Raw genomic sequence first — 101,963 nt, 5'->3', positions numbered from 1 at the left:
TTTTAACCACGCTCATAGCGGGGCGGGGGGGTGGTGCAAAAGGAGAAGACGCGCCCCCCCCCCCCCCCCCCCCCCCTCCCCCCCCCCGCTTTCGTGGTGCGCTCGGCGGTCAGCAGCCGCCGGACGCCGTCGCCCGGACCGGCGCCGATGTGGAGCACGGCGGGCTGCGCCGCAGCAGCCGCCACCCCTCTCCGCGCCGGACGGCTCCGGCTCGTCGAGCAGGCCCGCGCCGCACACGCCGGCCCGTCCACAGGGTGTGGACGGTGAAGGACCGCTCCCCGTGGCCCGTGTCGACCACACGGTCGCGTCCGGCCCGGGACACCCCGACGACGGGCCGAGCCGTCAGCCGCCGCGCGGCGCGTACATGATGACGGCCATGCCGGCGAGGCACACGAGCGCGCCCACGACGTCGAAACGGTCGGGCCGGTAGCCGTCGGCGACCATGCCCCAGGCGATGGAACCGGCGACGAACACCCCGCCGTAGGCGGCCAGGATGCGCCCGAAGTTCTCGTCGCTCTGGAACGTGGCGACCACCCCGTACAGGCCGAGCGCGATCACGCCCGCGCCGATCCAGATCCAGCCCCGGTGCTCGCGGACGCCCTGCCATACGAGCCAGGCGCCCCCGATCTCGAAGAGCGCGGCGACGGCGAACAGGGCGACGGAGCGGGCGACGAGCACGGCGGCGGGGTCCTTCCGGTGGCGGGGGCTCCAGCATCCCCCGCCCGGCGCACCCCACCCCGCACGACCCGGCATCCCCGGCCCGGCGCACCCCGCCCCGCACGACCCACTTGGCGCACCCGCCCCTCACACCACACCGAATCCGCCAATCTCGCCCTCCGTGCAACTGGACCTCCCTCCACGCCCTCTTCAAGCTCGGCAACCCAATCCCCCACGAAGGGACGCATGGTGGTTACGAGCACGCCGAGACGAGCGGTTCTGGCCCTCACCGTGATCGGCGCCGTACTGGCGCCCACGTCACCGGTGTTCGCCGCGCCGACGCCGCCCCCCGTCGACCTCCGCGCGGATGTGAACCGGGACGGGCGGGTCGACCTCACCGGTACGACGGACACCGCCGGTGAGGACACCTGGTCCCCGGGCCGGGGCGCGGTGTTCCTGCCCAACATCGACGACGACACCAAGCGGTGCCCCACCGCGGGCCCCGGCGGCAAGCCGCTGCCCGACGCCAAGCTCGCCGCCTGCAACGACGCGGCCGACGCCCTCATCAACGGCCGCGCCGACCTCGCCGACATGGCCCGTGTCCGCGCCGTACCGATGACCGGGCTGCCCGCCACGGCGACCGGCTCCGTCAGCGTCCCGGCCGGAGGCAGGAACACCCGCGTGTTCGTCAAACGCGCCACCGGCTGGGCCCACGTCACCGGCAAGACCCGCCTGACCGCCGCCGAGCTGCGCGCAGGGATCGAGTTCGCGGTCGAGAGCACCGACATCGTCCGTGACAGCAAGGTCTGGGACGGCCGGGCCGTGATACGGCTGACCGTGACGACGCCCGGCGGACCGAGCAGCGCCGACGACATCACGCTCCGCGTCGCCCCGCTGCTGACCCACCACCACCTCCAGAAGGCCCAGCAGGTCCTGGTCACCAAGGTGCCCGGCAAGGACGACTTCGCGCGCGGCCAGCAGGCGTTCGTCAACGGCCTGGCCAAGGAGGTGAAGTCGGCGGGGATCACCCAGCCGCTCCTCACCTTCGACAAGTACCAGGACATCTGGGCGCAGGACTTCGTCGAGCCGGGCTATGTGAGCATGACCGGCCCCGACGGACGGCGGCAGGTCATCCGCGTGATGCTGCGCTCGGCGCAGCCCGACCGCGAGGCGGGCCGCGAACTCTTCGAGAAGGTACGCGGCAACGGCGTCGGCGTCGTCCAGGTCTCGGGGGTCCGCGACTCGGAGGAGTGGACCCTGAACTCGATGGGGAACCTGGAGACCATTCCCCCGTACGCGCACGGCGGCCGGTCCTTCCCCGCCGGGCGCATCATCATGGGCGAGCGCAAGGACGACGGCTCCAGGCCGGCGCAGGCGATGCGGACCATGCTGGCGTCCCAGGGCTTCCAGGACCCGCTGTTCCTCGACACCTCCTGGCTGCACGTGGGCCATGTGGACGAGTTCGTGCAGTTCCTGCCCGCCCCGGGCACCCCGCGCGGCTGGAAGATCGGCATCGCCGACCCCGAGGCCGGGCTGAAGCTGCTGCGGGACGCGCAGAAGGCCGGGCACGGCAAGACCCGCATGTTCAGCGTGCCGGACACCCAGGAGCGGCTCGCCCCGAAGGAGACCATCGACCAGGCGCTCGCCTCCAAGTGGCTCGTCGCCGACAACACCATGGCCGCCCAGCGGATCAAGGCCAACCTGGCGGTACTCCAGCGCGAGACGGGCGTGACGGACGCCGAGGTGGTGCGCGTACCGGCGCTGTACACGCGCGGCACGGAGCAGGTGGGCGAGCGCGGCGACCGCATGCCGCGCCTGTCGCGGCTGGGCGCCGGTGAGGTGCCGGAGGCGGTCAGCGAGTACGGCCAGCAGAAGAACCTGGCCCGCCGCGACGGGCGGGCCGCCGGCCCCGGGACCGTCATGACCAGCGCGTACGTCCCCGGCGCCGTCAACGGCATCCTGCTGGGCAACGACCGGTACCTGGCCCCGCGCCAGTGGGGGCCGGTCATCGGCGGCAAGGACGTCTTCACGGCCGCCGTGACCGCCGCCTACACGGGCGCCGGGTTGAAGGTCTCGTACATCGACGACTGGTACACGTACCACCTGGGCATGGGCGAGGTGCACTGCGGGACGAACACCCTCCGCGACCCGTCCGCCGCGTGGTGGAAGCCGTAGGCAGCGGGGAGCATGGGTGATGTGCCCATGCTTGTCGGAACCTCGGGGTGGCAGTACGCGGACTGGCGTGGCGGGCTCTACCCGGCCGGGCTGCCGCAGCGGCTGTGGCTGGAGGAGTACGTCCGCCACTTCGTGACCGTGGAGAACAACAACGCCTTCTACCGGCTGCCCACCAGGGAGGTCTTCACCGCCTGGCACGACCGGACCCCCGAGGGATTCGTCATGGCGGTGAAGGCCAGCCGTTACCTGACCCACATCAAGCGGCTGCGGGACCCCGAGGAGCCGGTGGAGCGGCTGATGGGCCGGGCGGAGGGCCTCGGCGACCGGCTGGGGCCCGTCCTGGTGCAGCTCCCGCCGAACTTCCGCGAGGACACCGGCGCCCTGGACGCCTGTCTGCGCTGTTTCCCGGACACGGTCCGGGTGGCCGTCGAGCTGCGCCACCCGTCCTGGTGGGAGGCGGAGCGGGAGCTGCGGGCGGTGCTGGAGCGGTACGGCGCCGCCCTGTGCTGGGCCGACCGGGGCTCCCGCCCGGTGACGCCGCTGTGGCGCACCGCGCCCTGGGGGTACGTCCGGTTCCACGCCGGCGCCGCCCGGCCCTGGCCCCGCTACGGGCGGCAGGCGCTGGCGTCCTGGGCGGGCCGGATCGCGGACGCCTGGCCGGACGAGGCCGACGTGTACGTGTACTTCAACAACGACCCCGGCGGAGCGGCCGTCCTGGACGCCGCCGTGTTCGCGCGGGCGGCGGAAGCACTGGGCCGGACGGTGACGCGTACGCCCCCTTCTGAGACCCCGGCCGCCTAAACTCGCCAACGGAGCTTGTGGACAAGCGACTTGGGGGGCACATGGTCACGGTCCTGTTCGTGCACGGTACGGGGGTTCGCGAGCCGTCGTACTCCGCCGCCCTGGAGGCCATTCGCGGCGGCCTCGCGCGCGTGCGGCCCGAGGTGCGGGTCGAACCGTGCGACTGGGGCTCCACGCTGGGCTCCTACCTGCGGGCGGGCGGCGTCTCGATCCCCGGGTACGTCACCGACGACGCCCTTCCGGTACGGGAGGACGACGAGGACCGGCTGCGGTGGGCGATGCTGTACGCGGACCCGTTCGCCGAGCTGGGCGTCTACGCCCTGGCGGACCGGCCATCCGGGACGGCGCCCGCATTCGTCCCCGGAGCGGTCGCGCCCGGCGACGCCCTGCTGGACCTGATCGGCCGGCTGCCCGGCTCGGCGGCGGTACGCGCCGCGTGGGACGCCGCCGTCCCGGACGTACCCCTCACCGGGGCCGTCGCCGCCCTGCTCGCCGCACCCCCGCTGCGCCGCGCCGCCGCCGTGGCCGCCCCGGAGGGCGACGCCCTGCCCCGGCTGACCGCCCGCGCGCTGACCGCCTGGGCGCTGGTGCGCGCCGACCGCCCGGCGGGTGACGTACCGGTCGCGGCGCGCGACGACCTCGTGGACACGGTCACCGCCGAACTGGGCGGCGACGTCAAGGGCCTCGGCGACGCGCTGGTGTCCGCGCTGGGGTTCTCCGCCCGGCTCTTCGAGCGCTCCATCGGCTCCCGCATGCTGGTGTCCCGGCGGGCCGCGCTCAGCGGCCGCTCGGTGGGATTCTTCGGCGACGTCCTCGCCTACCTCGCACGCGGCCAGGCCGTCCGCGACCACGTCGCCGACACGCTGCGCGCACTGCCCGGCGACGCCGGTCCGGTGGTGGTCCTCGGCCACAGTCTCGGCGGCATCATCGCCGTGGACCTGCTCGCCGATGCGCCCGCCGGCGTGTCCGTCGACCTGCTGGTGACGGTCGGCTCCCAGGCACCCCTGCTGTACGAGCTCGACGCCCTGCCCTCCCGCCCCTACGGCAGTGGGCTCCCCGGGGCGTTCCCCCGCTGGCTCAACGTCTACGACCGCCGCGACCTGCTGTCGTACCTCGCCGCCGGGGCCTTCGGCGACGACCCCAGGATCACCGACGTGGAGGTGGACAACGGCCAGCCGGTCTCGGCCGCCCACAGCTCCTACTGGGCCAATGATCAGTTCTACCGGGTGTTGTCCACAGCGCTTCCCGGCTGAACCGGAAACCCCTTAGCCTGGGCCATCCAGTACGCAGAGGCATCACACGGCACGGTGCGAGGGGGAACGCGCGTGGCCGCCACGGGAGGGTTCGACGCCGTACAGCTGCGGATCCTGGGCGCGTTCGTCGACGCGCTGGAGGATCCGGCCGTCCGGCTGATCAACGACAACAGCAGGGACCTGTGGCGCCAGATGGTGCACCAGCACATCCCGGGCCTGACGGCGGTCAGCTTCTCCGTGCCGCGCCAGGAGTTCCTCAGCGTCGTCAACAACTGCGCGACGATCGACGGCGGCATGGACGGCCTCGTCGCGGCCACCTGCCTGGTCACACCCACCCTGGAACCGGCCCTGTCCCTGCTGCTGGCCGAGTGGAAGGCCCGCCTCGCCTTCCCCGGCCCCGACTGGGCGCCGCTGCGCCGCGTGCTGGAGGTCCCGGTGTCCGAGCTGGGCGGTCTCGTGGACCGGGCCACGGACGGCCTCGTACCGCTGCCGGAGCACTGCACGACCCCGTGGGAGGCGTTCGTCCACCTCGCCGACCGCAACAGCCACCCCGGCGGCCTCATGCCCGCCATGGCGTTCCTGGAGCACACCGCCGCCCTCTGCCCGGAAGTCGCGGCGGGAATCGGCGAGTTACGGGCGTGGAACGACCACTTCGCCCGCCAGTGGCACCTGACCGGACCGCTGATGACGCTGCGCACGAGACTCAGCGGCACTCCCGCGACCGACGGCATCGGGCCCGCCCACGACCCGCGCCCCGGCCGGCCCGCCGGCTCCACCGCCTCCGTCAGACCGCTGATCAGGATCTACGTGAAGGTCGAGCCCGACCACACGCCCCAGGGCGGGGTCGGCAGGCGCCGCGCCGCGCGCACCCAGCGGTACTACGTCTCCGCCTGTGTGAAGTACACCGATTCGAACGCCCTTCACCGAGATCCCCACACCGAGCCGCGAGAGTCCGTGACTCGCTCCCAACTCCCGTTCACTGTGGCAGAGTTGCTGACGCATATGACTCAGCTACGCCACTCCCGCGCCGAGAACGCCGCCCTGGAACTGTTCCTCCCGGCGGAGCTCCTCAACGAACCCGTGGAGTGGTGGGACCGCGATCCGACCCTGGGGTTCCCCAACTCGCTGCTGAGCCGCTACCGGGAGATCCTGCTGCACAGCCTGGAGCGGGTACAGCGCCCCGCCTTCCACAACGCCTGGCGGGCCCGCTGGGCGCACTGGCGGACCGGTGAGGGCCCCGGCCTGGTGCACGAGTGCGACCCGGAGACCCTGACCGACACCGAGCACCTCGCCCTGCTGGACGCCAAGATCGGGCGGGACGACGACGTGGTGGGCATGGTGCTCAGCAGGCCGCCGCACCGCGACAGCGAGCTGGGCTTGAGGGAGATGAGTCTCGCCCTCGACCTCGGGGTACCCATAGTGGTGTATCACCGCGACGACCCGGCGTCGGAGGTGTTCCGCAGCATGATCCGAGAGACCTTGGCCAATGAAGGACTGTCAGGGCTCCCCGAGCGTGCGCAACAGTGGAAGTCCGACGTCGCCGTCCGTGCCACCACCACCGCCGCGGGCGGGGTGAGCGCCGTGACCGACAGGGACGTCGAAGCGATCCGGTCCATGAGCATGATCTGGGACGACCCCGAGCTTCTTCTCGAGGGCGGGCAGAGCGCTCCCGCCACCTTTGTAGGGGGGACCGAGTGAACGCGGCGCACAATGGCGGGCCGCTCTACCGGGGCACCGGAGAGCTGTTACCGGACACACCGTACGAGGAACGGACCTGGCCCGTGGGCCCGCCGTGGCGCGACTTCCGCGCCCCGGCGACCATGCCCCCGCCGCCCGACGACGACGAAGCCGACCGGCGCCTCGGCCCGCCCGGACGGCCGCGCACCCCTCGCCCCGAGGAGGTCCGGCTGGTCAACGCCGCGCTGCTGCTGCGCAGACCGCTGCTGATCAGCGGGCGGCCCGGCGTCGGCAAGTCGGGCCTGGCGTACCGGATCGCGCGCGAACTGCGGCTCGGCCGGGTCCTGCACTGGCCGGTGACCAGCCGCACGACGCTCGCGTCGGGCCTGTACGAGTACGACGCCATCGGGCGAGCCCAGGCGGCCAGGGACGGCAGCGACGACCGGCCGGGCACCGGGAACTACGTCCAGCTCGGACCGCTGGGCACCGGGCTGCTGCCGTACCGGCTGCCGCGTGTCGTCCTCATCGACGAGATCGACAAGTGCGACGCGGACCTCCCCAACGACCTGCTCACCCTCTTCGAGGACGCCTGGTTCGAGATCCCGCCACTCGTCCGGGTGAAGCAGGGGGAACCGACGGCGACCGTCCATACGGCTGATCCCGGTGGCACCGCCGTCATCGAGGACGGAGTCGTCAGGGCGCACACGTTCCCGGTGGTCGTCATGACCTCGAACGGCGAACGGGAGTTCCCCGAGGCGTTTATGCGCCGCTGCCTCCGGCTGGACATTCCGGACCCGGACGCGGAGACATTGGGTGAGCTGGTCGCCGGCCATTTCGGCGACCGCCTCGGACCGGCGCAGGAAGCACTGATCCAGGATTTCCTCCGGCGCAGCGAGCGGGTCGGCGGACTGGCCGCCGACCAGTTGCTGAATGCCGCCCATTTGGCGACCTCGGGCCTCTACCGGCAGGACGGAAGCGATGCCGGTGAGTGGCAATCGGTCCTCGCCGCCATTTGGCACCCTCTGGGTGGTGAAGGGGCGGATACGGCGTGACCGGCGACACTTCGGCGGCCCGCGGTGCTGAAGGGCGGCACCGACGGGACGGCCCGGCAGACCTGCCGGGCCACTCCCGGCTGCCCGTCACCGGCCTGTACGCGTGGGAGGTCGCCGACGCCGTGTGGCTGGCCGCCAACCACCCGTGGCTGGCGGGCGGGCAGGACGCGGCGGAGGAGCACAAGACCGACGCGCCCGGACGCCCACCGGCCGGCGCCGCGGCACTGCCGCAGGACCCCGCCACCGTCGGCCCCGACGAGCCGCCCCACCCGCGCCCGGACGCCGACGACACACCCGAGCGCCCGGCATCCGACGGCTCCGCACCGGACGCCCCCACCCAGGACGCCCCCGCGTCCGGCACCACCACCCCGGACAGCTCCGCCCCGGACGGCCCGGCCCCGCCGGACGAAGCACCCCCGTCCCCGGCGCCCGCCAGGGCCCTCACGCCCGCGCCCCCACCCGTACGGCTCACCCGTCCGCCCGGGCCACGGGACCTGGGGCGGGCACTGCGCCCGCTGCGCGGCCACCTCGACTCCGCCCACGCCCACGCCCTCGACGAGGCGGCCACCGCCGAGCGGATCGCCCTCGCCCCGCACCTGCCGCCCGTGCTCGCCCCCGAACCGGAACGGCGGTGGAGCGCGGTCCTGGTCGTGGACAGCGCCCCGCACATGGCCCTGTGGCGGCCCGCCGTCGACCGGTTCCGCTCGGCCCTCACCGCGTACGGCGGCCTGCGTGACGTGGAGGTCCTCACCCTCGACACCGCCCGCCCCGAGCGGGCCGTGCTGCGCGGCCCCGGACCGGCCGGCCGCCCCCGGCCCCCGCGCGGCCTCGTCGACCCGACCGGACGGAGCATCGTCCTCCTGCTGACCGACGGCGCCGCGCCCGCCTGGCGTTCCGGCGCCGCCCAGCGCCTGGCGGCTCTGTGGGGCAGATCCCAGCCGGTCGCCGTGGTGCAGATGCTGCCGCAGCGGCTCTGGGCCGGAACCGGACTGTTCCCGGTACGGGTCCGGCTGCGCGCCCAGGGGGTCGGGTCGGCGGGCGGACAGGTCCGGTGGACGCCCGCCGAGCCGCTCGCCGCGTCGCTGCTGCCGGACGCCCCCGGCCGGGTGGTGGCCGTACCGGTCCTGGAACTGAGCCCCGAATGGCTCGACCCGTGGGCCCGGTTCGTCTCCGGAACCACCCCGCGCTGGGCGGACCTCCCGGCGATCCTCACCGGCTCCCGCCCCCCGTCCCCCACCGCACCACCCCCCTCGCGACGCCCCACGGCGGCCGAGCTGGTGGCCCGCTTCCGCAACCGCGCCTCCCTCCAGGCGTTCGACCTCGCCACCCGGCTGGCCGCCGTCCAGCTCGACCTGGACACCATGCGGGAGGTGCGGCGGCAGACCATGCCGTACGCCACGGACGCCCATGTGGCGGAACTCGTCATCAGCCCCCTGGTGGAACCCCTGCCGGGCTGCGACGGCAATTCGTACCTCTTCGTCGAGGGCGTACGGGAGGAACTGCTCGCCGCCGGCAGCAGGACGGCCACCGAAAGCGCCCTGAGAAAAGCCGCCGAATTCCTCGCCCCGCACAACGAGGCGGCCCGCGAGCTCCTCGACTACCTGGAAAGCAGCGCGAATTCGACCGCGCCCGTCTTCCGTGAGGAAAGCCTCGCGGCCGTCGAGGCGACGGCCGAGAACCTCCGGTTCCGGCAGGCCGAGCACGCGGCTCTCCGGGCGATCTCCGGTTCCCATCTGCGCCGTGCCAGGCGCCTCGGTGAACACATCGGAAACACACCTCCGAACGGCCAGAGCGGCGTTTCACCGACTCCTGCCGATGAGACACTCCCCGACGACAGCGACTACCCCATTCCCCCGTCTGGAGGCCCCCAAGTGAGCACGGTCCCCGCCCCGGCACAGACCCCGGCCCAGCAGCCTTTGGCCGGAGGGGGTGCGCGACCGGCCATGCCCGCTGTCTGGGGGAACATGCCGCCCAGGAACGTCGTGTTCACGGGCCGGGAAGAACTGCTGGTCGCGCTGGAGAACGGGCTGCGCCGGGGCCCCACCGCCGTGCTCCCGCACGCGCTGCACGGAATGGGCGGCGTCGGCAAGTCGCAGCTGGCCCTCGAGTACGTGTACCGGCACGCGTCCGAATACCAGGTCGTCTGGTGGATCCCCGCCGAACGGACCACGCAAATCCAGCAGGCGTTCGTCGAATTGGCCCGGCGCCTCCACCTCCCGGCCAGCACCGAGGCCATTACCGCCGTACCGGCCGTACTGGAAGCACTCCGCACCGGAAACCCGTACAACAGCTGGCTACTGGTGTTCGACAACGCGGAAAGTCCGGCCGCCGTGCAGGAATACTTCCCGAGCACTCCCGAGGGCGGGCCGGTAGGCTCCGTCATCGTGACATCGCGCAACCCTCAGTGGAACACCTTGGCCCATCCGCTGGAAGTCGATGTGTTCGAACGAGCAGAGAGCATCCAGCTGCTTCGGCGGCGCAATCCCGATCTGTCCGACGAAGACGCGGACATGCTCGCGGAAATTCTCGGTGACCTGCCGCTCGCGGTGGAGCAGGCGTCGGCGTGGCGCGCCGAAACGGGAATGCCCCCCGCCGAATATCGGAGGGTGTTCGAGGAAAAAAGCGCCGAGCTGATGGCGGTGTCACCGCCCACCCAGTACGAGAAGACGGTCGCCACCGCGTGGAACGTGTCCCTGGACCACGTGGAGGGCAAGAACGCCGGAGCCATCCAGCTCCTGGAACTCTGCACCTACTTCGCCCCGGAGCCGGTCAATCGGCAGTTCTTCTCCAACGCGGTGTCCGAGCCGATCGCCCCCGAACTGGACCGCGTCTTCACCGACCCCATCCGGCTCAGCCGCGCCATCCGGGAGATCAGCCGGTACTCACTGGCGAAGATCGACCACCGCACGAACTCCATCCAGATGCACCGGCTGGTGCAGGCGGTGCTCGAGGCGCGCATGACCGAGGAGCAGCGCACGAGGTTCCGCCACGGCGCACACCTGCTGCTCGCGGCGAACGCGCCCAACGACCCGCTGGCGCCGCAGAACTGGCAGCGGTTCGGCGAGCTGTACCCGCACGTCATCGCCTCGAAGGCGGCACGGTCGGCGCACCGCAACGTACGCCAGATGGTCTACAACGTCGCGCGGTACCTCTTCTACTGGGGCGACCACGCGGCCGCCCTGGAGTTCGCGCAGGAGACCTACCGCGACTGGTGCCGGCTCTTCGGCGAGGACGACCAGCAGACCCTGGCCCTCGGGCGGCATCTGCGCTTCGTGCTGTGGCGGGACGGCCGTTACAAGGAGGCCGCCGAGCTCGGTGAACGGATGCTGGCCACCTTGGAGGCCGCGGGCCCCGACCTGGAGGAGGAGTATCTGCGCGTCAAGGGCCAGGTGTCGGGCGACCGCAGAGCCCGCGGCGACTTCCGGGGCGCGCTGGAGTTCGACGAGGAGGTCTACGAGCGCGCGGTGAGGGCGTACGGCGACGAGGACCCGGAGACGCTGCTGCACGCCCACAACCTGGGCGTCACACTGCGCGTCAACGGGCTGTACGCACGGGCACTGGAGCTGGACCGGGCGAGCTGGCGCATCAAGGTGCAGCTGTTCGGCGCCGACGCGCCCACCACCCTCGGCTCCGAGGCGTCCCTCCACCTGGACAAGCAGGAGCTCGGGGAGTACGCGGCGACGGAGAAGGCGTACGAGGAAGCGATCGACATCCACCGCGACACCTTCGGCGACATGCACCCGAACACGCTGAAGGCGATCGCCCGGCTGGGCGTCGCCCAGCGCAAGGCGGGCCACCACGCGGCCGCCGAGGCCAACACGCGCAACGCGCGCAACGCGCTGGTCGAGCGGTACGGCGAGCGCAGCCCCGACGCCCTCCAGGCGTCGCTGAACCTCTCGATCGACCTGCGACAGAACCGGTCGCTGGAGGAAGCGCTGAGGCTGGGCGAGCGGACCCGGGCGCTGTACGCGGAAATTTTCGGCCAGGACCACCCCCACACCGCCGCCGCGGACGCCAACCAGGCGATCACGCTGCGGTTGCTGGACCGGGTGGACCAGGCACGCAAGCTCAACGAGTCGGCGCTCGCCCGTTTCCGGGCGAAGCTCGGCGACACACACCCGCACGCCCTCATCTGCACGGTCAACCTGGCCAACGACCTGTTCGCGCAGGGCGACGCGGCCGGTGCGTTCGAACTCGACCAGAGGTCGCTGCCGTCGCTGGTCGACGCACTCGGTGACGACCACCCCACGGTGCTCGTGCTGCGCGGCAACATGGCCGCCGACCTGCGGGCGCTGGGGCGCACGGGCGAGGCGGAGGAGCTGCACCGGGCCGCGATCGACGGTGTGCGGGCGAGGCTGGGCGAGAACCACCCGGCGTGCGCGGACATGCTGGCCTGGCGCCGGGCCAACTGCGACATCGACCCGATGCCGATCTGATCACGGAAGGCCGGTGACGCCCCGGCCCAGCCACTGGGCCAGGGCCACCGGGTCCGGTGGCGGGCCGGGGCGGTGGGTCGCGGCGGCGTGGACGGCCGCGACCAGTTCCGGTACCGCGGTCAGGGCCGTGACCGCGTCCGGGGCGGTGCCGAGGTCCGCCAGGGCCAGGCCGAGACCGGTCCACGCGCCGGGCCCGCCGGCCCCGCCGGCGGCGTCCCGGGTGTGGAGGTGCCGTGCGGCCGCGGCCTCACCGCACGCCCACAGCACGTCCGCCCGCGACGCCCCGAACACTCCCGGCGCCGTGTCGCCGGGGCGGTCCAGCAGCTTCTCCAGGGCCGCCGGGTCGGCCAGGCCCATGCGGACGAGCCTGGCGCGTGCGTCGAGGCACCGGGCCCCCGAGTCCCGCAGGGGCTCCCGTCGCGACGGCAACCGGGGCGCCTCGCTCCGGCCTGTGCTCCAGGCGTCCGCCAGCGCCATCACGTCCGCGCGACAGGGACGTACGTGGGCCAGCCGCCATGAGGCCCGGTGATCCGCGGCCATCCGCTCGGCCAGTCGTTCCTCGGGGCTGTCGCCGCACGCGTCGCGCAACCGCCGCACGGCACCGAGGAGGTCCTGTAACGCGAGGCGGCCCGCGTCGGTGAGAGCCCGGTCAGCGGCCAGCGCGGGGACCACCCGGGCGAGCTGGACCAGCCACAGCGCGCTCTCGAAACGGGCGGCCGCACCGCCCGCGTCGCCCGGGCGCCGGGTGGCGTACGCCTGCCAGAACCGGGCCACCGCGGTGAACGCGTACGCCCCCTGGAGCATCCCGCCCAGCGGCCGGGGGTCGTCGCGCCAGGGCGCGTAGTACGTGCCGCGTGCCGCGTCCGGCTCGTACAGCGGACACACGTGCATCAGCGCGCTGAGCTTGCTGTGCTGGAGTTCGTGGGCGAGCGTGGCGGCGCACAGGGACACCGAGTCGGGCGGTGACGACGCCATGCCGCCGACGGCGTGCCCGTCCGTGACGCTGCGGACCCGGGAGGGCTCCCTGGCGGTCATCGGCTGGAGGGAGCGCAGCAGGAGCCGGGCGGCCCGGGCGGTCGGCGGGTCGAGGTCCACCAGCAGGTCGTACGCCTCGGTCAACAGGTCGCACCAGGCGTCGAACGCGGCCGCTGTCAGCCGTTCGGCGGTCCCGTGGGGCGGTGGGGCGATGCGGTGGGCGCCCAGGTCGTCGACGACGATCCGGCGCGGGCCGCCGGGCGTGAGGGCCGCACGGCGCACCGGGGCCCAGTGGGGCGTGGGCCGCTCGGGGCGGGCGGGCAGGTGCAGCCACCCGTACCGGCCCGTCACGGTCACGCGTCCGCCGGCCGCTCGTACCTCGGCCGTGCCCCAGGCGGTGCCGCACCGGCGGGGCGTCGGCAGCCTGGCCAGACCCAGGGTCGGCAGCGCGACGGTGCCCCGGTGGGAGGGGACGGGGAACGAGAAGGGGAGCCGGGCGCGGGTGGCGGCGACGGCGGCCAGGGTGTGCAGGTGGCCCGTCTCGGCCCACAGCGGGGTGGTGTCACGGGCGGGGGCACGCAGCCGTGACAGCAGGCGGCTGATCCACAGGCCCGTCTCGGGCAGGAGGAGCAGTTCCTCGACGGCCGGCGGATCGTGGCGCTGCGCGGCGGCCAGCAGGTCCCAGGCGCGCTCGGCGGCGGGCAGGGGCCCGGTCACTCCGGTCAGCGGGGTGAGGGTGTCCATCAGCAGGTCGAACAACAGCAGGCGGTGACTGAACTCGGCCCGGGTGAGCGCCGTCAGGGCGTCGGTGCCTCCCTCGGCCCGGCCGAGTTCGTGGAATTGGGATGGTGTCAGTGAATGCCGTGACTCCGCTTCACGCAGTGGTGAGTCAGGGCGCATACCGTCCCTCGGTGTCACCGCCGCATCGGCGCATCAAGCGGTCCTCTTGCCGTCCTGGCTGCCGGGCGACACGTTCCCCGCCGTGCGCCCCGCGTCCGCCAGCAGCCGGGCCTTGGCCACCGCTCTGCTGTCGTCGGGCCGGGAACGCAGCTCCTCCAGGGAGGTGCCCGTGAGGTCGGGCAGGTCCGACATGATGGCGGTTTCCGGCTTTTCCACTGCCGTAGACCTCCCCCGGTGTCCGAGCGGTGTTCGATCCACCGCCCTTACATGATGTCCTAAGCACCCACCGCTGGAAACATGCGCTACCGGACAGCCTGTGGCCCGTCACCGGGCCGGTGGCCGAATAGCGGAGAGTCAACCGCCGTTGGAGACCGGCTCGGTGAACCATTCCGGATAGTCCCGGAGCACGTCCAGGAGGTCGTCGAGCGCGGTCGCGCCCGGTGCCACCACCAGGGACACCGCCTCCCACAGGCGGGTCAGCCCGTCCCGGAAGTTCACACACGTGTCGATGAGCCCCAGGATCTCCAGCCGCATCACTCCCGGCCGGGCCACGTCGGCGGCCATGTCGACCGGGAGGAGGCTGATGATCAGGTCCCGGGAGTCGGGGTGGCGCATCGCGTCCACCGCGGCGAGCGCGTCGTAGAGGCGGCGCTTGTCGGCCAGTTCCAGTCTGCGGCGCGGTGCCGGGCGTCTCGGGGGCGGGACCACGGGGCGTTCGCCACGGGTCCGTACGGCCTCGCCGTCGCCCTCGAACCAGAGCGAGGTGGTGTTCCCGAACCGGCCGCGCAGCGCCTGGGCGAGCGCCCGGGGGGTCTCGCGCCAGTCGGGGTGGTCGCGCAGCAGGGCGAGGGCCTCGACGCTGAAGGTGCCCGCGCGCATGCCGTTGCGGGTGGTCTCGCCGGGGCCGCAGGCGAACAGCACGTGCTGGTCGGCCTGTTGGCGGAGGGGCGCGCGGGGCAGCGGGTCGGGGCGGAGCGTCCCGGCGGTCGCCGCCGCGTCGGCGTGGGTCTGGCAGGCGTCGAGGAGCCAGAGCTGGCGAGGGTGGCCGGGGGCGCCGTCGGAACGGTAGAGGGCGAGGGCGGCCTCGACGTCCAGGCAGCGCAGGTCGCGCTGGACCGCGTCGGCGAACAGCAGCCTGCGGTTGCGGTCGGCGTCGACGAGACCGTGGCCGGACCAGGCGACGCACAGCCAGTCGCTGTGTTCGTCGGCCAGTTCCCTCGTCAGCACTCGGTGGACGGTGTCCCGGTCGGCCGGGCGGTGGGTCAGGCCGACGCTGTCGGCGAGGTCCCGGTTGCGGGCGAGCGGGGACAGCAGCAGGGTGATGTCCCGGTCGGCCAGTCCCAGTTCGCGCAGCCAGTGGACGTGGCCGAGCGCGTCGCGCACCGGCCCGTCCAGGTCCCATGCCGATCCCGCCTCGTAGGACTCCACCCCGACCACGAGCGCCCTCATCCGTACCTCCCCGCTTCAGGGTATGGCTCAAAGCCCTTGCGTGCCCGGGATGTTCAGCAGTTCCAGGGCTTCTTCCCAGCGGAAGCCGCCGGCCTTGATGTAGTCCGGGTCCTGGGTGCCGATGCGGACGCCCATCTCCCGCAGCGCGTCCAGGCTGCGCCGGTAGGCGGGGTGGGCGGCCTGGGTGGTGCTGAGGCACGGCAGTGCGGCGGTGGGGACGCCGGCGCCGTACGCCTCGCAGAGGATGCCCAGCGCGAGGGTGTCGGACATGCCGGCGGCCCACTTGTTGAGGGTGTTGAAGGTGGCGGGGGCGACCGCGATGGCGTCCGGGTCGGGCAGCGGGCGGGGGTCTCCCGGGCGGCGCCAGGCGGAGCGTATGGGGTACCCGGTCTGCTTCTCGATGGCGGCGGTGTCGAGGAAGTTGAGGGCCAGGGGGGTGGCGACGACACCGACGTCCCACTGCCGTTCCTGGGCGGCGGTGATGAGCGTGCCGACGTCGCCGGCGATCCCGGCCGCGCAGACGACGACGTAGAGGAAGGGCTTCGACTGCTGGTGGGGCACGGGGACTCCGGGTGGTGTCGTCGGGCGGGACGTGGGTCGATCGCGGTGCTGTACACCGATGGTGGCGCAGTGGGTGCTGCCGGCGGTAGGTACCCTGAGCCCGTCGCGGACTCTCCCATCACCTCATCCGTACGGTGCAGTTGTTCCGCAGGCGTCGGGTGGGGTGGCGGATCGATCGGAATCAGGCAGGTGCACAGGGTGCTGGTGGCGGATCGGTACCGGTTGGAGTCGCCCATCGGCCGTGGCGCGATGGGGGAGGTCTGGCGCGCGACGGACGAGGTGCTGGGCCGGCCGGTGGCCATGAAGCTTCTGCTCGGGGACGACTCCGACGCGCAGACGGCGGCCCGGTTCCGGCTGGAGGGCCAGACGGCGGCCCGGCTGAGCCATCCGCATGTGGTGGCCGTGTTCGACTTCGGGGCCTGGGAGGGCCGTTTCTACCTGGTCATGGAGCTGGTGGAGGGCCGCAGCCTGGCGCAGGAGCTGGCGGCCGCCGGTTCCCTGACGGCGCCTCGGGTGGCCGCCGTCGCCGCGCAGACCGCGGCGGGGCTGGCGTCGGCGCACCGGCAGGGAATCGTGCACCGGGACATCAAGCCCGGCAACCTGATGTCGGACGCGGATGGGACGGTCAAGCTCGGGGACTTCGGGATCGCCCGGTTCGTCGACGACCCGGCCGCCGCGCTGACCCAGGCGGGGCAGATCGTCGGCACCAGCCTCTACCTGGCCCCCGAGCGGGCGCTGGGGCAGCCGGCCGGTCCGGCGTCGGACGTGTACTCGCTGGGCTGTGTGCTCTACCAACTGCTCACCGGGCGACCGCCGTTCCACGCCGACACCGCGACGGCGATCCTGTACCAGCACATCGACACCGCGCCGGTGCCGCCGCTGCGGATGGGGGTGGACGTGCCGCCCGCGTTCGAGAACTACCTGCTGGGGATGCTGGCCAAGCAGCCGGAGGAGCGGCCCACGGCGCAGGACGTCGCCGACTGGTTCGCCTCGGGTGCCTGGCAGGGGCGGGCCCAGTCGCTCCCGCATCCGAACCCGGCGCCGGCCGCCGCGCACGCGGCCGCCCCGGCGCCGATGCGGGCCGCGCCCGTGGCGGCGCCCGCCCGCCCGGGTGGCCCACTGCCGACGGCGGCCCCCCTGCCGGGGTCGGCACCCCAGCCGGGGGCGCCGGAGAGCGGTGCCGGGACCACGTACATGCTGCCGAACGTGCCGCGGCAGGGTGGCCGGGGCCGGCGCGCCGTGCCCTCGCGGAGCGGTGTGGGCAGCGCCCGGCAGTTCGTCAGCCGGCGGCCACGGGTCGCGAGCCTGATCGCCGGGAGTGTGGCCTTCTTCGCCGCCGTACTGATCGGGATGGCGGTGTTCTCGCCCGACTCCACCTCGACGGACACGCCCCGGGTGGAGATCGCGGTGACGCCCAGCACCCTGGGCGGGGACGGCGGGAACTGAGCGCCCGGACGCCTCGCCGTGCGCCGGACCGCTACACGTCGGACATCGCGGGCATCTCACCCTCGGTGGTGTTGACGTCGATGACCGAGAAGATCGCGCCCTGCGGGTCGGTCAGGACGGCGAAGCGGCCGAAGGGACTGCCCATGGGGCCGAAGCGCAGGATGCCGCCGCGTTCGGTGGCCTTCGCGACGGCCGCGTCGCAGTCGGGTACGGCGAAGTAGACGTTGATGTGGGGCGGGACCTCCGCCGGGAAGGTGTCGTCCATCTCCATCCGGCCGAGAGCCGGGCTGTCGCCGACGTTGTAGACGCGGAAGTCCATGTCGTGCGTGTCCATCTTCTGCGCGCGGTAGGGGAACACGGCGGGGAAGAAGTCGTCGGACTTCCGCGGTTCCCGCGTGTAGACCTCCGCCCAGCAGTAGGCGCCGGGGGTCCCCATGGCCTGGAAGCCCTCATGGGTGCCGGCCTGCCACACACCGAAGACCACACCGCCCGGGTCACGGGCCAGCACCATGGTGCCGAAATCACTGACCCGCATCGGCTCCATCAGGATCTCGCCGCCATGGTCACGGATCTTCTCCGCGGTGGCCGCCGCGTCCGGTGAGGCCAGGTACAGGCACCAGGCGGATTGCCCTTCCGCTCCGGGCATCGGCGGGACGACGGCGGCCACGGCCTTTCCGTCGGAGTACGCCTCCGTGTAGTTGCCGAACTCGGTCGCCGCCTCACCGAAAGTCCAGCCCAGCACATCGCCGTAGAAGCTCTTGGCGCCCTCGACGTCCGCGAACATCGCGTCCGCCCAGCACGGCGCGCCTTCGGATTGCACCGCCATGATTCCGTCCCTTTTCCCGGTGTGTGGCCCCGTTTTTCACGCTAGCGAGCGTTTCGTCGGCGCGCTCGCCGAAACCCGCCGGGACAGCGGCGGAAATCCGGGCGAAGAGGGGACCCGGATGCTTGACGAGGTGTCATAATGCGAAACGTAGCCCATCGTGCATCCCCCGTCGCGATGGGCTACATCTCTGTCCGGGCTCGTTCCAGGCGGACATACACGGGCAAGGGACTCCCCTCGTGGCCCCCTGCCCGTGTTTTTTCGAGTTAACAGTGACGTAGAGTGGTTGCGCAAGTCTGCTTCTGAAGCGAGAGAGGGATGCTCCACTTTGTCGCTGATGCAAAGACGCCAACGTTCTGTGTCGGTTACAGTACGAGCCCGTTGACCGAACTCGAACATCGCGCAACGTGGGGACTCCGATGGACAACGGCGAAGAGCGCAACGGCGAGCAGCACACGCCCGAGGAGCGCACGCCCGAACTGCGGACGTTGCAGCAGAAGGTCGAGTACATGGTCGAGAAGACCTTCCCGGGCCAGAAGGTCTCCGGGCGGGTCTTCGCCGATCTGGTGAAACAGCGCGGCGGCTCCCTCTCCCACAGCTATTTCTCCAACATCCTGGCCGGGAAGGTCACCCACCCCTCCGAGGACATCCTCAAGGCCCTCGGCCTGGGCTTCGGCGTCGACTGGCGGTTCTTCAAGGACGAATCGGAAGTCGTCGACGATGTCGTCGCAGGTCTGCAATTCCTCGCGAAACGGCGAACCGGGGAAATCAGCGGCGTCGCCGCGCGGGGCAACGACGAGGACGGGATTCCGGCGGAGCTGCTGGAGTTCGCCCTCTCCCTCCTGGAGGAGACCAAGCGGAAGGACTCCGGCAGGGGGCAGCCGGACGGCCGGTAAAATCGCGGATCATCACGAGGGCAAGAGGCGTCCATGTCCATGCGCGAGCTGCGGAGAGAGTGCGAGGCCGGACTGGCCGACCTGCCCATCCCGGCGCCCTTCACCATCGAGGGACTGGTGGCGAACATGGAGGCCGCCCGGGGCCGCACCATCGTCCTGCGGGAACTGCCCGACCGGCTGGCGCGCGTCAACGCCGCCTGCGGGCTGCGCCTCACCTCCGGCACCACCAGCTTCGTCCTGTACCGCCGGCGCCCCACGGCCTACCAGACGCAGCACGTCATCCTCCACGAGCTGTGCCACGAGTGGTTCGACCACGGCACGACCCTGGACGCCGAGCAACTGCGCCGCCTGCTGCCCGTGTTCGACACCTCGCTGATCTCCCGCGTGCTCGCCTCGGGCGCCACCGTCCAGGCCCGTGCCCAGTACGACACGCACGACGAGCGGGTCGCCGAGTTCGGCGCTTCGCTGATACCCCGGATGGCGCGGGACGTGACCAGCGATGACATGGTGGGGCGACTCGCCAATTCCCTGTCGCGGCCCGTCGCCCACCGGCGGCGCGGCCTGTTCCGACGTAACCGCTGAGACCGAGGACAACCCCGTGACCGCACTCGACCTCGCCGGCTACCTCATAGCCGGCCTGATGACTGCCGTCGCCCTGTGGCGTATGCCGGCCGCCCTGTGGGGCGACGAGGAGGACCGGCGCCGACGGGCGCTGTGGGGCTGTTACGCCGGGTTCGCCGCGGCCCTGTGGACCAAGACCGAGGCCGTGCGCACCGCGCTCAACACCAGCCCCGTCGTCGACCTCGCCGTCCTCATCAAGCACTACACGTCGACCATCGCGATCCTGGCCATCCTCAGCTACATCGTCGCCATCTACGGCCACTACCCGGAGGACGGCGCCGTGCCACGGCACGTGCGGTTCGCGCGGATGATCCAGCACGTGGCGGCGAAGGCGTCCGTCGCCACGCTGGTCCTGCTGACCGTGCTGTTCTTCACGGTCGTCGACCGGTCCGTCCCCTCCGACCGGTTCGTCTCCGACCACGCCGGGCAGTGGGGCGCCACCCTCTACATGAGCGTGTTCTACCTGTACCTGGGCGCCGCGTCCGCCGTCTGCGCGTACCAGTGGGCGCTGGCGACCGGCAACGCGCGGCTGCGGCACCTCAGGGTGGGGCTCGGCATGATGACCGTCGCCATGTTCATCGGCGTCGGCTACACCGTCAGCCGGACGCTGTTCATGTGGCTCAGCGTCGTCCACCACCCCGGCCACGGCTTCGCCCGGACCTTCGACAAGGCCACCGAGCTGGCACAGGTCGTGCTGTTCGCGCTCTTCGCGGTGGGCGCGTCCATCCCCGCCTGCAGCACGGGCTGGCGGCGCGCCAGGCTGTGGCGGGCACAGACCCGACTGCATCCGCTGTGGCGCGAGTTGATGACCGCCTTCCCGGACCAGCCCTTCGAGCCGCCGGCGCCGCTCGTACGGGAGCTGACCCGCTTCGACACCCCCGCCGACCTGCGCGTCGACCGGTGGGCCGCCGACATCGCCGACGCCGTGGAGAAGCTGCGGCACTACGTCCCCGACACTCTGGTCGGCGCGGCCGCGTCCGCCGCGGGCGGGCCCGGACCGCTCGCCGACGCGTACTGGATCAGGGCGGCCCTCGCCGCCAAGGCGGACGGCGCGCCCGCCGGGAAGGCCGCCGCCGTCGAGCAGAGGCACGCCACCGACCAGGACGACGAGGTGGCGTGGCTGGTACGGGTGGCCGCCGCGTACCGGAGGACCGACGGCGAGCGGGCGCGCGCCCTCCTGGCGCCCCTGGAGCGGACCGCATGACCAGCACGTCCGACCCCACCACCTCCACCCACGCCTCCGCCCGCGCCTCCGGCACCGCCCGTACGGTCACCGACGTCTTCCAGCCGCGCAACGTCCTGCTGGTCGGCATGACCGCCATCGGCTGGGCGGCGGCCGGTCACTGGTCCGGCCTGCTGTGGGGCCTCCTCGGCGCGCTGTGCGCGGGGCTCGTACCGGCCGGGTACATCGAGTGGGAACGGGCGCGCGGCACGTGGGGCGACCGGCACGTCGTCGACCGTACGAAGCGCGCGCCGATCTTCTTCGTGATCCTCGGCTCCATCGGCACGGGCTCGGCGGTCATGATCCTCGGCCACGCCCCGGCGGGAATCCTCGTGGCGATGCTGGCGCTGTGGGTGATGACGGTGGGGCTGCTGGCCGTCAACACCGTCTGGAAGATCTCGGTCGACTCGGCCGTCGCCTCCGCCGTCGTCGCGCTGCTCTCGGTGGTCCACTCACCCTGGTGGCTGGCGGCCTGCGCGATGACCCTCGCGGTCTGCTGGTCGCGGGTGGCGCTGCGCTACCACACGGTGGCGCAGACGGTGGCGGGCGCGTCGCTGGGCGCGGCGACGGCCGCGGCGGCCTGGCTGATGTGAGCCCAGCGCGGCCGGCCGGTCACCCGGCGGCCAGCAGCTCCGCCAGGAACGCGTCCAGGTCCTCCAGGCGTTCCCGGCCCGCCGGGACCTCCTCGTAGGTCCGCTCAAGGAAGCGCCGCAGCGACGGCATCCACACGGTGAACACGGCGGCGTGCGCCAGCTCGATGCGCAGCTCCTCGCGGGTGCCGTTGAGCACCGGCCACATCCGTACGTCACCCTCACCGACCGGGTGGGCCATGCCGTCCCGCAGCATGTCGCGGTCCAGGCGCCATTCGGCGTACACGAACCCGCCGTGGGTGAAACCGACCGTGACCGCGTACGGGTCACGGACGTCGTAGGTCAGGTGGGCCAGTACGGGAAGTTCGTGGCCGTCCGGCGAGAGAAGCCGCATGAAGACCTTGTCGCGCAGGACCGCGTTCATGTCGTTCCTCCAGAGGGATGGGTGACGTGAGGCCCTCTCTCAGGTGCCCCGGGAAACGGGAGTAATGCGAGTGACGGGGCGACCCGTGGTACTCCGGTCGGCGGCACATCACCCTGCGGACGGCCCGTCCCGTTCTTACCGTGGCTGAATGATCGTCAGTTCCCTCGTGGTCGCCGCCTTTCTGCTGCTGCCGTCCGTGCCTGCCGACCCGGCCGCCGCCCCGCGCCCCGTCGAGCCGGTGCCGCCGCCCGCCACCGTGCGCGTCGACCCGGCGCTGCTGCACCGCCCCGGCACCCAGGTGCGCCTCCCCCCGGGCGTCAAGGCACCGCCGCGGCTGTCCGCCCGCTCCTGGCTGGTCGCCGACGCCGCCACCGGTGACGTCCTGGCCGCCCGCGACGCCCACCGGCGCCTGCCGCCCGCCTCCACGCTGAAGACGCTGTTCGCGCTGGCCTCGCTGCCCGGCCTGCCGGCCGACCGGCAGCACACGGTGAGCGAGCACGAGCTGCGGGGCATCGGCGACGGCAGCAGCCTGGTGGGCGTCCGCGAGGAGGTCACCTACCGGGTCGCCGACCTGTGGCGGGGGGTCTTCCTCAGCTCCGGCAACGACGCCGTCCGCGTCCTCGCCGGCCTGGGCGGCGGCTGGGAGACCACCACCCGCAGGATGCAGGCCACCGCCCGGGCGCTGGGTGCCCACGACACCCGGGTGGTGTCCCCCGACGGGTACGACGCGCCCGGCCAGGTGTCGTCCGCGTACGACCTCGCGGTCTTCGGCCGCGCGGGCCTGCGGAACCCGGACTTCGCCCGGTACGCCGCCACGGCCTACGCCAAGTTCCCGGCCGGGCGCTGGTCGTACGGCATCCGCAACACCAACCGGCTGCTCACCGGGGCCGACGGCGTGAAGCGCTACCCGGGCATCCTCGGCATCAAGAACGGATACACCACCCACGCCGGCCACACCCTGATCGCCGCCGCCCGCAAGGGCCCGCGCACGCTGGTCGTCTCGGTGATGAACCCCCGCCGGGGCGGCGCGTACGCCGTCTACGAGGAGGCCCGCGACCTGCTCGACTGGGGGTTCGCCGCGGCGCCCCACGCGCGGCCGGTGGGCTCCCTGCTGCCGCCGCGCGCCGCCCTGCCGGTCCGCGCCGCCGCCGCGCCGCAGTTCCCGCGCACCGTGCCGCACACGCCCCCGCGCGCGGCTCCCTCCGCGGCCCCGGTGGCCGCCGCCACGACGGACGACGACGGAGGCGGCCTCGTCCTGCCCGTCACCTTCGTCGGCTCGGCCTGCCTGGCGGCGGCCACGCTGTGGCTGTTCCGCCGGCGCGACGAGCGGTGAGGCACGGCCGCCCTTGTCACACTGCCTTCATGACACCCATCCCCGTGATCCTGGACTGCGACCCCGGGCACGACGACGCCTTCAACATCCTGCTGGCCGCCGCCCACCCCGCCATCGAGCTCCTCGCGATCACCACCGTCGCCGGTAACGCCACCGTCGACAGGACGGCGCTCAACGCCCGCCGTGTGTGCACGGTCGCGGGGATCGGGGGCGTGCCCGTCGCCGCGGGTCTGGCGCGGCCGTTGCACGGGACCGGGATCGTGGCCGGGAACATCCACGGCGAGTCCGGCCTCGACGGGCCCGGGTTCGGTGAGCCGACCGTCCCGCTCGACCCGCGCGACGCGATCACGCTGCTCCGCGAGACGCTGCTCGCCCACCCCGACCCCGTGACGCTCGTCCCGACCGGGCCGCTCAGCAACATCGCCGCGTTCCTGCTCGCCCACCCGGACCTGGCCGCCGACCGGGTCGAGCGGATCGTGCTGATGGGCGGCTCCACCGGGCGCGGGAACCGCACCCCGGCCGCCGAGTTCAACATCGCCGCCGACCCGGAGGCCGCCGACATCGTGTTCTCCAGCGGCCTGGACGTGACCATGATCGGCCTGAACGTCAGCCACCAGGTCCCGGCCGCCCCCGACGTCCTCACCCGCCTGGAGGCGCTCGGCACGCCCCTGTCACGGCTGTGCGTGGAGCTGCTGACGTACTTCGGCACCACCTACCGCGAGGTCTTCGGCTTCGCCGCACCGCCCCTGCACGACCCGCTGACCGTCGCCCACCTCATCGACCCGGACCTCGTCACCACGGTCCGCGCCCCGGTCGCCGTGGAACTGACCGGCACCCACACGCGCGGCGCCACGGTCGTCGACCTCGACGGCGTCACCGGCCGACCCGCCAACGCCCGCGTCGGCACCGGCGTCGACGCCCCGGCCTTCTGGGACCTGATCATCGACGCCGTACGCACCCTGGGCTGACTACCGCCGCAGCGCCCATTTCTGTACGGACTCCAGCGGGCCGGCCGGGAAGCGGCGCAGCCACAGCGTGGAACCCACCAGCAGCACCACCGACACCACCGCCCACAGTCCCATCACCCACCACGGGCGCCATGCCCCACCGAGCCCCGACGCCAGGCCCAGGCCGATGCCGTACGCGACGAGCATGCAGATCACGTTCTGGGCCACGTACCCCGACAGCGCCATCCGCCCCACGGACGTCAGCCCGTCCATCAGCGGGCCCGGCCGCCGGACGCGGTCCACGACCGCCCCGATCAGCCCCATGTACCCGACCGCCATCAACGGAGCCGCCCCGTACCGCCCCAGCAGGAAGAAGTCCGAACCGCCCAGCGCCACCGCCACGTTCAGGGGAACGCCCAGCCCCAGCCCCCACGCCAGCATCCGCCCCCGGATCCGCCGCGCCGTCCCGTCCGTCCCGAAGGCGCCCGCCCGGAAGAGCCGTACGCCCAGCAGGAAGAGGAACAGGAGCAGGCAGAACGTCAGGACCGGCTCCATGCGCAGCGCGATCGCGTTCTGGAGACGGAAGGCGATCTGGTCCGTCCAGCTCCCGTGCGCGTACAGGTCGACGACCTCCCGCGAGACACCGCCGCCCGGCGAGGAGTCCGACACCAACACCGCCGTCAGCAGCCCGATCACCGTCAGGTGCAGCCCGGCCGCCCACCACATCACCCGCCGCCACGCCCGTTCCGCGCGGGTCAGCAGCCAGGCCACCAGCAGCGCGGTCACCGCGTACCCCATCAGGACGTCCCACGCGAAGACCAGCACGAAGTGCACGGTCCCCTCCGCGAACAGGAACAGCGCCCGCCACCGGTACCGCCCCGGCCACGGCTGCCCGCGCCGGGCCGCCGAGCCGTACTGGATCGCCAGCCCGACGCCGAACAGGATCGTCAGCATCGACAGGAACTTCCCGTCCGCCAGCAGCCGGAACGCACTCTCGGCGGCGTCCGGGAACGTCCCGAACGACGGCTCCGGCAGGGCGCCCTGGAGAACACCCCACTCCGCCCCCGGCCCCGTGAACACCCACACGTTCGTCATCAGCGTCCCGAGGATCGCCACCCCGCGCAGGACGTCGAGGAGGGCGAGGCGTTTCGTGGTGGTCCGTTCGGGAGCGCGAAGGGTCTCGGTCATGTCTCCAGCGTCCCGGCGGGCCACGCCGAAAACGTCATGAGCACTGACGACCTGCGGCTACATCGAAGGATGTAGCGAGACCCCCACTGACCGAGACCTCCCCAGGACTGTCCGTTTCATCCCCGTTCGACGGGTACCCGTACTGTATGAACACGCAACCGGTCCCCACCAGAAGCGACCGGCCGAACGGCCGGGACACGACGGCACTTGAGCGGCCCATCGCGATGAGCCGCGAACTCCGTGGCCGTATCCGCACGTACCAGTCGGCCGTTGCCGACGGGGAGACCGAAGGCGCCCCGGGCGAGGGGAACATCGTCCGCGGTGAGGACTGAGGCCGTCACAGCAGGTGGGCGTAGGAGCGAGGGTGGGCCGCGAGGTACTCGCGCAGCGTCATCGGGGCGTGGCCGGCCAGGCGGCGGACCGTGTCGGCGACCGTGCTCATCTCCCCCGCCGCGATCGCCTCGTAGGAGGTCACCCAGCCGGTGACCTCCCAGTGCTCGGCGCCGTACCCCTCGCGGGAGGCGTAGGCCTCGGCACGGGTCTCCGGCACGTAGGTGACCGCGCGGCCGGCCGCGCGCGACAGTTCCTCCGCCACCTCCGCGAGGGTGAGCGCCTCCTCGCCGGTGACGTCGTAGGTCACACCGTCGTGCTCACCGTCGCCGATCAGCACGGCCGACGCCACGTCCGCGATGTCCTCGTGGGCGACCGCCGCGACACGGCCGTCCCCCGCGGGGCCCCGGATGACCCCGTCCTCGCCGGTCATCGCCGCGAAACCGCCGAGGTACCAGCTGTCCCGCAGGAACGTGTGCGGTACGTCCCGCGCCTCGATGTACCGCTCGGTGTGCCAGTGGTCGCGGGCGAAGGTGAACGTCGCCTGCGGCGCGGCGCCCAGGAACGACAGGTACACGATCCGTCCCACACCCGCGGCGAGCGCCGCGTCGACCGCCGCGCGGTGCTCCTGGATCCGGTCGGGGCTCTCGTGCGCGGACACCAGGAACAGCGAGTCGGCGCCGTCCAGGGCACGGCGCATCGCCTCGCCGTCCCCGTACGGCGCGGGCGGGGCCTTCACCGCACCCGGCAGGTCCGGCAGCCTGGCCGGGTCACGGCCGAGCAGCCGGGTCTTCAGGCCCCGGTCGGCGAGGCGGCGGGCGACACGGCCGCCGACACGGCCGCTCGCCCCGGTCACAGCGATCACGGATGACATACGGCCGAGTCTGCCTCGGTCCGCTCAGGCGTACACCTCGGTGACCTCCAGCACCCGCGCGGTGATGCGCCCGTCCGGCGTACGCCGCGGGTCCGCCAGGTAGGCACGGTAGGCGTCCTCGGACGGGAACCTCACCAGGTGGACCTCCGACAGCCCGTCGGCCGTCCGCAGCCGCCGCTCCAGCCGCCCGCCGTGGCGCGGGAGGAGGGCGAGCGCCCTCTCCTCGTACGCCGTGGCCTCCTCCACCGCGTCGGCCGGATAGTCCAGCAGCACGGCAAGCTGGAAGGCCGGGGCGTCCGGGGAGCCCAGCGGCTTGTGGAAGTGGACGTCCACGTTCCCGCCGGGGATGCCCTCGGAGCGGCCGGTCTCGACGTACCCCAGGCGCCGGTAGAACGGCGGCGCCTGGAACGAGAACGACGACACGATCATCCGGTCGCAGCCGCGCCGCCGCGCCTCGTCCTCCGCCGCGCGCATCAGCTTCGTACCGAGCCCGGTCCCGCGCTGGTCGTCGCGGACCCACAGCATGCTGACACCGCCGAGGCCGCCCCACGTCCAGCCGGTCAGGCCGCCGATGATCCCGCCGTCCTCGCCGGTGGCGCGGACCGACAGCTCGGCCTCGTCGGCGGCGCCCGTGGCGGCCTGGTTGAAGGCCGTCAGCTCCTTGTCGAGGAGCGCGGACAGTTCCTTGTCCTCGCCGCCCACCGTGATGGTCACTTGTCCTCCAGGTCGCCCTCGGTCTCCAGGTACACCTGCCGCAGCGCCTCCAGCACCCGCGGGTCGGGCTTCTCCCACATGCCGCGCGACTCGGCCTCCAGCAGCCGCTCGGCGATGCCGTGCAGGGCCCACGGGTTGGCCTCCTGGAGGAACGCCTTGTTCTCCGGGTCCAGGACGTACGTCTCGGTCAGCTTGTCGTACATCCAGTCGGCGACGACGCCGGTCGTGGCGTCGTACCCGAAGAGGTAGTCGACGGTCGCGGCCAGCTCGAACGCGCCCTTGTAGCCGTGGCGGCGCATCGCTTCGATCCAGCGCGGGTTGACCACACGGGCGCGGAAGACCCGGGAGGTCTCCTCGACGAGGGTGCGGGTGCGGACCGTCTCGGGGCGGGTCGAGTCACCGATGTACGCCTCGGGCGCCGTGCCCTTGAGCGCGCGCACGGTGGCGACCATGCCGCCGTGGTACTGGAAGTAGTCGTCCGAGTCGGCGATGTCGTGCTCGCGGGTGTCGGTGTTCTTCGCCGCCACCGCGATGCGCTTGTACGCCGTCTCCATCTCGTCCCGCGCCGGGCAGCCCTCCAGCCCGCGCCCGTACGCGTAACCGCCCCACACCGTGTACACCTCGGCGAGGTCGGCGTCGGTGCGCCAGTCGCGCGAGTCGATCAGCTGCAGGATGCCCGCGCCGTACGTCCCCGGCCGGGAGCCGAAGATGCGGGTGGTGGCGCGGCGCTCGTCACCGTGCTCGGCGAGGTCGGCCTGCGCGTGGGCGCGGACGAAGTTGTCGGCGGCCGGCTCGTCGAGCGAGGCGGCGAGGCGGACCGCGTCGTCGAGGAGCCCGATGGTGTGCGGGAACGCGTCGCGGAAGAAGCCGGAGATGCGCAGCGTCACATCGATGCGCGGGCGGCCCAGCTCGGCGAGCGGGATGGGCTCCAGGCCGGTGACGCGGCGCGAGGCGTCGTCCCAGACGGGCCGGATGCCGAGGAGGGCGAGCGCCTCGGCGACGTCGTCGCCGGCGGTGCGCATCGCGCTCGTACCCCACAGGGACAGGCCGACGGAGGTGGGCCATTCGCCGTTGTCGGTGCGGTACCGCTCCAGGAGGGAGTCGGCGAGGGCCTGGCCGGTCTCCCAGGCGAGACGGGAGGGGACGGCCTTGGGGTCGACGGAGTAGAAGTTCCGGCCGGTCGGCAGGACGTTGACCAGGCCGCGCAGCGGCGAGCCGGACGGCCCGGCGGGGACGAAGCCGCCGTTCAGGGCGTGGACGGCGTGGTCCAGCTCGTCGGTGGTGGCGGCGAGGCGCGGGACGACCTGGCGGGCGGCGAAGTCGAGGATGTCGGCGACGGCCCGGTCGTGGCCCTCCGCGACGGTGGCGACGGCGGCCGGGTTCCAGTCGGCGGCCTCCATGGCCTCGACCAGGGCGCGGGCCTTGGCCTCCGCCTCGTCGGCGGTGGTGCGGGTGGCGGCGGACTCGTCCAGGCCCAGGGCCTCGCGGAGGCCGGGCAGGGACTGCGTACCGCCCCAGATCTGCCGGGCGCGGAGGATCGACAGCACCAGGTTGACCCGCTCGGGGCCGGTGGGGGCGCCGCCCAGGACGTGCAGGCCGTCGCGGATCTGGGCGTCCTTGACCTCGCAGAGCCAGCCGTCGACGTGGAGCAGGAAGTCGTCGAACCCGTCGTCGTCGGGGCGGTCCTCCAGGCCCAGGTCGTGGTCGAGCTTGGCGGCCTGGATCAGCGTCCAGATCTGGGCGCGGATGGCGGGCAGCTTGGACGGGTCCATGGAGGAGATCTGCGCGTACTCGTCGAGCAGCTGCTCCAGGCGGGTGATGTCGCCGTACGACTCGGCACGGGCCATCGGCGGCACCAGGTGGTCGACGAGCGTGGCGTGGACGCGCCGCTTGGCCTGGGTGCCCTCGCCCGGGTCGTTCACCAGGAACGGGTAGACCAGCGGGATGTCGCCGAGGGCGGCGTCGGGGCCGCAGGCGGCGGACAGGCCGGCGTTCTTGCCGGGCAGCCACTCCAGGTTGCCGTGCTTGCCCAGGTGGACCATGGCGTCGGCGCCGAAACCGCCGTCCTCCGCCCGGGCCGCGATCCAGCGGTAGGCGGCCAGGTAGTGGTGCGAGGGCGGCAGGTCGGGGTCGTGGTAGATCGCGATCGGGTTCTCACCGAAGCCGCGCGGCGGCTGGATGAGGATGAGGAGGTTCCCGCGGCGCAGGGCGGCGAGGACGATGTCGCCCTCCGGGTTGCGCGAGCGGTCCAGGAACATCTCGCCGGGCGGCGGGCCCCAGTGTTCCTCGACCTGGTCGCGCAGCTCCTGCGGCAGGGCGGAGTACCAGCGCTTGTAGTCGGCGGCCGGGATGCGGACCGGGTTGCGGGCGAGCTGCTCCTCGGTGAGCCAGTCCTGGTCGTGGCCGCCCGCCTCGATGAGGGCGTAGATCAGCTCGTCGCCGTCACCGGACGCGAGGCCCGGCACCTCCTCGGTGCCGAAGTCGTAGCCCTCCTCACGCAGCCGCCGCAGCAGGGCGACGGCCGAGGCGGGGGTGTCGAGGCCGACGGCGTTGCCGATGCGGGAGTGCTTGGTGGGGTACGCGGAGAGGACCAGCGCCAGGCGCTTGTCGGCGTTCGGGATGTGACGCAGCCGGGCGTGGCGTACGGCGATCCCGGCGACGCGGGCGGCGCGCTCGGTGTCGGCGACGTACGCGGGCAGGCCGTCGGCGTCGATCTCCTTGAAGGAGAACGGCACGGTGATGAGCCGGCCGTCGAACTCGGGGACGGCGACCTGGCTGGCGGCGTCCAGCGGGGACAGCCCCTCGTCGTTCTCCTCCCAGGCGGAGCGTGAGCCGGTCAGGCACAGCGCCTGGAGGATGGGGACGTCGAGGGCGGCGAGCGCGCCCGCGTCCCAGGCCTCCTCGTCACCGCCCGCCTGGGCCTCGGCGGGCTTGGTGCCGCCGGCGGCGAGGACGGTGGTGATGACGGCGTCGGCCATCCGCAGGTTCTCGACGAGCTCCGGCTCGGGGGCGCGGAGCGATGCCACGTACAGGGGGAGGGCCTGGCCTCCGGCGTCCTCGATGGCGTCGCAGAGGGTGTGGATGAAGGCGGTGTTCCCGCTCATGTGGTGGGCGCGGTAGTACAGCACGGCGACCGTGGGGCCCGTGGTGTTCTGCGCGGTCCGCTCCAGCGGGCCCCAGGTGGGGGCGGCGGCCGGGGGTTCGAAACCGTGGCCGGTGAGCAGGACGGTGTCGGAGAGGAAACGGGCGAGTTGTTCCAGGTTGCCCGGTCCGCCGTGGGCCAGGTAGGCGTGCGCCTCGGCCGCGATGCCGATCGGGACGGTGGAGGTCTCCATCAGCTGGGCGTCGGGCGCCTGTTCGCCGGTGAGGACGACGAGCGGCTTACCGGTCTCGCGGAGCGTGTACAGGCCCTCCTCCCAGGCGCGGATGCCGCCGAGGAGGCGTACGACGACGAGGTCGGCGCCGTCGAGCAGGGCGTCCAGGTCGTCCAGGGGGAGCCGGGCGGGGTTGGCGAAGCGGTACTCGACGGGCCCGCCGGCCGCACGGGCGCTCAGCAGGTCCGTGTCGGAGTGCGACAGCAACAGGATCATGGCGTGCGCAGGCCTTCCTCGGGGTGTCCGCGCCCCGGGTGTTCGTAGGACGGCGGGAGTTCCTGACTTACCGGACCTTTCGGGTTCGGCTCACAGTGGCGGGACCGCGCCGGAATCTCACCGGGCTTCCTCCCTAGGGCCCTGGGACCCTGTGCCGTCTGCATAGTAGAGGCTGCGCGTATGCTCGCCGCCATGCCGCCCAGCTCACCAAAGCCCCAGGACCGGGGCGAAGCTCACATACGGGACCGCGGTGACGCCTGCCCGGGTGCGCTGCGGCTGCACCAGGCCGACGACGGCGCCCTGGCCCGCCTCCGCCTCCCCACCGGAGTGCTGACTCCCCGTCAAGTTCGGTTGCTCGCCGACGCGTCGGACCGGCTGGGCGACGGGCACCTCTCCCTCACCTCGCGCGGCAACCTCGAACTGCGGGGACTCGGCGAAGGCTGCGGGCTCGGACTGGCGGACCTACTGCGGGATGCGGGCCTCCTCCCCTCCGAACGGCACGAACGCGTACGGAACATGGTGGTCTCACCGCTCGCCGGACCCGACGTGCAGGCCTGGGCCGCGCGCCTGGACGAGCTCCTGTGCGCCGAGGAGTGGACGACCGAACTGTCCGGCCGCTTCCTCTTCGCCGTGGACGACGGACGGGGCGATGTGGCGGCCCTGTCCCCCGATGTGACGTTGCTCGCAGCCCCGGACGGGCCGCTGCTGCGGATCGCGGAGCGGACGTACCGCGTGGCCGCCGCCGACGCGCCCCGCGCCGCGCTCACGGCGGCCGGGGCGTTCCTCGCCGCCGCCCGCGCGGCGGGCACGGGCGCCTGGCGGATACGGGAGCTGCCGCCGGGGCAGGACGTGGACGTGACGGGACACCTGCGGGCGGCCGGCATCGCGGCACAGCCCGTACCGGACTTCGTGTGCGCGACGAGCGGACCGCCCGCGCCCGGGGTGACCGGCGACGGCGCGGTCTGCGTCCTCGCCCGCCTCGGCCGGGTGACCTCGGCCCAGTTCCGGGCCCTGCTGCCCGCCGAGGAGGTACGCGTCACCCCGTGGCGCGGCTTCGTGCTGCCCGGCTTCACCGACCGGGCCACGGCCGAGGAACGGCTGGGCACCCTCGGTGAGGCCGGGTTCCTCACCCGTACCGACTCCCCCTGGATCGGCGTCACCGCCTGCACCGGACGCCCCGGCTGCACCAAGTCCCTGTCCGACGTACGGGCCGACGCACGGCCCCGCGAGGGTGCGCTGCCCGTCCACTGGTCGGGGTGCGCCCGCCGCTGCGGCCACCCGCACGGCACGTGGACCGACATGGTGGCGACCGGCGAAGGCGCGTACCAGATGACCGTACAAGGACCGACGAGATGAGCGAGAGCAGAGTGTTCGACTACGAGAAGGACGGGGCGGAGATCTACCGCCAGTCCTTTGCCACGATCCGCGCCGAGGCGGATCTCGCGGACCTGCCGGCCGACGTCGGCCAGGTCGCCGTGCGGATGATCCACGCCTGCGGCATGGTCGACCTCGTCCGCGACCTGGCGTACACGCCGGACGTGGTGGCCCGCGCCCGCGAGGCGCTGCGCGCCGGCGCGCCGATCCTGTGCGACGCGCAGATGGTCGCCAGCGGTGTCACGCGCAAGCGGCTGCCCGCCGACAACGACGTGATCTGCACCCTCTCCGACCCGTCCGTTCCGGCGCTCGCCGCCGAGCTCGGCACCACCCGCAGCGCCGCCGCGCTGGAGCTGTGGCGCGACCGCCTCGAAGGGGCGGTCGTCGCGGTCGGCAACGCCCCGACCGCGCTGTTCCGCCTCCTGGAGATGATCGAGGCGGGCGCCCCGCGCCCGGCGGCCGTGATCGGCATACCGGTCGGGTTCATCGGCGCGGCCGAGTCCAAGGACGCCCTGGCGGCGTTCCCCGGCCTGGAGCACCTGGTGGTGCGCGGGCGGCGGGGCGGCAGCGCCATGGCGGCGGCGGCGATCAACGCGATCGCCCACGAGGCGGAGATCCAGGCATGAGCGGCAAGCTGTACGGCGTGGGCCTCGGCCCCGGCGACCCGAACCTGATGACGGTGGCGGCGGTGAAGGCCATCGCCGCCGCCGACGTGATCGCGTACCACTCGGCGCGCCACGGCCGCTCGATCGCGCGCTCGATCGCGGCCGAGCACATCCGCGAAGACCACGTCGAAGAGCGCCTGATGTACCCGCTGACCGTCGAGACGACGGACCACCCGGGCGGCTACCGGGGCGCGCTGAACGACTTCTACGAGGAGGCGTCCGCGCGGCTCGCCGCCCACCTGGACGCGGGCCGCACGGTCGCCGTCCTCGCCGAGGGCGACCCGCTCTTCTACGGCTCCTACCAGCACATGCACAAGCGGCTGGCGCACCGGTACGACACGGAGGTCATCCCCGGCGTCACGTCGGTGAGCGCGTCGGCGGCCCGCCTGGGCAAGCCCCTGTGCGAGGCGGAGGAGATCCTGACGATCATCCCCGGCACGCTGCCGGAGGAGGAGCTGACCGCCCGTCTGGCCGCCACCGACTCGGCGGTCGTGATGAAGCTGGGCCGCACCTTCCCGACGGTACGGCGCGCCCTGGAGCGGGCCGGCCGTCTTCAGGACGCCCACTACGTGGAGCGGGCCACGATGGCCGGTGAACGGACCGGCGCCCTCGCGGACGTCGACCCCGAGTCGGTCCCGTACTTCTCCGTGGCGGTGCTCCCGTCGCGCGTCGACTCCGGCCCGGCCGTGCCCGAACAGGGCGAGGTCCTGGTCGTCGGCACCGGACCGGCCGGCCCGCTGTGGCTGACGCCCGAGACGCGCGGCGCGCTCGCCTCGGCGACCGACCTGGTCGGCTACACCACCTACCTGGACCGCGTCCCGGCGCGCCCCGGGCAGGAGCGGCACGGCTCCGACAACAAGGTCGAGTCCGAGCGGGCCGAGTTCGCCCTGGACCTGGCCCGGCGCGGGCGCCGCGTGGCGGTCGTGTCCGGCGGCGACCCGGGCGTGTTCGCCATGGCCACGGCGGTCCTGGAGGTCGCCTCGCAGGACCCGTACCTGGACGTCCCGGTCCGCGTCCTGCCCGGTGTGACCGCCGCGAACGCCGCCGCCGCGAAGGCGGGCGCCCCGCTGGGCCACGACTACGCGACCATCTCCCTGTCGGACCGCCTCAAGCCGTGGGAGGTCATCGCGGAGCGCCTCCGCGCCGCGTCCGCCGCCGACCTGGTCCTCGCCCTCTACAACCCGGGCTCCGCCAGCCGCACCTGGCAGGTCGCCAAGGCCCGCGAACTCCTCCTGGAACACCGCGCCCCGGACACCCCGGTCGTCGTCGCCCGGGACGTGGGCGGCCCCGAGGAGTCCGTACGCGTCCTCCCGCTCGTGGACCTGGACCCGGCGGAGGTCGACATGCGCACCCTGCTCCTCATCGGCTCCTCCCAGACACAGGCCGTACGGAGGGGCGCCGGCGACACGGTGGCCTGGACGCCCCGGAGGTACCCGGAGGGGTGACCCCGGCGCGGGGGCGCCCGGTTCCCGGGGGCGGGTCCTACCGCGCCCCGGGGGGGCGGGTCCGACCGCGCCCCGGGGGCCGGCGCACCTTGGACCGGGCGCCGGCCCCGGGGGCCGCCGCCCGGTCAGCGCTGCTGCACGAACGCCCTGCCCTGGTGGTCCGCGTCGGCGGAGCACGACCGCTTCTCCGCGTCGGTCATCTTGCGGGTCTTCACGACCACCGCGTTGCTCCTGCCGTCCGTGCCGTTCTTGGCGGGACCGGTGATGGTGTCCGGGACGAACCAGTAATAGTGCCCCCACTTGGGGCTGTCGTAGTGGGTCTGCCAGGTGCCGGAGACCTTCTGCATGACCTGCGCCCGGGAGATCCAGCCCACCTCACCGGGCTTGACCGTCATGTTCAGGGAGCTGCTCTCCGAGTGGGTGCTCGACCAACTGTGGCTGTAAGTCGCCGTCACACTCAGGTCCACCATGCCCGCGATCTTGCCGCCCGCGGTGACGGAGACCCCGAGCGAGTCGGTGGAGCCGACGGTGTCGTCCCACGTCATGCTCTGCGTGGCGTCCGAGCTGGAGCAGTTGTACAACGAGTCGGAGACCTGCCGGAACGCGCCGAGGTACGCCTCCCCGAGCTTCGGCTCGTTGAACGTGCACTTGCCCAGGCCCGAGGCACAGTCCGCCATGAGCTCCCGCTTCGTCGGCTGGTCGGCGGCGGACGCGGGAAGCGCCCCGGCCACCGTCATCCCGCAGGCCACGACCGCCACGGCCAGCATGCGACCGCCGTACCGCCTGGCGCGGATCATCTTCATCTTCTTCGTACCTCTCACACGTGCATGGGGGGTCGGCGAACGGACGTACCGGCGTACGGGCCGTGCGCCGCCTGATGTGCGTGTGATGGTGACAGGGGTCTCACCAACCCCACCCGATTCAGGCCGAGTTCACTTCCGAGGGAACCGAAAGGCCGCCTTCTCCCTCACCCCTCGGCCGGAGGAAGAAGGGGCGGCGGTGGTGTTCCGAACCGAGTTCTGGCAGTTCCCGGCGAGGAGCCCGACCTGGACGCTAGGGTTCCGGAAACGGCTCATGTGTGACGCACCGCACACTGTCTTGCCGCCGGCTGCCGGGTGCGTTCAAGCGCGGCTGTGCATCGGGGGGACGTATGCACACGATGGTCAAAGGCTCCAATGTCGGCCTGTCGGCGCTCAGTGAGGACGCCGGCTCCCTGACGATGAGCCTGAGCTGGAGCAGCAGCACGGGCGAGGGTGACGCGGACGTCTCCGTACTCCTGCTGGACCCCACCGGGAAAGTGCGCAGTGACGCCGACTTCTACTTCTACAACCACCCGGTCGCCGACGACGGAAGCGTGCAGCTCCTCGGCAAAACCCCCACCCCTGACGGGAGCGAGGACCGGATCAGCTTCGACCTGGACGCCGTACCCCCCGAGGTACAGCGGATCGTCGTGGCGGCGAGCAGGTACGACGGCTCACACTTCGGCGAGCTCGACGACCTGTGCCTGACACTCGTCGACGCGGCGGGAGAAAGGCTGGTCCGGTTCAGCATCGAGGACCCGGGCGTGGTCAGCGCCATCATCTTCGGCGAACTCTACCGACGGTCCGGGGAATGGAAGTTCCGGGCGGTGGGTCAGGGGTACCAGTCCGGCCTGGTGGGCCTGGCCACCGACTTCGGGGTCGACATCGACGACGACGCCGAGGAGGACGCCGGGCAGGACCCCGCCGAGCAGCGGACCGAGCCGGACCGGACGGAGCCGGACGGGACCGTGGCGGACGCCCCCGTCCCGGCGGCCGTTCCACCGGTCCCGCTGCCCGTACCCCCGCCCAGGTCTCCTGGGACGGCCACGCAGGACGCGTCGGCGCCCCAACGGTCCTCACGCCCGCGCACCGCGAAGAAGAAGGTCACACTCCCGAAGACCAGGGACACCAAGAAATCCCTCGCCGAGAACGAATCCTGGAGGACCGCACGGCTCTTCCCCGCCACAGCGCTCAAGAGCGACCGGGAACGGGAGACGCGTGCCACCTCGGTACTACTCTCGGTGATGGCGCAGGTGCCCGAGTTCGGCCGTCGCCTCACCGCCGCTTTCGGAGCACCGGCCGGACGCATGGAAACGTTCACCGAGGTGTCGCTGCCACACGGTGACTCCCCGAGGCGTCCCGACGGCGTGGTCCGCGTCGAACGCGCCGGCAAGCTGTGGACGGCGCTGATCGAGACGAAGACGAACGGCAACCCGCTCAAGTCCGAGCAGGTCCAGGCGTACGCCGACATCGCCGCGCGACGTGGCTACGAGGCCGTGATCACGCTCTCCAACGATGTCGCCCTCGAGGGCAGTCCACTGGTCGACATCAAGATCGACGGCCGGCGCAGGCACAAGGTGGCCCTCTGGCACCTCTCCTGGGCCGAAGTCGCCCACCAGGCACAGATGCTGATCCGGCACGAAGGCGTGGGCAACGCCGCGCACGCATGGCTTCTGCAGGAGCTGCTGCACTACCTCCAGCACGAGAACTCGGGGTGTCACGGGTTCCAGAACATGGGCGCGGCATGGGTGCCGGTGCGCAACGGAATCGACAGCGAGACCCTGTGCCAGGGCGACTCGCGGGCCACTGAGGTCACCGAGAGCTGGGAACGGCTGATCAGGCAGGTCTGCCTGCGTCTGGGAGGTGAGCTGGGCCAGAAGGTGTTGCCCGTCCAGCGCGCCAAGCGCGGCACGGACCCGCGTACCCGCCGTGCCGAGATGGCCGACCGGCTCTGCCTGGAGGGGCGACTGCACGCCGAACTCCGCATGGAGGACACCCCGGGAATCCTCGCCATCACCGCGGACCTCCGCACGGGCAAGCTGCGCACGTCGATCGAGTTGCCGTCGGACGAACAGGGCTATCCCCTCACCCGGGCCAAACGACTGATCCGCCAACTGGCGGCGGCCCCGGCAGACCTGCACGTCGAAACACTGGTCTCGGGGCCGGGATCCGGTCCACGGGGCACCCTCGAAAGGCTGCGTCCCGAACCGGCCGACATCCTGCCGAAGGACGGCGCGGAAATCACCGGCTTCCGCCTCTCGCTCTTCAAGAGCATGGGCACGGGCCGCGGCTCCGCCGAAACCGGCTTCATCCGCAGCGTGGACGAGGCCGTCGACCGCTTCCACGCACAGGTCGTCACCCATCTGGAACGACGGGGCGCACACCGCGGTCAGGCCGACGGACGGACCGCCACGCGCTGAGCGGAGCGGTGGCCGGGCCTGGGACGGCGTGAACCATGATCCGCCCTTCGGGGAACAGCAGGTGACTGTTGAACCTGTTGGGGGGAACGTGGTGGAGAGCCGCAGGCGGTTTTTAACGGCCCTTGGGGGCAGTGGGGCGGCGGTGGCGCTGGCTGGAGGTGGATTCGTGGTGGGACGGCGGGCGACGGACGAGGTCCTGGTGCCCAGCGGGCTGCCCTTCACCTTCGACGTACGGGGGTTCCGGTGCGTGCTGGACGTGCCCGACCGGATGAGGCCGTGGCGCGACCGGGTGGCCGGGCGGGAGGACGAGGGGGTGCACGACCAGGACGGGGTGCGGATGTTCCGGTGGAAGGGGCGGCTCCACGACCATCCCGTCGGGCAGATCCAGTACGGCCTGGAGAACATCGCCGCTTACCGGCGCACCGGCGACGCGTTCTTCCTCGTCCGGGCGCGGGCACAGGCCGAACGCCTGGTGGCGCGGCGGCACGAGCGGCGCGGGGCGTGGTTCTTCCCGTACCCCTTCGACTTCACGCACAACGTGCACACCGGCATCGCCTACGAGGCGCCCTGGTACTCCGGGATGGCCCAGGGTGAGGCGCTGAGCCTGTTCGCCCAGCTGGCCCAGCTCCCGGCCGTCCCCGCGGCGGCACGGGGGCGGTACCGCGGGGCGGCCGACGGGGCCTTCCGGTCGCTGCTGGTGGGGGACGACGGGGCGCCGTGGGTCGTCGCCCGGGACGACACCCACCACCTGTGGATCCATGAATACCCGATCGACGCGCCGGGCACCTCGGACTACACGTACAACGGCTTCATGTTCGCCGCGCTCGGGCTGTGGGACTACTACGCGCTGACACGCAGCCCCGTCGCCGCCGACCTGTTCGACGGATCGCTGACCACCCTCGCCGCCGACTTCCGCACCCTGCGCAATCCCCGCTGGCTGTCCCACTACTGCCGGACGCACACCGTGCCGACAGCGTCGTACCACCCCGTGCACATCACCCTGCTGCGTCAGCTTTCCTGGCTGTCCGGCAGTGAGCTGCTCGCCGCGCAGTCGGACCTGCTGATGGACGACCACCCGTCCCCGTCACTCGGAAAGGACGGCGGGCGGGTACACCTCGCGGAGGGTACGCACACGCTGTTCCGGTACGACGAGGACGGCACCGTCACCGGCACCCGCACCCTGGAGCTCGTCCGCCCCGCCGAGGCCACCGCCTCGCACCGGAAGCGGATCAAGGGGCGGGACGTGCACTACCTCCTGACGGACGGTCCGGACAGGTCCGGCGGCTGGTACGTGGCGGAGCGGTACCCGGCCGCGTACGTGCGGGGCGAGTGGTGCGCCTCGGACTACCTGCCCGCCCGGAGGGCCCGGTTCCGGGCCGGGGTGAGCGTCGTGTGCCGCAGGGGCACCGAGGAGCGGACGGTGACGTACCCGAAGGACACACCGGTGCGGTACGACCGGCGTGCCCTCGTGGACGGGCGCATGATGCTCCGCGCGGCCGACGGCGACACCAAGGGGTGGTGGGTGCCCGGTTCCCAGCTCCTGGCGGGCTGACGGGGCGACGGGCTGACGGGGTGGTGGGGCGGGCGGGCACGGTGCCGGCCCACCGACGGGCGTCGAGGACAGCGTCCGCCCCACGCCCCGGACCCGACCGCCCCGGGTCCGGTCAGTCGTCGGGGCGGCCCGCCGCGAGGGCGGCCACCCATGCCGCCGCCTCCTCCGGCGTGGCCACCACCGGCACACCGGCCGGGGCCGGGGGCCGGCGGACGATCACCACCGGGAGGGCGGCCTCGCGGGCGGCCCGGAGCTTCGGGGCCGTCGCCGCGGCGCCGCTGTCCTTGGTGACCAGGACGTCGATCGCGTAGCGGCGCAGCAGCTCCCGTTCTCCGTCGAGGGTGAACGGGCCGCGGTCGAGGACGACCTGGAGGTGGGGCGGGAAAGGGGGCTCCGGGGGGTCGACCGAGCGGAGGAGGAACCAGGCGTCCGTGACATGCGCGAAGGAGGCGAGGCCCATACGGCCCGTGGTGAGGAAGATGCGACGGCCCAGGGCGCGTGCCGCGTCCGCGGCCTCCGCGAGGGTGTCCACGGCATGCCACCTGTCACCCTCGACGGGGGCCCACCCGGGACGGCGGAGGGCGAGCAGGGGAACATGGGCTTCGGCGGCCGCCCGGGCCGCGTTCGAACTGATCGTGTCGGCGAAAGGGTGAGTGGCGTCGATGACCGCGTCCACCTGGTGCCCCCGCAGCCAGCGGGCGAGGCCTTCGGCTCCCCCGAAGCCGCCGACGCGGACCTCCCCCGGGGGCAGTACGGGGGCGGCGACACGGCCCGCGAGCGAGGTCGTCACCCGCACGGTGCCGTGGAGGGACCCGGCCAGGCGACGGGCCTCGGTCGTACCGCCGAGAAGGAGTATGTGCACGGTGACGGTCCATGGGTGAGGCGACGGGTGGGCGCAGCGCCCAACTCAAGCACACCGGCCTGAGGTCCGGATGGACGACCGGGGCGTGTGCGACGGCGGCGACGACCGCCGCGTACACCGCGCTGCTGACCGGTGACTTCCCCGATCCGGTGACGATCACGCTGCCGAAGGGGCAGACCCCGGCGTTCGCGCTGGCGGCGGAGGAGCTGACCGGCTCGTACGCCATGGCGGGGATCGTGAAGGACGCCGGTGACGACCCCGACGTGACCCACGGTGCCCTGGTCCGGGCCACCGTGCGGGCGCTGCCCCCCGGGGAAGGCGTCGTCTTCCGCGCGGGCACGGGCGTGGGGACCGTCACCCGGCCGGGCCTGCCGCTGGAGGTCGGCGAGCCCGCGATCAACCCGGTGCCGCGGCAGCTGATGCGCGAGCACGTCGCACGGGTCGCGGCCGCGCACGGCGGCACGGGGGACGTGGAGATCACCGTCTCCGTCGACCACGGCGAGGAGATCGCCCGCTCCACCTGGAACCCGCGCCTCGGCATCCTCGGCGGCCTGTCGATCCTGGGGACGACCGGTGTGGTCGTGCCGTACTCGTGCTCCGCCTGGATCGACTCCATCCGGCGCGGGGTGGACGTGGCACGGGCGGCGGGACGCACCCATGTCGCCGGGTGCACGGGCTCCACGTCGGAGCGGACGGTCACGGCGCTGTACGGGCTGCCCGAGGACGCCCTGCTGGACATGGGCGACTTCGCGGGCGCGGTCCTGAAGTACGTACGCCGCCACCCGGTGGACCGGCTCACCGTCTGCGGCGGCTTCGCGAAGCTGTCCAAGCTCGCGGCGGGGCACCTGGATCTGCACTCGGCGCGCTCCCAGGTCGACAAGGGCTTCCTGGCGGAGCTGGCCCGCCGCGGCGGCGCCGACGAGGAACTGGCGGCTCGGGTGGCGGCCGCCAACACCGGGCTCGCCGCGCTCCAGTTGTGCGCCGCGGCCGGTGTGCCGCTGGGCGACCTCGTCGCCGAGACGGCCCGCGACCAGGCCCTCGAGGTGCTGCGCGGCGCGCCCGTCACGGTCGACGTGGTGTGCATCGACCGCGCGGGCACGGTGGTGGGGCGCAGCGAGCCCAGGGGCCTTCAGCAGATGTGACGGTCCCGCTCCGGCGAGTACAGGTGGCTGTCGCGGAACTGCGTCGCCGCGAGGGTGCGGCCGACCAGGATGACGGCCGTGCGGGTGATGCCGGCCTCCTTGGTGGCGGCGGCGATGTCGGCGAGGGTGCCGCGCAGGATCACCTCGTCGGGGCGGCTGGCCATCGCGACGACGGCCGCCGGGCAGTCGGCGCCGTAGTGCGGGGTGAGCTCCGCGACGACCCGGTCGACGTACCGCGCCGCCAGGTGCAGCACCAGCAGGGCGCCGCTGCGGCCCAGGGTGGCCAGGTCCTCGCCCTCGGGCATGGCGGTGGCCTGCTCGGCGATCCGGGTGAGGATCACCGTCTGGCCCACGGTCGGGACGGTGAGCTCCCGCTTCAGCGCCGCCGCCGCGGCGGCGAACGCCGGAACGCCCGGCACGACCTCGTAGGGGATCCCCGCCGCGTCCAGCCGCCGCATCTGCTCGGCGACCGCGCTGAAGACGGACGGGTCGCCCGAGTGGAGGCGGGCCACGTCGTGACCCTCCTCGTGGGCGCCGACCAGCTCGGCGGTGATGGCGTCCAGGTCCATGCGGGCGGTGTCGACGAGCCGGGCGTCCGGCGGGCACTCGGCCAGCAGTTCGCGCGGCACCAGTGAGCCCGCGTACAGGCACACCCGGCAGGAGGCGAGGGTGCGGGCGCCGCGCACGGTGATCAGGTCGGCGGCGCCGGGGCCCGCACCGATGAAGTAGACGGTCATTCTTCTGTCTCCCGCTTGGTTACGGACCATTGCGTGACCGGCATGGCCTGGCGCCAGCCGGTGAAGCCGCCCACCGGGACGGCGTGCGCGACCGCGAGCCGTACCAGTTCGCCGCCGTGGCGGCGGTACCGGTCGGCGAGCAGCGCCTCGGATTCGAGGGTCACCGTGTTGGCGACCAGCCGTCCGCCCGGCCGCAGGGCCGCCCAGCAGGCGTCCAGCAGCCCGGGAGCGGTCAGCCCGCCGCCGATGAACACCGCGTCGGGGGTGTCCAGTTCCGTGAGCCCGGCCGGGGCGGCCGCGGTGACCACCCTCAGGGCTGGTACGCCGAGGGCGGCGGCATTGCGGGCGATGCGTGCGGCGCGTTCGGGTGAGCGCTCGACCGCGACGGCACGGCACGTGCGGTGCGTACGCATCCACTCGATGCCGATCGAGCCGGACCCGCCACCGATGTCCCACAGCAGTTCGCCGGGCGCGGGCGCCAGCGCGGCGAGCGTCGCGGCGCGCACGTGCCGCTTGGTGAGCTGTCCGTCGTTCTCGTACGCCGCGTCCGGCAGGCCGGGCACAGCGCCCAGGCGCAGGGCCGACGGGTCGCGTACGCAGGTCACGGCGAGGACGTTCAGCGGGTCGCCGGGCGGGTGGGGCCAATCGTCGGCGGTGCCCGTCAGGTGGTTCTCACGGTCGGACCCGAGCTGTTCGAGGACGGTGAGGCGACTGGGCCCGAAGCCACGGTCGCGCAGCAGCGCGGCGACCTCCCCGGGGGTCGCCGCGCCGGCGCTCAGCACCAGCAGCCGCCGCCCGTCGTGGAGCGCCGCGGTGAGGGAGGCGAGGGGGCGCCCGACGAGCGTGACGGTCTCGGTGTCCTCCAGCGGCCAGCCGAGGCGGGCGCACGCGTAGGAGACGGAGGACGGGTGCGGCAGGACGCGCAGCCGCTCGGGGCCTGCCGTCTCGGCGAGGGCGCGGCCGATCCCGTAGAACATGGGGTCACCGCTGGCGAGTACGGCGACCCGGCGGCCGTCGCGGCTGTGCTCGGCCAGCAGGGCGGGCACGGCGGGCCTCAGCGGGGACGGCCAGGCGACCCGCCGGGCCCGGCATTCCTCCGGCAGCAGGGCGAGCTGCCGGTCGCCGCCGATGACGACGTCGGCGCCGCGCAGGGCGTTACGGGAGGCGTCGGGGAGCCCGGCCCAGCCGTCCGCGCCGATGCCGACGACGGTCACGGGCGGTCGGGTCTCGGGGACGGGGCCGGGGCTGCTCACGGGCTGGAACCCTACCCGCCGGTCGTCGCGCCCTAGGGTCGGGGGCATGACCGACAGTGCACCCGGCGGGCCGCCGCTCGACCTGACGCTGCTCCGTACGTTCCTGGCCGTGCACCGCTCCGGTTCGTTCACGGCCGCCGCCCGGCTGGTGGGCCTGTCCCAGCCGACGGTCACCGCGCAGATCCGGGCGCTGGAGCGGCAGCTGGGGCGGGAGCTGTTCACCCGCCTGCCGCGCGGAGTCGCCCCGACCGCCGTGGCGGACGCCCTCGCCGCCCGGGTCGCCGAGCCGCTGGACGCCCTGGAGGCGGTGACCGGCCGGCCTACGGCGGGCGACGTGGAGCCCGTGCGGCTGGCCGGGCCGGCCGAGCTGCTGTGCGTACGGGTGCTGCCCGCGCTGGCGGCGACGGCCGCGGAGCGGGGCGTGGTGCTTCGGGTGACGACGGGGCTGACCGACGAGCTGCTGGACGGGTTGCGGGCCGGTCACCACGACCTGGTGATCGCGACGTACCGGCCGAGGGGCCGGACGCTGTCGGCGACGCCGCTGATGGACGAGGAGTTCGTGCTGGTGGCCGCCCCCGCTTGGGAGGCCCGGATCGGGGCGGGGCGGGTGGCGGCCGAGGGCGCGGCGGCGCTGCGGGGCGTGCCGCTGGTGGCGTACGCGGAGGACCTGCCGATCACCCGCCGCTACTGGCGGCACGTGTTCGGCACCCGGCTGACCGACCGGGCCGCCCTCGCGGTGCCCGACCTGCGGGGCGTACTGGCGGCGGTGGCGGCGGGCGCGGGCATCGCCGTGCTGCCGCGCTACCTGTGCCTGAACGAACTGGCCACGGGAGCGCTCGTACCGCTGCTGACGCCGGAGGACCCGCCGATCAACACGGCCTACCTGGTCCGACGGCCCGGCACGGCCGACCACCCGCACCTGGCGCTGGTGCGCGACCTGCTGCTGCGCGAGGCGCGCGCGTGGTGAGGTGTCACTTGTCCGCGTGCTCGCCGATGTAGAAGAGCAGCCAGACGAACCCGGCGAACAGGTGCGTGACGAAGACGTACACGAACACGCGCAGCGCCACCCCGCGCTCCTTCCAGCGCTCGCTCTCGGTCACGATCGTCTCCCGCCACTGCTCGGTGTACGGCCCTCAGCGTACGCGGGGCGGGCGGCGCCGGACCGGACGAGGCGGGTCCGCTCCGGTCCGGCCGATGGGACAGTCACAGGCTGACGACGTCCGCGACGACGCACGCCACGTTGTCCGGCCCGCCCGCGTCGCGGGCCAGGGCGATCAGGGCGCGGACCGCGTCCTGCGGACCGGCGGCCGTCGCCGTGACCCGGTGGATCTCCGCCGCCGGAACGACCGCGGACAGCCCGTCCGAGCAGAGCAGGTAACGGTCGCCGGCCCGCGCGTCGTGCAGCCGGACATCGGGGCGGGGCGGCCTGGCCCGGTCGCCGTCCAGGGCCTTCAGCAACAGCGAGCGCTGCGGGTGGGAGGCGGCCTCCTCGGGGGTCAGGCTGCCGTCGTCGATCATCGACTGGACGACCGTGTGGTCGTGGGTGATCCGGAAGAACTCCCCGTCCCGCAGCAGATGCGCCCGGGTGTCGCCTATGTGCACCAGCGCCAGCTGCGAACCGGTCCACACCATGGCGGTGAGCGTCGTCCCGGACTCCTCGAAACCGTCGAGCGCGTCGAGGGCGTCGTTCGCCCCGGCCACCGCGTCCTCGAGGGCGTTGAGGAGGTCACCCACGCGGGCCGTCGCGAGGGACTCCAGCGGCTTCAGCGCCTCGATGGCCATGGCCCCGGCACGGGCACCGTCCCCGCCATACCCGTCGGCGACGGCCAACAGCCGGTCCCCGGCGTGCACCGAGTCCTGATTACTCTCCCGTACCAGCCCTTTGTCGGAAAGCGCGGCATAACGGATGCCCAGGGTCGTTCCCATGGTGATGTCCTTCCCGGCCGCCGCGGCCCCTGCGGGCGACGACGGCGACATGTGGTCGATGAGGAAGGCCGCCAGGTCGCGCCGGGCGGCGGTCTCGGCCTCCACCGCCGCCCAGTAGGCGCGGATGTCCCGGGCCGCAGCCCCCGCGTCCGTCCCGTACAGGTCGCACACGCGCCGGACGCGGGCCAGCGGCATCCCGATCCGCCGCAGCCACGCCACCAGCCGGGCGCGCTCCAACTGCGTCTCGTCGTAATACCGGTAACCGGTGAACGGATCGACGCGCGCCGGAGGCAGCAGGCCGAGCTCGTCGTAGCGGCGCAGGGCCTTGGCGGACAGCCGGGAGGCACGCGCGAACGCGCCGATCGTCAGCAGTCCCATGCTTCCTTCCCCACCGGGCACTCGGTCGGCGCCCGGCCCCACCGATGCTGGGCCTTCCCGCGAGGGGAAGGTCAACAGGGGACGGTCACTTGCGGTTGTAGAGCCGCATCGTCACCGCGCCGAAGACGGCCACGAACACCACCGACCATCCCAGCGACCAGGCGATGTCGGCGGCAGGCCACTCGCCCGCCATCAAGTCCCGGACCGATGTGGCCAGATGGGTCACCGGGCTGTTGTTGACGAACGCCTGGAGCCAGCCCGGCATGGTCCGCGGGTCGACGAAGATGTTGCTGAGGAAGGTCAGCGGGAAGATCACCATCATGCTGACGCCCATCACGGACTTCTCGCTGCGCAGGAGCAGGCCGAACATCGTCCAGATCCACGAGAACGCGAACACCAGCAGCAGCACCACGCCGGACGCCACGCCGATCACCCCGCCGTGCGGGCGGTAGCCGATGACCAGGCCGACGGTGAGCATCACGGTCGACGCGATCAGGTAGCGCACCACGTCGCCGAGGAGGTAGCCGACCATCGGTGCGGGCCGCCAGATCGGCAGCGTACGGAAGCGGTCGAAGACGCCCTTGGTGATGTCGGTGTTGACCGAGACACCCGTGTACATCGTGATCATCACGACGCTCAGGGTGAGGATGCCGGGCAGCAGGAACTGGATGTACGCCGAGACCGAGCCGGCCAGCGCGCCCCCGAAGAGGTACGTGTACATCAGCACCATCATGATCGGGAACGCCGTGACGTCGAAGAGCTGCTCCGGCACGTGTTTGATCTTCAGCATGGCGCGCCATCCGAAGGTCAGGGAGGCGGAGAGCGCGCTCGGGCGCGGCGGGCGTGCGCCCGCGACCAGCAGGGCGGCCAGCTCCTCGGTGCGGGGTCCGGTGAAGGTGGCGTCGTCGGTGACGGTGCTCATGCCGTGGCCTCCTCGGCCTTGTCCGTACGGTCCGTGAGCGCCAGGAACACCTCGTCCAGACTCGGCTGGCCCAGCGCGAAGTTGTCCACCATGACGCCCGCCCGCGCCAGCTCCGCCAGCGCCCGCGCCGCCTGCTCGGCCGCGCCCAGCTCCGTGCCGTGGCCGTCGACCGTCGCGGTCAGCGCCACCGGGTCGGGGTCGAGCTGCACGGTCGCGTTCAGCGCGGTCGCCAGCACCCGCTCCGCCTCCGCCCGCTGCCCGGCCTCCCGCAGCCGCACGTGCACGGACCCGGAGCCCACCGACGCCTTCAGCTCGCCCTTCGTGCCCTCGGCGATCACCTTGCCGTGGTCGATCACCGCGATCCGCGCCGCCAGTTGGTCGGCCTCGTCCAAATACTGCGTGGTCAGCAGCACGGTCGTGCCCTGGGCGACCACCGCGCGGACGATGTCCCACACCTGGTTGCGGCTGCGCGGGTCCAGGCCGGTCGTCGGCTCGTCGAGGAAGAGCAGGTCCGGTGTGTTGAGGATGGACGCGGCGATGTCGATACGGCGGCGCATGCCGCCCGAGTAGTTCTTGACCTGCCGGTCGGCCGCCTCCGACAGCCCGAACGCCTCCAGCAACTGCCCGCTCCGCTCCCGCGCGGCCCGCCTCCCATGACCGAGCAGGCGGCCCAGCAGCACCAGGTTCTCGGTGCCGGTCAGGTCCTCGTCGACCGACGCGTACTGCCCGGTGAGGCTGACCCGCCCGCGTACCGCGTCCGCGTCCCTCACCACGTCCTTGCCGAAGACCCGCGCTTCCCCGCCGTCCGGCCGCAGCAGCGTCGCCAGCACCTTCACGGCGGTCGTCTTCCCCGCCCCGTTGGGCCCGAGCACCCCGTACACCGTGCCGGCGGGCACCCTCAGGTCGACGCCGTCCACGGCTCGGTTGTCGCCGAAGACCTTCACCAGGCCGTTCGTCTCGATGGCCAGGTCCGGGATCGTCATCGTCACTGTCCTTGGAGAAGGCGGCCGCACGGGCATACGGCACGATCGCTCCCAGTCTCCGGCCCCCGCCCGCCCCCCGCCACCGGTTTACTGCCGCGCCACGGCGGCGCGGGCGGCCTCCACACGCAGCGGCGGTACGGACGGCCACCGCCCGTACCGCCGGGACTACTCGTGCGTGTAGAACACGTAGAACGCCATCAGCCCCGCCGACACCGCCACGATCAGCGACACCACCGCCACGGTGAGGACGCTGTTGCCGGACAGGCCGTAGAGGAAGCCGACGCTGACGCCGAACAGGAGACCGAACGCGGCCGCCCGGGTTTCCCGTGGCAGGGCGCGGCGCACGCTGAGGTAGCCGTACCAAAGGGCGCCGAAGCCCAGCATGCTCACCACGGCGAGCACTGCTTGGCCGCCTGTGAAGGGGCCGTCGCCGTGGCGGACGATGACCTCGGCGTAGAGGCCGTAGAGGACGGCGCACACGGCGAGCACCATCAGGGTGGACCGGTGTACGTGAGGCCGGGTCGCCCGTTCCCCGGTACGGCGGTGTCGGCCGGGCAGCGTGACGTGTGAGGCCATGGCGCGCTCCTTCCGCTGACCTCCCTCCAGGGCACACCCCCGGCCCGCTCCCGGCAAGTGGATCAGCGTCGGCAGCCGGTGTCCGCGGGCCGGTGTCGGCGGCCGGTGTACGCGGGCCCGTGTCGGTCCGGCCCGTGTCGGTCCGGCCCGTGTCGGCGGGAGCGGGCCGGTGCCCTGGGGGTGAGACCCGTGCGAACCGGGGCCGTCCGGAGGGGAGCCATGAGCAGGGGCACCGTGAGAAGGTGACGGCTTGGCCGATTCGTACACCTCGCATCTGTTCCGCCGGGCGACCGCGTGGGCCGCCGGGCTGTTGCTCGTCGTGCCCACCACGGTCACCGGCTGCCGGCTCTTCGGCACCGACGCCGTCACCCCCGTACCGCAGCTCCTGGCCCTCCTGCCGTGGCTCGCGGTCCCCGCCGGGCTCGCCCTCCTCGCCTCCCTCCCCGCCCGCCGGCCGCTCCTGACCGCCTGGGCAGGCGGCGCGCTCGCCGTCACGCTGTGGTTCACCCAGCCGTACGGGCCCGCCGACACCCCCGCCCACGGGCCCGTCACCGGCCGGCTGCGGGTACTCACCGCGAACGTCGAGTTCGGCAACGCGACCGGTGAACTGCTCGCCACCGTCCGGCGCGAGCGTCCCGACCTGGTTTTCGTGTCCGAGTGCGACCCCGCCTGCGCGCGGGCGCTCACCGCCCACTACCCCTACGGCGCCCACGTCGCCGCCGCCGGATCCGCCGGCTCGGTCATCCTCGGCACCATGCCCCTGACCGCCGAGCCCGCCCTGCCGGGCACCACCATGGGCATGCCCGGTGCCACGGTCCGCGTCGGGACCGAGGACGTGACGCTCCGGCTCGCCCACCCGATGCCGCCGCTGCCCGGCCGGATCGGGCTGTGGAAGCAGGAGCTGGCCCTCCTGCGCGACTTCGCCGCCGACCACAAGGGCCGCCCCCTCGTCCTCGCCGGCGACTTCAACGCCACCCAGGACCACGCCGCCTTCCGCTCCGTCCTCGACTCCGGCGCCCTCCACGACGCCGCCCGCCTCGACGGCGCCGCCCGCACCGGCTCCTGGCCGCAGAACGCCACGCTGCCCCCGTACGCGCAGATCGACCACGTCCTGGTCAGCGCCGACTTCTCGGTACGCGACGCCCGTTTCCTCGACCTTCCCCGCACCGACCACCGCGCGCTCCTCGTCGACCTCGACCTGCACGCCGGCCGCTGATCCGGGAAGCGCGCCACATCGCGGGTGCCTCGGCCGACGTCTCCGGGGCCCGGGGCCCGCGCCCCGGTGCGGAGAGGTCCACGGCGGACACGGCGTCCACGGCGTGCATGGGGAACACGGCATCCACGGCGTCCATTCGACGCCCCCGCCGCCCCGGCCCGGCGCATGACGATCATGCCGTTACATTCCGGACGTCATCCTTCCGGGTGGCGTCACCGCACCGCGCCCGCCCGACTACGATGCGCACGACTCACGCGTGCCGCCCCATGCCGCGGCGCGCCCGTCCGTTCCCGCCCACCGTCATATGCCATGCCATACAAGGACATTCGCCATGCGCAGCAGCTCAAGCAAGGCTTCCAGCAGGGCTTTCCGGAAGCCTCCCGGGCGTGGGCTGCAGCCGAATGTCCTCGGTACGTTCGACACGATCGTGATGGCCGTCGCCGGTAGCGCACCCGCCTACTCGCTCGCCGCCACCAGCGCCGTACTCGTCGGTGCCGTCGGCCTCGCCGCACCCGCCGCGCTGCTGTACTGCGCGATCCCGATGCTCGGCATCGTGCTGGCGTTCAGCCGGCTCGGCCGGATCGACGTCAACGCGGGCGCCAGCTACTCCTGGGTCGGCCGGACCCTCCACCCCGCGCTGGGCTTCCTGTCCGGCTGGGCACTGATCGTCGCCGCGACCATCTTCATGGTGGCCGGGTCGCTGCCGGCCGGGCAGCTGACCCTGGCGCTCGTCGCCCCGGAGCTGGCCGCCGACACCGCGCTCGCGACCGCCGTCGGCGCCGGCTGGTTCCTGATGATGCTGCTGGTGGTCCTCGCCGGTGCCCGGCTCACCGTACGGGCACAACTGCTCATGACCGGAGTGGAGTTGCTGATCCTGCTCCTCTTCCTCGTCGGTGTGGTCGCGCACCGGGGCGCCGCCACCGCCTTCGACTGGTCGTGGCTGGGCTTCGGGCACTTCGACGGGGTGTCCGGCTTCGCCTCCGGGGCGCTGATCGCCGCGTTCTACTACTGGGGCTGGGACGTCACCAGCAACCTCAGCGAGGAGACCCGCGACAGCCGCCGCACCGCCGGGCTGGCGGCGCTCGTCGGCATCGGGGTCGTCTTCCTCCTCTTCGAGGTGTTCACCATCGCCGTCAACGTCGTCCTGTCGGCGGGGGCGGTCGGTACGGGCGGGGCGAACGTGCTGGCGCTGCTCGGCGAGGCCGTCTGGCCGGGCGTCGGCGGCAAACTGCTGATCGTGGCGGTGATGCTGTCGAGCGTCGCCACCCTCGAAACCACGCTGATCCAGGTGACCCGGTCACTGTTCGCGATGGGCCGGGACCGGACGATGCCGGCCGCCCTTGGCGCCGTGCACCGCCGCTGGAACACCCCGTGGGTGGCGATCACCGTGGTCGGGGCGGTGGCACTGGTGATGTTCGTCGCGGCGACCGCGCTCGGCTCGGTCGGCGACATCCTGGACAGCGCCGTCAACGCGATGGGCCTCCAGATCGCCTTCTACTACGGACTGGCGGGCCTCGCCGCCGTGGTGGCCTACCGTGGGACGCTGCTGAGGTCGGTGCGCGACTTCGTCCTGGGCGGCGTGTGGCCGCTGGCCGGTGCCGCCTTCATGTTCTGGATCTTCTTCGAGTCGCTGGGCGGCCTGACCGGCACGACGGTCGCGATCGGCCTGGGCGGGCTGGGGGCAGGCGTCGTACCGATGATCTGGTACTGGCGCAAGGGAAGCTCGTACTACCGTCCCGCGCGGCTGGACGCGGTTCGCGCGATGGCCGCGGCGGGTCCGTACGACGTACCGCGACAGCACCACCGCGCCGATGGGAACGAAACGCTGGCGACCGACTTCTAAGACAACGGCGATCCACCACAGCGCTTTTGACGGGGGGACAGGGACGTGGCCGTACGCCGCAGCCGCCGCTCCACACGTTTCGCGCCGGACTTCGACCCGGACTTCGGCGACCGGGCGCTCGCCCATGCCCGGCACGACATCGTTATCGGCCGCTGGCAGGGCGTACGTGACCTGCTGTGCGACACCGGCGACGACTGGTCCCTGCGTACCCACCGGCTGCGGCTGCTGTCGCACGCGGCGGCCGCGAGCACCGCCGTCGAGGCGTGGCGGGCGGCCGAGCCGGACAGCCCGGACGCGGCGGTGCTGCGGGCCGCCACCGAGGTCGTCCGGGTCTTCAACGAGGCCATCGCGGCCGGGCGGGGAGCGGCGGTGGACCGGGCGCGGCTCGACGCGACGGTCATGGCCTGCCTGGGAGCCGCCGACGCGTGCCCCGCCGACCCCATGCCGTGGGTGTCGCTGCTGACGGTGGCGCGCCTGTACGAGGGCGGGGTGGGGCGGGCCGAGCTGCGGCGCTGGTGGGACGAGCTGCGGCGGCGCGACCCGCACAACCTGGAGGGCCATGTGCAGCTCCTGCGGTACTGGTCGGCCCGCTGGCACGGCACGCACGGCTCGATGTACGACTTCGCGCGGGACGCGGCCGGGGCGGCGCCGCCCGGGTCGCCGTTGCCGGTGCTGGTGCAGATCGCGCGGGTGGAGGAGTACCGGTACGTCGTGGACGCCGGCCGGGGCCAGGGGCCGGTGCGCGGCTTCGACCAGCACTGGAAGCACGAGCTGGCGGCCACGGAGGTGCGGCGGACCCGGGAGCGGTGGCTCGGCGGGCGGCCGCCCGGCCAGGTGCGGCCGGAGGAGGTCGAGCCGCTGAACTATCTGACGCACGCCGCCTGTTACGCGGGCCTCCCCGAGGTGTACGGGGAGCTGTTCGGCCTGCTGGAGGCGCGGGCGTCGTGGGTGCCGTGGGCGTACACCGGGGAACCGGCGGAACAGTTCACGAGGTGGCGCGGGGGGACGGCCCGCGCCACCTCATGACCCCCATGGGTCAGACGCCGATGTTCCGGCCGTCCTTGCGGTACACGGCGACGACCGACGGGCGGACGATCCGGCCCGGGCCGTCGGGCCAGCTCGAGGCCGGCTTCTCGACGGACGCCCCGTCGACCTCGCCCGGGTGCTGTACGGCGACGAGGACGCGGCGGTCCTGGATGATCGGGCCGCACGTCTCGGCGCCGGTCGGCACGGTCAGGAACTGCTTGAGCTCACCACGCCGCTCGCCCTGCGTCGCGACACCGAACAGCCCGTCGTGCGAGCCGAGCTGGTTGCCGTCCGTGGACAGCCACAGGTTGCCGTGCGGGTCGAAGGCCACGTTGTCGGGGCAGGAGATGGGGCTGACCTTGTCCTTGGGGTAGCCCGCGAAGTACGTCGCCGGGTCGCCGGGGTCGCCCGCGACGAGGAACAGCCGCCAGGCGAAGCCGTCGGAGGCCGGGTCGTCCCAGTGCTCGGCGAGCTCCAGGACGTGGCCGTGCTTGTTGCCGTTGCGCGGGTTGGCCTCGTCCGCGCCCGCCTTGCCCGCCGCGCCACGGTCCTTGTTGTTGGTGAGGGCGACGTACACCCGGCCGGTGCGCGGGGACGGCTCGACGTCCTCGGGGCGGTCCATCTTCGTGGCGCCGACCTTGTCCCCGGCGAGGCGGGTGAAGACGTACACCTCCTCGGCGGTCATGCCGGGGACGTGGCTCTCGTCGCCCGTGGCGAGCGGGATCCAGTGGCCGCTGCCGTCGAACTCGCCGTCGTTCGGGAGCTTGCCGGTGCCGTCGATGTCCTGCGGGCTGTCGCCGGTGAGCTTGGCGACGTACAGGGTGCCCTCGTCGAGGAGGGTGAGGTTGTGCTCGCGGGCCTTGCGCGAGGTGCCCTTCATCATCCGCTTGGACGAGACGAACTTGTAGAAGTAGTCGAAGCGCTCGTCGTCGCCCATGTAGACGACCGGGCGGCCGTCCGCCGTCAGACGCGGCTGGGCCGCCTCGTGCTTGAAGCGGCCGAGCGCGGTGCGCTTGCGGGGCGTGGAGTCCGGGTCGTACGGGTCCAGCTCGACGACCCAGCCGAAGCGGTGCGACTCGTTGGGCTCCTGCTTGGCGTCGAAGCGCTTGTCGAACCGCTCCCACTTGCGCTCGGTGGCGCCGGAGCCGATGCCGTACCGCTTGTCGGTGGCGGACGAGCCGTTGGCGAAGTACTGGTTGAAGTTCTCCTCGCCGTGGAGCGTGGTGCCCCAGGGGGTGGTGCCACCGGCGCAGTTGTTGAGCGTGCCGAGGACCTTGCGGCCGGTCGGGTCGGCGCCGGTCCTCAGGAGGGTGCCGCCGGCCGCCGGGCCGGTGAGCTCGAACTCGCTGGTGGCGGTGAGGCGGCGGTTGAGCGGGTGCCGCGTGACCGGGACCAGCCGGCCGTCACGGTGCTGTTCCTGGACGACGACCACGGACAGGCCGTGGGCGGCCCAGGCGATCTCGACCTGCTCGCGGGTCGGGTTCTCGGGGTCGTATCCCTTGAACATCAGGACTTCGTCGGTGTACTCGTGGTTCGCCACGAGGACCTGGCGCCCGTGCTCGCCCTTGAGCGGCAGCAGGGACAGGAAGTCGTTGTTGTACCCGAACTGTCCGGCCTGCGCCTTGGCGGTCTGCTTGTCCGGGTCGAAGGCGGGCGCGCCGCGGAGGATCGGCTCGCCCCAGCGGATGACGATGCTCTGGGCGTAGCCGTCCGGGACGGTCACCTTGTCGTCGGTGTTCGGGGCGACGGGCGTGAAGCGCAGCCCGCGGGCGCCGGTGCTCCTGCCCGCCGTACGGGGCGTGGCGGCGACCGCCTCCGGTCCGGCCGCCGCCTGGGCGACGACGGCACCGCCGGCGGTGGCGGCGACGGTGACGACGGCGGCGGCGCGCATCATCGAACGGCGCGACAGGGCACCGGCTATGACGTCGCCGGCGTACTCGTTGTCGCTGGTGTTGGGCACCTCGTGGAAGCAGGCGTCGCCGCACCGGTAACGGCAGGTGAGGGCGGAACGGCCGCCTCCGTGCGGGTTGGTGCTCAGCAGCGGCAGCAGCTTGCGCACTTCGTCCTCCTCCGGCGCAGCCTGCGCCGACATGGTGTCGGGAATCGGTCCGGCGGTGACGTTAGGCGCGTAGATGTGCAGGTCGGCGGCGGCCGGGTGAACGGTGGATGAATCCGGTGCGTCAGGGGTGGGGTTGACGCGAATGCCCCTTGCCTTTCCACGCCACACGGGGCGGCTAACCTTACGTGTCCGCCATGGCCAGGGATGATTCCTAGCAGTACGGACATACACGGCACCCAACATGCGAAAGGCCTCGCCCATGGGCATTCGGAGCTTGCTGCGCAAGGTGTTTGGACGCGACCGTGCGGAGCGCAACGAGACGGCAGCCGCCTCCGTCCCGCCCCAGACGGAACGGGCGGTGCCCCAGGAGGAGCCCACGGAGCCCACGGCGACGGTTCCGTCCCAGACGTCGCCGACCTCCGCCTCGGCCCCGGACCCGGCCACGTCGGCGGCCCCGGCGGCCCCGGCGGCCCCGGCGGCCCCGTCGCCGGAGCAGGCGGCGGCGGACCTGGTGGCGGCGGCGTTCGACACCGCCCACCCCCGCCGTCCCTCGGTCCCGGCGGCCCGTGAGGCGACCCCCGAGCCCGCCGCCCCGAAGGCGGACATCCCGCCCCAGTCGGAGGCCACGCGCGAGGCGGAAGTCACCACGGAGCCGGAGCCCGCCGCCGAACCGGTGGAGCCCAAGGCCGCCGCCGAGCCGGAACCGGCCCCGGAACCGTCGCCCGAGCCCGAGGCGGAAGCCTCCGAGCCCGAGGCGATCGTTGAGCCCGAGCCCGAGGCCACCGTTGAGCCGGAGCCCGAGGCAGCGGCCGACCCGGCTCCCGCGCCGGACCCGGAACCCGCGCCCGAGGCAGACGCTGCCCCCGAGGCGGAAGCCGCCGAGCCCGAGGCCATCGTTGAGCCGGAGCCGGAGCCGGAGCCGGAACCCAAGCCCGCGCCCGCGGCGGAAGCCGCCGAGCCGGAGCCCGCCGCCACCGCGGCCGATGACGCGGAAGCCTCACCTGAGGCCGAGGCCGCGCGGCCGAAGCCCACCGAGGAGCCGACGGCCACCGACGAGCGGACGCCCGCCGACAAGCCGGAACCACACCCCGAACCGGAGCCGCAGCCCGAGCCCGCGGCGGCGAGCGCCGCATCCGCCGCCAAGCCCGCCTACTCCGCGGCCCGCGTCAAGAGCAAGGCCCCTCAGCTGGCCGAGGCGTACAAGGCGGCCGGTGCCGCTCTCCGCAAGCGCGGCCTCGTGGGCGCACGCGCCACGGTGTACCTGGTCCTCGACCGGTCCGGGTCCATGCGCCCGTTCTACAAGGACGGCAGCGCGCAGCACCTCGCCGAGCAGGCCCTCGCGCTCGCCGCGCACGTCGACGACAAGGCCACCGTCCCGGTCGTCTTCTTCTCGACCGAGATCGACGGCACCGGCGAGGTCACCCTCGACGACGTCGACGGCAGGATCGAGGCGCTGCACAGCTCCCTCGGCCGCATGGGGCGGACGAACTACGACCGCGCGATCCGCGAGGTGCTGGCCCACCACGAGAAGTCGGACGCGGCGGACCGTCCCGCCCTGGTGCTGTTCCAGACGGACGGCGCTCCCGAGTCGAAGACGGCCGCGACGCAGGCGCTCGCCGACGCGGCGGCGAGCGGCGGAAGCCTGTACTGGCAGTTCGTGGCGTTCGGCGAGGAGGACTCCAAGGCGTTCGACTACCTCCGCAAGCTGGACGCGCCCAACGCCGGGTTCTTCCACGCGGGCCCCACCCCCCGTGACGTCCCGCACACCACCTTCTACCGCGAGATTCTCGCGGGCTGGACGTTCTAGGGCCGGCCCTGGGGCCGCCCGGGGGCCCGGTCGTCGACGGGTAGCCGTACTGTCACGACCAGGCCCCCGCCGTCCCGGCCGGTCGCCGTCACCGTGCCCCCGTGGGCGAGGGCGACCGACCGCACGATGGACAGCCCGAGCCCCGCGCCGGGCCCCATCCGGTCCCGCCCCTCACCGCGCCGGAACGGCTCGAACAGGCCGGGTACGTCCGCCTCGGCGACCACCGGCCCCGTATTGGTGACCGTCAGCACGCCCCCGTCCACGGTCACGCGCACCCACCCGCCCGGCACGTTGTACGTGACCGCGTTCGCGACGAGGTTGCGCGTCAGCTGTGCGAGCAGCACCCGGTTGCCCTGGACCACCCCACCGGTCCCGGAAACCCGTACGTCGTGCCCTTCGCACTCCTCCGCCACCACCTCGTCCAGCCGCACCGGCTCCCGTTCCTCCAGGCCCCGCTCACCGCGCGCCAGCACCAGCAGCCCGTCGATCAGCCGTTCACTGCGCCGGTTGCTGTCCAGCAGCACCTGCTTGATCGAGGAGGGAACCGAGTCGTCGAGCCCCACCTGGATCGCCGCGCGCTGCGTGGCCAGGGGCGTACGCAGCTCGTGCGAGGCGTTGGCGATGAACCGCCGCTGGCTGTCGAAGGCCGCCTCCAGCCGCGCCAGCAGCGCGTCGATGGTGTCGCCCAGCTCTTTGAGCTCGTCGTCCGGCCCGCTCACCCCGAGCCTCTCGTGGAGGGTGCGCTCGGAGAGCCGCCGTGCCCGGGCGGTCATCTCGTGCACGGGGCGGAGGACGCGCCCCGCCGTCCACCACCCCACCACCACGGCGCACAGCGCCATGACCAGCAGCGCCCCGCCCGACCAGATCAGCAGCTGCTCGGAGGCCGCCCGGCTGACATCGCCGGTGACCCGCTCCACCTGGACGATGTCCGGTCCCTGCACCCGCGCCGCGATCGCCTCCGCCTCGCCGCGCGTCCCGGCCCGGGAGAGCAGGTTCACCACACCGAGCAGACACCCGCCCAGCACCAGGAAGACGCCCCCGTACACCAGGGCGATCCGGGTCCTGATGGCCGACCCGGACCCGATCCCCGAGCCGCTGCCGGAACCGACCCCGGCTCCGACCCCGGGCCCGACCCCGACCCCGGGCCCGGTCACAGCGCGTACCCCACGCCCTGCACCGTCCGGATGACCGCCGGCTCGCCCAGCTTCCCGCGCAGCTTGCTCAAGCACACCCGTACCGCGCCCGTGAAGGGGTCGGCGTGCGCGTCCCACGCGCGCTCCAGCAGCTCCTCCGCCGACACCACCGCCCCCTCCGCCTCCATCAGGATCTGGAGCACCGCGAACTCCTTCGGTGACAGCTCCAGGTCCCGCCCCTCCCGCTCGGCGGTCCTCCGTACCGTGTCCAGCCGCACGCCGTGCCGTTCCAGCAGCGGCGGCACCGGCGGCCGGGCGGTGCGCCGTCGCAGCGCGCGCACCCGCGACACCAGCTCGGGGAACTCGAACGGCTTCCCCAGGTAGTCGTCGGCCCCCAGGTCGAGCCCCTCCACCCGGTCCTCCAGCCCCGCCGCCGCGGTCAGCATCAGGATCCGGGTCCGCGCCCCGCCGGCGACCAGCCGCCGCGCCACCTCGTCGCCGTGCACCCGGGGCAGGTCCCGGTCGAGGACGACGACGTCGTAGTCGTACAGCCCGAGGTGGGTGAGGGCCTCGTCCCCGCTGTGGACGGTGTCGACGGCGAATCCGGCGCGCCGCAGTCCGGCGGCGACGAGCTCGGCGAGGACGGTCTCGTCCTCGGCAACCAGTACGCGCATGCCCCCACTCTCCACGCCCCCGGGTTTCGCGAACGTCTCCCCCTCCCCCTGCCGTCTCCCCCTCCCCCTGCCGTCTCCCTCCTCCGTCTCCCCCCTCGAAACGAAGGTGAGGGGAGCTTCCGCGGGCGGATAGGATTTCGACCATGGCGGCCACTGGATCCGAGAAGCAGGGGGCGAAGGCGTACTACGTCTCGACCCCCATTTACTACGTCAACGACGCTCCTCACCTGGGCCACGCCTACACGACCGTCGCAGGCGACGTGCTCACCCGCTGGCACCGTCAGCGCGGCGAGAAGGTGTGGTACCTCACCGGCACGGACGAGCACGGTCAGAAGATCATGCGCACTGCCGACGCGAACGGGGTCACCCCGCAGGAGTGGTGCGACAAGCTCGTCGAGGAGGCCTGGAAGCCCCTCTGGGAGCACCTGAACATCGCGAACGACGACTTCATCCGTACGACGGAGAAGCGGCACACGGACCGTGTGCAGGAGTTCGTGCAGGACCTGTACGACAAGGGTGAGATCTACAAGGGCGGGTACGAAGGCCCGTACTGCGTGGGCTGCGAGGAGTACAAGCTCCCCGGCGACCTGATCGAGGACGAGCAGGGCACCAAGCTCTGCCCCGTCCACAAGAAGCCGGTGGAGATCCTCAAGGAGGAGAACTACTTCTTCAAGCTGAGCGAGTACGGCCCGAAGCTGCTGGAGTTCTACGAGAAGAACCCCGGCTTCATCCAGCCGGAGTCCGCCCGCAACGAGGTCGTGAACTTCGTCAAGCAGGGCCTCGAGGATCTGTCGATCTCGCGTTCCACCTTCGACTGGGGCATCCCGATCCCGTGGGACGACAAGCACGTCATCTACGTGTGGGTCGACGCGCTCCTGAACTACGCGACGGCCGTCGGCTACGGCTCGAACCCGGCGAAGTTCGACGAGACGTTCCCGGCGAACGTGCACCTGATCGGCAAGGACATCCTGCGCTTCCACGCGGTGATCTGGCCGGCCATGCTGATGGCGCAGGGCCTGCCGGTACCGGGCAAGGTGGCGGCCAACGGGTGGCTGATGGTCGGCGGCGAGAAGATGTCGAAGTCGAACCTGACGGGCATCAAGCCGCAGGACCTCACCTCGCACTTCGGCGTGGACGCCTACCGCTGGTACTTCCTGCGGGCGATCGCCTTCGGCCAGGACGGCTCGTTCTCGTGGGAGGACTTCACCGCCCGCTACACCTCCGAGCTGGCCAACGACTACGGCAACCTCGCCTCGCGCGTCGCGGCGATGGTCGGCAAGTACTTCGAGGGCGCCCTCCCGGAGGCCACGGCCGGCGGCCCGGCCGAAGCCGCCATCCACGAGGGCCTCGCCAAGGCGGTCTCCGAGGCCGACCGGAAGATCGGCGAGGAGCTGGACTTCCAGGGCGGCATCCTGGCGATCTTCGACTTCGTGAAGCAGGTCAACGGCTACATCACGGAGCAGGAGCCCTGGAAGGTGGCCAAGGACACCTCCGACGAGGGCCGGGCCCGCCTGGCGACGATCCTCTACACCGCCGCCGAGTCGCTCCGCGCGGTCGCCGTGCTCCTCAACCCGATCATGCCGGAGACCTCGCAGAAGCTCTGGGACTCCCTCGGCGCCGAGCCCGTCCTGGGCCCGCTCGCCGACCAGACCGTCGACTCCGCCGCCACCTGGGGCCTGCTCCCCACCGGCGCGACGGTGACGAAGGGCGCGGTCCTCTTCCCGCGCCTGGAGGAGCCGAAGAAGGACTGACCTCCTTCCCGCCCCCGCACGATCCGGACCGCCGCCCTCCTCGGAGGGCGGCGGTCTTGTCGTAGGCGGTACTGCATCCAGCCGTTTCCCGGACATCTCATTGCAGTCGAAAATCCGAACGTGTGATGATCCCCGTCGTGACCATGAACGGGGACATGACCACAGTGGACGGATCGACTTCCGGCCGGCCGTCGCGGCTGGCGGATCTGCTCGACGGACCGACGCCGTCCGCCTCGCCCGAACCACCCTCTCCCGCGTCGGCGCGGCGGGAGTTCGCCGTCCTGTTGGGCGAGTTCCGGCGTACCGCCGTGCTGGTGCCGGTCGATCCGTACGGAGGTCCTTGGACCGCCGAGCAGGGCGGGGTCCGGTGGATCTGCGCGTTCTCGAACGAGGAGGCGCTGGCACGGTTCGCACATGCACGGGGTGAGGCCGGGCGGGAGTGGGAGTACCGGACGGTGCTCGGGGCGCGGTTGCTGGATGTGCTGGTGCCGAGGCTGGGGGTTCCGGCGGGTGTGGCGCTGGACGGGGGCAGCGACGACGGCGTGGTGTTCCCGCCGGTGGAGGGCATCGTGCCCGACGCGGCGGTGGTGGAACTCGGGGGGACGCAGTGAGCGGTACGGATCCTGATCTCGCGGCGTCCAACGCCGGCTTCCGGCTCATCGCGATGGGCATCGACAAGGCACACGAGGAGCTGAAGGACCTCGGGATGATCGGCGAGGCAACCGCCGGCCGTGGCTTCTCGGAGCTGACCCTCTCGGGGCTGGAGTTGGGGCACGCGGGGCTGGCCGCCGGGTTCAAGACATTCTGCGAGCGCTGGGAGTGGGGTGTCCGGGCGCTGATGCAGCGGGGCAACAGCTTCGCCTCGGGTGTCGGACTGTCCGCGGGGGCGTTCCACGAGCAGGAGCAGTACGTCAAGGACACCATCAAGATCGCCGTAAATGGGCTGAACGGCAATCCGCACCTCAGCGAGGACGAGGTCAAGGCGAAGGACTGGGACGAGATCAAGTCCCAGAGGACGGGGGACAACGCGGACTACAGCCTGGAGTCCATGGCAGCGGCGCAGCGGAACGTCGAGCAGACGTGGAAGGACACCGGCTACGACCTCGAGGACGCCGCTTTGGACTCGCTGGAGAACAGCGGCGCCCTGGACCCGGCGATGCGCGAGGCCGTGAACGAGCGCATGCGCGAGACGTTCGACCCCTCCCAGGAGGCGGTCGAGCGTGCGGAACGGCCGGGGTGGGGGAGCGAGTAGATGACGGACTGGCTGGGGAAGCTGGGGGACGCCTGGGAGGCCGGCGAGAAGATCGTCGGCGTAGGTGTCGACAAGGGCACCGATGCCCTGGGAGAGGTACTGGACCACGTCGGCGCCGAAGGCGTCGCCGAGTCGGTCACCGACTGGGGTGACAGCGCGGCCTCCGCGCTCGGAGCGGAGGTCGGGGAAAAGCAACTCGGCCAGAGCGAAGAGCCCAGTGAGCTGGTCCACGGCCAGGCGTCCAAGATCACCTCGAGTGCGAAGAACCTGAGTGACTTCAGCGCGGCCTTCAATATGGTCGGCGCCGGCATGAAGGGGCTGGACTCCGCCCACTGGAAGGGCGAGGCCGCCGACACCTTCCGTGAGAAGTTCCAGCTGCTGCCCACCGACTGGCTGCACGCGGCGGACGCCTTCGAGGCCGCGGCCGCGGCGCTGACGGCGTACGCCGCGACGGTGACCGCAGCGCAGGGCATGGCCAGGGAGGCGATAGCCCTGTTCAAGCAGGGCAACGAAACCTCCCAGAAGGCCGTCGACGCACACAACAAGAAGGTCGACGCCTACAACAAGGCCCGCACCAGCGACGCCCCGCTCCCCGAACCGGTTCCCTTCACCGACCCGGGCCAGGCTCTGCGCGACCAGGCCCAGGGAATCCTCGACAACGCCCGCCGCCAGCGCGACGCGGCCGCCGAGAGGGCCAACCAGGTCGTCACATCGGCCCTCGCCCACGCCCCCGCCGAGAAGTCCGCCATGGAGCGCGCCAAGCTCGGCCTGATGGACCTGGCGCTGGGCAACGGCGTCGAGACGATGCACTTCGTCGGCGGCGCCGTCAAAGGCACCGTCGGCCTCACCAACTTCGTCCGCTCGGTCAATCCCCTCGACGGGTACAACATCACGCACCCGGCCGAGTACTACGAGAACGTCAACATGACCCTGGCCGGAGTCGTGTCCAGCGCGGCCCACCCCGACCGGGCGGCGAAGGGCGCGTGGGACGCGTTCCAGGAGGACCCGAGCGAGTTCTGGGGCCGCCTGGCCCCGGAGGCGTTCGGCACCAAGGGGGCGGGTGGGCTGAAGTCCCTGGCGCGGAAGGGCGTGGACGACGGCCCGAGCGGTGGCGGCACGGGGCGGACCGAACACAATGAGGATCCCCACGACAGGTCACGCGAGTGCACTGACCGGCAGTGCAAGGGCGACCCCGTCGACATGGCGACGGGCCGGATGGTCCTCCCACAGACGGACATCACCCTCCCAGGATCTCTCCCGCTGGTCTTCACCCGTACCTTCGAGTCGTCCTACCGCGCGGGACGCTGGTTCGGCCCGACCTGGGCGAGCACCATAGACCAGCGCCTGGAGATCGACTCCGAAGGCGTCGTGTTCATCTGCGAGGACGGCAGCCTCCTCGCCTACCCGCACCCCGCGCCCGGTGTGCCGGTCATGCCCACGCACGGACGCCGCTGGCCGCTGGACCGCGACCGGGACACGTACACGATCACCGACCCCGCCACCGGCCGGGTCTGGCACTTCACCTCACACGGCCCCGACCTGGCACTGCTGACACAGCTCGACGACCGCAACGGCCGCTGGATCGCCTACGAGTACGACGAGTCCGGCGCTCCGGCCTCGATCGTGCACCACGGCGGCTACCACCTGAAGCTCACCACCGCCGAGGGCCGTGTCACCGCGCTCCACCTGGCGGGCGCCGCCCCGGACGGCACCGACCAGGAGATCCTTCGCTACGGCTACACGGACGGCCACCTGACCTCCGTCACCAACTCGTCGGGCCGACCGCTGTCCTTCGGCTACGACGAGCACGGCCGCATCACGTCGTGGACGGACACCAACGGCAGCCACTTCGACTACGTCTACGACGAGCGGCACCGCTGCGTGTACCAGTCAGGGTTGAACGGTCACCTCGTATCCCGCTTCACCTGGGACGACACAGACGCGGACACCGGTCTGCGGCAGACGTCCATCACCGACGGCCTGGGCCACACCACCCGCTACCTCATCAACGAACGCGTGCAGGTCGTCGCCGAGATCGACCCCCTCGGCACGGTCGTCCGCTCCGAGTACGACCGACACAACCGGCTCCTGTCCCGCACGAACCCCCTCGGTCACGTCACCCGCTTCACCTACGACGAGGCGGGCCGGCCGACCGCGGTGGTGAGACCGGACGGCCGCGAGATGTCCGCCGAGTACAACGCGCTGGGCCTGCCGGTCCGGGTGCGCGGCGCGGACGGCACGGTGGTGCGCCAGACGTACGACGAGAAGGGCAACCGCACCTCGGTCACCGACCCGACGGGCGCCACCACCGCGTTCGCCTACGACGCGACCGGCCACCTCACGACGATCAGCGACGCGCTCGACCACTCGACCGCCCTGCGCTGCGACCGCGCCGGCCTCCCTGTCGCGATCACCGACCCACTCGGCGCGACCGTCCACTACGAGCGCGACGCCTTCGGCCGCCCGGTCACCATCACCGACCCGCTGGGCTCGGTGACCCGCCTGGAGTGGACCGTCGAGGGCAAGCTGGCCCGGCGCACCGAACCGGACGGCACCGAGCAGTCGTGGACGTACGACGGTGAGGGCAACTGCCTGTCGCACACGGACGCGATGGGCGGGGTCACTCGGTTCGAGTACACGGACTTCGACCTGCTGACGGCCCGGACCGGCCCGGACGGCGTGCGCTACGAGTTCTCACACGACACGAACCTGCGTCTGACGCGGGTGACGAACCCGCAAGGCCTGACGTGGGAGTACGCCTACGACCCGGCGGGCCGTCTCACCTCCGAAACGGACTTCGACGGCCGGACGCTGGGCTACGCCTACGACGCGGCGGGCCGTCTGACCTCCCGCACGAACGGCCTGGGGCAGACGGTCCGGTTGGAGCGTGACGCCCTCGGCCGGATCGTCCGCAAGGACGCCGAGGGTGCGATCAGCACCTACGAGTACGACGTCTTCGACGAACTGGCGGTGGCAACGAACCTGGATTCAAGGCTGGAGCGCCTCCGGGACCGCCACGGCCGTCTGAGGTCGGAGAGGGTCAACGGCGCGCGGCTGGAGTTCTCGTACGACGCCCTCGGCCGCCGCACGGGCCGGACGACCCCCACCGGGGCGGTGAGCCGGTGGACGTACGACGCGGCCGGCCGCCGCACAGAGCTGACGACGGCGGGCCGTTCCCTGACCTTCGAGCACGATGCCGCCGGTCGGGAGCTGTCGCGGCACATCGGCGACGCGGTCACCTTCAGGCACGAGTTCGACGCACTGGGCCGCCTCACGGGACAGCAGGTCTTCGGCGCCGGCCACACCGTCCAGCGCCGCGCCTACACCTACCGCGCCGACGGCATCCTGACCGGCGTCCAGGACCAGCTCTCCGGCTCCCGCACCTTCGACGTGGACGTCACCGGCCGGGTCACCGCCGTCCACGCCGAGGACTGGAGCGAGCGGTACGCCTACGACGCCGCCGGCAACCAGACGGACGCCTCGTGGCCTGCCTCCCACCCGGGCCACGAAGCCACGGGCCCCCGCGCCTACACCGGCACCCGCATCGCCCGCGCGGGCAACGTCCGCTACGAACACGACGCCCAAGGCCGAGTCGTGGTCCGCCAGAAGACCCGCCTCTCCCGCAAGCCGGACACCTGGCGCTACGCGTGGGACGCGGAGGACCGGCTGGTGTCCGTGATCACCCCGGACGGCACGGTGTGGCGCTACCTCTACGACGCGCTCGGCCGCCGCATCGCGAAGCAACGTCTGGCGGTGGACGGTGCATCCGTAGCGGAGCAAGTCCTCTTCACCTGGGACGGTGCGACCCTCTGCGAGCAGACCACCTCCGGCGACACGCTCCCCAGCCCCGTCACCCTCACCTGGGACCACGACGGCCTGCACCCGCTGACCCAGACAGAACGCCTTGGTGCCGCGGACGCTGCGCAGGACACGGTCGACGAGCGCTTCTTCGCCATCGTCACCGACCTGATCGGCACCCCGAGGGAACTCGTCGACGAGTCGGGCGCCCTCGCCTGGCACACCCGCAGCACCCTGTGGGGCGCCACTGCCTGGGCATCCTCCAGCACGGCGTACACACCACTTCGCTTCCCGGGCCAGTACTACGACCCGGAGACGGGGCTCCACTACAACTACCACCGCCATTACGACCCGGAGACCGCCCGGTACCTCTCGGTGGACCCTCTGGGCTTGGATCCCGTCCCCAATCCGGTCTCGTATGTACTCAACCCGCATAGCTGGGCTGATCCTTTCGGCCTCTCACCGTGTCTGGTGGGTGGACCAGAAAAGCATCTACCCCTGGACAAGGCCCGTGGCGACGTGATCTTCCCAAGCCATGAAGAGGCGCTACGGGAGGCGTTGCGCCGGTACGATATCGAGGACCCGGCCTACATACAGAGAATCGAGACATGGGGCAAGAACCCAAATCTGTACGGCCCCAAGGGGGAGCCATGGGAGATAATCCAAGCCATCGACTCGCGAGGAAATGAGCTCGAGTTCCATCACCACGCGAACGGCCATTACTTTAAGCACAAGGATCCCGACCAAGAGCAGTGGTCACTACCTCACTACCACGGCCCTAAGGGCGAGCACATATACTACGGCGACATGAACTCCGCATACGGGCTGAGGGGAGTGCCGCGAAGTGAGCATTAGCAGCGGGCAGTTGCCGGGCCATGACATGGTGGGCCAGCCACAATGGGACTCCGAGACTGTCGGTTCGACGATTTCATCCCTGGAAGGGGAGCTGTCGAACGTCAGCGCGGTGTGGGTGCTCTGCGACCCGGAAGTCGAATCGGAGATCTGGACCTCCGTCCTGCCGCGCCTTCAGCAGGAGAAGGTCTTCAGTTGGTCCGCCAGACTGCGCCCCGATGTCGCTCAGGACGCCACACAAGAGGCGCACCTACTTCTACGCCGGGCGCAAAGCCGGGCCGGACGTGCCCTTTTTGAGGGGCTACCCTTCTACGAAACGACATTCCGATGTTCAGGGAACACCACAGTTGGTGTGTCCGACCTCGCAAGCGGGCTGGGCATGCGGACCACTGGCTTCGCAATGGCCATCGGAGAGGCGGCCCATGCTGATGCTTGGATCGCTAGCGTCCAAGTGATGGAGAATCATTTCTCACTCGCTCGAGACTTCCCCAACTCTATCACCCTGGAATCGTTCCGCAGAAAGATCGTCAGCCTGTACATCGACTTTTCGATCACTTCAGGGCTTTTCCCCTTGATCCCCCTCAACAGACATCCCGAAGGCGGCTTTGTCCTTTTCTGCCCGGCTGACAAGTACAGCGACGTCGTGGCAGACCTGACCGAGGGGCGTGGAATTACGGAGGGGACCGAGGCCACGCAGCGAATCTTGCGCTTCACGGCACAGGGCGGGGATCTTTCATACTTGTGACGTGAGCGCTTACCTCATCTCCAGTAACGAGAAAGGTCCCAGCAATTATGCCGAAGCGCTTTCGCCTGGCTGGAGAGACGCTCAGCCGACTGGGGCCCTTGAGGTGGCTCAGGCTCAGCGGCGAGCGTCATCCGATCTACGGTTACCCACAGGTGCCCTTCCTCGGCTGGAGATTCGAGGAGCCGAGTGCCGATAAGCTCCGGCTCATCGAGCAGGCGATGCGCACGACTCCCGCCCAGGAGGACTGGCGCATCGACGCGTCGCGACGGAATTGGCTGCTGGCACCGTCGCGCATCCTGGACGACGGTGAGGACCCAGCGGCCTCTCCCACATTCGATGAACGCATCGCCCTTGCCATGCAGGACCAAGCCTTCTGCGTACCGGCTCTGGCAGATCTCGACGCGATACTGCGAACCCTGAATGCCCTGATCACCGCGCAGGCGGGGCGGATCGAGGGCTGACGTCGGACAGGAGCCCGGGCAGTGCGTGCGCTCCCCGACCCGGTGCAGAGCGCCGAGGCGGTGTCGGGGACGAGGTCAGTTGTCTGACGCCGTCGCGATCGCCTCGTCCAGGACCTCCCGCGAGCGGATCAGGTCGGTGATCAGGGCGTCGATGCGGGCACGTTCCGTGGTGAGGTCGGCGACCAGGCGGGCCGTGGCGATGGCGGAGGGCCCGCCGTCGGCGTCGCGCATGCAGGGGAGGAGCTGGGCGATCCGTTTGCTGTGGAGGCCCGCCGCGTAGAGCGCCTGGATGCGGATGACCCGGTCGACGGCCCACTCGCCGTAGGTGCGCTGCCCGCCAGGAGTGCGGTCGGCGGTGAGGAGGCCCTGCTCCTCGTAGTAGCGGAGCGACCGTTCGCTCACGCCCGTGCGCCGGGCAAGTTCACCGATGCGCATTATCCACCTCGTGTTCCGCGCAAGGGACTTGAACCTGACATTGATGTCAACTTCTACCGTACCGGCATGACGAACACACCACAGCAGACCCGCCTCTTCCAGCCCGCCCGCCTCGGCTCCCTCGACCTGCCCAACCGGCTGGTCATGGCCCCCCTGACCCGCAACCGCGCCGGGGCCGACGGAGTACCGCAGCCGATCATGGCCGCGTACTACGCCCAGCGGGCCTCCGCGGGCCTGATCATCGCCGAGGCGACCACGCCCAACGCCGTGGGGCAGACGTACCCCAACATCCCGGGCATTCACGACCCCGCCCAGGTTGCCGGCTGGCGGCAGGTCACCGACGCGGTGCGCGACGCGGGCGGGCGGATGTTCCTCCAGCTCCAGCACGGCGGCCGGGTCGGGCACCCCGACAACAGCGGGCTGTTGCCGCTCGCGCCGTCGCCCGTGCCGCTCCCGGAGACCATCCACACCCCGAGCGGGCGCCAGGAGGCCGTGGTGCCCCGGGAGATGTCGCTCGACGACATCCGCACTACGGTCACCGACTTCGCTACCGCCGCGCGCAACGCCGTCGACGCCGGCTTCGCCGGGGTGGAGGTCCACGCGGCCAACGGGCACCTGTTGCACCAGTTCATGGCACGGAACACCAACCACCGCACCGACGCCTACGGCGGCTCGGTCGCCGGCCGCATCCGGTTCGTGGTGGAGGTGGTCCGGGCGGTCGCCGCAGCCATCGGTCCCGAGCGGGTGGGCCTGCGGATCTCCCCGGGGAACACCGTCAACGGCATCGAGGAGGGCGAGACCGGGGAGCTATACCCGGCACTCGTCGACGCCCTCGCCGATGACGGCCTCGCCTACCTGCACACAGTGTTCGCCGACCCGGACGACGCCCTGTGGCAGGACCTCCGCAAGCGGTGGACCGGGATGCTGGTCGCCAATCCGGCGCTGGGATGGGGCAGGCCGCTGCCCGCCGACGGCGGCAAGCAGGCGGGCGAACGGCTGCTGGCCGCCGGTGCCGACCTGATCGCGCTCGGCCGGGCCTTCATGGCCAACCCCGACCTGGTCGAACGGCTGCGGACCGGCGCGCCGCTCAACCCGCTGCGGGACGAGGGCTGGATGTACGCCGGCGGCGAGGCGGGGTACACCGACTACCCCTCGCTCACCGAAGCGGGCATGACGGTCACGGCCTGATCCGGTAAGCATGTGGAGTGGCGAAAGTGCGCGGGAGAACCGAAGGGCTCGGGCGGGAGGTCTTCGGCCCGCTGGGCGGCATCGTGGAGATCGGTTCGGTCGTCGACGCGGGCGGCCGGCCACTCTCAACCATCTCGGTGAGTGACTTCACCGCCCGTCATCGCGACGAGTTGCACCGCATCCTGGCCGCCGTGCGGGACATCGGCGGCTTCCCTCCCGACACGATGCGCATCTTCGACGACCTGGGCTGGCATCGCGATCACGACATCACCACAGCCTCGCTGCTGCTGTGGTCCGGTGGCGTCGAGGCGTACTCACCACACCTCGAACGACCCGAGAGCGTACGGAGAATGCTCCGCGCCGGAGCCGACATCCAACTCGTGAACCTCATGCACGCGCTCGTGGGAGCGGCCACACAGAGAACCCCTCACCGTGACCCGGAAGACCTCGTGCCGCTCATCGTCGCGGTCATCGACATCGCGGCCGCCCTGGTCGGACTCGGTCGCGCGACTGCCGTCCGGGACGTCTTTCGCATGTGGCGCGTGGCGTACCTCGCTGGTGTCCTGATGCCGTCCTCGACCACTCCTGAGTCGATCAAGGAGAGCTTCAGGACGTACGCGCACATCCTCGATGCGAGGGACTGACCACATGCACGCCGACGCCGAAGCCGTACTCAGTTGCCCGACGCGTACGACACGAACCCCGCCCACGCGCCCGGGGTGAGGGCGAGCTGGGGGCCGCCGAGGCACTTGGAGTCGCGGATGTGGACCGTGCCGGGCGTGGTGGCGACCTCGACGCAGGAGTCGCCCTCGCTGCTGCTGCTGTAGCTGCTCTTGAACCACGCCAGTCCGGAGCCGTCCCCGGACGAGGTGTTGCGGATCATGTCTCTCCCAGCAGTTGCTCGATGAAGGCTCGCGACTCGCGGGGAGTGAGAGCCTGGGCCCTGATGATGCCGTAGCGCAATTCCAGGATATGGAGCTGTTTCCCCTCGGTCACGGGTCGGCCGTTGGCCACGGCCGGCGAGCGTCCGACGGCCGAACCATCGCCGAACTTCAGCACCTCGATACCGCCTGCCAGCCCTGCATGCTCCTCCCGGTCCATCGGCATCACCTGAAGCTCGACGTTCCGCATGTGGGCCACCGTCAGCAGGTGTTCGAGCTGGGCACGCAGCAGCGGCCTTCCGCCCAGCGGGCGCCGGAGCGTCCACTCCTCCAGGACGAAGCCCATTTCTGGTGCAGGGTCCCGCTCGAAGACGGACTTGCGGGCCATACGACCGGCCACCATCCGCTCCACCTCGTCCTGCGAGTACGCCGGCCGTCGCATGAGGAGCAGCCCGCGGGCGTACTCCGGTGTCTGCAACAGGCCGTGGATGTTGAGCGGGTCGTAAAGCTGGAGCTCCACCGCCTGGGCCTCCAGCTTGGCCAGTTCCCGGACCTTCTTCGGGTACCGGACCTTCGCCACGTCCTCCTTCATGGCCGAGAGCAGCCCACCCGCCCCCAGGACCTCGTCCGCCTTGTCCAGGAACTCGGGGCGGGGGATGCGCTTCCCGCCCTCGATCTTGTAGACGAGGTCCTCGCCGTAGCCGACGGCCACCCCGAAGTCGGGGGCGCGCATGCCGACCGCTTCCCTCCGCAGTTTCACCTGACGTCCCACCGTGGCGATGACGGCCACGCCCCAGTCGTCGTCCGGGTCCACCTCCCATCCCGGCTCGTCCGCCTCGTTCTTGAGCCGTCGCACTCCGGTCCCGCCGTCCACCGACATGCCCCGCACCTTTCCGTCCGTGCACTCGTGCCGCGACGTCCCTACCCCTGCGGCTCGTCCGGACAGACCGGACAGCGGTGGACAAGCTCCGGACAGTCACCCTACGCATACATGGTGTCACTGTTCACGGCAGGCGACGGCGGCCACTCTCGGTGGGGTGAAGCAGACGAACACCCCTCACCTTGGTACGTGCAAGGCCCACTTCCGCGTCCTGCTGTCCCCCACGCCTCGCGGCGCCCGGCTCGCCCGGCTGCTTGCCGTCGAGTGGCTCGGGACCCGGCACGAGGTGCCGTACCGCGTGGCCGAGGCCGCCGCGCAGCTCGTCGCGGAGCTCGCGGCGAACGCCGCCACGCACGGGCGGGTGGCCGGCCGGAGCTTCCGGCTCGCGCTCGTCTGCGACGGCGGTGTCCTACGGGTCGAGGTGACGGACACCCGGGCCGACGACCTCCCTCACCACCGCCCGCCGTCACTCGACGCGGAGTCCGGCCGTGGGCTGCTCCTCGTCGAGGCGCTCGCCGACCGCTGGGGCGCCGTGTTCGGGCGCGCGCCGCAGAAGTCCGTCTGGGCGGAGCTCGACCTCCCGCTGTCCTGACCGGCGTACGGGAACCGGGACTTCGGTGGGCCCACCGGTCTACCAAGCAACAACGAGAGAGAAAGAAACCGCACCGAACCCCACCCCTCCTCCCCCTCACCGAGCCGCTCACTCACGCGGGTGAAAAACACCAACTCGGCTGGCTTTGGGACGGGTTGCTTGATCTACGCTCAGCGCGACACACCACATCACCGCTGACATGCGTCGGCCCCCGCCGGGACCGCTAATCCCAGTGCGGGGGCCTGACCACCGAGGAAGAGGCAACTTCCCGATGGATAACCGGAACACTAGCGCGCGCCCGCACGCCCAGTCCCGTAACGACGGGAAAAACCACCCCTCCCGGGGAGCCCGCAAAGCCACGCGCCGCGGCGGCGTCATCCACGACAACTCCCGCCACACCACCCGCTTCACGGTGATCGGCAACCACCTCGCCCAGCACGCCGAGCTGTCACTCATGGCGATCGGCCTGGCCGTCCACATCCAGTCGCTCCCCGCCGGGGCCCAAGTGGACATCGAGACCCTGGCCGACCGCTTCCCCGAGGGAAGGATCCGGATCGCGGGCGCCCTGCGCGAGCTGGAGGCCCACGGCTATCTGCGGCGCACGCGTGTACGCACCGACGGGGGCCTCATCGTCACCCGCACGGTGTCCTGCAACCAGCCCGGCCGGACCGGCGCCGCGGAGGAGCCGAAGCCCCGGGCCCGGCGCGGAGCCGACCAGCCGGCCCGCCGCCGCGCGCTGCCCGCCGTACCGCAGCCCGCGTATCCCGCCCCGGACTTGCTCCGGACCGCCCTGGGTGTCCTGTCCGGGCTCCGACGCGAGGATCCCCGCCTCCTGCTCTCCGCCACGGACGCCGACCATCTCGTCCCGGGCGTCGCCGCGTGGCTCGAACGCGACCTGTCCCCCGAGGCCGTCCGGCGCGCTCTGACCACCCGCCTGCCACCGGAGCCGCTGCACCGCCCGGCAGCCCTGCTGGCCCACCGCCTCTCCGCCCAGCTCCCGCCCCCGCCACCCTTCCGCGCCCCGGACTCGCCATCGGCCGTCAGGCATCCGCTCCAGAACTGCGACGCCTGCGACCGCGCCTTCCGTGGGCCGGAGCCAGGGACCTGCGGGACATGCGCTTCCGGACGGTGACGTGGCGAAGGGCCCGGAATACGAGGATCCCGGGCCCTTCGTGAAGCGACAGCGACTACTTGTCCGCGACCGGCTTGCGGAGCGCGATGTTGAGCTCCTTCAGCCGCGCCTCCTCCAGCTCCGTCGGGGCGCCCATCATCAGGTCCTGGGCGTTGCCGTTGAGCGGGAAGGCGATCGTTTCGCGGATGTTGGGCTCGTCGGCGAGGAGCATGACGATGCGGTCGACGCCCGGGGCGATGCCGCCGTGCGGCGGGGCGCCGTACTGGAAGGCGCGGAGCATGCCCGCGAACTCGGTCTCGACGGTCTCCCGCGAGTAGCCGGCGATCTCGAACGCCTTGAACATGATGTCGGGCTCGTGGTTCCGGATGGCGCCGGAGGACAGCTCGATGCCGTTGCAGACGATGTCGTACTGCCAGCCGAGGATGTCCAGCGGGTCCTGGGTCTCCAGGGCCTCCAGGCCGCCCTGCGGCATCGAGAAGGGGTTGTGCGAGAAGTCGATCTTCCCGGTCTCCTCGTCCTTCTCGTACATCGGGAAGTCGACGATCCAGGCGAACCGGAAGACGTTCTCCTCGAACTGGCCGGCGCGCTTGGCGGCCTCGACCCGGACCGGGCCCATGATCTTGGAGACCTCGTCGAACTCGCCCGCGCCGAAGAACACGGCGTGGCCGGGCTCCAGGCCGAGACGCTCGGTGAGGACCTTGACGTTCTCCTCGGTGAGGAACTTGGCGATGGGGCCGGTCAGCGCGTTGCCCTCGCCGACGCGGACCCAGGCCAGGCCCTTCGCGCCGAGGGAGACGGCGTAGTCGCCGAGGCCGTCGAAGAACTTGCGCGGCTGGTCACCGGTGTTCGGCACGGCCAGGGCACGGACGTGCTTGCCGGCGAAGGCCTTGAACTCGGAGTTCTCGAAGACGTCCGTGATGTCGACGAGCTCGAGGCCGGTGCGCAGGTCCGGCTTGTCGTTGCCGTACTTGAGCATCGACTCGCGGAACGGGATCCGCGGGAACGGGGACGTGACGTGGCGGCCGCCGCCGAACTCCTCGAAGAGCTCCGTCATCAGCTTCTCGATCGGCTGGAAGACGTCCTCCTGCTCGACGAAGCTCATCTCGACGTCGAGCTGGTAGAACTCGCCCGGCGAGCGGTCGGCGCGGGCGTCCTCGTCGCGGAAGCAGGGCGCGATCTGGAAGTACCGGTCGAAGCCGGAGATCATCAGGAGCTGCTTGAACTGCTGCGGGGCCTGCGGCAGCGCGTAGAACTTGCCCGGGTTCAGGCGGGAGGGGACGACGAAGTCACGGGCGCCCTCGGGGGAGGTCGCGGTGAGGATCGGGGTCGCCATCTCGTTGAAGCCGAGGGCCGTCATCTTGTGACGGATGGCGGAGATGACCGCGGTACGCAGCATGATGTTGCGGTGCATGCGCTCGCGGCGCAGGTCGAGGAAGCGGTACTCCAGGCGCCGCTCCTCGTTGACGCCGTCGTCCGTGTTGATCGTGAACGGCAGCGGGGCGGAGGCGCCCAGGACCTCGACTTCGGAGACCTCGACCTCGATCTCGCCGGTGGGGAGCTCGGTGTTGATGTTGTCGGCACCGCGCGAGACGACCTTGCCGTCGACGCGGACGACCGACTCCTTCGTCTGCTTGTCGAGTGCCTCGTACGCGGCGGTGCCGGGACGGGCGACGAGCTGGGTGATGCCGTAGTGGTCGCGCAGATCGATGAAGAGGATGCCGCCCAGGTCGCGCCGATTGTGCAGCCAGCCGCTCAGCCGGACGTCGGTGCCGACGTCAGAGGCGCGGAGCTCGCCGCAGGTGTGGGACCTGTACCGATGCATCGTCGTTCATCCAGTCTTGGGGGAGAGGGTTTGGCTCGACTCGTCAAGGTTACCGGGCCTGCCGGGATCGCCGGGGCGCAGCTCGGTGGCGGTTGATCCGTTCATCTTCTTAGAGTGGGGCAATGCGCACCGAGGACGTCCTGGCCGCCATCGCGACCGGCCTGTGGCGCTGGGACAACGCATCCGGGATCGTCTCCCTCGACGCGGAGGCCGCCCGGCTGCTCGGGCTGCCCGCCGAGCCCGCCGAGCTGACCGAGGCGGCGGTGCGCTCCCGCTTCCACCCCGTCGACTGGAACGAGATCGACGGGATCGTGAACCTCGCCGTGGCGGAGGGCACCCTCGCCGAGGCCCGGCTGCGGATCATGAACGAGAGCGGGCGGGTGATCCGTACCGTACGCAGCCGGTCGAAGCCGTTCCTCGAGGGCACCGACTACCAGCTGGTCGGGACCTTGCAGGAGGTCGCGGAACCGCAGCCCGGGACGGCGGCCCGTACGCCCGTCACGGGTGACTGGCGCCGCTCGCGCGAGGCGTTCCTGCTGGACGCGGGGCGGGCGCTGGCGGAGGCGCGGTCGACGGCCGAGGTGCTGCGGGTGGCGGCTTCGCTGTCGATGCCCGGCTTCTCGCCGGACGGGCTCGCGGTCTTCGGCGTCTCGGGCGACCGGCTGACGATCATCGGTCATCACGGGCACAATCCCGGCGACGACGGGCCGTTCTCGGAGATGCCGCTGGACACGGACTATCCGGCGGCGGAGGTGGTACGCACCGGGCGGGCGATCTATCTGCCGACGCCGGAGGAGTACCGGGCCCGTTTCCCGGCGACCTGGCCCCTGGCGCAGCGTTTCGGCAGGGAGTCGTGGGCGTTCCTGCCGCTGATCGTCGCGGGGCGCACGATGGGCGCCTGGATGGCGGCGTTCACCTACCCGGTGTCGTTCACGCCGGACGAGCGGTCCGTGCTGACGACCGTGGCCCGGATGCTGGCGCAGGCGCTGGCCCGCGCGGGGGTCGCCGAGTCGGAGCGGGAACTGTCGCTGGGTCTCCAGCGCACGATGATGCCGGTCCTGGGGCCGGCGATCCCCGGCATGGAGGTGGCCGCGCGGTACGTCCCGACCGGCGGCGGGCTCCAGGTCGGCGGCGACTGGTACGACATGATCCAGTTGCCCGGTGGCCGTATCGCCCTGGTGATCGGCGACGTCCAGGGGCACGACGTGCGGGCGGCCGGGCTGATGGGCCAGCTGCGGATCGCGCTGCGCGCGTACGCGTCGGAGGGCCACCGTCCCGACGCGGTGCTGTCCCGGGCCTCCCGCTTCCTGTACGGCATCACGGACGGGGCCGAGGGCGACCACGGGGCGGCCCGGTTCGCGACCTGCCTGTACCTGGAGGTGGACCCGGCCACGGGGACGCTCGACATCGCGCGGGCGGGCCACCCGGACCCGGCGATCCGGATGGCCGACGGCACGGTGATGCTGCGCCCGACGGCGGGCGGCCTGCCGCTCGGCATCGTCCCGGACACGGACTATCCGACGACCCGGCTCACCCTGGAGCCGGGCGAGACCCTGATGATCTGCACGGACGGCCTGCTGGAGACCGGCGGACACGACCTGGAGACCGGCTGGACCCGTATCCGCACGCTGCTGGAGCGGCACGACACCGAGGGCGAGTCGCTGGAGGTGCTGGCGGACAGCCTGGTGCAGGCGGTGCACGGGCCCGGCTCGCACCACACCACCGGTCCGCTCGCCGACCGCCGCGAGGACGACATCGCGGTGCTGCTGCTGTCGCGGACGGGTGCGCCGCTGCGGACGACGGCGGCCCGGCGTACCGCGATGACGGTGGCCCAGGCGGAGCCGGAGCGGATCGCGGCGGCCCGGCAGCACCTGCGGGAGCTGCTGCACGACTGGGCGGACCCGGAGCAGGTCGATTCGGCGGTCCTGATGGTGTCCGAGATGGTCACCAATGTGCTCGTCCACACCGACGGTGACGCGCTGCTGGTGGCGGAGGCGACCGGCGACCACGGCAAGCGGCGGCTGCGCGTCGAGGTCGCGGACGCCAGCGACGAGCTGCCGCACCGGCGGCGGCCGGGCGAGATGGCGTCGTCGGGGCGCGGACTGATCCTGATGGAGATGCTGGCGCACGAGTGGGGCGTGGACCCGCGGGGCGAGGGCAAGTCGATCTGGTTCGAGCTGCACGAGGAGCGGGACGGGGACGCGGAGCTCTAGGGCCTGTCCTTCGGATCTCCGACCGGGCGCGCGTGCCGCGGCACGCGCATCCGCGGCGTGATCCGAAGAGCCGCCCTAGACAGCCGTGGCCGGGTGGGTGAGGCGGAGCTTGGACTGGCCGTGCGGGAGCCGCTCCCAGTCGTCCATGAAGTGGGCGGCCAGGCCGTGCTTCTGGGCGAGCCGCACCAGCGTTTCCGTGCGGTAGTAGAAGTCCTCGCCCAGCACCTGGTGCTCGTGGCCCTCGGTGCGGTCGAAGGTGAAGTCGAAGAAGCCCCCGGGTGCCAGGACGCGGCCGACGTGCGCGAGGCACTCGTCGATGACCGCCAGGGGCGAGTGGGAGAACACGCTGTGCGCGTGCACCACGGTGAACCAGGAGTCGGGCAGGAAGTCCAGCCGCAGGTTGTCGACGGGCGTCAGGTACGGCATCTTCCGCTGGAGTCCGTAGCGTACGAGGGTCTTCTTGGCCTCGATGAGGATGTCGGGCGAGATGTCGATGCCGTAGTAGTGGCCGGGCTCCAGGTGTTCGATGAACCGCCAGCCGGCCCGGAGGTTGCCGCAGCCGATCTCCAGCATCCGGTCCTCGGGGCGCAGCCCGTGCTCCACGAGGTAGTCGTACTGCATCTGCCCGATGGCCAGCCAGCGCGCGTGCGACGGCGCGCCGCCCACGGCGGCTTCCGGGCTGCGGGCGGTGTCGGACGCCATCACGGCCCGGTAGTACGCGACGTGGTCGCCGCCGTGCTTCAGGCGCAGCCGGGCGTTACGGGCCGCCCGGCGCAGGTGGGGCACCACCCGCTGGGGGTGCGTCAGCGCGTACCGCACCTTGTGGCCGAGCCGGGAGCGGTTCTTCAGCAGGCGTGGGTCGGGTGGTGTCTGGTGCGGCATGACGGCCTCCGTGCGTCGCCGGGCTGCCCCCTGCCGCGGATGCTAACCGGGCCGGGGCCGGACGGCCGCCAGGACACGGCCGCGGACCGGCTACGTCCCGTCCGCCGCGTACCGGGTCCGCAGCTCGCCGATCACCCCGAACGCGGCGGCCGTGAGCGGCACGGCGAGCAGCATGCCGAGGACTCCGGCGACGGACGCTCCGGCGGTGATGGTGAGCATGACGACGGCCGGGTGCATGCGGACCATGCGGCTCTGGATCACCGGCTGGAGGACGTGCCCCTCGAGGAGCTGTACGGCGAGGACGACGCCGGCCGCCCACAGGGCGATGACGACGCCCCGGTCGGCGAGCGCCACGAGGACCGCCACCGCCCCCGAGATGAACGCGCCGAGGTACGGGATGTATGCGCCGACGAAGACCAGCGCGCCCAGCCCCGCGGCGCCCGGGACGCGCAGGATCAGCAGCCCGGCGGTGATGAGGAGGGCGTCGATCAGCGCGATGAAGGTCGTACCGCGCATGAATCCCTCCACCGCCCCGAAGGCGCGGCGGGCCATGGCCTCGACCTGGTCGGCGCTGCCCCTCGGCACGAGGGAGCGCAGGGACCGCACGGCGCGGCCGGAGTCGCGGAGGAAGAAGAAGACGAGGAGCAGCGCGAGCACGGCCATGGCGATCACTTCGCCGACGACGCTGAGCCCGCTGATGACCCCGGACGCGGCCGTGCCGCCGAACCTGCCCAGCAGGTTCCTGGCGTTGGCGGCGAGGTCGTCCAGCGAGGTGCCGGCGGCGCCGAAGTACCGGGCGAGGTCGGTGGCGGCGCGGCGCAGCGAGGTGATGATCTGGTCGCCGGTGTCGATGAGTGCGGCGACCACGAGGTAGCCGGCACCGCCGACGACGGCGACCACGGCCGCGCAGGTCAGCCCGGCGGCCAGGGACCGCTGGACCTTCATGGCGACGAGCCGCCGGTACAGCGGCCCGAGCAGGGCGGTCCCGAGCAGGGCGAGCAGGACGGGCGTGACGGCGGTCTGGAGCGTCACGCACAGCCATACGCCGACGGCCGCCACGCCGGTGACGAGCAGGACGACCACGCACCAGGCGGCGATGCGCCGGACGGGTTCGGGGAGCGTGTGCACCCCACCACGCCACCACGCCTCCCGGCCCCCCGCCCCCTAACCGCCCCCGCCCGAGTGACACCCCGTCAGACCCGAGCCGGCCCCCCGCAGGTCCTGCCCCCCGCCCGTCAGGGCGGCGAACCCGGCCGGGTCCGCGGACCGTCAGGTGGGCGGGGCGGGGGTGTCAGGCGCCCGGGGTGATTTCCGGGCCCTGGCCGTCCTGCATTCCGTGGACCGCGGGGATCCGGCCGAGGCGGCCGGCCTGGAAGTCCTCGAAGGCCTGGCGGAGTTCGGCTTCGGTGTTCATCACGAACGGCCCGTAGTGCGCCATGGGCTCCCGGATGGGCTGTCCGCCGAGGAGGATGACCTCCAGGTCCGGGGCGTGGCCGTCCTGCTTGTCGTCGGCGCGGACGGTCATCGAGCCTCCGTCGCCGAAGACGGCCGTCTGGCCCATGTGGACGGGGTGCCGTTCGGTGCCGACGGAGCCGCGCCCGGCGAGGACGTACGCGAGGCCGTTGAAGTCCGGCCGCCACGGGAGGGTGATCTCCGCGCCGGGACGCAGGGTGGCGTGGATCATGGTGATCGGCGTGTGCGTGATGCCGGGGCCCTCGTGGCCGTCGAGCTCGCCGGCGATGACGCGCAGCAGGGCGCCGCCGTCGGGGGAGGTGAGGAGCTGGACCTGGCCGCCGCGGATGTCCTGGTAGCGGGGGTCCATCATCTTGTCCCTGGCGGGGAGGTTCACCCAGAGCTGGAGCCCGTGGAACAGGCCGCCGGACATGACGAGCCCCTCCGGCGGGGCCTCGATGTGCAGGAGGCCGGATCCGGCGGTCATCCACTGGGTGTCGCCGTTGCGGATGGTGCCGCCGCCCCCGTTGCTGTCCTGGTGGACGAAGGTTCCGTCGATCAGGTAGGTGACGGTCTCGAAGCCGCGGTGCGGGTGCCAGGGGGTGCCCTTGGCCTCCCCGGCCCCGTACTCCACCTCGCCCATCTGGTCCATCATGATGAACGGGTCGAGGTAGCGGTAGTTGATCCCGGCGAACGCGCGGCGCACCGGGAAGCCCTCCCCCTCGAAGCCGCTGGGCGCGGTGGTCACGGCCAGCACCGGACGCGGCACCGCACCCGCGGGCGAGTCGACGCGCGGCAGGGTGAGCGGGTTCTCGACGGTTACGGCAGGCATGGCGGGTCCTCCTCGGGGCCACCCCTCCGGGCGGCATACCCCCAGATTAGTTGAAGAATGAACTTCCTGCCAGGGGAACACGGCCCGGCGGCACCGCATTCCCGCCCGGCACCGCGCCTCCACACCCCCGCGCCGCACTCCACCCCCGCACCCCCGCGCAGTACCCGCGAGCGGCTCGGTGATACTGCATCCACCGTCGCAATGATCAAAAGCGATCAGATCAGAAGCGATCCGATCCATGGCGATCAGATCAGTAGCGATCAGTGAGGAACACCCGTGTCCCAACCCGCGCGCCCCTCCCCTCCCACGCCGGTACGACGCCGCCGGCGCCTCACGGACCGGGGCACCGTCACCGACTGGGTGATCGCGGCCGGGGCGGCCCTGGAACTCCTCACCCTGGTCGGCGCCCTGGACGCGGAGTCCGCGGTCGTCTGCCCGCCCGCCCTGCTCGCGCTCGTCCTGCGCCGCCGCTTCCCCGTCCTCGTCCTGCTCGCGACCCTGCCGTCCATGGCCACCGGCCACCTCTGGCTGGCGCCCATGATCGCGATGTTCACCGTGGCGGCCGAGCTCTCCCGCCGTCCCGCCGTCATCGGCTGCGCGGCGGCGCTGTTCGGGTCGTCCCTGTGGTGCGGACTGGACGCGGAGCCGGACATGGCCTGGCCCGACCACCTCGTCACCGTCCAGATCGCCCTGATGTTCAGCATCGGGCCGACCGGCCTGGGCCTGCTCGCCCACACCCGCACCGAACTGCGCTCCCGCCTGGCCCAGCTCACCGAGAGCCAGGCGCGCGGCCGCCGTCTGGAGGCCGAACAGGCCGTGGCGCGAGAGCGCTCCCGCATGGCCCGCGAGATGCACGACACCGTCTCGTACCACCTGGGCATCGTCGCCGCGCAGGCCGGCGCCCTGTGGGCCACCGCGCCCGACGACACCGTCCGGGAGGACGCCGAGACGATACGCCGCCACAGCGCCGACGCGATGCGGGAACTGCGCGAGGTCGTCGGCGTGCTCCGGGGCGGGGGACCGGGCCCCGGCGACGAGGCGGGCCACGCCCGCCTGGCCGACCTGCCCGCCCTCGTCGAGGAGAGCCGGCTCGGCGCCACCCTGGACCTGACCCTGCCGGACGACGACCGCGCCTGCGCGGCCGCCGTCGAGCGGGCGGCCTACCGCACCGTGCAGGAAGCCCTCACCAACGTACGCAAGCACGCCCCCGGCGCCCCGGTGACCGTCTCGGTGAGACCGTCGGACCGGCGGGACGCCCTGGTCGTCGAGGTGCGCAACGGCCCCCCGGCCGCCCCGCCGGCCGACGTCCCCGTCAGCGGGTTCGGGCTGCGGGGCCTGAAGGAGCGCACCGCGCTGGCCGGCGGCCGGCTGGAGGCCGGGACCACCGACGACGGCGGGTTCCTCGTCCGTGCCGTGCTGCCGCTCGGCCCCGGCGCGGCGGCGCGTCAGGCGTCGCGCTCGTACACCGACACGTGCCGGAGGCTGGAGGCCGTGTAGGGGCTGCCCGACCAGTCCTCCCAGCGGTCCACGAACCGCAGCCCCGACAGCTCGGCCAGCAGGTCGATCTCGAAGGGGAAGGCGTACCGCAGGACGTGCTCCCGGGTCTGCGGGGGCCCGCCGTCGAGGATGGTGTGCGTCCCCAGCATCAGCTGCTGCGACCGGTCCACCGTCAGGGTGTCCAGCATGACGGCGCCCTCGTCGAGGTGGCGCATGGAGAAGTCCGGCTTGTCGAGCGTGTGGTACGGGGCCGGGTCGAACGCCTCCAGGACGAACCTCCCGCCCGGTACGAGCTGTTCGCGCACCAGGCGCAGACAACTGAGCTGCTGCTCCTTGGTGACCGCGACGAAGAAGGTGTTGAGGACCAGCGTCACCACGTCGAAGGTCAGACCCGTACCCTCCTCGGTGAAGTCGCCCAGCACCGTGGTCACCGCACCGTGCGGGTCGCGCTTGCGCAGCTCGGCGAGCATGGCCTCCGAGCCGTCGATGCCGTGCACCTGGAACCCGCGCTCGGCGAGCGGCACCGCTATCCGGCCGGTGCCGACGCCGACTTCGAGGATCCGGCCGCCCGGCGGCGCCAGTTCGGCGATGAAGTCCACCGCGAGCGCGGTGTCGTGGTCGATGGGGTACATCCGGTCGTACACGCTCGCCAGCTTCTGGTCGTACAGCGCGTTGCCGAAGGCCATGGGTGTCTCCACAGGGGTCGGGCCGCCGGCCGGCCCGGCGCCCCTGTGAGACCGGCTCGGTGAGCCCGGTTCAGTGAGACGCCGCCATGGCCAGCGGACGGGATGAGGGGGAAGCGGTGGCGGCCGTGACGCTGTGCGCCAGCACCGCCGCCTGGACGCGATTGGCCAGGCCCAGCTTGGCCAGGATCGCGCTGACGTGTTCCTTGGTCGTGGACGGGCTCATCAGCAGCCTGCGTCCGATGTCGGCGTTGGTGAGCCCCTCGGCGAGCAGTTCCAGCACCTGCTGCTCCCGCTCGGTGAGGCTGTCCAGTCGCGGGTCCCTCGGCACCGGCTGCGCACCGCCGCTGAGGTATCCGTCGACCACGACCCGGGCTGCCGCCGACGACAGCACCGTGCCGCCCGCCGCCAGGACCCTTACCGCGTCGGTCAGTTCGCGCGGTGTGGCGTCCTTGAGCAGGAACCCCGATGCCCCGGCGCCCAGCGCGGCGGCGATGTCCTCGTCGGCCGAGAAGGTCGTCAGGACCGCGACCGCCACCCGCAGGCCACGGGCCCGGAGGGCGGCCAGTACGGACAGTCCGTCGACGTCCGGCATGCGCAGATCCAGCAGCACCACGTCGGGCCGGTGGATCCGCACCGCCTCGACGGCGTCCCGCCCGTCACAGGCGGCGGGCACCTCGATGTCCGGTTCGCTTTCCAGAATGCGCTGCATGCACGAACGCAGCAGTATTTCGTCGTCGACAATCAATACGCGGATCATCACGCCCCCTTGCGAGCGGCCTCCCCGTTCGGCCGCTTAGCCGTGATCAACATATCAACCATGTCGGAGGGGGTGATTCAGGCGAGTTGAGTGACGAGCGGGTCGAGGGTCCAGTGGGTTCAGGGGCGGCCGAGCCGAGGAGCCGGTGAGTTCGGGGGCCGGACGGGCCGAGGGACGGGCCGGCTCAGACGCGGGCCGCCATGGTGTCGGTGATGAGCTTCACCATCGCCGGGTCCCAGGTCGGCACCAGCAGCTCGACCGTTCCCGCGCCCGCCGCCTCGCAGACGAGGGTCGTGCCGCCCCTGCCGCCGCCCGTGGCCACCTCGCCCGGCGAGGTCAGGCGGAGGTTCTCCGCACCGGTGCGGTCCAGCACGGCGCCCGCCCTCGTCAGGGTGAGCCTGCCCCGCCGCATGGGGCCCGGGCCCTCGGCGCGCACCCGGTAACGGCAGCGCAGCACCGTTCCCTCACCGCGCCGGAACGACGCGATGCGGCGGGCGGAGACGGTCTTGTCGAAGGTCCTGCCGAAAAGCCACAGAGCCAGGTCCATCAGCGAATGCAGGGCGAATTCCAGCAACAACAACATGCAACGGCTCCTCAGCTAGAACGAATGGGTGTCGTCCGGCGCCGGTCGAGCGCCGGTCCCACGCGGGCCTGCCGTGCCCGCACCGCGTCCACGATGTCCCGCACGTCGGTGAGCGCCGCTTCCACGCCCTCGGTGAGCAGGACCCCCGCACAGCTCAGTGCGACATCCGTCGCCCCCGCCTCACCGTAACCGGTCAGGTGGCCGGCGACCTCGTCGGGTGTGCCGTAGCAGAACACCCCGCCGTCGACGAGCGCCCCCGCCCCCGCCCACGGGTCCGAGGCGTCCACGTCGAGACCGGCCGTGCGCAGCATGGCCGCGTAGTGCTCACCACCGAGGTGGAGTTCGTGCGCGGCGAACGCCAGCTTCCTCGGGTCCCGGCCGGGCCTGCGCACCGCGCACGGCACGATGGACGTCACCCGGGGCACGGCCCGCTCCCGCGACGTGGCGCCCCGCTCCAGGGCGGGCACGAGCTGCTCCCGGAGGTAACCGGCGGGCGTCAGCAGCGTGATGGCCACGTCGGCCACCTGACCGGCCGTGTACGCCATGCGCGGCCGCAGCACGCCCACGCCGAGGGACACGGGCGGGTGGTCGACCTGGAGCAGGGCCTCGTCGAGGGCGACGTACCGCCCCTGGAAGTCCACCGGCTCGCCGTCCAGCAGCCTGCGGACGACCGTCAGGTACTCGGCGATCGCCGTGCGGGGGCTCTCGTAGGGCTCACCGAGCAGCGCGGTGACGAACTCCGGGTCGCCCGTGCTGAATCCGGCGACCACTTCCGTCCCGGTGAGCAGGGCCAGCGACCTCGCCTGGACGGCCGCGTCCAGCGGATGGCGCAGCGCGGTCAGGGAGACGCTGGTCCCCACGGGCACCGTGAGGCCGCGCCCCGCCAGGTACGCGAACGCCTGGTGGGTGTCGACGAGCACCGACTGGCCCATGAAGAGGCGGCGCATCCCCAGTTCGCGGACGGTGGTGGCGAAGGCGGCCACGTGCTCGGGCTCGTACGCCATCAGGGGATACATCAAGGACAGGGAGCTGTGAGGAGGCTGGGACACAGGGCTTTCCGTAGTCGTCGTCATGAGGCCGTGGGGGACGGCGTGGGGAGGTAGGCGTCGGCCTGGAGGCGGAAGAGGCGGGCGTACGTGCCGTCGCGGTCCAGCAGTTCCTCGTGGGTGCCCTCCTCGATGAGCGAGCCCTTGTCCATCACGAGGATCTTGTCCGCGATGCGTACGGTGGAGAACCGGTGCGAGACGACCAGTGACGTGGCCTGTGCGCAGATGGTGCGCAGCCGCCCGAAGATGTCCGCCTCCGCCTCCGGGTCGATGGCGGCCGTCGGCTCGTCGAGCACCGCGATGGGCGCGTCGCGCAGGAAGGCGCGGGCGAGGGCGATCTTCTGCCACTGCCCCCCGGACAGTTGCCGCCCGCCCTCGAAGTGCCGGCCCAGCGTGGTGTCGTACGCCTCGTCGAAGCGCTCGACGAACGCGGCGGCGCCGCTGGACTCGGCGGCGGCCCGGATCCGGGCGGTGTCGTCGAGGTGCTCGACGCGGCCGAAGCCGATGTTGTGCCGTACGGGCAGTTCGTAGCGGATGAAGTCCTGGAAGACGACGCCGATGTTCCGTTGCAGGTCGGTGGTGTCGTAGTCCTCGATGGGCACGCCGTCGACGAGGATGTGGCCGCTCGTCGGCTCGTACAGCCGGGACAGCAGCTTCACGATGGTGCTCTTGCCGGCGCCGTTCTGGCCGACGATGGCGCAGCAGGTGTTGGCCGGGATGAAGCAGCTGAAGTCGTCGAGGGCGACCGTGTCGGTCCCCGGGTAGCGGAAGGTGACGTGGCGGAATTCGATGCCGTGGACGAGCCGGCGGGGGAACGGCCGCGTCCCGCCCGTGATCCTCCCCTCGGGCAGCGACAGGTAGTCGAAGAGGTTCCCCGTGAACAGCGTGTTCTGGTAGAGCGTCGCCACCCCCAGCAGCAGCCCGGACGCCGCCACGTGCACCGCGCCCAGCGCCTGGAGGTACCCGGCCAGCTCACCGAGCCGGCCCGTGGACGTGGTGGAGCGCAGCGCGAAGACCAGCGCCCCGGACGAGGCGAGGACGGTGACCAGTCCGAGCCCCGCGGACCAGGCGTGCCGGCGGCGTGCCAGCGAGCGGTCCACCTGGAAGAAGCCCCGCACCAAGGAGCGGTAGCGGTCCACGAAGTAGGGGCCGAGCTGGTACAGCTTCACTTCCTTGTACGACGCGTCCGTCGTCGTGAGGTCCTGGTAGTAGAAGGCGCGCCGCCGGTCCTGGGCGCGGTGGTACTCGATCGCGTAGCCCTGCTTGCTGAAGACGATGTGCGCGGCGAGTGCCGGCAGCGGTGCCAGCAGGATCGCCAGGGCGATCCAGGGGTGCCACGAGAACAGCACCGAGCTGACCATCACCAGGGAGGCGAGCGAGGTCAGCGTCCGCATCATCTCGTCGAAGACCTCGAACGCCGTCCCGCTGCCGCTCTCCCGCAGGGCGCGCTGCAGCCTGTCGTAGGACTCGGGGTCCTCGTAGGCGCTCAGGTCCATCGTGGTGCCCTTGACCATGACCCGTTCGCCGATCTTGGCCGTGAACTCCAGCTGGAGCAGGGTGTTCAGGTACTGCGCGCCGGACGACACGATGTGCTCCGCCACGGCGAGCAGGACCAGTCCGGCCGCCGCCCTGGTCAGGACGTCCATGGCTCCCGGTACGCCGGTGAAGGCGTCGGCGACCGCCTGGACGGCGCCGGCGGTGAGCCAGATCCCGGCGGCCGGCACGGCGGCGGTCAACAGGGTCAGCACCGCGTGGGCGCCGACCCGCGCCGGGCTCAGGCCCCAGAAGGTGCGCAGCGCCAGCCACCAGTAGCGCAGGTCGCGGGAGAGCCGCCGGTTCTCCTCCAGGGACTCGGGGGTCTCCCGGTCAGTCACGGGGCCTCCCCTTCAGGCAGCTCAGCACATGGCCCCACACCAGGTAGCAGCGGTTCTCGGCGGGCCGGTCCATCGGCAGCAGCCGGTTGACCTGCATGTGCGCCAGGCTCGCGAGGATCGCGTCCCGGGTCCCCCACAGCGTGCCCGCCGCTTCGGCCTCGGCGACCGCACGCGCGGCCCGGCGTACGGCATCCGCCTGCCGGTCCAGGACGGCGGCCAGGCGCTCGTGGTGGGCGCGGCCGAGCGGGTGCGGGCGGCGGTCCCACGGGGCGAGCAGCTCGCACAGGTAGTCCCGGTCCTTCTTGTACCGCTCCCGCGCCTCCTTGTCCTCCGCCGGGCGTGGCATGGCGGCCAGCCGCTCCCGGACGTCGAGGCCCCACTGCGCGTACAGGGCGTCCACGGCGGCGATCGTGACCGCTTCGGGGTCCAGCTCCTTGTCCCACGCCAGGCGTACCAGCTCCGTGCTGACCTCGCTGTTGGCCTCGAAGAACCGCTCGATCGCGTCGTACGCGGCGGGGCCGCCGTAGCGGCTGATCTCCGGGTAGTAGGTGGCCAGTTCCAGCCGGGACGCCAGGCCCCGCCGTACCAGGGACTCGCCCCAGGTGAGGAGGGTGTGCGTCGCGGTGCCGGACCGGGAGGCGGAGCGGGTCCTGACCCGGATCCGCAGGTGCGGGTCGGGGTCGGCGTACCGGATGTAGAACCACCGGTCGAGGTCGACGGCACCGCGCAGGTCACGGAGGAGTACGGGCAGTTCGGTGGCGGCGATCTCGTCGTGCAGGTCCCGTGCCGCGTACAGCTTGAGGTAGGTCCAGGCGGAGCCGGGCAGGTGCCCGACGTGCGCGGCGGGGTCGGCCTTCCGGCTGATCCCGCCGGCCGGCGCGGCGCCCGTCTCCTCGTGCGTCACGCCGTGCCTGGCGAGCAGCGGGACCACCACCTCCGACAGGTGTCCGCGCCCCTCGCCGTCCCGCAGCCAGAGCTGGTCGTCCGCCGGCCCCGGCAGCGCCTCCTGGATGGTCACCGCGTCCGTCGCCGCACGCAGGTCGGCCAGCAACTCCGCCACGCAGGCCGGGTGTTCCAGGTCCAGCAGCAGCCGGTTGTCGTCGTCGGCCAGGTACACGTGGCGCGGCACGTTCCAGGTACGCCGCCACTCCGCCACGTCGTGCGCGGAGCGCGGCACGTCACCGCTCCTGGGGTGCAGCGTCCACTGGGCGGCCCGCAGCACCACCCGGCCGCGTACGACACGGGGGAGGTGGGGCGCGCCCTCCACGGGGCCCCAGGTGAACCCCGCGGGGATGCGGTAGCGGGCCCGGGAGACCTCCAGCAGGAAGCGGCACACGTTGGGCGCGCCGAGCGGGCTGAGCATGTGGTTCTGGACGACGACGAGTTCACGGCCGAGGCGGGCCGAGTAGAGCCGCAGGCCGTCGTCGGTGGCGCCGACGTGGATGTCGGCCAGGTCGATCACGTACTCGGGGGAGACCGAGGCGGTGACGTTCACCGGTATCTCGTGGTCGTGGACGGCCGGCCGGATCGCCACGTTCGCGCCGCGCCCATGGGCGGGCAGGTACGACAGTTCGGCGAAGACGACGTCCGGTTCCAGGGCCTCGCGGGCTCGGGCGTACGCGCGGAGGCGGTCGGTGACCGTCTCGTCGAAGAGGTGGAAGAAGCGGCCGAAGGTGCGCCCGCCCTCGCCGAGCCCGTCGCTGTTGAGCACGGCACGCCAGCGGCCCTCGTCGACGGCCCGGGTGTCGGCCGCCTCGATCTGTACGTACGCGTCCAACGCCGGGCAGGGCCTGCGGGAGTCGGTGGCCTGCGCGTCGGGGGGCAGCAGCCGCTCCAGCACGGCGTCGGTCAGCTCGACCTCGTCCGCGCCACGGCGCCAGGCGTCGGCCGCGAGCGCCACGAGCTCCCGCGCGGTGTGCGGCGAGCCGCTGCCGCCCGGCTGGTCCATGACCATGGCGCGGGGCGGGTTCATATAGCCGTTGGGGGCGTCGAGTCCGCGCTCGGGGCTGAGGAGTTCACGTACGGGCACGAGGGCGTCGGAGCCGTACCGCTCCATGAACGCCTGGTGGTACGGGACGAGGTGCTCGTACCCGCCGGGGTCGGCCACGCTCAGCCGGGCGAGGCAGCCCACCGCCTCGGCGACCTCGTCGGCGACCCGGGCGCTCAGCCGGGTCCCGGTCAGGCCGAGGCGCGAGTCGACCTGGAACGGCTGGCCGGTGTGGTCGGGGACGAGGGCACGCTGGGTGGCGCGCAGCCGCTCCAGCGTGCCGGTGTCGCCGGCGGTCGCCCGGCGGGTCAGCTCCACGACCTCGCGCAGGGGACCGGTGGTGTCGTCCGGGACGCCGGCGGCGACGAGGCGCCCGAGGACGTGCTCCTCGGGGCGCGGGTCGGTGACGGCGGGGCGCAGGTCCGTGACGAGGAGCCCGAGCTGGACGAGTTCGGTGACGAACGCGGCGGTGCGCTCGGGGCCGGCCTGGGGGAACCGTGCGTTGAGCTCCGCCACCACGTGGGCGAACGGTACGGGCGACTTCGCCACGCGGCGGACGTGGTCGAGCGCCGCCGTGGCGCGGACGCGTACCGAGCGGCGGTCCGCCTTGCCGTGGACGTCCGACGACGGCAGGACGAGCCGGTCGCCGACCTGGTGGGCGAGGGCGTTCATGGTGACGTTCAGCCGGGCCAGGTTCTCCGGATCGGCCTCCACCCGCTTCACCAGGGCGAGGAGCCAGCCCATGTCGGCACGTACCCGGGCCGAGGCGACGGTGCCGTCCGCGAGCCGCGCGGTGGTGTGGTCGCCGAATTCGGCGACGCCCACGCCGGAGAACGCGCCGAAGGGGGTGGGCCGGGTGCTCATCCGGGTGAGGTAGCGCAGGGCGCGCGAGTGGACCCGCCGCTCGCTCCCCCGTCCCCCGCCGGCTTTGGCGAGCCCGCCCGGCTCGGGGAGTCCGCCCGGCTTGGCGAGCCCGTCCAGCTCGGCGGGCCCGTCCGGCCTGGCGAGCCCGCCCAGTTTGGCGAGCCCGTCCAGCAGACCGCTGCCGGCGGCCACCAGGCCGTGGCGGACCCGCTCGTCGTCGGCCACAGCCCGGAGGGGCCCGTCGGCGGTGGACAGGGCGGTGCGCCAGGCGGCCACCGGAAGTGCCGGTGCCCGGAGGAGGCAGAAGTCGAGGGCGTCGTACCGGGGCATGGCGTTGATGGGAAATCCTTCACTGATCACTGAGGAGGAGCGCTTTCCACCAGGTGGGCCGGTGTCCGGTGACGATCGCCCGGAGCGTCATGGCGATGCCTGCCGCGCCGGTCAGCAGTCCCGGGTTGTCGACCAGGTGGCCGGTGGTCTCCCGGTCGCGGAAGACCAGCGGGTGGTGGTCGGGGTCGGCCGCCGCCACGAGCCGCTCCACGAGGCCGGGCAGGGCGCGGGCGGCCCCGGCACTGCCGCGCCGGGCGAACGTGTACGCCAGGGCGGCGAGGCCCGCCACGCCGTGGCACACGGTCGGCGTGTCGTGGCCGCCGCCCCGGGCGAGTACGCCGTCGAGCGCGGTGAAGGCCTGGGCGGCCAGGGCGCGGTCCCCGGTGGCATCGGCGACCGTCAGCAGGGCGGCCGCGATCCCGGCGGTGCCGTGGCACCAGGCGGGCATCGCCTCGGCGCCCTCCGACGTCCCCTCCCGCCCGTGCGCGGTCACCGGGACGGCCCGGGGCCACTGCAGGTCCCGCCCGCCGGCCGTGCCGACGCGGAGGAGCCAGTCGGTGAGGCGGGCGAGCGCCTCCCGGTGCCCGGGCCTCCGGTACCCCTCGCGCCAGGCCACGGCGAGCGCGGCGGCCATTCCGGCGGCCCCGTGGGACATTCCGGTGTCGACATATCCGTGTGGATACGTGGACTCCAGCGCGCCGTAGGGCGAGTAATGCGCCGGTGAAACCATCCAGCGCGCGAGTACGTCATCGTCGCCCGCCAGCCACAGCAGATGGTCCAGGCAGTGCTCGACGGCCTCGGACACTTGGGGGCTTTTGTGGGGCGTGGTGCTCAGGTGGACCAGAATTCCGGCACTTCCGTAGACCAGGTCGTAGTCGTGGTCGGAGACCGTTCCCCTCCGCCGCGGCCACGTCCTTTCCCGTACCTGCCGGGAAAGCCGTTCGTGGAGTGCGCGCAGGCTGGGGAGGAAGCGTGGTTCGTCCTCGCAGCAGTCCGCCAGGACGAGGGCGAGTCCGGCCGTGCCGTCGAAGAGGCCGGGATGCGCCAGCGGGGTCCGGGTGGTGGCGTCGAAGGCGGCGCGCAGGAACCGGAACGCCGTCTCCGCCCGGTCCTCGGCCCCGGTGCGTGCCGCGTGCAGGTGCAGCAGGGCGAGCCCCGCGTGTCCTTCGCTCAGGGAACTGCCCGACCACAGGGTCAGATCGGTCTGTCCGCCCGCCCGCGCGGCGTGTGCCTCCGCGCGCTGTGGGGTGTCCAGGCGTTCCCTGACCAGGGCGGTGAGGGTGTCCGCCCGCTCGGCGAGGCCGGCGGGGAGGGTGGGTGCGGGATTCATGGGCGCCGATGTCGTCGAGATGCCGAGGGCGGCGGTTCCTCCGATGTGCGCGGAGGAACCGCCGTTACCGTCGGACCGTCAGCACTTGCCGTTGGTGCGGACCGCGGCGCAGGCAGCCGTCAGCTTGATCGTCTGCTTGATGGTCTGCTTGACGGCCCACTTGCTGGCGACGCGGGAAGCGACGCTGGCGACCGGGGAGAGCGACGTCTCGGCCGGGTCGGCGGAAACGGTCACGCGGGCGTCGAGGTGAAACTCGTCCATGGGTAAACAGCACCTTTCAGGCAGGAATGCCTGTGTTGCATTCTGCGAAATAACGGAAGGCTGATGTGCCTCCGGGAAAGGAAATTACCGACGCCGCCCGGGGCCGGGGTACCCGCCGAGTTTCCGTTCTTCCTCCCCCCACCCGGGGGGTGTGGCCGGCCGGTCAGCGGGCCTGGAGGGCGTCCAGGGCGACGGCCATGCAGAAGGCGAGCCGGCGGTCGAGGGCCGGATCCTGGATCCGTATCGCGTACTGGTCCCGGAATCCGATCTTCCGCTCCACCGACATGACGGGCTGCCCCTCCCGTACGAAGTCGAAGTGGTAGACGAACGGCACCGGGAGCGGGAACGGCAGCACCGCGTCGACCACTTCCCAGCCACGGCGGGCCAGCGCGATGCCCAGGCTGCGCTCGGTGCCCCTGGCCGCCTGCTCCTCTTCCCCGGTTCCCTGGGTCAGATGCCAGGTGGACCGGAGCAGGGACGCCTTGGCGTCCTTGCGGAACGTCCCTATCGGGGTGCTGTCCGGCCCCGTCACGTCATAGGTGGCGCCCAGGTCGATGACCTGCCGGGACTTGAAGCCGCCGAGCACCTCCGAGCGGTCCTCGCCGGTCCAGAGCGTGATCTCCTCCTTGAGCATGAACCGCTTCTGCTCGGCGAAGGCGACGACGTCACCACCGCCGTCGTCACCGGACCCGGTGATCATGTACCGGTTGACGAGGGGGGTGATCTTCTGGGTCATCAGGAACTCGCTCAGCTGCTGCATACGAGGACGGTAGGCAGCGCCGGCAGGCCTGTTCGTACGCCTGAGGTCGGATCAGCGACCCCGACACATGGCGGGGGTTCAGCCGTACATCCGCCGCATGGCGAAGTCGACCATCTGCTCCACGGCCTTCGCGTCGAACACCATCCGGTGGTCGCCCTCCATGTCGAGGACGAAGCCGTACCCGGTGGGCAGCAGGTCGATCACCTCGGCACCGGTGATCACGAAGTACTTGGACTCCTTGCCCGCGTACCGGCGCAGCTCCTTGAGCGACGTGAACATCGGGATGACCGGCTGCTGGGTGTTGTGCAGCGCGAGGAAGCCGGGGTTGTCACCGCGCGGGCAGTAGACCTTCGAGGTCGCGAAGATCTGCTGGAAGTCCTCGGCCGACAACGACCCGGTGGTGAACGCCCGCACGGCGTCCGCGAGCGAGGGCGGCGACGGCTCGGGGTACAGCGGCGGCTGCTGCGCGTACCCCTGCTGGGGCTGGGCGTACGCGCCCTGATTCTGCTCGTACCCGTACATGCCGGTAAGCCTACCGAGCCCCGGCCCGGCGGGGGCGGGCCCGGCGGATACGGCCGCCCCGGGGGCCCTGGCCGCCGCGTAACGCGTCACAGATTGCCCGATAGGGGTTGCTCTTATTACCGACGGGTAGCATCATCGTAGCTACTTGCTGGTACGTGTACGAGGATTCCGCCTCCCCGAGCCTTACGGAGCCGTCGCCATGGGGCACTACAAGTCGAATCTCCGCGACATCGAGTTCAACCTCTTCGAGGTCCTCGGGCGCGACAAGGTCTACGGCACCGGTCCGTTCGAGGAGATGGACGTCGAGACCGCCAAGAGCGTCCTGGACGAGATGCGCCGTCTCGCCGAGAACGACTTCGCCGCGTCCTTCGCGGACATCGACCGGAACCCCCCGGTCTTCGACCCGGAGACGAACACCGCGCCGATCCCGGAGACGTTCAAGAAGTCCTACAAGGCCTTCATGGACTCCGAGTACTGGCGCCTCGGCCTGCCCGAGGAGATCGGCGGCACCACCTCGCCCCGCTCCCTGATCTGGGCGTACGCGGAGCTGATCCTCGGCTCCAACCCGGCGATCTGGATGTACTCCTCCGGCCCGGCCTTCGCCGGCATCCTCTTCGAGGAGGGCAACGAGGCGCAGAAGAAGATCGCCGAGATAGCCGTGGAGAAGCAGTGGGGCTCCACCATGGTCCTCACCGAGCCGGACGCCGGCTCGGACGTGGGCGCGGGCCGCACCAAGGCCGTGCAGCAGGAGGACGGCTCCTGGCACATCGAGGGCGTGAAGCGCTTCATCACGTCCGGTGAGCACGACATGGCGGACAACATCCTCCACTACGTGCTGGCCCGCCCCGAGGGCGCCGGCCCCGGCACCAAGGGCCTGTCCCTCTTCCTGGTGCCGAAGTTCGAGTTCGACTGGGAGACCGGCGAGCTGGGCGAGCGCAACGGCGTGTACGCGACGAACGTCGAGCACAAGATGGGCCTGAAGGCGTCCAACACGTGTGAGCTGACCTTCGGCGACAGGCACCCCGCCAAGGGCTGGCTGATCGGTGACAAGCACGACGGCATCCGCCAGATGTTCCGCATCATCGAGTTCGCCCGCATGATGGTCGGCACGAAGGCGATCGCCACCCTCTCCACGGGCTACCTGAACGCGCTGGAGTACGCCAAGGAGCGCGTGCAGGGCCCCGACCTGGCGAACTTCATGGACAAGACCGCCCCGAAGGTCACCGTCACGCACCACCCGGACGTGCGCCGCTCGCTCATGACGCAGAAGGCGTACGCGGAGGGCATGCGCGCCCTGGTCATGTACACCGCCGCCGTCCAGGACGAGATCCAGATCAAGGAAGCGGCCGGCGAGGACGCCAAGGCGCTGCACGGCCTGAACGACCTGCTCCTCCCGATCGTCAAGGGCTACGGCTCCGAGCGGTCCTACGAGCAGCTCGCCCAGTCGCTCCAGACCATCGGCGGCTCCGGGTACCTCCAGGAGTACCCGATCGAGCAGTACATCCGTGACGCCAAGATCGACACCCTGTACGAGGGCACGACCGCCATCCAGGGCCAGGACTACTTCTTCCGGAAGATCGTCCGCGACCAGGGCGTCGCGCTGAACACCCTCTCCGAGGAGATCAAGAAGTTCCTGGCCGTCGGCACCGGCGGCGAGGAGCTGGCCCCGGCCCGCGACGCGCTCGCCAAGGCGGCCGTGGACCTGGAGGCGATCGTCGGCAAGATGCTCACCGACCTCACCGCCACCGGCGAGGACGTCAAGAACATCTACAAGGTCGGCCTCAACACCACCCGCCTCCTGATGGCCTCCGGTGACGTGGTCGTCGGCTACCTGCTGCTGCGCGGTGCCGCCGTCGCGGCCGAGAAGCTGGAGACGGCCTCCGCGAAGGACGTGGCCTTCTACCAGGGCAAGATCGCCGCCGCGAAGTTCTTCGCCGCGAACATCCTGCCGGGTGTCTCCGTCGAGCGCGCCATCGCCGAGGGCATCGACAACTCCCTGATGGAGCTGGACGAGGCCGCGTTCTAGTCCCGGATCGCGACCGGTCCCAGGCGGCCCGCCCCCCGAGGTTCCCGGGGAGCGGGCCGCCGTCGTTAAGCGGGCGCCGTCTTCAGCGGGCCGCCGTCGTTCAGCGGGCCGCCGGGACGCGGGTCAGCGGACTCGGGTCAACGGGACGCCGGGACGCGGATCACCGGGACTCGCCGGACGCGGGTCAGCGGGCGGTGCACACCGAGAAGTGGCTCACCCGGCAGGTGGCCGACGGGACCGCCCCGCGGAGCTGGACCGCCGTGCCGTCACCCGTGACGTACCACCGCTCGCCGCGCGGGACGCCCGCGACGGGGCGCTCGCCCGGCTCCATCGCCACCCAGCGGCCGTGCACCGTGCGGTGCCACCGGGCCCGGGCCCCGCAGAAGCGGCAGGTCGTCGGCGAGCCGGCGAGCCGCGGCCGAGGCGCCGGTATCGCGGCACGCGGCTTCGCCGGGGCCGAGGCCCGCAGCGCCGCGGCCGTCACGGGCAGGATGTCCCCGAGGCGCACCGGGTCCCGGTCGGGGGTTCCCGTCGCCGCAATGGTGCACGCCGCGCAGAGCGGCATCCCGAGCGCGGCGCTCCACTCGGCACCGGGTGTTTCGCATGCGGCACAGACGGGCGAGACGGGCGTGGTCATCGTGGTCACCAGTGCACCTCCGGTCGCGACCGGCGAGTCAGCGGACTGCTGTCCCGCAACGTGTTCCGATAGTCGCAGCCGCCACTGACAACGGGCCGTCGGTGACCGCTCCCCGCACCCGCCCCGCCCGTAGAGTGAGGGCCATGAGCAGCTCACCCGCCCGCTTCGACCGCGGCCACACCGACGACCTCATGACCTTCCTGGCGGAGTCCCCGACGCCGTACCACGCCGTGGCCAACGCCGGTGAACGTCTGGAGAAGGCCGGCTTCCGGCGGCTCGACGAGACCGCCGCCTGGGACGGCACGAGCGGTGGAAAGTACGTGGTCCGCGGCGGCGCGATCATCGCCTGGTTCGTACCGGAAGGCGCCGACCCGCACACCCCGTTCCGGATCATCGGCGCCCACACCGACTCGCCCAACCTCCGGGTCAAGCCGCAGCCCGACATGGGCGCGCACGGCTGGCGGCAGGTCGCCGTCGAGACGTACGGCGGGACCCTGCTCAACACCTGGCTGGACCGCGACCTGGGCCTGTCCGGACGGCTGACGCTGCGCGACGGGAGCCACCGCCTGGTGAACGTCGACCGGCCGCTGCTGCGGGTGCCGCAGCTCGCCATCCACCTGGACCGGCAGGTCAACGAGGGCCTCAAGCTGGACCGTCAGCGGCACATGCAGCCGATCTGGGGCCTGGGCGACGACGTCCACGAGGGCGACCTGATCCGGTTCGTGGCCGAGGAGGCGGAGGTGACCGCCGGGGACGTGGCCGGCTGGGACCTCATGGTGCACGCCCTGGAGGCGCCCGCCTACCTGGGCCGGGACCGGGAGCTGCTGGCCGGTCCGCGGATGGACAACCTGCTGTCGGTGCACGCGGGCGTGGCCGCCCTGGCCGCCGTATCGGCCGCCGGGGACCTGGAGTTCATCCCGGTGCTCGCCGCCTTCGACCACGAGGAGAACGGCTCCGAGTCCGACACGGGCGCCCAAGGGCCCCTCCTCGGCGGGGTCCTGGAGCGGTCCGTCTTCGCGCGTGGCGGCGGCTACGAGGACCGGGCGCGCGCCTTCGCCGGAACGGTCTGCCTGTCCTCGGACACCGGTCACGCGGTCCACCCCAACTACGCCGAACGCCACGACCCCACGCACCACCCGCGCGCGGGCGGCGGCCCGATCCTCAAGGTGAACGTCAACCAGCGGTACGCGACGGACGGCAGCGGCCGGGCCGTGTTCGCGGCGGCGTGTGAGAAGGCGGGCGTGCCGTGGCAGACGTTCGTGTCGAACAACGACATGCCCTGCGGCACGACGATCGGCCCGATCACCGCCGCGCGCCACGGCATTCGGACCGTGGACATCGGCGTGGCGATCCTGTCGATGCACAGCGCCCGTGAACTGTGCGCGGCCGACGACCCGTTCCTGCTGGCCAACGCCCTGGTGGCCTTCCTGCGGTAGTCCGCCCCGCGTAGGTGTTGCGGGGCGGGGTACCCGCAACACCTACGCTGACGAGGAGGCGGGAATCATGGGCCTGGGTGGCTGCATCATTCTCATAGCGGTCGGGGCGATCCTCACCTTCGCGACCGACTGGGAAGCACAGGGCGTCAATCTGGACCTGGTGGGGCTGATCCTGATGGCGGTCGGCATCATCGGCGTCGCGACGTTCACGAGTATCGCCAGGCGCCGCAGGGCGGTCGTTCCGCCGGTGGCACCGACGGTGGTCGACCCGACCGACGAGCGGCGCTACTGAGCCGTTCACGAACGAAACATCCGCGAAAGGCCGTGCCTGACACCGTGTCGGCATGGTTCTGCTGGGACAACAGACGGCTCTCGTACGCCACCGGGGGCCGAGGCGGCGGGTGTTCTGGAGCGCCGTCGCAGCGGCCGTGACGCTGGTGGTGACCATCAGCGGCTACACGGTCCGCGTGTACGGCGAGCGGCCCCCCTGGGGCACGGACATCGCCTATGAGGCGGGTTTCCTCCAGGGCAGCCGCGTCCGCCACTTCGACATGAGCGGGGAGCGGGTGCGCGACCTGCTGGACGGCGGCTGCGCGCGTATGGAGGCGCAGGGGCTGGGCGGCCGGAAAGCCACCCACAACCCGGCGGTGTGGGTGGCCGGTTGCATGGACGGGGCGGCGGGCAGGCCGTCCCGTCACCAGGGCCTGGCGTACTGACCCCTACGCGGTGTCCATTCCCGCGAGGATCAGCGGCAGCCGGGTGGCGCCCGACTCGGTGACCTTCACCGGCACGCCCCAGTCCTGCTGGTGGACGTGGCAGGCGGGGTACTCGTTGGCGGGGTCGTCGTCGCAGGACGCGGCCATCGCGGACACGTGCAGCACGCCCTCGGTGACGGCCGGGTTCAGCGCCAGGTCCCGGGACAGGTCGCTGCCGGTGCCCTCCCCCGAGGCGAGCAGTTCCGGCGGTGTGGAGGACACCAGCAGCCGCGTGGAGGGGCCGTAGCGCTCGTCCAGCTTCTGGCCGGTCGGCGCCCGGAAGACGACGTCCAGCCGCAGGGTGCCGGGCGCGATCTCGGTCGCCTCGCGCTGCGTGCGGTGGGCGACGGCGTCCACCTGGACGGCTTCCTCCGGCAGCCGCAGCCGGGTCAGCCGGTGGCGGGCCGATTCGACGACCACGATGTCGTCGCCGACGAGCACGGCGTCACTGGGCTCTCGCAGGTCGGTGGCGAGGGTGGTGACCTCGCCCGTGGCCGGGTCGTAGCGGCGCAGGGCGTGGTTGTACGTGTCCGACACGGCGACCGACCCGTCGGGCAGGGCGGTGACACCCAGCGGGTGCTGGAGCAGCGCCTGGCCGGCCTCCCCGTCGCGGTGACCGAAGTCGAACAGGCCAGTGCCCACGGCGGTGTGGACGGCTCCTTCGGGGTCGACCCACCGCAGGGCGCTGGTCTCGGAGTCGGCGACCCAGAGGCGCTCGTCGGTGGCGGCGAGTCCGGAGGGCTGGGCGAACCAGGCCTCGTCGGCGGGCCCGTCGACGAGGCCCTCGTTCGTCGTGCCGGCCGCGACGCGCACGGTGCCGTCCTCCGGGTCGTACGCCCATAGCTGGTGGACGCCCGCCATGGCGATCCACACCTCGTCCCGCCACCAGGCGACGTCCCACGGCGACGACAGGGCGACCTCGCGGGCGGGCCCGGCGGTGGGGGATCCCTGCCACCACTGGGCACCGGTCCCGGCGACCGTGGACACCTCTCCGGTGCCGGGGTTCAGCACCCGCAGGGCGTGGTTGACGGTGTCGGCGACCACGACCCTGCCGTCGGGCAGCCGGCACAGCCCCTGTGGCTCGTTGAACCGCGCCTCGTCGGCCTTGCCGTCGGCGAGGCCCCGCTCGCCGGTGCCGTACCGGCGTACGACGGTCTCGCCGTCCGCCGCCAGCTCCACCACCTGGTGGCGGGTGGTGTCCGTCACCAGGAGGTTGCCACCGTCGAGGAGGAGCGCCTTGCCGGGGAACCGGAGGTGCGTGGCGACGGGCTCGGGCGGTACGTAGGGCCCGTCGCCGCGCCGCAGGGTGCCCTTGGCCTCGTGCTCGGCCTCCAGTTCCTCGACGAGCGTCTCGATCGCCCTGGCGTGGCCCTCACCGGCGTGCTGGGCGACCACGTACCCCTCGGGGTCGATGACGACGAGCGTCGGCCAGGCCCGTACGGCGTACTGCTTCCAGGTGGCGAGTTCGGGGTCGTCGAGGACGGGGTGGTGGACCTCGTACCGATCGACGGCGTCGACGACGGCCTGGTGTTCGGCCTCATGGACGAACTTCGGCGAGTGCACGCCGACGATCACGAGGGTGTCCCGGTGCTTCTCCTCCAGCTCGCGCAGCTCGTCGAGGACGTGCAGGCAGTTGATGCAGCAGAAGGTCCAAAAATCAACAACAACGCACTTACCTCGCAGGTCGGCGAGGGTCAGATCCTTCCCGCCGGTGTTCAGCCAGCCACCCTTGCCGATCAGCTCGGGGGCACGGACACGGGCACGGCGGGGCGCGGGGGTGGGCGCCGGCACGGCATCGTTCATGGTTCAAGCTTGCCATTGGCCTGTCGGCGTCCGGTCCGAGCGGGTACCCGTCCGTCATGAGATACCTGGTACGCGACAAGATCTTCGCCATCGGCGACGACTACTGGATCGAGGACGAGAACGGCCGCCACGCCTTCCTCGTCGACGGCAAGGCCCTCCGGCTGCGCGACACGCTGGAGCTGAAGGACCCGGCGGGGCGGGTGCTGGTCACCCTGCGGGCGAGGGTGCTCAGCCTGCGCGGGGCGATGACCATCGAGCGGGACGGGCGGGTGCTCGCGACCGTCCGCCGCAAGCGCCTGTCCCTGCTGCGCAACCACTACCACGTGGCCCTCGAGGGAGGTGCGGAGCTGGACGTGAGCGGACGGATCCTGGACCGGGAGTTCACCATCACCCGGGGCGGCGATCTGCAGGCGCACATCTCCCGGAAATGGCTGCGGGTGCGCGACACGTACACGGTCGACGTCGTCCGTGACGACGCCGACGCGGCCCTGCTGATCGCGGTCGCGGTGTGCGTGATCCGGCTGGCGGAGAGGGACTGACCCCGGCCGCGCACCGGAGGGTGCGCCGCGGGGTGGGAGTCAGGGGCGCGGTGGGGTCAGGCCCAGGCGGCGGTCCTTGAGGGCCGGGAACTGGTCGCGGGTGGTGGCGACCAGGGCCGGGTCGAGGTCCACCGTGAGGACCTCCTCCGCCTCGCCCGCCTCGGCGAGGATGGCGCCCCAGGGGTCGACGACGAGGCTGTGGCCCGCCTGGGGCACTCCGGCGTGGGTGCCGGCGGTGGAGCAGGCGAGGACGTACGCCTGGTTCTCGACCGCGCGGGCGCGGGCCAGCAGGGTCCAGTGCTCGCGGCGGCGCGCGGGCCAGCCGGCCGGTACGGCGAAGGCGAGGGCCCCGGCGTCGACGAGGCCGCGGAAGAGTTCCGGGAAGCGGAGGTCGTAGCAGGTGGCCACACCCAGCGGCAGGCCGGGCACCGGGACGGTGACCAGGTCGTCGCCCGCCGCCATCATCACGGCCTCGCCCTTGTCGAAGCCGAAGCGGTGGATCTTGCGGTACGAGGCCACGAGGTCGCCGGACGGGGAGAAGACGAGGGCGGTGTTGTACAGGGCGCCGTCGGGAGCGCGTTCCACGATGGAGCCGGCGTGCAGCCAGACGGACGCGCCGGCCGCCGCCTCCGCCATCGCGTCGTGCGTCGGACCGGTCAGCGGCTCCGCCTCTGCCTCGAACGACTCGTAGGCGAACGCCCCCACGGGCCACAGCTCCGGGAGGACCACCAGGTCGGCGACCCCACGCTGTTCGGCCACCAGGGAACTGACGCGTGCCCGGCGGGCATTCGGCGATTCGTCCGGATCTACTGCGATCTGGATGAGCGAGGCGCGCACACTACCACCGTCCTGGCATTCGAGCCGTCAACACGGGCCTACGATCGTCACACGAAAGCACTGCCGGGGTGCCCGCGTGCAGCGTAACTTAGCTGCACAGCACCCAGCCCGCGTACGAACCGCCCGAGGGGTCCCGTGACCGTCCATCCCAGCCTCCAGCCCTACGCCGACGCCTGGACCCACTCCATCGAAGCGATATCCGAGCTGGTGCAGCCACTCGTGGAGGGCGAGTGGAATCGAGCCACGCCCTGCCCCGGCTGGTCGGTGCGCGACATCGTGTCGCACATCATCGGCATGGAGTGCGAGATGCTCGGCGACCCGCGCCCGATCCACTCGTTGCCGCGCGATCTCTACCACGTACGCAGTGACTTCGCGCGCTACATGGAGATGCAGGTCGATGTGCGCCGCCACCACACCGGGCCGGAGATGACGGCCGAGCTGGAGTACACGCTCATCCGCCGCGCCCGCCAGCTGCGCAACGAGAACCGCTCCCCCGACACCCTGATCCGCGCCCCGCTGGGCGCCGAGCAGTCACTGGAACTGGCCTACCGGATGCGGGCCTTCGACGTCTGGTGCCACGAGCAGGACCTGCGCACCGCGCTGGGCAAGCCGGGCAACCTCGACTCCCCCGGCGCGCACGTGGCCCGCGACAACTTCCTGACCGTCCTGCCGAAGGTCGTCGCCAAGGACGCGGGCGCGCCGCCGAACACGGCGGTCGTCTTCGACGTGCACGGCCCCGTGGAGTTCCTCCGTACGGTCCGGGTCGACGCCGACGGCCGCGGCTCCATCGACGGCGCGCCCTCGCTGGGCCCGGCCGCGACGATCGCGACGGACTGGGAGACGTACGTACGCCTCGCCTGCGGGCGGGTGCGGCCGGCGGCCGTCGCGGACCGGGTCAAGGTGGAGGGCGACACGGAGCTGGCGGACGCGATCCTCCGCAGCTTCGCGGTCACTCCGTAGCGTCACACCGGAACGTGCACGGTCTCCACCCGGCTCGCCACCAGCCGGTCGCGTTCCCGCCGGGCCGTGCGCGCCCGTAGCCGCACGATCTGCGCGACGCCCAGGGCCTGGAGGACGAAGACGGAGGAGAAGGCGATCCGGTAGTCGTCGCCGGTGGCGTCCAGCAGGACACCGACGGCGAACAGGGTGGTGATGGAGGCCGTGAAGCCGCCCATGTTGACGATGCCGGACGCCGTGCCCTGCCGCTCCGGCGGGTTCGCCGGCCTGGCGAAGTCGAAGCCGATCATCGAGGCGGGCCCGCAGGCGCCGAGGACGACGCACAGGGTGGCCAGCAGCCACATCGGGGCGTGGTCGCCCGGGTGCGCGAGGGTGGCCGCCCACACGGCGGCCGTGGCCGCGACCGTGCCCAGCGCGAGCGGTACCCGTGCCCCGTGGTGCCGGGCGATGATCTGGCCGTAGGTCATGCCGAAGACCATGTTGGAGAGCACGGTCAGCGTCAGCATGTCGCCGGCCGTTCCCCGGGACAGGCCCTGTTCCTCGACGAGGAAGGGCAGCCCCCACAGCAGCAGGAACACCATCGCCGGGAACTGGGTGGTGAAGTGCACCCACATGCCGAGCCGGGTGCCGGGCTCCCGCCAGGACTCGGCGATCTGGCGGCGGACGTACGCCGCGCCCGCGTGGTGCGCGGGCTCCGGCTCGTGGCCCTCGGGGTGGTCCTTCAGGAACATCACGAGCAGCACGAGGACGACCACTCCGGCCAGCGAGCTGCCGGCGAACGTCACCGTCCAGCCCAGCCCGTCCAGCGTCCGCGCGATCACGATCGTCGAGACGAGGTTCCCGACGACTCCGAAGAGCCCCGCGACCTGCGCGATCAGCGGGCCGCGCCGGGCCGGGAACCAGCGCGTCCCCAGCCGCAGCACGGAGATGAAGGTCATCGCGTCGCCGCAGCCGAGCAGCGCCCTGGAGGCCAGCGCCATGCCGTACGAGGGGGAGAGCGCGAAGCCCAGCTGACCGAGGGTGAACAGCACCACCCCCAGGGTCAGGACCTTCTTCGTGCCCAGCCGGTCGACCATGAGGCCGACGGGTATCTGCATGCCGGCGTAGACCAGGAGCTGGAGTATGGAGAAGGTCGACAGGGCGGAGGCGTTGACGCCGAAGCGGTCGGCGGCGTCGAGGCCGGCGACGCCCAGGGACGTACGGAAGATGACGGCGACGAGGTAGACGCAGACGCCGACGCCCCACACGAGGGCGGCGCGGCGGCCGCCGGGGGGATCGGACGGGAGGGTGACGTGGCTCACCGGTCCTCACCCCTGACCAGGACCTTGACGCGGCTGACGTGGCGGTGGACGCAGCGGGCGGCGCCCTCGGCGTCGCCGGCGCGGATGGCGTCGAGGATCTCGGCGTGCTCCGCGATGTTCTTGGCGACGCGGTCGGGGTGGGCCTCCATCACGGCGACACCCATGCGCAGTTGCCGGTCGCGCATCTGGTCGTAGAGGCGGGAGAGGATCTCATTGCCGGCGTGGCGGACGATCTCGGCGTGGAAGCCGCGGTCGGTGACGGCGACGGCGGCGAGGTCGC

General features: G+C 72.1%; 88 protein-coding genes and 1 riboswitch (1 of these 89 cut by a window edge). Of the genes, 43 read left to right on the top strand and 45 right to left on the bottom strand.

Features of this window, described 5'->3' with window-relative positions:
* Positions 1-342 precede the first annotated feature (342 nt).
* Positions 343-678, bottom strand: coding sequence for a YnfA family protein (locus ACZ6C1_RS15195; RefSeq protein ID WP_469241083.1), 336 nt, complete (start codon positions 676-678; stop codon positions 343-345).
* 225 nt (positions 679-903) lie between these two features.
* Here ACZ6C1_RS15195 and ACZ6C1_RS15190 point away from each other — a divergent pair, with 225 nt between their 5' ends.
* The 6 genes from ACZ6C1_RS15190 to fxsT all read left to right on the top strand — a co-directional run bounded on the left by ACZ6C1_RS15190 (position 904) and on the right by fxsT (position 12,051).
* On the top strand, positions 904-2,832 hold the full coding sequence (locus tag ACZ6C1_RS15190) for a protein-arginine deiminase domain-containing protein (protein WP_469241081.1): 1,929 nt from the start codon (positions 904-906) through the stop codon (positions 2,830-2,832).
* Between the two features lie 21 nt (positions 2,833-2,853).
* Entirely contained in the window at positions 2,854-3,633 is a 780-nt protein-coding gene (locus tag ACZ6C1_RS15185; protein ID WP_469241079.1) for a DUF72 domain-containing protein, read from the top strand.
* Between the two features lie 41 nt (positions 3,634-3,674).
* Positions 3,675-4,886 carry an alpha/beta fold hydrolase gene (locus tag ACZ6C1_RS15180; RefSeq protein WP_469241077.1) on the top strand — a complete coding sequence of 404 codons (1,212 nt, stop codon included), beginning with the start codon at positions 3,675-3,677 and terminating at the stop codon, positions 4,884-4,886.
* Between the two features lie 72 nt (positions 4,887-4,958).
* Positions 4,959-6,584, top strand: coding sequence for a VMAP-C domain-containing protein (locus ACZ6C1_RS15175; protein WP_469241075.1), 1,626 nt, complete (start codon positions 4,959-4,961; stop codon positions 6,582-6,584).
* Positions 6,581-7,615 (top strand): AAA family ATPase, encoded by a 1,035-nt coding sequence (locus tag ACZ6C1_RS15170; RefSeq protein WP_469241073.1) that lies wholly within the window; start codon positions 6,581-6,583, stop codon positions 7,613-7,615. The genes ACZ6C1_RS15175 and ACZ6C1_RS15170 overlap by 4 nt, the downstream gene beginning before the upstream one ends.
* Positions 7,612-12,051 carry an FxSxx-COOH system tetratricopeptide repeat protein gene (gene fxsT, locus ACZ6C1_RS15165; protein ID WP_469241071.1) on the top strand — a complete coding sequence of 1,480 codons (4,440 nt, stop codon included), beginning with the start codon at positions 7,612-7,614 and terminating at the stop codon, positions 12,049-12,051. The genes ACZ6C1_RS15170 and fxsT overlap by 4 nt, the downstream gene beginning before the upstream one ends.
* On the opposite strand, the gene ACZ6C1_RS15160 is transcribed toward fxsT, so the two are convergent.
* The 4 genes from ACZ6C1_RS15160 to ACZ6C1_RS15145 form a co-directional block, all read right to left on the bottom strand.
* Positions 12,052-13,926, bottom strand: a complete 1,875-nt coding sequence (locus tag ACZ6C1_RS15160) for an HEXXH motif domain-containing protein (RefSeq protein WP_469241069.1) — start codon at positions 13,924-13,926, stop codon at positions 12,052-12,054.
* 33 nt (positions 13,927-13,959) lie between these two features.
* Positions 13,960-14,142, bottom strand: a complete 183-nt coding sequence (locus ACZ6C1_RS15155) for a hypothetical protein (RefSeq protein ID WP_469241067.1) — start codon at positions 14,140-14,142, stop codon at positions 13,960-13,962.
* Positions 14,143-14,280: 138 nt separating this feature from the next.
* Positions 14,281-15,375, bottom strand: a complete 1,095-nt coding sequence (locus ACZ6C1_RS15150; RefSeq protein WP_469241065.1) for an effector-associated domain 2-containing protein — start codon at positions 15,373-15,375, stop codon at positions 14,281-14,283.
* A gap of 27 nt (positions 15,376-15,402) precedes the next feature.
* The gene (locus ACZ6C1_RS15145) at positions 15,403-15,936 is read right to left on the bottom strand and encodes a flavoprotein (protein ID WP_469241063.1); all 534 of its coding nucleotides are present in this window, start codon (positions 15,934-15,936) and stop codon (positions 15,403-15,405) included.
* Between the two features lie 198 nt (positions 15,937-16,134).
* Between ACZ6C1_RS15145 and ACZ6C1_RS15140 the strand changes: the two genes are divergently transcribed.
* On the top strand, positions 16,135-17,382 hold the full coding sequence (locus ACZ6C1_RS15140) for a serine/threonine-protein kinase (protein WP_469241061.1): 1,248 nt from the start codon (positions 16,135-16,137) through the stop codon (positions 17,380-17,382).
* 31 nt (positions 17,383-17,413) lie between these two features.
* Here ACZ6C1_RS15140 and ACZ6C1_RS15135 read toward each other — a convergent pair whose 3' ends face one another.
* Entirely contained in the window at positions 17,414-18,208 is a 795-nt protein-coding gene (locus tag ACZ6C1_RS15135; protein WP_469241059.1) for a VOC family protein, read from the bottom strand.
* A gap of 416 nt (positions 18,209-18,624) precedes the next feature.
* On the opposite strand from ACZ6C1_RS15135, the gene ACZ6C1_RS15130 reads away from it, so the two are divergent.
* Genes ACZ6C1_RS15130 through ACZ6C1_RS15115 form a run of 4 tightly spaced genes read left to right on the top strand, consistent with a single transcriptional unit; the run spans position 18,625 to position 21,537 of the window.
* The gene (locus ACZ6C1_RS15130) at positions 18,625-19,101 is read left to right on the top strand and encodes a hypothetical protein (protein ID WP_469241057.1); all 477 of its coding nucleotides are present in this window, start codon (positions 18,625-18,627) and stop codon (positions 19,099-19,101) included.
* 33 nt (positions 19,102-19,134) lie between these two features.
* A complete protein-coding gene (locus ACZ6C1_RS15125) occupies positions 19,135-19,683 on the top strand; it encodes a toxin (RefSeq protein ID WP_469241055.1) in 549 nt (182 codons plus the stop codon).
* Positions 19,684-19,699: 16 nt separating this feature from the next.
* Positions 19,700-20,926, top strand: coding sequence for an MAB_1171c family putative transporter (locus ACZ6C1_RS15120; protein WP_469241054.1), 1,227 nt, complete (start codon positions 19,700-19,702; stop codon positions 20,924-20,926).
* Positions 20,923-21,537, top strand: coding sequence for a hypothetical protein (locus ACZ6C1_RS15115; RefSeq protein ID WP_469241052.1), 615 nt, complete (start codon positions 20,923-20,925; stop codon positions 21,535-21,537). Before ACZ6C1_RS15120 ends, ACZ6C1_RS15115 begins: the two co-directional genes overlap by 4 nt.
* A 19-nt stretch (positions 21,538-21,556) precedes the next feature.
* Here ACZ6C1_RS15115 and ACZ6C1_RS15110 read toward each other — a convergent pair whose 3' ends face one another.
* Positions 21,557-21,958, bottom strand: a complete 402-nt coding sequence (locus tag ACZ6C1_RS15110) for an SsgA family sporulation/cell division regulator (protein ID WP_469241049.1) — start codon at positions 21,956-21,958, stop codon at positions 21,557-21,559.
* Between the two features lie 148 nt (positions 21,959-22,106).
* On the opposite strand from ACZ6C1_RS15110, the gene ACZ6C1_RS15105 reads away from it, so the two are divergent.
* Positions 22,107-23,291 carry a D-alanyl-D-alanine carboxypeptidase family protein gene (locus ACZ6C1_RS15105; RefSeq protein WP_469241047.1) on the top strand — a complete coding sequence of 395 codons (1,185 nt, stop codon included), beginning with the start codon at positions 22,107-22,109 and terminating at the stop codon, positions 23,289-23,291.
* A gap of 29 nt (positions 23,292-23,320) precedes the next feature.
* Positions 23,321-24,259 (top strand): nucleoside hydrolase, encoded by a 939-nt coding sequence (locus ACZ6C1_RS15100; RefSeq protein ID WP_469241046.1) that lies wholly within the window; start codon positions 23,321-23,323, stop codon positions 24,257-24,259.
* Here the strand turns inward: ACZ6C1_RS15100 and ACZ6C1_RS15095 are convergent, their stop codons facing one another.
* On the bottom strand, positions 24,260-25,426 hold the full coding sequence (locus ACZ6C1_RS15095) for a DUF418 domain-containing protein (RefSeq protein ID WP_469241044.1): 1,167 nt from the start codon (positions 25,424-25,426) through the stop codon (positions 24,260-24,262).
* Positions 25,427-25,572: 146 nt separating this feature from the next.
* Here ACZ6C1_RS15095 and ACZ6C1_RS15090 point away from each other — a divergent pair, with 146 nt between their 5' ends.
* Positions 25,573-25,758 (top strand): hypothetical protein, encoded by a 186-nt coding sequence (locus tag ACZ6C1_RS15090; protein ID WP_469241042.1) that lies wholly within the window; start codon positions 25,573-25,575, stop codon positions 25,756-25,758.
* A 5-nt stretch (positions 25,759-25,763) separates the two neighbouring features.
* Here ACZ6C1_RS15090 and ACZ6C1_RS15085 read toward each other — a convergent pair whose 3' ends face one another.
* Genes ACZ6C1_RS15085 through cobN form a run of 3 tightly spaced genes read right to left on the bottom strand, consistent with a single transcriptional unit; the run spans position 25,764 to position 30,934 of the window.
* Positions 25,764-26,630, bottom strand: coding sequence for an SDR family oxidoreductase (locus ACZ6C1_RS15085; protein WP_469241040.1), 867 nt, complete (start codon positions 26,628-26,630; stop codon positions 25,764-25,766).
* A gap of 24 nt (positions 26,631-26,654) precedes the next feature.
* Positions 26,655-27,344, bottom strand: a complete 690-nt coding sequence (locus tag ACZ6C1_RS15080) for a GNAT family N-acetyltransferase (protein WP_469241038.1) — start codon at positions 27,342-27,344, stop codon at positions 26,655-26,657.
* Positions 27,341-30,934, bottom strand: coding sequence for a cobaltochelatase subunit CobN (gene cobN, locus ACZ6C1_RS15075; protein WP_469241036.1), 3,594 nt, complete (start codon positions 30,932-30,934; stop codon positions 27,341-27,343). The genes ACZ6C1_RS15080 and cobN overlap by 4 nt, the downstream gene beginning before the upstream one ends.
* Positions 30,935-30,970: 36 nt before the next feature.
* A riboswitch (cobalamin riboswitch) is annotated at positions 30,971-31,103 on the bottom strand.
* 23 nt (positions 31,104-31,126) lie between these two features.
* Between cobN and ACZ6C1_RS15070 the strand changes: the two genes are divergently transcribed.
* From ACZ6C1_RS15070 to ACZ6C1_RS15060, 3 genes are read left to right on the top strand one after another with little or no spacing between them, the layout of a single operon-like run.
* Positions 31,127-32,290, top strand: coding sequence for a cobalamin biosynthesis protein CobG (locus ACZ6C1_RS15070; RefSeq protein WP_469241034.1), 1,164 nt, complete (start codon positions 31,127-31,129; stop codon positions 32,288-32,290).
* Positions 32,287-32,934, top strand: coding sequence for a precorrin-8X methylmutase (locus ACZ6C1_RS15065; protein ID WP_469241031.1), 648 nt, complete (start codon positions 32,287-32,289; stop codon positions 32,932-32,934). Before ACZ6C1_RS15070 ends, ACZ6C1_RS15065 begins: the two co-directional genes overlap by 4 nt.
* Positions 32,931-34,418, top strand: coding sequence for a precorrin-2 C(20)-methyltransferase (locus ACZ6C1_RS15060; RefSeq protein ID WP_469241029.1), 1,488 nt, complete (start codon positions 32,931-32,933; stop codon positions 34,416-34,418). Before ACZ6C1_RS15065 ends, ACZ6C1_RS15060 begins: the two co-directional genes overlap by 4 nt.
* Before the next feature lie 125 nt (positions 34,419-34,543).
* On the opposite strand, the gene ACZ6C1_RS15055 is transcribed toward ACZ6C1_RS15060, so the two are convergent.
* Positions 34,544-35,215 carry a hypothetical protein gene (locus ACZ6C1_RS15055; protein ID WP_469241028.1) on the bottom strand — a complete coding sequence of 224 codons (672 nt, stop codon included), beginning with the start codon at positions 35,213-35,215 and terminating at the stop codon, positions 34,544-34,546.
* Positions 35,216-35,568: 353 nt separating this feature from the next.
* Here ACZ6C1_RS15055 and ACZ6C1_RS15050 point away from each other — a divergent pair, with 353 nt between their 5' ends.
* Complete coding sequence (locus tag ACZ6C1_RS15050) at positions 35,569-37,638, top strand: TerD family protein (RefSeq protein ID WP_469241026.1); 2,070 nt, start codon at positions 35,569-35,571, stop codon at positions 37,636-37,638.
* A 166-nt stretch (positions 37,639-37,804) separates the two neighbouring features.
* Positions 37,805-39,190, top strand: a complete 1,386-nt coding sequence (locus ACZ6C1_RS15045) for a D-glucuronyl C5-epimerase family protein (RefSeq protein ID WP_469241024.1) — start codon at positions 37,805-37,807, stop codon at positions 39,188-39,190.
* 112 nt (positions 39,191-39,302) lie between these two features.
* Here ACZ6C1_RS15045 and ACZ6C1_RS15040 read toward each other — a convergent pair whose 3' ends face one another.
* Positions 39,303-40,052, bottom strand: a complete 750-nt coding sequence (locus tag ACZ6C1_RS15040; protein ID WP_469241022.1) for a cobalt-precorrin-6A reductase — start codon at positions 40,050-40,052, stop codon at positions 39,303-39,305.
* Positions 40,053-40,063: 11 nt separating this feature from the next.
* On the opposite strand from ACZ6C1_RS15040, the gene ACZ6C1_RS15035 reads away from it, so the two are divergent.
* Complete coding sequence (locus tag ACZ6C1_RS15035) at positions 40,064-41,194, top strand: cobalt-precorrin-5B (C(1))-methyltransferase (RefSeq protein WP_469241021.1); 1,131 nt, start codon at positions 40,064-40,066, stop codon at positions 41,192-41,194.
* On the opposite strand, the gene cobM is transcribed toward ACZ6C1_RS15035, so the two are convergent.
* Together cobM and cbiE are read right to left on the bottom strand one after the other, a co-directional pair.
* Positions 41,182-41,931, bottom strand: a complete 750-nt coding sequence (cobM, locus tag ACZ6C1_RS15030) for a precorrin-4 C(11)-methyltransferase (RefSeq protein WP_469241019.1) — start codon at positions 41,929-41,931, stop codon at positions 41,182-41,184. The genes ACZ6C1_RS15035 and cobM overlap by 13 nt on opposite strands.
* Complete coding sequence (gene cbiE / locus ACZ6C1_RS15025) at positions 41,928-43,232, bottom strand: precorrin-6y C5,15-methyltransferase (decarboxylating) subunit CbiE (RefSeq protein WP_469241017.1); 1,305 nt, start codon at positions 43,230-43,232, stop codon at positions 41,928-41,930. The genes cobM and cbiE overlap by 4 nt, the downstream gene beginning before the upstream one ends.
* Here cbiE and ACZ6C1_RS15020 point away from each other — a divergent pair.
* Positions 43,231-44,151, top strand: a complete 921-nt coding sequence (locus ACZ6C1_RS15020) for a LysR family transcriptional regulator (RefSeq protein WP_469241015.1) — start codon at positions 43,231-43,233, stop codon at positions 44,149-44,151. The genes cbiE and ACZ6C1_RS15020 overlap by 2 nt on opposite strands.
* A gap of 4 nt (positions 44,152-44,155) precedes the next feature.
* Here ACZ6C1_RS15020 and ACZ6C1_RS15015 read toward each other — a convergent pair whose 3' ends face one another.
* The 5 genes from ACZ6C1_RS15015 to ACZ6C1_RS14995 all read right to left on the bottom strand — a co-directional run bounded on the left by ACZ6C1_RS15015 (position 44,156) and on the right by ACZ6C1_RS14995 (position 47,969).
* A complete protein-coding gene (locus ACZ6C1_RS15015; protein WP_469241013.1) occupies positions 44,156-44,284 on the bottom strand; it encodes a DUF6126 family protein in 129 nt (42 codons plus the stop codon).
* 103 nt (positions 44,285-44,387) lie between these two features.
* On the bottom strand, positions 44,388-45,488 hold the full coding sequence (locus tag ACZ6C1_RS15010; RefSeq protein ID WP_469241012.1) for a MerR family transcriptional regulator: 1,101 nt from the start codon (positions 45,486-45,488) through the stop codon (positions 44,388-44,390).
* An 85-nt stretch (positions 45,489-45,573) separates the two neighbouring features.
* Positions 45,574-46,410: an ABC transporter permease gene (locus ACZ6C1_RS15005; RefSeq protein WP_469241010.1), complete on the bottom strand. Its 837-nt coding sequence runs from the start codon at positions 46,408-46,410 to the stop codon at positions 45,574-45,576.
* Positions 46,407-47,393 carry an ATP-binding cassette domain-containing protein gene (locus ACZ6C1_RS15000; protein ID WP_469241008.1) on the bottom strand — a complete coding sequence of 329 codons (987 nt, stop codon included), beginning with the start codon at positions 47,391-47,393 and terminating at the stop codon, positions 46,407-46,409. The genes ACZ6C1_RS15005 and ACZ6C1_RS15000 overlap by 4 nt, the downstream gene beginning before the upstream one ends.
* Positions 47,394-47,558: 165 nt before the next feature.
* Complete coding sequence (locus ACZ6C1_RS14995; protein ID WP_469241006.1) at positions 47,559-47,969, bottom strand: hypothetical protein; 411 nt, start codon at positions 47,967-47,969, stop codon at positions 47,559-47,561.
* A 250-nt stretch (positions 47,970-48,219) separates the two neighbouring features.
* Here ACZ6C1_RS14995 and ACZ6C1_RS14990 point away from each other — a divergent pair, with 250 nt between their 5' ends.
* The 3 genes from ACZ6C1_RS14990 to ACZ6C1_RS14980 all read left to right on the top strand — a co-directional run bounded on the left by ACZ6C1_RS14990 (position 48,220) and on the right by ACZ6C1_RS14980 (position 52,054).
* Positions 48,220-49,185, top strand: coding sequence for an endonuclease/exonuclease/phosphatase family protein (locus ACZ6C1_RS14990; protein WP_469241004.1), 966 nt, complete (start codon positions 48,220-48,222; stop codon positions 49,183-49,185).
* Positions 49,186-49,516: 331 nt separating this feature from the next.
* Positions 49,517-51,028, top strand: a complete 1,512-nt coding sequence (locus ACZ6C1_RS14985; protein ID WP_469241002.1) for an APC family permease — start codon at positions 49,517-49,519, stop codon at positions 51,026-51,028.
* A 45-nt stretch (positions 51,029-51,073) separates the two neighbouring features.
* On the top strand, positions 51,074-52,054 hold the full coding sequence (locus tag ACZ6C1_RS14980) for a hypothetical protein (protein ID WP_469241000.1): 981 nt from the start codon (positions 51,074-51,076) through the stop codon (positions 52,052-52,054).
* Positions 52,055-52,064: 10 nt separating this feature from the next.
* Here the strand turns inward: ACZ6C1_RS14980 and ACZ6C1_RS14975 are convergent, their stop codons facing one another.
* Positions 52,065-54,113, bottom strand: coding sequence for a PhoX family protein (locus tag ACZ6C1_RS14975; protein WP_469241240.1), 2,049 nt, complete (start codon positions 54,111-54,113; stop codon positions 52,065-52,067).
* Between the two features lie 259 nt (positions 54,114-54,372).
* On the opposite strand from ACZ6C1_RS14975, the gene ACZ6C1_RS14970 reads away from it, so the two are divergent.
* Complete coding sequence (locus ACZ6C1_RS14970; protein WP_469240998.1) at positions 54,373-55,920, top strand: VWA domain-containing protein; 1,548 nt, start codon at positions 54,373-54,375, stop codon at positions 55,918-55,920.
* Here the strand turns inward: ACZ6C1_RS14970 and ACZ6C1_RS14965 are convergent.
* A complete protein-coding gene (locus ACZ6C1_RS14965) occupies positions 55,917-57,005 on the bottom strand; it encodes a sensor histidine kinase (protein ID WP_469241238.1) in 1,089 nt (362 codons plus the stop codon). The genes ACZ6C1_RS14970 and ACZ6C1_RS14965 overlap by 4 nt on opposite strands.
* 65 nt (positions 57,006-57,070) lie before the next feature.
* The gene (locus tag ACZ6C1_RS14960; protein WP_469240996.1) at positions 57,071-57,727 is read right to left on the bottom strand and encodes a response regulator transcription factor; all 657 of its coding nucleotides are present in this window, start codon (positions 57,725-57,727) and stop codon (positions 57,071-57,073) included.
* A gap of 143 nt (positions 57,728-57,870) precedes the next feature.
* Here ACZ6C1_RS14960 and metG point away from each other — a divergent pair, with 143 nt between their 5' ends.
* The 6 genes from metG (at position 57,871) to ACZ6C1_RS14930 (ending at position 66,586) form a co-directional block, all read left to right on the top strand.
* The gene (gene metG / locus ACZ6C1_RS14955) at positions 57,871-59,478 is read left to right on the top strand and encodes a methionine--tRNA ligase (RefSeq protein WP_469240995.1); all 1,608 of its coding nucleotides are present in this window, start codon (positions 57,871-57,873) and stop codon (positions 59,476-59,478) included.
* A 137-nt stretch (positions 59,479-59,615) separates the two neighbouring features.
* Positions 59,616-60,089, top strand: a complete 474-nt coding sequence (locus ACZ6C1_RS14950) for an SseB family protein (protein ID WP_469240992.1) — start codon at positions 59,616-59,618, stop codon at positions 60,087-60,089.
* Complete coding sequence (locus tag ACZ6C1_RS14945; protein ID WP_469240991.1) at positions 60,086-60,730, top strand: hypothetical protein; 645 nt, start codon at positions 60,086-60,088, stop codon at positions 60,728-60,730. Before ACZ6C1_RS14950 ends, ACZ6C1_RS14945 begins: the two co-directional genes overlap by 4 nt.
* Positions 60,731-65,383, top strand: coding sequence for a putative T7SS-secreted protein (locus ACZ6C1_RS14940; RefSeq protein WP_469240989.1), 4,653 nt, complete (start codon positions 60,731-60,733; stop codon positions 65,381-65,383). It abuts the gene before it with no gap.
* A complete protein-coding gene (locus tag ACZ6C1_RS14935) occupies positions 65,373-66,125 on the top strand; it encodes a hypothetical protein (RefSeq protein ID WP_469240987.1) in 753 nt (250 codons plus the stop codon). The genes ACZ6C1_RS14940 and ACZ6C1_RS14935 overlap by 11 nt, the downstream gene beginning before the upstream one ends.
* A 47-nt stretch (positions 66,126-66,172) precedes the next feature.
* Positions 66,173-66,586, top strand: a complete 414-nt coding sequence (locus ACZ6C1_RS14930) for a hypothetical protein (protein WP_469240985.1) — start codon at positions 66,173-66,175, stop codon at positions 66,584-66,586.
* 75 nt (positions 66,587-66,661) lie between these two features.
* On the opposite strand, the gene ACZ6C1_RS14925 is transcribed toward ACZ6C1_RS14930, so the two are convergent.
* A complete protein-coding gene (locus tag ACZ6C1_RS14925) occupies positions 66,662-67,021 on the bottom strand; it encodes a MerR family transcriptional regulator (protein WP_469240983.1) in 360 nt (119 codons plus the stop codon).
* Positions 67,022-67,087: 66 nt separating this feature from the next.
* On the opposite strand from ACZ6C1_RS14925, the gene ACZ6C1_RS14920 reads away from it, so the two are divergent.
* Together ACZ6C1_RS14920 and ACZ6C1_RS14915 are read left to right on the top strand one after the other, a co-directional pair.
* Positions 67,088-68,209 (top strand): alkene reductase, encoded by a 1,122-nt coding sequence (locus tag ACZ6C1_RS14920; RefSeq protein ID WP_469240981.1) that lies wholly within the window; start codon positions 67,088-67,090, stop codon positions 68,207-68,209.
* A gap of 26 nt (positions 68,210-68,235) precedes the next feature.
* Positions 68,236-68,853 (top strand): hypothetical protein, encoded by a 618-nt coding sequence (locus ACZ6C1_RS14915; protein WP_469240979.1) that lies wholly within the window; start codon positions 68,236-68,238, stop codon positions 68,851-68,853.
* 29 nt (positions 68,854-68,882) lie between these two features.
* Here the strand turns inward: ACZ6C1_RS14915 and ACZ6C1_RS14910 are convergent, their stop codons facing one another.
* Positions 68,883-69,092: a DUF397 domain-containing protein gene (locus ACZ6C1_RS14910; RefSeq protein WP_469240978.1), complete on the bottom strand. Its 210-nt coding sequence runs from the start codon at positions 69,090-69,092 to the stop codon at positions 68,883-68,885.
* A complete protein-coding gene (locus tag ACZ6C1_RS14905) occupies positions 69,089-69,970 on the bottom strand; it encodes a helix-turn-helix domain-containing protein (protein ID WP_469240976.1) in 882 nt (293 codons plus the stop codon). The genes ACZ6C1_RS14910 and ACZ6C1_RS14905 overlap by 4 nt, the downstream gene beginning before the upstream one ends.
* 157 nt (positions 69,971-70,127) lie before the next feature.
* On the opposite strand from ACZ6C1_RS14905, the gene ACZ6C1_RS14900 reads away from it, so the two are divergent.
* Positions 70,128-70,562: an ATP-binding protein gene (locus ACZ6C1_RS14900; protein ID WP_469240973.1), complete on the top strand. Its 435-nt coding sequence runs from the start codon at positions 70,128-70,130 to the stop codon at positions 70,560-70,562.
* Positions 70,563-70,833: 271 nt separating this feature from the next.
* A complete protein-coding gene (locus tag ACZ6C1_RS14895; protein ID WP_469240971.1) occupies positions 70,834-71,694 on the top strand; it encodes a helix-turn-helix domain-containing protein in 861 nt (286 codons plus the stop codon).
* A gap of 55 nt (positions 71,695-71,749) precedes the next feature.
* Here ACZ6C1_RS14895 and aspS read toward each other — a convergent pair whose 3' ends face one another.
* Positions 71,750-73,516, bottom strand: coding sequence for an aspartate--tRNA ligase (gene aspS, locus ACZ6C1_RS14890; protein ID WP_469240970.1), 1,767 nt, complete (start codon positions 73,514-73,516; stop codon positions 71,750-71,752).
* Between the two features lie 122 nt (positions 73,517-73,638).
* On the opposite strand from aspS, the gene ACZ6C1_RS14885 reads away from it, so the two are divergent.
* Positions 73,639-75,729, top strand: coding sequence for an ATP-binding SpoIIE family protein phosphatase (locus ACZ6C1_RS14885; RefSeq protein ID WP_469240968.1), 2,091 nt, complete (start codon positions 73,639-73,641; stop codon positions 75,727-75,729).
* Between the two features lie 75 nt (positions 75,730-75,804).
* On the opposite strand, the gene ACZ6C1_RS14880 is transcribed toward ACZ6C1_RS14885, so the two are convergent.
* From ACZ6C1_RS14880 to ACZ6C1_RS14870, 3 genes are all read right to left on the bottom strand, one after another.
* Positions 75,805-76,611: a class I SAM-dependent methyltransferase gene (locus tag ACZ6C1_RS14880; RefSeq protein WP_469240966.1), complete on the bottom strand. Its 807-nt coding sequence runs from the start codon at positions 76,609-76,611 to the stop codon at positions 75,805-75,807.
* 90 nt (positions 76,612-76,701) lie between these two features.
* Positions 76,702-77,739: an AI-2E family transporter gene (locus tag ACZ6C1_RS14875; protein WP_469240964.1), complete on the bottom strand. Its 1,038-nt coding sequence runs from the start codon at positions 77,737-77,739 to the stop codon at positions 76,702-76,704.
* A gap of 163 nt (positions 77,740-77,902) precedes the next feature.
* Entirely contained in the window at positions 77,903-78,895 is a 993-nt protein-coding gene (locus ACZ6C1_RS14870; RefSeq protein WP_469240962.1) for a pirin family protein, read from the bottom strand.
* 276 nt (positions 78,896-79,171) lie between these two features.
* On the opposite strand from ACZ6C1_RS14870, the gene ACZ6C1_RS14865 reads away from it, so the two are divergent.
* Positions 79,172-80,392, top strand: a complete 1,221-nt coding sequence (locus tag ACZ6C1_RS14865; protein WP_469240961.1) for a sensor histidine kinase — start codon at positions 79,172-79,174, stop codon at positions 80,390-80,392.
* Here ACZ6C1_RS14865 and ACZ6C1_RS14860 read toward each other — a convergent pair.
* The 10 genes from ACZ6C1_RS14860 to ACZ6C1_RS14815 all read right to left on the bottom strand — a co-directional run bounded on the left by ACZ6C1_RS14860 (position 80,341) and on the right by ACZ6C1_RS14815 (position 91,392).
* Positions 80,341-81,078, bottom strand: coding sequence for a class I SAM-dependent methyltransferase (locus ACZ6C1_RS14860; RefSeq protein ID WP_469240959.1), 738 nt, complete (start codon positions 81,076-81,078; stop codon positions 80,341-80,343). The two genes, ACZ6C1_RS14865 and ACZ6C1_RS14860, sit on opposite strands and share 52 nt — an antisense overlap.
* A 70-nt stretch (positions 81,079-81,148) precedes the next feature.
* The gene (locus tag ACZ6C1_RS14855) at positions 81,149-81,835 is read right to left on the bottom strand and encodes a response regulator (protein ID WP_469240958.1); all 687 of its coding nucleotides are present in this window, start codon (positions 81,833-81,835) and stop codon (positions 81,149-81,151) included.
* A 184-nt stretch (positions 81,836-82,019) separates the two neighbouring features.
* On the bottom strand, positions 82,020-82,418 hold the full coding sequence (locus ACZ6C1_RS14850; RefSeq protein ID WP_469240956.1) for a hypothetical protein: 399 nt from the start codon (positions 82,416-82,418) through the stop codon (positions 82,020-82,022).
* Between the two features lie 11 nt (positions 82,419-82,429).
* Positions 82,430-83,467, bottom strand: a complete 1,038-nt coding sequence (locus ACZ6C1_RS14845; RefSeq protein WP_469240955.1) for an LLM class flavin-dependent oxidoreductase — start codon at positions 83,465-83,467, stop codon at positions 82,430-82,432.
* A 20-nt stretch (positions 83,468-83,487) separates the two neighbouring features.
* A complete protein-coding gene (locus ACZ6C1_RS14840; RefSeq protein ID WP_469240952.1) occupies positions 83,488-85,338 on the bottom strand; it encodes an ABC transporter ATP-binding protein in 1,851 nt (616 codons plus the stop codon).
* Complete coding sequence (locus ACZ6C1_RS14835) at positions 85,331-88,519, bottom strand: lantibiotic dehydratase (protein ID WP_469240950.1); 3,189 nt, start codon at positions 88,517-88,519, stop codon at positions 85,331-85,333. The genes ACZ6C1_RS14840 and ACZ6C1_RS14835 overlap by 8 nt, the downstream gene beginning before the upstream one ends.
* A gap of 19 nt (positions 88,520-88,538) precedes the next feature.
* Positions 88,539-89,849: a lanthionine synthetase C family protein gene (locus ACZ6C1_RS14830; RefSeq protein ID WP_469240949.1), complete on the bottom strand. Its 1,311-nt coding sequence runs from the start codon at positions 89,847-89,849 to the stop codon at positions 88,539-88,541.
* A 78-nt stretch (positions 89,850-89,927) separates the two neighbouring features.
* Positions 89,928-90,110 carry a hypothetical protein gene (locus ACZ6C1_RS14825; RefSeq protein ID WP_469240947.1) on the bottom strand — a complete coding sequence of 61 codons (183 nt, stop codon included), beginning with the start codon at positions 90,108-90,110 and terminating at the stop codon, positions 89,928-89,930.
* 163 nt (positions 90,111-90,273) lie between these two features.
* Entirely contained in the window at positions 90,274-90,870 is a 597-nt protein-coding gene (locus ACZ6C1_RS14820; protein ID WP_469240945.1) for an LURP-one-related family protein, read from the bottom strand.
* A gap of 78 nt (positions 90,871-90,948) precedes the next feature.
* Entirely contained in the window at positions 90,949-91,392 is a 444-nt protein-coding gene (locus ACZ6C1_RS14815; protein ID WP_468337796.1) for an SseB family protein, read from the bottom strand.
* Positions 91,393-91,591: 199 nt separating this feature from the next.
* On the opposite strand from ACZ6C1_RS14815, the gene ACZ6C1_RS14810 reads away from it, so the two are divergent.
* The gene (locus ACZ6C1_RS14810) at positions 91,592-93,418 is read left to right on the top strand and encodes an acyl-CoA dehydrogenase (protein ID WP_469240943.1); all 1,827 of its coding nucleotides are present in this window, start codon (positions 91,592-91,594) and stop codon (positions 93,416-93,418) included.
* 184 nt (positions 93,419-93,602) lie between these two features.
* On the opposite strand, the gene ACZ6C1_RS14805 is transcribed toward ACZ6C1_RS14810, so the two are convergent.
* The gene (locus ACZ6C1_RS14805) at positions 93,603-94,055 is read right to left on the bottom strand and encodes a DUF6083 domain-containing protein (protein WP_469241237.1); all 453 of its coding nucleotides are present in this window, start codon (positions 94,053-94,055) and stop codon (positions 93,603-93,605) included.
* A 143-nt stretch (positions 94,056-94,198) separates the two neighbouring features.
* Between ACZ6C1_RS14805 and ACZ6C1_RS14800 the strand changes: the two genes are divergently transcribed.
* The 3 genes from ACZ6C1_RS14800 to ACZ6C1_RS14790 all read left to right on the top strand — a co-directional run bounded on the left by ACZ6C1_RS14800 (position 94,199) and on the right by ACZ6C1_RS14790 (position 96,207).
* Complete coding sequence (locus ACZ6C1_RS14800; RefSeq protein ID WP_469240941.1) at positions 94,199-95,491, top strand: M18 family aminopeptidase; 1,293 nt, start codon at positions 94,199-94,201, stop codon at positions 95,489-95,491.
* A gap of 67 nt (positions 95,492-95,558) precedes the next feature.
* Complete coding sequence (locus tag ACZ6C1_RS14795) at positions 95,559-95,783, top strand: DUF6458 family protein (protein ID WP_073756639.1); 225 nt, start codon at positions 95,559-95,561, stop codon at positions 95,781-95,783.
* A gap of 52 nt (positions 95,784-95,835) precedes the next feature.
* Positions 95,836-96,207 carry a hypothetical protein gene (locus ACZ6C1_RS14790; protein ID WP_469240939.1) on the top strand — a complete coding sequence of 124 codons (372 nt, stop codon included), beginning with the start codon at positions 95,836-95,838 and terminating at the stop codon, positions 96,205-96,207.
* Between the two features lie 3 nt (positions 96,208-96,210).
* Here ACZ6C1_RS14790 and ACZ6C1_RS14785 read toward each other — a convergent pair whose 3' ends face one another.
* Positions 96,211-98,049: an NHL domain-containing thioredoxin family protein gene (locus tag ACZ6C1_RS14785; RefSeq protein ID WP_469240937.1), complete on the bottom strand. Its 1,839-nt coding sequence runs from the start codon at positions 98,047-98,049 to the stop codon at positions 96,211-96,213.
* A 56-nt stretch (positions 98,050-98,105) separates the two neighbouring features.
* On the opposite strand from ACZ6C1_RS14785, the gene ACZ6C1_RS14780 reads away from it, so the two are divergent.
* Positions 98,106-98,588, top strand: a complete 483-nt coding sequence (locus ACZ6C1_RS14780) for an LURP-one-related/scramblase family protein (RefSeq protein ID WP_469240935.1) — start codon at positions 98,106-98,108, stop codon at positions 98,586-98,588.
* A 39-nt stretch (positions 98,589-98,627) separates the two neighbouring features.
* Here the strand turns inward: ACZ6C1_RS14780 and ACZ6C1_RS14775 are convergent, their stop codons facing one another.
* Positions 98,628-99,425: a carbon-nitrogen family hydrolase gene (locus ACZ6C1_RS14775; protein WP_469240934.1), complete on the bottom strand. Its 798-nt coding sequence runs from the start codon at positions 99,423-99,425 to the stop codon at positions 98,628-98,630.
* A gap of 135 nt (positions 99,426-99,560) precedes the next feature.
* On the opposite strand from ACZ6C1_RS14775, the gene ACZ6C1_RS14770 reads away from it, so the two are divergent.
* A complete protein-coding gene (locus ACZ6C1_RS14770; protein ID WP_469240932.1) occupies positions 99,561-100,385 on the top strand; it encodes a maleylpyruvate isomerase family mycothiol-dependent enzyme in 825 nt (274 codons plus the stop codon).
* Between the two features lie 2 nt (positions 100,386-100,387).
* Here ACZ6C1_RS14770 and ACZ6C1_RS14765 read toward each other — a convergent pair whose 3' ends face one another.
* Together ACZ6C1_RS14765 and ACZ6C1_RS14760 are read right to left on the bottom strand one after the other, a co-directional pair.
* Positions 100,388-101,683, bottom strand: a complete 1,296-nt coding sequence (locus tag ACZ6C1_RS14765; RefSeq protein ID WP_469240930.1) for an MFS transporter — start codon at positions 101,681-101,683, stop codon at positions 100,388-100,390.
* Positions 101,680-101,963, bottom strand: partial view of a GntR family transcriptional regulator gene (locus ACZ6C1_RS14760; protein WP_469240928.1) — the 3' portion only. 358 nt of this gene lie beyond the right edge of the window; the window shows 284 of its 642 coding nt (coding positions 359-642); its start codon lies beyond the right edge, outside the window — the gene reads right to left on this strand; its stop codon occupies positions 101,680-101,682. Before ACZ6C1_RS14760 ends, ACZ6C1_RS14765 begins: the two co-directional genes overlap by 4 nt.

It is taken from the genome of Streptomyces sp. NPDC041796 (assembly GCF_055590785.1).
The sequence above is the reverse complement of the archived record's forward strand: the minus strand, read 5'-3'. Positions and strand labels throughout refer to the sequence as shown.

Excerpts from the sequence above, each read along its gene's own strand:
- ACZ6C1_RS15110 (WP_469241049.1), bottom strand. The coding sequence starts at position 21,958 with ATGAACGCGGTCCTGCGCGACAAGGTCTTCATGCGGCTTCTCTCGCCG.
- ACZ6C1_RS14970 (WP_469240998.1), top strand. The coding sequence starts at position 54,373 with ATGGGCATTCGGAGCTTGCTGCGCAAGGTGTTTGGACGCGACCGTGCG.
- ACZ6C1_RS15100 (WP_469241046.1), top strand. The coding sequence starts at position 23,321 with ATGACACCCATCCCCGTGATCCTGGACTGCGACCCCGGGCACGACGAC.
- ACZ6C1_RS14810 (WP_469240943.1), top strand. The coding sequence starts at position 91,592 with ATGGGGCACTACAAGTCGAATCTCCGCGACATCGAGTTCAACCTCTTC.
- cobN (WP_469241036.1), bottom strand. The coding sequence starts at position 30,934 with ATGATCCTGTTGCTGTCGCACTCCGACACGGACCTGCTGAGCGCCCGT.
- ACZ6C1_RS14985 (WP_469241002.1), top strand. The coding sequence starts at position 49,517 with ATGCGCAGCAGCTCAAGCAAGGCTTCCAGCAGGGCTTTCCGGAAGCCT.
- ACZ6C1_RS15180 (WP_469241077.1), top strand. The coding sequence starts at position 3,675 with ATGGTCACGGTCCTGTTCGTGCACGGTACGGGGGTTCGCGAGCCGTCG.
- ACZ6C1_RS15005 (WP_469241010.1), bottom strand. The coding sequence starts at position 46,410 with ATGAGCACCGTCACCGACGACGCCACCTTCACCGGACCCCGCACCGAG.
- ACZ6C1_RS14930 (WP_469240985.1), top strand. The coding sequence starts at position 66,173 with ATGCCGAAGCGCTTTCGCCTGGCTGGAGAGACGCTCAGCCGACTGGGG.
- ACZ6C1_RS15010 (WP_469241012.1), bottom strand. The coding sequence starts at position 45,488 with ATGGGACTGCTGACGATCGGCGCGTTCGCGCGTGCCTCCCGGCTGTCC.
- ACZ6C1_RS14905 (WP_469240976.1), bottom strand. The coding sequence starts at position 69,970 with ATGTCGGTGGACGGCGGGACCGGAGTGCGACGGCTCAAGAACGAGGCG.
- ACZ6C1_RS14880 (WP_469240966.1), bottom strand. The coding sequence starts at position 76,611 with ATGCCGCACCAGACACCACCCGACCCACGCCTGCTGAAGAACCGCTCC.
- ACZ6C1_RS14920 (WP_469240981.1), top strand. The coding sequence starts at position 67,088 with ATGACGAACACACCACAGCAGACCCGCCTCTTCCAGCCCGCCCGCCTC.
- ACZ6C1_RS15095 (WP_469241044.1), bottom strand. The coding sequence starts at position 25,426 with ATGACCGAGACCCTTCGCGCTCCCGAACGGACCACCACGAAACGCCTC.
- ACZ6C1_RS15035 (WP_469241021.1), top strand. The coding sequence starts at position 40,064 with ATGGGTGAGGCGACGGGTGGGCGCAGCGCCCAACTCAAGCACACCGGC.
- ACZ6C1_RS14785 (WP_469240937.1), bottom strand. The coding sequence starts at position 98,049 with ATGAACGATGCCGTGCCGGCGCCCACCCCCGCGCCCCGCCGTGCCCGT.
- ACZ6C1_RS14910 (WP_469240978.1), bottom strand. The coding sequence starts at position 69,092 with ATGATCCGCAACACCTCGTCCGGGGACGGCTCCGGACTGGCGTGGTTC.
- ACZ6C1_RS14860 (WP_469240959.1), bottom strand. The coding sequence starts at position 81,078 with ATGGCCTTCGGCAACGCGCTGTACGACCAGAAGCTGGCGAGCGTGTAC.
- ACZ6C1_RS15190 (WP_469241081.1), top strand. The coding sequence starts at position 904 with ATGGTGGTTACGAGCACGCCGAGACGAGCGGTTCTGGCCCTCACCGTG.
- ACZ6C1_RS14805 (WP_469241237.1), bottom strand. The coding sequence starts at position 94,055 with ATGACCACGCCCGTCTCGCCCGTCTGTGCCGCATGCGAAACACCCGGT.
- aspS (WP_469240970.1), bottom strand. The coding sequence starts at position 73,516 with ATGCATCGGTACAGGTCCCACACCTGCGGCGAGCTCCGCGCCTCTGAC.
- ACZ6C1_RS15060 (WP_469241029.1), top strand. The coding sequence starts at position 32,931 with ATGAGCGGCAAGCTGTACGGCGTGGGCCTCGGCCCCGGCGACCCGAAC.
- ACZ6C1_RS15050 (WP_469241026.1), top strand. The coding sequence starts at position 35,569 with ATGCACACGATGGTCAAAGGCTCCAATGTCGGCCTGTCGGCGCTCAGT.
- ACZ6C1_RS14870 (WP_469240962.1), bottom strand. The coding sequence starts at position 78,895 with ATGCCTGCCGTAACCGTCGAGAACCCGCTCACCCTGCCGCGCGTCGAC.
- ACZ6C1_RS14780 (WP_469240935.1), top strand. The coding sequence starts at position 98,106 with ATGAGATACCTGGTACGCGACAAGATCTTCGCCATCGGCGACGACTAC.
- ACZ6C1_RS15020 (WP_469241015.1), top strand. The coding sequence starts at position 43,231 with ATGACCGACAGTGCACCCGGCGGGCCGCCGCTCGACCTGACGCTGCTC.
- ACZ6C1_RS15130 (WP_469241057.1), top strand. The coding sequence starts at position 18,625 with ATGGACAACGGCGAAGAGCGCAACGGCGAGCAGCACACGCCCGAGGAG.
- ACZ6C1_RS14835 (WP_469240950.1), bottom strand. The coding sequence starts at position 88,519 with ATGCCCCGGTACGACGCCCTCGACTTCTGCCTCCTCCGGGCACCGGCA.
- ACZ6C1_RS15105 (WP_469241047.1), top strand. The coding sequence starts at position 22,107 with ATGATCGTCAGTTCCCTCGTGGTCGCCGCCTTTCTGCTGCTGCCGTCC.
- ACZ6C1_RS15000 (WP_469241008.1), bottom strand. The coding sequence starts at position 47,393 with ATGACGATCCCGGACCTGGCCATCGAGACGAACGGCCTGGTGAAGGTC.
- ACZ6C1_RS15070 (WP_469241034.1), top strand. The coding sequence starts at position 31,127 with ATGCCGCCCAGCTCACCAAAGCCCCAGGACCGGGGCGAAGCTCACATA.
- ACZ6C1_RS14925 (WP_469240983.1), bottom strand. The coding sequence starts at position 67,021 with ATGCGCATCGGTGAACTTGCCCGGCGCACGGGCGTGAGCGAACGGTCG.
- ACZ6C1_RS14820 (WP_469240945.1), bottom strand. The coding sequence starts at position 90,870 with ATGCAGCAGCTGAGCGAGTTCCTGATGACCCAGAAGATCACCCCCCTC.
- ACZ6C1_RS14960 (WP_469240996.1), bottom strand. The coding sequence starts at position 57,727 with ATGCGCGTACTGGTTGCCGAGGACGAGACCGTCCTCGCCGAGCTCGTC.
- ACZ6C1_RS15135 (WP_469241059.1), bottom strand. The coding sequence starts at position 18,208 with ATGGCGGTGCAATCCGAAGGCGCGCCGTGCTGGGCGGACGCGATGTTC.
- ACZ6C1_RS14815 (WP_468337796.1), bottom strand. The coding sequence starts at position 91,392 with ATGTACGGGTACGAGCAGAATCAGGGCGCGTACGCCCAGCCCCAGCAG.
- ACZ6C1_RS15160 (WP_469241069.1), bottom strand. The coding sequence starts at position 13,926 with ATGCGCCCTGACTCACCACTGCGTGAAGCGGAGTCACGGCATTCACTG.
- cbiE (WP_469241017.1), bottom strand. The coding sequence starts at position 43,232 with ATGCCCCCGACCCTAGGGCGCGACGACCGGCGGGTAGGGTTCCAGCCC.
- ACZ6C1_RS14795 (WP_073756639.1), top strand. The coding sequence starts at position 95,559 with ATGGGCCTGGGTGGCTGCATCATTCTCATAGCGGTCGGGGCGATCCTC.
- ACZ6C1_RS14940 (WP_469240989.1), top strand. The coding sequence starts at position 60,731 with ATGACGGACTGGCTGGGGAAGCTGGGGGACGCCTGGGAGGCCGGCGAG.
- ACZ6C1_RS14995 (WP_469241006.1), bottom strand. The coding sequence starts at position 47,969 with ATGGCCTCACACGTCACGCTGCCCGGCCGACACCGCCGTACCGGGGAA.
- ACZ6C1_RS15090 (WP_469241042.1), top strand. The coding sequence starts at position 25,573 with ATGAACACGCAACCGGTCCCCACCAGAAGCGACCGGCCGAACGGCCGG.
- ACZ6C1_RS14850 (WP_469240956.1), bottom strand. The coding sequence starts at position 82,418 with ATGTTGTTGTTGCTGGAATTCGCCCTGCATTCGCTGATGGACCTGGCT.
- ACZ6C1_RS14895 (WP_469240971.1), top strand. The coding sequence starts at position 70,834 with ATGGATAACCGGAACACTAGCGCGCGCCCGCACGCCCAGTCCCGTAAC.
- ACZ6C1_RS14800 (WP_469240941.1), top strand. The coding sequence starts at position 94,199 with ATGAGCAGCTCACCCGCCCGCTTCGACCGCGGCCACACCGACGACCTC.
- ACZ6C1_RS15055 (WP_469241028.1), bottom strand. The coding sequence starts at position 35,215 with ATGATCCGCGCCAGGCGGTACGGCGGTCGCATGCTGGCCGTGGCGGTC.
- ACZ6C1_RS15125 (WP_469241055.1), top strand. The coding sequence starts at position 19,135 with ATGTCCATGCGCGAGCTGCGGAGAGAGTGCGAGGCCGGACTGGCCGAC.
- metG (WP_469240995.1), top strand. The coding sequence starts at position 57,871 with ATGGCGGCCACTGGATCCGAGAAGCAGGGGGCGAAGGCGTACTACGTC.
- ACZ6C1_RS15085 (WP_469241040.1), bottom strand. The coding sequence starts at position 26,630 with ATGTCATCCGTGATCGCTGTGACCGGGGCGAGCGGCCGTGTCGGCGGC.
- ACZ6C1_RS15150 (WP_469241065.1), bottom strand. The coding sequence starts at position 15,375 with ATGAGGGCGCTCGTGGTCGGGGTGGAGTCCTACGAGGCGGGATCGGCA.
- ACZ6C1_RS14830 (WP_469240949.1), bottom strand. The coding sequence starts at position 89,849 with ATGAATCCCGCACCCACCCTCCCCGCCGGCCTCGCCGAGCGGGCGGAC.
- ACZ6C1_RS15065 (WP_469241031.1), top strand. The coding sequence starts at position 32,287 with ATGAGCGAGAGCAGAGTGTTCGACTACGAGAAGGACGGGGCGGAGATC.
- cobM (WP_469241019.1), bottom strand. The coding sequence starts at position 41,931 with ATGACCGTCTACTTCATCGGTGCGGGCCCCGGCGCCGCCGACCTGATC.
- ACZ6C1_RS14885 (WP_469240968.1), top strand. The coding sequence starts at position 73,639 with ATGCGCACCGAGGACGTCCTGGCCGCCATCGCGACCGGCCTGTGGCGC.
- ACZ6C1_RS14790 (WP_469240939.1), top strand. The coding sequence starts at position 95,836 with ATGGTTCTGCTGGGACAACAGACGGCTCTCGTACGCCACCGGGGGCCG.
- ACZ6C1_RS14825 (WP_469240947.1), bottom strand. The coding sequence starts at position 90,110 with ATGGACGAGTTTCACCTCGACGCCCGCGTGACCGTTTCCGCCGACCCG.
- ACZ6C1_RS15115 (WP_469241052.1), top strand. The coding sequence starts at position 20,923 with ATGACCAGCACGTCCGACCCCACCACCTCCACCCACGCCTCCGCCCGC.
- ACZ6C1_RS14855 (WP_469240958.1), bottom strand. The coding sequence starts at position 81,835 with ATGATCCGCGTATTGATTGTCGACGACGAAATACTGCTGCGTTCGTGC.